The sequence below is a fragment of the Pseudomonas sp. USHLN015 genome, assembly GCF_037153275.1.
GTDB lineage: Bacteria > Pseudomonadota > Gammaproteobacteria > Pseudomonadales > Pseudomonadaceae > Metapseudomonas > Metapseudomonas tohonis.
On the sequence record NZ_JBBCKP010000004.1, the window covers coordinates 336,047 to 448,950 of the forward strand.

Consider the following 112,904-nt stretch of genomic DNA (forward strand, 5'->3'; position numbering starts at 1 on the left):
ATGGCAGGCGCAACGCGTGGAACATGGGGGCTCTCCCTGGGTGATCAGGGAGACGATGCTAAGGGCGGTGGGGCGGGGCAGTCCGCCTGGCTTTGTCTGCAGTCTGTGAAAGATTGTGAAGCGGCTCCTCAGCCCTGGCGGGCCCAGCTGAGGCGGAAGGAGGCGCCGCCCTGCGGTGCGTCCAGCACTTCGGCGTGACCACCGTGCCATTGCGCGACACGGTGGACGATGGCCAGTCCCAGGCCGAAGCCGCCGGTGCGACGGTCGCGGCTCTCGTCGAGGCGGGAGAAGGGTTCGAAGACCCGCTGGCGTGACTCCTCGGGGATGCCGGGGCCGTCGTCGTTGACCTGGATCTGGTAGCTGTCACCGTCCTGGAGGAGGGCGACGTCCACCCGGCGGTCGGCATGGCGGATGGCATTGCGCAGCAGGTTGATCACTGCGCGGGCCATGAAGCGTGGCTCGATGCGCAGGCTTTCCACCGCGCAGGTGCTGATCTCGCAGCGAACGCCGGCCGCTTCGGCTTCCAGGGCCACATCGGCGACCACGCTTTCCAGCCAGCTGGCGGCGTCGATGTTCTCGCGGTGCGAGCCTACGGCGCTGTGCTCCAGGCGCGCGTAGGTGAGCAGTTCGGAGACCATCCCTTCCAGCTCGCCCAGGTCGGCGCGCATGTCGTCCACCAGGGCCTGGTGGTCGGGGTGGTCGGAGCGGCGGGCCATCTGTTCCAGTTCGAAGCTGAGGCGGGCAATGGGGGTGCGCAGTTCGTGGGAGACGGCGTTGGTCAGTTCGCGCTGGTTGCTGATCAGGCTTTCGATGCGATCGGCCATCTGGTTGAAGTGCTCCGCCAGCTTACGGCAGTCAGAGCCACGGAATACCGGCGTGCGGGTGCCGAGGTCGCCGTCGCCGAAGCGCTGGGCAGCCAGGCGCAGGGTCTCCAGGTTGCGCCAGTGCGGGCGGACCCAGAGGAACAGCACCAGGCCGACCAGGAAGCCCAGCAGCAGGTAGGCGCCGATGGTGTAGAGCAGGGTGCCGGCCGGCTCTGCGGGCAGGTCGATCACCAGCAACTGCGGGCCGTCGTCGATGCGGCTTATATAGCGGGTGTAGTTCTCGCGGGTGACCAGCAGGTCGTTGAGGATCAGCTTGCGCTCGCGCTCGTCCAGGGCGAGGTCACTGGCGTCCTTCAGCTCCAGGCGCAGGCCGTAGTGGGGGCGCCAGTCATCCATCTGGCGCGCGCGGCCGGCGGCGTCCAGTTGGCGCAGGCGCTCGGTGAGGGCATAGGCCTGGCCGCGCACCGCTTCGCGGTTGTATTCCTCGAGGCTCGGGGCGAAGAGGGTGGAGATGACGTGGTCGACCACGAAGATGGCGCCGCCGAAGCCCACCGCGAGCAATAGATAGAGGCGCAGGAACAGGCGCAGCATGGTTCAGCTCTCCCAGCCCAGGGGGTTGAACAGGTAGCCCTTGCCCCACACGGTCTTGATCCGTACCGGTTCGCGAGGGTTGTCCTGCAGCTTGGCGCGCAGCTTGCTGATGCAGACGTCGACGCTGCGGTTGAGACCGTCGAAGCCGATGCCGCGGGTGCGGTTGAGGATCTCGTCGCGGGAAAGGATCTCGCCAGCTTGGCCGGCCAATAGCCAGAGAAGTTCGAACTCCATGGTGGTGAGTTCGATGTCCTGGCCGCCCAGTTCGGCGCCTCGGCGGCGTCGATCGATATTCAGGCGGCCGAACTCGAGGCTGTCGCGCTCGCCGCCGGCGGGGGCATGGCGCCGTAGCAGCGCGCGCAGGCGAGCGAGGAGGACGGGCGGCTCGATGGGCTTGATCACGTAGTCGTCGGCGCCCGATTCGAGGCCGAGGATGTGGTCGAGGTCACTCTCCTTGGCGGTGAGCATCAGGATCGGCGTGTCGGCGATGCGGCGGATCTCGCGGCAGACGTGCAGGCCACTCTGGCCGGGGAGCATCAGGTCGAGCATCACCGCCTGGGGACGGAAGTCGACGAAGTTGTCGAGCGCGGTGTCGCCACGGTGCACCTGGCGAACCTCGAAGCCGTGTTCGGAGAGGTACTGGGACATCAGGCGGGCGAGCTTCTGATCGTCCTCGACCAGCATTACCTTGCTGAGGGCGTGACTTTCCATGGTTGTTTCGTCGGTCGGCGGGAGGCGTCGCGCATTATAAGCACCCTCCGCGGTCCTCATTCCAGTGGTGCGCCAGGCGGCGTAATCCCTGGCCGCGAGGCCTTCGCAGGAAGGCTTGCCGGAGCCGGGGGAAGGGCGGAAAAAGCGCTGTTGCATCTGCCGTCGCCGCTGGGGTGACTTCTGCATTTCGCTCCTCTAGAATGCATGCCCTTGATTATGGGGCCGGTCCGGCCGGCTAACGTCTGCAACGAGGAATATCCATGCAAGTTTCTGTTGAAAGCACCTCCGCTCTCGAGCGCCGTATGACTGTTGGCGTTCCGGCTGAGCGGATCGAGACTGAGGTCACCAAGCGTCTTCAGCAGACTGCTCGTCGCGCGAAAGTCGCTGGCTTCCGTCCGGGCAAGGTGCCCATGAGCGTGATCCGTCAGCGTTACGAAGATTCCGCTCGTCAGGAAGTTCTGGGCGATCTGATCCAGTCCTCCTTCTATGAAGCCGTCGTCGAGCAGAAGCTCAACCCGGCTGGCCAGCCTTCCGTCGAGCCGAAAGTGTTCGAGAAGGGCAAGGACCTCGAGTTCATCGCCACCTTCGAAGTGTTCCCCGAGTTCCAGGTTGCCGGTTTCGATTCCATCGCCATCGAGCGCCTGCAGGCCGACGTGGCTGACGCCGATGTCGACAACATGCTGGAAATCCTGCGCAAGCAGAACACCCGCTTCGAAGTCGTCGAGCGTGCCGCCGAGAATGGCGACCAACTGAACATCGACTTCGTGGGCAAGATCGACGGCGAAGCCTTCGCCGGCGGTTCGGCCAAGGGCACTGCCCTGGTTCTGGGCTCCGGCCGCATGATCCCGGGCTTCGAAGAGGCACTGGTCGGCGTCAAGGCCGGCGAAGAGCGCGTCATCAACCCGACCTTCCCCGAGGACTATCAGAACCTCGATCTGGCCGGCAAGACCGCTGAGTTCACCGTCACCGTGAACAGCGTCTCCGCTCCCCAACTGCCGGAGCTGAACGACGAGTTCTTCGCCCTGTTCGGTATCAAAGAAGGCGGCCTGGAAGGTTTCCGCGCCGAAGTCCGCAAGAACATGGAGCGCGAGCTGCGCCAGGCCATCAAGTCCAAGGTCAAGAACCAGGTGATGGACGGCCTGCTGGCTGCCAACCCGATCGAAGTGCCGAAGGCCCTGATCGGCAACGAAGTGAATCGTCTGCGCGTGCAGGCCGTCCAGCAGTTCGGTGGCAACATCAAGCCCGACCAACTGCCGGCCGAACTGTTCGAAGAGCAAGCCAAGCGCCGCGTCGTGCTGGGCCTGATCGTCGCCGAAGTGGTCAAGCAGTTCGAGCTCAAGCCCGATGACGCCCGCGTTCGCGAGCTGATCGAGGAAATGGCTTCCGCTTACCAGGAGCCCGAGCAAGTCGTGGCCTGGTACTACAAGAACGACCAGCAACTGAACGAAGTGCGTTCTGTTGTGCTGGAAGAACAAGTTGTAGATACTGTCCTGCAGAAGGCCAACGTGACCGATAAAGCGGTCTCCTACGAAGATGCAGTCAAGCCGGTAGAAGCTCCGCAAGCCGCCTGATCGTTTCGCCTCGTTCGAGCACACCATAAGCCAGCCTCCGCGCTGGCTTATGCGTCTTTGAGACATGACATTAGTTAGGGAGTGATCGCTGGACATGTCCCGCAATTCTTATATGCAGCAACAGGTCCCTGATATCCAGGCCGCTGGTGGCCTCGTGCCCATGGTGATCGAGCAGTCCGCCCGTGGCGAACGTGCCTATGACATCTACTCGCGCCTCCTCAAGGAACGGGTGATCTTCCTGGTCGGTCCGGTCGAGGACTACATGGCCAACCTGGTCGTGGCGCAGCTCCTCTTCCTCGAGGCGGAGAACCCCGACAAGGATATCCACCTCTACATCAACTCCCCGGGCGGTTCGGTGACGGCTGGCATGTCGATCTACGACACCATGCAGTTCATCAAGCCCAACGTTTCCACCACCTGCATCGGCCAGGCCTGCAGCATGGGCGCGCTCCTGCTCGCCGGTGGCGCTGCCGGCAAACGCTACTGCCTGCCGCATTCGCGGATGATGATCCACCAGCCGCTGGGGGGGTTCCAGGGCCAGGCTTCGGACATCGAGATCCATGCCCGCGAGATCCTGACCATCCGTGAGCGCCTGAACAAGATCCTCGCCGACCACACCGGTCAGCCGATCGACGTCATCGCCCGCGATACCGATCGCGACAACTTCATGAGCGGTGAAGAGGCAGTCAAGTACGGCCTCATCGATCAGGTCCACAGCAAGCGCCAACTGGCGAGCTAAGCGGTTCCGCAATACCGCGGCCGGAACATCTCCGGCCGCTTCGCGGGCTTGAAAATGCCCGCATTTGCCTTCATCTTGTGTTTCATGCCTATCCCGATTGGATTGATCGAATGACTGACACCCGCAATGGCGAGGACAACGGCAAGCTGCTCTATTGCTCCTTCTGCGGCAAAAGCCAGCACGAAGTGCGCAAATTGATTGCCGGCCCCTCGGTCTTTATCTGCGACGAGTGCGTGGACCTGTGCAACGACATCATCCGCGAGGAGGTGCAGGAAGCCCAGGCCGAGAACAGCGCGCACAAGCTGCCCGCGCCCAAGGAAATCCGCACCATCCTCGATCAGTACGTCATTGGTCAGGAACGTGCCAAGAAGGTGCTGGCCGTAGCGGTCTACAACCACTACAAGCGCCTCAACCAGCGTGACAAGAAAGACGATATCGAACTCGGTAAGAGCAACATCTTGCTGATCGGCCCGACCGGCTCGGGCAAGACGCTGCTGGCCGAGACGCTGGCCCGTCTGCTCAATGTTCCCTTCACCATCGCCGATGCCACCACCCTCACCGAGGCGGGCTACGTGGGTGAGGACGTCGAGAACATCATCCAGAAGCTGCTGCAGAAGTGCGATTACGACGTCGAGAAGGCCCAGATGGGCATCGTCTATATCGACGAAATCGACAAGATTTCACGCAAGTCCGACAACCCGTCCATCACCCGTGACGTGTCGGGCGAGGGCGTGCAGCAGGCGCTGTTGAAGCTCATCGAAGGTACTGTCGCTTCGGTTCCGCCCCAGGGTGGTCGCAAGCATCCGCAGCAGGAGTTCCTGCAGGTCGATACGCGCAATATCCTGTTCATCTGCGGTGGTGCGTTCGCGGGTCTGGAAAAAGTCATCCAGAACCGTTCCGCTCGCGGCGGCATCGGCTTCAATGCCGAGGTCCGCAGTGTCGAGCTGGGCAAGAAGGTCGGCGAAGCCCTCCGTGACGCAGAGCCGGAAGATTTGGTGAAGTTCGGGCTTATTCCGGAGTTCGTCGGTCGTCTGCCGGTCATCGCCACGCTGGACGAGCTCGACGAGGCCGCGCTGATGCAGATCCTCACCGAGCCTAAGAATGCGCTGACCAAGCAGTACGCCAAGCTCTTCGAGATGGAAGGGGTCGATCTCGAATTCCGTCCCGATGCGCTGAAGGCAGTCGCCCACCGCGCTCTGGAGCGTAAGACCGGTGCCCGTGGCCTCCGCTCCATCCTCGAAGGCATTCTGCTCGATACCATGTACGAAATCCCCTCGCAGACCGAGGTGAGCAAAGTGGTGATCGACGAGAGTGTCATCGAAGGCACTTCCAAGCCCTTGCTGATCTATGAGAACAGCGAGCAGCCGGCCAAGGCCGCGCCTGACGCTTGATGAAACAAAGGGGCCTCCGGGCCCCTTTGCATTTCCTACTACAGCGCTTGTTTTTTCCCGGACCTGCCCCCATCTTAGGTCCCAGGGTTATCCCATCTGTTACCGGCCATTGGCCGCTGTAGAGCTGAAATCATGAAGACAACCGTTGAATTGCCTCTCCTGCCATTGCGTGATGTCGTGGTCTATCCGCACATGGTCATCCCACTCTTCGTGGGCCGTGAAAAATCCATCGAGGCCCTCGAAGCCGCGATGACCGGGGACAAGCAAATTCTTCTGTTGGCGCAGAGGAATCCGGCCGATGACGATCCGGGCGAAGACGCCCTCTACCGGGTCGGCACCGTTGCGACCGTCCTGCAATTGCTGAAATTGCCCGACGGCACCGTGAAGGTGCTGGTCGAGGGCGAGCAACGTGGTTCGATCGAGCGTTTCACCGAGGTCGATGGCCATTGTCGCGCCGAGGTCTCCCTCATCGATGAGGTGGACGCTGGCGAGCGCGAGTCCGAGGTCTTCACCCGTAGCCTGTTGAGCCAGTTCGAGCAGTACGTGCAACTGGGCAAGAAGGTGCCCGCCGAGGTGCTTTCCTCGTTGAACAGCATCGACGAGCCCGGTCGCCTGGTGGACACCATGGCTGCTCACATGGCGCTGAAGATCGAGCAGAAGCAGGAAATCCTCGAAATCACCGAGCTTCCCGAGCGCGTCGAGCACGTGCTGGCGTTGCTGGATGCCGAGATCGACCTGCTGCAGGTCGAGAAGCGTATCCGTGGCCGCGTGAAGAAGCAGATGGAACGCAGCCAGCGCGAGTACTACCTGAATGAGCAGATGAAGGCCATTCAGAAAGAACTGGGTGACATCGATGAAGGCCACAACGAGATCGAGGAGCTCAAGAAGCGCATCGACAACGCGGGCCTGACCAAGGAAGCGCTGGCCAAGGCCAATGCCGAGCTGAACAAGCTGAAGCAGATGTCGCCGATGTCCGCGGAAGCCACCGTGGTGCGTTCCTATATCGATTGGCTGGTCAATGTGCCCTGGAAGGCCGAGAGCAAGGTGCGTCTCGACCTCGCCAAGGCCGAGGATATCCTCGATGCCGATCACTATGGCCTCGAGGAGGTCAAGGATCGTATCCTCGAGTACCTCGCCGTGCAGAAGCGCGTGAAGAAGGTCAAGGGCCCGGTGCTTTGCCTGGTCGGTCCGCCCGGCGTCGGCAAGACCTCGCTGGCCGAGTCCATCGCTCGCGCCACCAACCGCAAGTTCGTACGCATGGCCCTCGGTGGCGTGCGCGACGAGGCTGAAATTCGCGGTCACCGTCGGACCTACATCGGTTCCATGCCGGGTCGCCTGATCCAGAAGATGACCAAGGTCGGCGTACGTAACCCGCTGTTCCTGCTGGACGAGATCGACAAGATGGGCAGCGACATGCGTGGCGACCCCGCCTCTGCGCTGCTGGAAGTGCTCGATCCCGAGCAGAACCACAACTTCAACGACCATTACCTGGAAGTCGACTACGACCTTTCCGACGTGATGTTCCTTTGCACAGCCAACTCCATGAACATTCCGGCGCCGCTGCTGGATCGCATGGAAGTGATCCGTCTTCCGGGCTACACCGAGGACGAGAAGGTCAATATCGCCACCAAGTACCTCGCGCCCAAGCAGACCCAGGCCAACGGCCTCAAGAAGGGCGAGCTGGAGTTCGATGAGGCCGCGATTCGCGACATCATCCGTTATTACACCCGTGAGGCGGGCGTGCGCAGCCTTGAGCGGCAACTGGCCAAGGTGTGCCGCAAGGCGGTCAAGGAGCACGCCCGCGAGAAACGCTTCAAGGTGCTGGTAACGGCCGAGTCCCTCGAGCACTTCCTTGGTGTGCGCAAGTTCCGCTATGGCCTTGCCGAGCTGCAGGACCAGATCGGGCAGGTCACCGGCCTGGCCTGGACCCAGGTCGGCGGCGAACTGCTGACCATCGAAGCCGCTGTGGTTCCTGGCAAAGGCCAGCTGACCAAGACCGGTTCGCTGGGCGATGTGATGGTGGAATCCATCACGGCTGCCTTGACCGTCGTGCGCAGTCGCGCGAAGAGCCTCGGTATTCCCGCGGACTTCCACGAGAAGCGTGACATCCACATCCACATGCCGGAAGGGGCGACCCCGAAGGATGGTCCGAGCGCGGGTATCGGGATGTGCACCGCGTTGGTTTCGGCCATGACGCAGATTCCCGTGCGGGCCGATGTGGCCATGACCGGGGAGATCACCCTGCGTGGTCAGGTGCTCGCCATCGGGGGTCTGAAAGAGAAATTGCTGGCTGCTCACAGGGGCGGGATCAAGACTGTGATCATCCCCGAAGAGAATGTGCGTGATCTGAAAGAGATTCCCGAAAATATCAAGCAGGACCTGGCCATTAAACCTGTTAAATGGATTGACGAGGTCCTGCAAATTGCGCTGCAATACGCCCCGGAGCCCTTGCCCGATGCGGCTCCCGAGATGGTTGCAAAGGATGACAAGCGCGAGTCTGATTCCAAGGAGCGAATCAGCACGCATTAGCCGGGGGGCTTTCTTGACACATTTTTCTAGCCCTTGTTATAAAGCGGCTCTTATGTGTCGGCAGGCCATCCAGCACCCGCTTTGCTTACACCAAACAACTAAGAAACAAACTCAACAGAAATAAGGGGACTTAAGAGTGAACAAGTCGGAACTGATCGATGCCATCGCCGCATCTGCTGATATCCCGAAAGCTGTCGCTGGCCGTGCGCTGGACGCAGTTATCGAATCCGTCACTGGCGCTCTGAAGGCTGGTGATTCCGTGGTGCTGGTAGGTTTCGGTACTTTCGCTGTGAAAGAGCGCGCTGCTCGCACTGGCCGTAACCCGCAGACTGGCAAGCCGATCAAGATCGCTGCTGCCAAGATCCCTGGCTTCAAAGCTGGTAAAGCTCTGAAAGACGCCGTCAACTAAGCGTCTTTCGGGCTTTGCCCTTCCAGCCGGGGCCTCGCCCTGGCTGGCAGCGGAGCGGTAGACCACGGGGAATACCCCGCGTCCAGGAAGCCCAGCTTCCGACCGCTCCGCCAGTTACGAGAGAAGGCGCATCCTCGGATGCGCCTTTCTTATATCCAGACTCTACCCGCGCTGCGCGGCTGTTTTATTCGGTACAGCCGTTTCTGGGGGACGCATGCTGCAGAACATCAGGGACAATTCACAGGGATGGATTGCCAAGACCATTATCGGCGTCATCATCGCGCTGCTCGCGCTGACGGGTTTCGACGCCATCTTCAATGCCACCAGCAATCGCCAGGATGCCGCCAAGGTCAACGGTGAGGAGATCACCCTCGACCAGTTGAGCCAGGCCGCAGACATGCAGCGCCGCCAGCTGATGCAGCAATTGGGCAAGGACTTCGATGCTTCCCAGCTGGACGACAAGCTGCTGCGCGAAGCCGCCCTCAAGGGGCTGATCGAGCGCAAGCTGCTGCTGCAAGGCGCAAAGTCGTCCGGTTTCGCCTTCTCGCAGCCTGCCCTGGATCAACTGATCCTGCAGACCCCCGAATTCCAGGTCGATGGCAAGTTCAACCCTGATCGCTTCGATCAGGTGATCCGCCAGATGAGCTACACCCGCCTGCAGTTCCGCCAGATGCTCGAGCAGGAGATGCTCGTCGGCCAGCTGCGCGCAGGCCTTGCCGGCAGTGGCTTCGTCACTGACGAGGAAATCCGTGCCTTCGCCCGTCTGGAGAAGCAGACCCGCGACTTCGCGACCCTGACCTTCAAGGCCGACCCCAAGGCGGTCACGGTCAGCGATGACGAGATCCAGGCCTACTACGACGAGCACAAGGGCCAGTTCATGAGCCCGGAGCAGGTCGTGCTCGAATACGTCGAACTGAAGAAAGAAGCTTTCTTCAGCCAGGTCGAAGTCAGCGAGGACGACCTCAAGGCCCAGTACGACAAGGAGATCGGCAACCTCTCCGAGCAGCGCGACGCGGCCCACATCCTGGTCGAGATCAACGACCAGCAGACCGAAGAGCAGGCCAAGGCCAAGATCGACGAGATCAAGCAGCGCCTGGACAAGGGCGAGGCGTTCGCCGCCCTGGCCAAGGAGTTCTCCCAGGACCCCGGCTCCGCTGCCAACGGTGGTGACCTCGGTTTCGCCGGTCGCGGTGTCTACGAGCCGGCGTTCGAGGACGCGCTCTACGCCCTGAAGAAGGACGAAGTCTCCGCTCCGGTGCGCACGCCCTACGGCCTGCACCTGATCAAGCTGCTGGCGATCCAGGCCCCCGAAGTGCCGAGCTTCGACAGCCTGAAGGAGAAGATGGTCCGCGAGCTGAAGACCCAACAGGTCGAGCAGCGCTTCGTCGAAGCCACCAAGGAACTGGAGGACTCCGCATTCGAGGCGTCCGACCTGGCCCAGCCGGCCCAGGAGCTGAACCTCAAGGTCCAGACCAGCGCGCCCTTCGGTCGTGAGGGTGGCGAAGGCCTGACTGCCAATCGCCAGGTCCTGCAGGCTGCATTCAGCCCCGAGGTCCTTGAAGACGGCGGCAACAGTGGCGCCATCGAGCTTGATCCGGACACCGTGGTCGTCCTGCGTGCCAAGGAGCACCGCAAGCCCACCCAGCTCGAACTGGCTTCCGTCATCGACAGCATCCGTCAGCACCTGACCCAGGAGAAGGCCAGCGAATCGGCCAAGGCCAAGGCCGATGAGCTGCTGGCCAGCCTGCGTGAAGGCAAGACCCCCGCTACCCAGGCGCCGCAAGGCCAGACCTGGAGCGTGGTCGAGGCCGCCACCCGCAGCCAGGAAGGTGTAGACCCCGCCCTGTTGCAGACCCTGTTCCGCATGGGCAAGCCCGAGTCTGCCGACAAGCCGACCTTCTCCAGCCTGAAGCTGAGCAATGGCGACTACGTGGTGATCCGCCTGAATGGCGTGAGCCAGCCCGAGGACGCGCTATCCGAGCAGGACAAGGCCATGTATGGCCGTTTCCTGGCTTCGCGCAGCGGTCAGCAGGATTTCGCTGCCTACCGTCGCCAACTGGAAGCGGAAGCCAAGGTCGAGCGTTTCTGATCGACCTGGCGTGATTGAGGAAGGCCGCGGAAGCGGCCTTTTTCATGCCCGGGAGAAAGGGGAGGGAGCGGAGCTCTTTCCGGCTGCAGCCCGGGCTACGTCCGAGCCAAAGGCTGCGCAAATGCCGGCTTTCGAGCCCCCATGAAAAAGCCCGCCTGATGGCGGGCTTTTTCACGTCCGGGGCGATCAGTCTTCGATCGCGCCCATGGCAGTGGTGTTGAAGCCACCGTCGACGTAGAGGATCTCACCGCTGATGCCCGAGGCCAGGTCGGAACAGATGAAGGCGCCGGCGTTGCCGACTTCCTCGATGGTCACGTTGCGGCGCAGGGGGGTCTGCTTCTCGTTGGCGGCGAGCATCTTGCGGAAGCTCTTGATGCCGGAAGCGGCCAGGGTGCGGATCGGACCGGCGGAGATGGCGTTGACGCGGGTGCCTTCCGGGCCGAGGCTGCCGGCCAGGTAGCGGACGCCGGCTTCCAGGCTGGCCTTGGCCATGCCCATCACGTTGTAGTTGGGCATGGTGCGTTCCGCGCCCAGGTAGGACAGGGTCAGCAGGCTGCCATTGCGGCCTTTCATCAGCTCGCGGCCGGCCTTGGCCAGGGCCACGAAGCTGTAGGCGCTGATGTCGTGGGCGATGCGGAAGCCCTCGCGGGTGGTGACCTCGGTGAAGTCACCGTCCAATTGGTCGCCCGGTGCGAAGCCGACGGAGTGGACGATGCAGTCCAGGCCGTCCCACTTCTTGCCCAGGGCCTCGAATACGGCTGCGATCTCGTCGTCGTTGGCGACGTCGCAGGGGAAGCACAGGTCGGCGTTGGAGCCCCAGCCTGCGGCGAACTCTTCCACACGGCCCTTCAGCTTTTCGTTCTGGTAGGTGAAGGCGAGCTCGGCGCCCTCACGGTGCATGGCAGCAGCGATGCCCGATGCGATGGACAGTTTGCTGGCGACGCCAACGATCAGTACGCGCTTACCGGCGAGAAAACCCATGTGCGTTCTTCCTCTTCTGGTTAATTGGCAGTTTCCGGAGCCAGGAATGCGGCTTCCAGCAACTGCTTCGTATAAGTGTGCTGCGGTGCGGCGAAGACCGTCTCGGCAGGGCCTTGCTCAACCACCTTGCCGTGCTTGACCACCATCAGGTGGTGGCTCAGGGCCCTGACCACCGCCAGGTCGTGGCTGATGAACAGGTAGGTCAGGTTGTACTTGGCCTGCAGCGAGCGCAGTAACTCCACCACTTGGCGCTGCACCGTCCGGTCGAGCGCCGAAGTGGGCTCGTCCAGCAGGATCAGCGCCGGTTTCAGCACCAATGCCCGGGCAATGGCGATCCGTTGCCGTTGCCCGCCGGAAAACTCATGGGGGTAGCGGTTCCGGGTTTCCGGATCCAGCCCCACCTCCAGGAGCGCGTCGATGATGGCCTGTTCCTGCTCCGCCTCGGTGCCCATGCCATGGATCTTCAGGCCTTCCCCGACGATCTGGCCCACGCACATGCGTGGGCTCAAACTGCCGAAGGGGTCCTGGAACACCACCTGCATCTGGCGCCGGAACGGACGCACCTCCTTCTGCGAGAGCCCCTCCAGGGCCTGGCCCTGGAAGCGGATGGCGCCCTGGCTGCCGAGCAACCGGAGGATCGCCAGGCCCAGCGTGGACTTGCCGGAACCGCTTTCACCCACGATGCCCAGGGTCTGGCCCTGATGCAGGGTGAAGTCGATACCGTCCACGGCCTTCACATGATCGACCGTGCGGCGCAGCAATCCCTTCTTCACCGGGAACCACACACGCAGGTCGTCCACCTCCAGCAACGGCGGCCCCTGCGGGCTGTCCACCGGCTTGCCCGAGGGCTCGGCGGCGAGCAGTTCCCGGGTATAGGGATGCTGCGGTGCACGGAACAATTCTTCACACGACGCCTGTTCGACGATGCAACCGCGCTGCATGACACATACGCGATGCGCGATACGTCGCACCAGGTTCAGATCGTGGGTGATCAGCAGCAGCGCCATGCCCAGGCGGGCCTGCAATTCCTTGAGCAACTCGAGGATCTTCAGCTGCACGGTGACGTCCAGTGCGGTGGTCGGCTCGTCCGCGATCAGCAGCTCCGGCTCGTTGGCCAGGGCCATGGCGATCATCACCCGCTGGCGCTGGCCGCCGGAAAGCTCGTGCGGGTAGGCCTTCAGCCGCTTGGCCGGCTCGGGAATGCCCACCAGCTCCAGCAGCTCCAGGGTGCGCTGGGTGGCGGCCTTGCCGCTGATGCCCTTGTGCAGGGCCAGCACTTCCTTGATCTGCTTCTCGATGCTGTGCAACGGGTTGAGCGAGGTCATGGGCTCCTGGAAGACCATGGCGATGCGGTTGCCACGGATGCCGCGCAGCTTGGCCTCGGGCAGCTTGAGCAGGTCCTTGCCGGCGTACTGGATGCTCCCGGCCGGGTGGCGGGCGAGCGGGTAGGGCAGCAGGCGCAGGATGGAGTGCGCGGTCACCGACTTGCCCGAGCCGGACTCGCCGACCAGTGCCAGTGTCTCGCCCTTGCGGATGTCGAAGCTCACGCCCTCGATCACCCGCTGGGTGTGTTGCCCGGTGACGAATTCGACCGCGAGGTCGCGGATTTCAATCAGGTTCTCGCTCATCTCACTTCCTCGGGTCGAAGGCATCGCGGGCGGCTTCGCCGATGAACACCAGCAGGGTCAGCATGACGCCGAGTACGGCGAAGGCGCTGATGCCCAGCCAGGGTGCCTGCAGGTTGGCCTTGCCCTGGGACACCAGCTCGCCCAGCGAGGGGGCACCGGGCGGCAGGCCGAAGCCGAGGAAGTCCAGGGCGGTGAGGGTGCCGATGGCGCCCGTGAGGATGAAGGGCATGAAGGTCATGGTCGAGACCATGGCGTTGGGCAGGATGTGGCGGAACATGATCGCGCCGTTCTGCATGCCCAGCGCCCGGGCGGCGCGCACGTACTCCAGGTTGCGACCCCGGAGGAACTCCGCGCGCACCACGTCCACCAGGCTCATCCAGGAGAACAGCAGCATGATGCCCAGCAGCCACCAGAAGTTCGGCTGCACGAAGCTGGCGAGGATGATCAGCAGGTAGAGCACCGGCAGGCCCGACCAGATTTCCAGAAGGCGTTGCCCGGCCAGGTCCACCCACCCCCCGTAGAAGCCCTGCAGGGCACCGGCGATGACGCCGATGATGGAGCTGAGGATGGTCAGCGTCAGGGCGAACAGCACCGAGATGCGGAAACCGTAGATGACCCGGGCGAGCACGTCGCGCCCCTGGTCGTCGGTGCCCAGCAGGTTGTCGGCGGAGGGCGGCGCGGGGGCCGGCACCTTGAGGTCGTAGTTGATGGTCTCGTAGCTGAAGGGCACCGGCGGCCAGATCATCCGCCCGTCCTTGGCCGCGATCAGCTCGCGGATGTAGGGCGTCTTGTAGTTGGCCTCCAGGGGGAACTCGCCGCCGAAGGCGGTTTCCGGGTAGCGCTTGAACACCGGGAAGTACCACTGGCCGTCGTAGCGCACGGCCAGCGGCTTGTCGTTGGCGATCAGCTCGGCGCCCAGGCTGGCGATGAACAGCACGAGGAACAGCCAGAGCGACCACCAGCCCCGTTTGTTGGACTTGAAGCGCTCGAAGCGACGTCGATTGATTGGCGAGAGTTGCATGTCAGCCCTCCCGGCTTTCGAAGTCGATGCGCGGATCGACCAGGGTGTAGGTGATGTCGCCGATCAGTTTCACGATCAGTCCCAGCAGGGTGAAGATGAACAGGGTGCCGAACACCACCGGATAGTCGCGGTTCAGCGCCGATTCGAAGCTCAGAAGACCCAGGCCGTCGAGGGAGAAGATCACCTCGATCAGCAGCGAGCCGGTGAAGAACATGCCGATGAAGGCGGCGGGGAAGCCGGCGATGATCAGCAGCATCGCGTTGCGGAACACGTGGCCGTAGAGCACGCGTCTCTCCGACAGGCCCTTGGCGCGGGCGGTGATCACGTACTGCTTGTTGATCTCGTCGAGGAAGCTGTTCTTGGTCAGGAAGGTGAGGGTGGCGAAGTTGCCGATCACCAGCGCCAGTACCGGCAGCACCAGGTGCCAGAGGTAGTCCAGGATCTTGCCGCCCAGGCTCAGCTCGTCGAAGTTGTTGGAGGTCAGCCCGCGCAGGGGGAACCAGTCGTAGTAGCTGCCACCGGCGAACAGCACGATCAGCAGGATGGCGAAGAGGAAGGCGGGAATGGCATAGCCCACGATGATCGCGGTGCTGGTCCAGACGTCGAAGGCATTGCCGTGGCGCACCGCCTTGGCGATGCCCAGGGGCACCGACACCAGGTACATGATCAGCGTGCTCCACAGGCCCAGGGAGATCGAAACCGGCATCTTCTCGATGATCAGGTCGGTGACCTTGGCATCGCGGAAGAAGCTGTTGCCGAAGTCGAAGTGCAGGTAGTTCTTGATCATCAGCCAGAAGCGTTCATGGGCCGGCTTGTCGAAGCCGTACATCTTCTCGATTTCCTTGATCAGCTCCGGGTCCAGGCCCTGGGCGCCGCGGTAGTTCGAGCCGGCCACCGAAACCTCGGCGCCGCCGCCGGAGATGCGCCCGGTGGCGCCGCCGGCGGCGGCATCGAAGCCTTCGAGCTTGGCGATCATTTGCTCAACGGGGCCGCCGGGGGCGGCCTGGATGATGATGAAGTTGATCAGCAGGATGCCGAACAGGGTGGGGATGATCAGCAGCAGGCGCCGCAGGATGTAGGCGAGCATTACTGCGCTTCCTCGCTCTGTGCGGCGTTGGCCGGGGCGTCTTCGGCATCGGCCTCCTCAGCGGGGGGCTTGGCGCCGGGCTTCTGCCACCAGGTGAGCATGCCGAAGTCATACAGCGGCGTGGTGGCGGGGCGGTCGAACTGGTTCCAGTAGGCCACGCGCCAGGTGTCCACGTAGTAGTTGGGCACCACGTAGTTGCCCCACAGCAGCACCCGGTCCAGGGCGCGGGAATGGTCGATCAGGCTCTGCCGCGAGTCGGCGCGGATCAGCCCTTCGACCAGCTTGTCGATGGCCGGGTCGCGCAGGCCGATGAAGTTGCGGCTGCCCGGGCTGTCGGCGCTGCGCGAGTGCCAGAACTCCATCTGCTCGTTACCCGGCGAGTTGGATTGGCCCCAGGTCCCGGGGATCATGTCGTAGTCGCGCGAGCGCAGGCGGTTCATGTACTGCGAGACGTCGACACGGCGGATGGTCAGGTCGATGCCCAGCTCGGAGAGGTTGCGCTTGAACGGCAGGATCACGCGCTCCAGGTTGGCCTGGGCGATCATGATCTCGAAGGCCAGGGGCTTGCCGTCGGGGCCGACCATCTTGTCGTTCTCGATGCGGTAGCCGGCCTCGGTGAGCAGCTTGTAGGCGCGGCGCTTCTGCTCGCGGATGATGCCGCTGCCATCGCTGACCGGTGGCTTGAATTCCTGGGTGAAGACCTCGTCGGGGATCTGCCCGCGCAGCGGTTCCAGGATCTTCAGTTCGGCCTCGCTGGGGAGCCCGGTGGCGGCCATCTCGGAGTTCTCGAAGAAGCTCCGGGTGCGCTTGTAGGAACCGAAGAACAGCTGCTTGTTGGTCCATTCGAAATCGAACAGCGAGGCGATGGCCTCCCGCACCCGGCGATCCTGGAACACCGGCCGGCGGATGTTGAAGGCGAAGCCCTGCATGCCCACCGGGTTGTGGTTGGGGATGGCCTGCTTGATGATCTTGCCGGCGCGCAGGGCGGGGCTGTCGTAGCCGGTGGCCCAGTCCTTGGCGGAGTACTCGAGGTTGAAGTCGAACTGGCCGGCCTTGAAGGCCTCCAGCGCCACCGACATGTCGCGGTAGTAGTCGACGGTGATGACGTCGAAGTTGTAGTAGCCGCGGTTAACCGGCAGGTCCTTGCCCCACCAGTCCTTGACCCGCTCGAAGCGGATCGAGCGTCCGGCGTCCACCTTGGTGATGCGATAGGGGCCACTGCCCAGCGGCGGCTCCAGGGTGTTCCGGGAGAAATCGCGGGTCGCCCACCAGTGCTTGGGCAGCACCTGGATCTGCCCGAGGATCAGCGGCAACTCGCGGTTGCCCGGGTGCTTGAAGTCGAAGCGCACGCGCTGCTTGTCCTCGGCCACCACCTGGGCCACGTCGGAATAGTAGTGGCGGTACATCGGGTCGCCGTGCTCGACCAGGATGTTGAAGGTGAACACCACGTCGTCCGAGGTCACCGGGGTGCCGTCGTTGAAGCGCGCCTTGGGGTTCAGGTAGAAGCGCACGTAGCTGTTGTCCGGAGCCTTCTCGATCTTCTCGGCGAGCAGCCCGTACTCGGTGAAGGGCTCGTCGGGGGAGTGATAGGTCAGGGTGTCGTGGATCAGCCCCAACTGGCCCGCCGCCGTGCCCTTGGGAATGAACTCGTTGAGGCTGTCGAAGCCGCCGAAGCCGGAGAGGCGCAGGGTGCCGCCCTTGGGGGCGTCCGGGTTGACCCAGTCGAAGTGCTTGAAGTCCGCCGGGTACTTGGGCGGCTCGTCGTAGAGGGTGATCGCGTGGCGGGGCTCGGCATGGGCGATGCCGGCGAGGGTCAGCAGCAATGCGCCGCAGCCGCTCAGGCAGAGGGAGCGCAGGGTCTTGCTCATCGGGATTTCTCCGTGGGCTTCAGCCACCAGGCGCGCAGGCCCAGGGTATAGGGCGGCGTGGTGACGAAGGCGAACCTGTTGCGGTACGCCAGGCGGTGGTAGTTGATGTACCAGTTGGGAATGCTGTAGTGCTGCCAGAGCAGCGTGCGGTCCAGTGCGCGCCCGGCGGCGACCTGCTCGTCGCGGCTCTGGGCGCCGAGGAGCTTCTCGACCATGGCGTCCACCACCGGGTCGGCGATGCCCGCGTAGTTCTTGCTGCCTTTCACGGAGGCCTGGCTGGAGTGGAAGTAGAGCGACTGCTCCAGTCCGGGGCTGAGGGTCTGGGCCAGGGTCATGAGGATCATGTCGTAGTCGAAATGGTCCAGGCGCTGCTTGTACTGGGCGCGGTCGACGGTACGCAGGGTGACGTCGATGCCGATGCTGGCGAGGTTCTCGCTGTAGGGCTGGAGGATGCGTTCAAGGTTCGGATTGACCAGCAGGATTTCGAAACGCAGCGGTTCGCCACGGCTGTTCACCAGACGCTGGCCGGAGAGCTTCCAGCCGGCGTCGGCCAATAGACCCAGGGCGCGGCGCAGGGTTTCCCTGGGGATGCCGCGGCCATCGGTTTCCGGGACCTTGAAGGGCTCGGTGAACAGCTTGGCCGGCAACTGCTCGCGGTAGGGGGAGAGCAGCAGCCATTCCTGGCCCTCGGGTTTCCCGCCGGCCTCGAACTCGCTGTTGGGGTAGTAGCTGCGGGCCCGCGCATAGGCGTTGTTGAACAGTGCGCGGTTGGTCCATTCGAAGTCGAACATCAGGCCCATGGCCTCGCGCACGCGGCGATCCTGGAAGGTGGCGCGGCGGGTGTTCATGAACAGCGCCTGGGTCTGGGTGGGGATCTGGTGCGGTATCTCGGCGCGGATCACATCCCCGCGGGCGATGGCCGGGAAGCGGTAGCCATTGGCCCAGTTCTTCGCCTGGTGCTCGATGTAGAAATCGAATTCACCCGCCTTGAAGGCCTCGAAGGCCACGTTGCTGTCGCGGTAGAACTCCACCTCGACGCGGTCGAAGTTGTACTTGCCACGGTTCACCGGCAGCTTTTCGCCCCACCAGTCCTTGACCCGTTCGAACACCAGCCCGCGCCCGGGGCGGACCTGGGTGATGCGGTAAGGCCCGCTGCCCAGTGGTGCCTCGAAGCTGGTGGCCTTGAAGTCGCGGTTCTTCCAGTAGTGCTGCGGCAGCACCGGCATCTCGCCCAGGCGCAGGATCAGCAGCGGGTTGCCCGCGCGCTTGAGCACGAAGCGGATGCGGTGGCGGTTGAGGATGTCGACCCGCTGCACCTCCTGCAGGCTGGTGCGGTACTGCGGGTGGCCGCTGCTCACCAGGGTGCGGTAGGAGAAGGCGACGTCATAGGCCGTGATCGGCTGGCCGTCGTGGAAGCGCGCTTCCGGGCGCAGGTTGAACACCACCCAGCTGCGGTCCTCGCTGTACTCGACGCTTCTCGCGATCAGCCCGTAGCTGGAGGCGGGCTCGTCGCCAGAGGGGTCGTAGGCACCGGTGCCCGCCATCAGCGGCTCGTTGAGCTCGGTGACGCCGTACTGTAGGAAGTTCGGCGTCGATACCGGGCTGCTGCCCTTGAAGGTGTAGGGGTTGAGCGTGTCGAAGGTGCCAAAGGCCATCACCCTCAGCGTGCCGCCCTTGGGGGCATCGGGGTTCACCCAGTCGAAGTGGGAGAAGCTTTCCGGGTATTTGAGGGTGCCGAACTGGGCATAGCCATGGCTCTCGCTGATGGTCGCGGCCACCGGGCCGCTGGCCAGGCTGATCATCAGGAGCAAGAGGCGGCGCATCAGGCGTGTATCCGGTCCATGGCAGGGTGGTCGTGGGTGGGATCGTGAGCCTGGCTGGGCATGAACACCTCGGACGGGCGTGCCGCCGGCTGCATCTCGGGCCCTCGGCGGGAGCCGTCGGGCGGGCATTTTGTCCGGTACAGTAACAGCTTGTATCCACTGGAAAAAGAGCTGGTTCAGGGCCGGATGGCCAGCATTTTGACTACACTTCCGGAAAACGTGCAGGGGTTCCTATCTTGGGTTCACGTAGCCATGGTTTGCAGTCATGGATCGACAGGCTCAATCAGGCGGATTTGCCCGCTCTCGCCGCGGTGGTGCAGGACCTGCACAAGCTGGCGCAACACGACAAGGCGTCGGTCCAGCAACTGGCCGACGTGCTCCTGCGCGACGCCGCGCTCACCTCGAAGGTGCTGCGGGTCGGCAATAGCGTCTACTACAACCCTTCCCAGGAAACGATCCGCACCATCTCGCGGGCGATCGTGCTGATCGGCTTCGACAACGTGAGGCTGATCGGTCTGTCGCTGTCGCTGATCGACGGCCTGCTCACCCGCGCCCCGCGCGAGCAGCTGCAGGAGTTGCTCGCACGCTCCTTCCATGCCGCCGTGCAGGCCCGCAACATCGCCGGCTACGTGCTCACCCGCGATCAGGAGGAAGTGTTCATCGCCGCCTTGCTCTACCACCTGGGCGAGTTGGCCTTCTGGGGTTGCGGCGGCGAGCAGGCCGACGAACTGGCCAGCGCCCTGGCCCAGGCCGGCGTCGACGAGGACGAGGCGGTGCGCCAGGTGCTGGGCACCAGCTTCCGCCAGCTCACCGGTGGCCTGGTGAAGAGCTGGAACCTCGGCGAGATCGTCGCCCTGGCCCAGGGCGGCAGCGCGCAGAACGACCCTTCGGTAAAGGCCGTCAGCCTCGGCGTGCGCATCAGCGAGGCGGCTCTCGAAGGCTGGGATTCGGCGTCCATGGGCAAGCTGGTGGGGCAGTTGGCGAGTTTCATCGGCGTCACCCCCGAGGAGGCGATGCAGCAGGTACTGGCCAGCGCCGACGAGGCGGTGAAGGTGGCGGCGACCTTCGGTGCCAGCAAGCTCTGCGCGCTGATCCCCAATACCGATCCCGAGCAGTTGCTGCAACAGCAGGCCCAGCGCAAGGCGCGGCTGCTGCAGCCGGACCTGTTGCTGATGCAGCAGGCGTTGCAGGACCTGGGGATGATGGTTTCGCGTAATGCGGATGTCAGCCTGATCCTCGACACCCTGACCAAGGGCCTGCACCAGGGCGTCGGCCTCGAGCGGGTGATGATCGCCGTGCTTGCCGATCGGCAGACGCGCTTCCGCGCCAAGCGCGCGGTGGGCGAGGGCAGTGCCCATTGGCTCAGCGAGTTCGAGCTGCCGGCGGAACTGCCCGAGCAGCCGCACCTGTTCAGCTATGTGCTGCGCAGTCGCGAGGCATTGTGGATGGGAATCCCGGCGAGCTACAGCCTGAGCGACCTGGTGACCCAGCCCATGCGCCGCTGGTTCGGCCAGGGGATGTTCTTCGTCGCACCGCTGCGGGCGGGCAGCCGCGAGATCGGGGTGATCTACGCCGACTGCCGGCTATCGGGAAGGGCGCTCAAGCATGAGCAGTTCATCGCCTTCCAGCGCTTCGCCCAGTTGGCCGGGCGATGCCTGGAGGCGCTGACTCAGGGGAGGTAGAGCGTGAGGGTCTGGCCGGGCTTGAGCGCGTGGCCGCTGCGCGGGTTCCAGCGCTGCAGGTGCTTCATCTCGACGTTGAAGCGCTTGGCGATCACGTAGAGCGAATCGCCTTCCTTGACCTTGTAGTAGGTCACCGCATCGCGGCCGGGCTTGTCGATCGAGGCGACCATGCGTGCGGTGCTCTTGGCGGGCGCCTGGCCGGGGGCTTGCAGCGCCAGGCTCTGGCCAACCTTCAGGGCGTTGCCGGAAAGACGGTTCCAGCGCTTGAGATCAGCCACGTCGACCCCGGTCTGCTTGGCGATCTGCCAGAGGTTGTCGCCATTCTTCACCTTGTAGGTACGCGGCGCGCTGCTCGGGCGCTCCTCGGCACGGGCCAGGTTCTGGAACAGCGGCTGGCTCGGCTTGGCGCCCGGCTCCACCGGGATGCTCAGGGCCTGGCCCACGCGCAGGTGGTTGCCGGAAAGACCATTGATCTCCTTCAGGGTGTTCACCGTCACGTGGTAGCGGTTGGCGATGCCATGCAGGCTGTCTCCGTTGCGCACCTTGTACTCCTGCCACTCCACCAGGTCCTGCGGCTTCATCATCGACAGGTTGGCGGCCAGCAGCTCGGCCTTCTCGGTCGGCACCAGCAGCTGTTGCGGGCCGTCCACGGTGATGCGTTTCTTGAAGGCGGGGTTGAGCTGGTAGAGCTCGTCCTCGTCCACTTCGGCCATGGCGGCCACGCGGGACAGGTCCATGCGTTGCTTGAGCTCGACCACTTCGAAGTAGGGCTCGTTGGCGATGGGGCTGAGGTTCACGCCGTAGGCTTCGGGCGCCAGTACCACCTGGGACAGGGCCAGCAGCTTGGGCACGTAGTCACGGGTTTCCTGGGGCAGAGGCAGGTTCCAGTAGTCGGTTGGCAGCCCCAGCTTCTGGTTGCGTTCGATGGCCCGGCTCACGGTACCTTCGCCGGCGTTGTAGGCGGCCAGTGCCAGCAGCCAGTCGCCGTTGAACATCTCGTGCAGGCGGCCGAGGTAGTCCATGGCCGCATTGGTGGAGGCGGTGATGTCGCGGCGACCGTCGTACCAGCTGGTCTGGCGCAGGTTGAAGTGACGGCCGGTGGAGGGGATGAACTGCCACAGCCCCACCGCATCGGAGCGGGAATAGGCGAAGGGGTTGTAGGCGCTCTCGATCACCGGCAGCAGGGCCAGTTCCAACGGCATCTTGCGCTCTTCGAGGCGCTCGACGATGTAGTGGATGTACAGGCTGCCGCGCTGGCTGGCGTTCTCGACGAAGGAGGGATTGCTGACGAACCACAGGCGCTGTTGCTCGATGCGCGGGTTGACGCCGATCTCGTCCTGCAGGGCGAAGCCCTTGCGCATGCGCACCCAGATGTCCTGGGGTTCGCGCTCGACGGGCACCTCGTCCAGCCACTGGTTCTGCTGCTGCATGCCGACGGCGAGGTCGGTGTCCTGGCCCGCGTCCTCGGGCTTGTGGGCGGCGCTCTGGCATCCAGCCAGCGCGGCGGCGCACACCAGCACGAGCGCCCGGGAGGCTCGAACCAATGCGTCTAGATCAAGGGTTTGGTACGACTTGGACGGCATTGGTCAGGGTGCTTTTCCGGGCAAAAAGATCGGGCGATTCTAGAAACCGACCCGGGGGTGGTCAAGTTTTCACCAGCTCAACTGTGACCTGAGAGGGGTTTCAGAAGCCGTCTTTCCATGCCCGGATGACGGCGAAGACCTGTGCGGGTGCGGGATTGTGGGTCCCGGTCCGCTTGTCGGCTATTTCTTTTACGGATGTTTCATTCACCCGCAGGAAGGGATTGGTCAGGCGTTCCAGGCCGATGGTCGTGGGCAGGCTGACGCCGTCCTGCTCGCGCAGCCGGGTGACCTCCTCGAAACGTCGCGCTACATCGGCATTGCCGGGCTCCACCGCACGGGCGAAGCGCAGGTTGCTCAGGGTGTATTCGTGGGCGCAGTACACCAGGGTTTCCGCCGGCAGCGCGGCGAGGCGGGCGAGGGCATCCTGCATGCCTTCCGGGTTGCCCTCGAACATGCGCCCGCAGCCTGCGGCGAACAGGGTGTCGCCGCTGAACAGCAGCGGCCGCGTGGCATCCGCGTGGAAGAAGGCGATGTGGCCGAGGGTGTGGCCGGGCACGTGGATGACGCGGAACGAAAGACCCAGCACCTGCACCAGGTCACCTTCGCCCAGGGCCTCGTCGCGACCGGGGATGCGCTCGTTGGCCGGGCCGAGCACGCGGGCCCCGGTGGCCGCCTTGATGCGCTCGACGCCGCCGACGTGGTCGGCATGGTGGTGGGTGATGAGGATGTCCGTCAGGGTCCAGCCGGGGTGGGCCTCGAGCCAGGCCAGCACCGGTGTCGCGTCACCCGGGTCGACCACCGCGCAGCGGCGTTCCGTCGCATCCTGCAACAGCCAGATGTAGTTGTCGGAGAAGGCACGCAGGGGGTCGATCTGTATCATGATCCGGTCGCCAATCAGTGAGCAAAGGAGCATCTTAGGGCTCCCATGCAGGAGATTTCCATGACCGAGAAAGCCTTCGCCCAGGCCGACCCCGCCTGGATCGAGCTGATCGACGATGCCCGCACCTGGTTCGAAGGTCCGCTCGGCGGCCTGATGCTGTTCGAGGAGCAGCGCCTGCTGGAGGACGAACTGGCACGCTATTTCGGTGGCTACCTGGTGCACTACGGCCCGCGCGCCGAGCTGCCGCCGGGGGCGAAGCAGATCCAGCGCAGTGTGCACCTCGGGGCGCCGCTCTCGGGGGTCGAGATCGTCTGCGAGGAAAATGCCTGGCCGCTCAGTGAGCACGCCGCCGACGTGGTGGTGCTGCAGCACGGGCTGGATTTCTGCCTGTCGCCTCATGGCCTGCTGCGTGAAGCCGCGCGCAGCGTGCGGCCCGGCGGGCACCTGCTGATCGTCGGGGTCAACCCATGGAGCCCCTGGGGGCTGCGCCACTACTTCGCCGGGGACGCCCTGGGCAAGGCCCGCTGCATCTCGCCGACGCGGGTCGCGGACTGGCTCAACCTGCTGGGCTTCGCGCTGGAGAAACGCCGCTTCGGGTGCTATCGTCCGCCGCTCGCTTCGGCAGCCTGGCAAGCACGCCTGGCCCGGCTGGAGCGCTGGGGAGGCGCCGGGCAGTGGTTCGGCGCCGGCTTCTATCTATTGGTGGCGCGCAAGCTGGTGGTCGGCCTGCGCCCATTGCGTCCGGCACGCCGCGAGCCTATGGGCAAGCTGGTGCCGATGCCGGTGGCCAAGGTCAGCCGGCGCGATTCGAAACACGAGGCATAAGTGACCGATCAAGTCGAGATGTACACCGACGGCGCCTGCAAGGGTAACCCCGGTCCCGGTGGCTGGGGCGTATTGCTCGTCTACAAGGGCGTCGAGCGCGAGCTCTGGGGTGGCGAGCGCGACACCACCAACAACCGCATGGAGCTGATGGCCGCCATCAGTGGCCTGGCCGAGCTCAAGCGGCCTTGCAAGGTGCGCCTGGTGACCGACTCCGAATACGTGATGCGCGGCATTCGCGAGTGGATGCCGAACTGGAAGAAGCGGGGCTGGAAGACCGCGGCCAAGCAGCCGGTGAAGAACGCCGACCTGTGGCAACTGCTCGACGAGCAGGTGAACCGCCACGAGGTGGAGTGGCAATGGGTGCGCGGCCATACCGGCCACCCGGGCAACGAGCGCGCCGACCAGTTGGCCAACCGGGGTGTCAGCGAGCTGAACGCCCGCTAGAATGCCGCCTGCGGCTTTCCTTCCTTATATACAGAGCCATTCATTCACGGGCCCGAACATGCGTTATGTAGTACTGGATACCGAAACCACCGGCATGCCGGTGACCGATGGTCACCGCATCATCGAGATCGGCTGCGTCGAGCTGGAGGGTCGCCGCCTGACGGGACGCCACTTCCACTATTACCTGCAGCCCGATCGCGAAGTGGACGAGGGCGCCATCGCGGTCCACGGCATCACCAACGAGTTCCTGGTGGGCAAGCCGCGCTTCAAGGACATCGCCGACGAGTTCTTCGAGTTCATCAAGGGCGCCGAGCTGATCATCCACAACGCGGCGTTCGACATCGGCTTCATCAACAACGAATTCGCCCTGCTGGGCCAGAGCGACCGCTCCGACATCGCCGAACACTGCGGCGTGCTCGACACCCTGCTGATGGCTCGCAGTCGCCACCCCGGCCAGCGCAACAGCCTGGACGCCCTGTGCAAGCGCTACGACGTCGACAACTCCGGCCGCGACCTGCACGGCGCACTGCTCGACGCCGAGATCCTCGCCGACGTCTACCTGGCGATGACCGGTGGCCAGACCAACCTGTCCCTGGCGGGCGAGAGCGGCGAGGACAGCGGCAACGGTCCGCAGGCCAGCCCCATCCGCCGCATCACCGGTCGCGCGCCGGGCCGCGTGATCCTCGCCAGCGAGGCCGAAGTCCAGGCCCACATGGCCCGCATGGCGGTGATCGAGAAGTCCTCCGGCGCCCCCGCACTCTGGGTGCAGATGGAGCAACCGGCGGCTCCGGAAGCCTGAGTCGGCCGAGTTCCAGAGGCGCGACCTTTTCTTACAGGCTGAGGCAGCCGGGGTTCCGTCGACTCCGGCAAGCTTCTACCCTGAGGGCACAGGCGGGACGACCCCCGCCGCCCTCGGGAAGCCTGCATGTACAAAGACCTGAAGTTCCCCATCCTCATCGTCCACCGCGACATCAAGGCCGACACGGTCGCCGGTGATCGCGTGCGCGGCATCGCCCGCGAGCTGGAGCAGGACGGCTTCGCGATCCTCTCCACCGCCAGTTCCGCCGAAGGGCGCATCGTCGCCTCCACCCACCATGGCCTGGCCTGCATCCTCGTCGCCGCCGAAGGCGCGGGCGAGAACCAGCGGCTGCTGCAGGACGTGGTCGAGCTGATCCGCGTGGCCCGGGTGCGCGCACCGCAACTGCCGATCTTCGCCCTGGGCGAGCAGGTCACCATCGAGAATGCCCCGGCCGAAGCCATGGCCGACCTCAACCAGTTGCGGGGCCTGCTCTACCTCTTCGAAGACACCGTGCCCTTCCTCGCCCGGCAGGTCGCCCGCGCCGCGCGCAACTACCTCGAAGGCCTGCTGCCGCCGTTCTTCCGCGCCCTGGTGGAGCACACCGCGCAATCCAACTATTCCTGGCACACGCCCGGCCACGGTGGTGGCGTCGCCTACCGCAAGAGCCCGGTGGGGCAGGCGTTCCACCAGTTCTTCGGCGAGAACACCCTGCGTTCGGACCTCTCCGTCTCGGTGCCCGAACTGGGGTCGCTGCTGGACCACACCGGCCCGCTCGCCGAGGCCGAGGCCCGTGCCGCGCGCAACTTCGGCGCCGACCACACCTTCTTCGTGATCAACGGCACCTCGACGGCGAACAAGATCGTCTGGCACTCCATGGTCGCCCGCGACGACCTGGTGCTGGTGGATCGCAACTGCCACAAGTCCATCCTCCACTCGATCATCATGACCGGCGCCATCCCGCTGTACCTCTGCCCGGAGCGCAACGAGCTGGGCATCATCGGGCCCATCCCGCTCAGCGAGTTCAGCCGCGAATCCATCCAGGCCAAGATCGACGCCAGCCCCCTGGCCCGGGGCCGGGCGCCGAAGGTGAAGCTGGCGGTGGTGACCAACTCCACCTACGACGGCCTTTGCTACAACGCCGAACTGATCAAGCAGGCGCTGGGCGATGTAGTCGAGGTGCTGCATTTCGACGAGGCCTGGTACGCCTACGCGGCCTTCCACGAGTTCTACGACGGGCGCTACGGCATGGGCACCCGGCGCACCGACGACGGCCCGCTGGTGTTCACCACCCATTCCACCCACAAGCTGCTGGCGGCCTTCAGCCAGGCCTCGATGATCCACGTGCAGGACGGCGGCAGTCGCCAGCTGGACCGTGACCGCTTCAACGAGGCGTTCATGATGCACATCTCCACCTCGCCCCAGTACGGCATCATCGCCTCGCTCGACGTGGCCTCGGCGATGATGGAAGGCCCCGCCGGGCGCTCGCTGATCCAGGAGACCTTCGACGAAGCGGTGAGCTTCCGCCGCGCCCTGGCCAACGTCTGGCAGACCCTCGATGCCCAGGACTGGTGGTTCGATATCTGGGAACCGCCGCAGGTGGAGGGCGCCGAGTCGGTGGCGACCCGCGACTGGTTGCTGCAGCCGGGCGCCGACTGGCACGGCTTCGGCGACGTGGCCGACGACTACGTGCTGCTCGACCCGATCAAGGTCACCCTGGTCACCCCCGGCCTCAGCGCCGACGGCAAGCTGGGCGAGCAGGGGATTCCCGCCGCCGTGGTGGGCAAGTTCCTCTGGGAGCGCGGGCTGGTGGTGGAGAAGACCGGGCTCTACTCCTTCCTCGTGCTGTTCTCCATGGGCATCACCAAGGGCAAATGGAGCACGCTGCTCACCGAGCTGCTGGAGTTCAAGCGCTCCTACGACGCCAACGCCCCGCTGACCAGCGCGCTGCCCTCGGTGGCCCGTGCCGGCGGTGCCCGCTACCAGGGGCTGGGGCTGCGCGACCTGTGCGACGAACTGCACGCCTGCTACCGCGACAACGCTACCGCCCGCGCCATGCGACGCATGTACACCGCGCTGCCGGAGCTGGCGATCAAGCCCTCGGAGGCCTACGACAAGCTGGTGCGCGGCGAGGTCGAGGCGGTGCCCATCGAGCAGCTCCAGGGGCGCATCGCCGCGGTCATGCTGGTGCCCTACCCGCCGGGCATCCCGCTGATCATGCCGGGCGAGCGTTTCACCGCGCAGACTCGCTCGATCATCGACTACCTGGCCTTCGCCCGGACCTTCGACAACTGCTTCCCCGGCTTCGATTCCGATGTCCACGGCCTGCAGCACGACGACAGCCCCACGGGGCGCTGCTATACCGTTGACTGCATAAGGGAATGACGGGCCTGGGGGCGCGATGAGCGAGGAAAGACCGGCGGGCCGGGCAGGCACCATGGGGTTCTGGACCTGCACCGCGCTGGTGGTGGGCAACATGATCGGCTCCGGGGTCTTCCTGCTGCCCTCCAGCCTCGCGGCCTATGGCGGCCTTAGCCTGTTCGGCTGGCTCATCTCCAGCACCGGGGCGGTGATCCTGGCGCTGACCTTCGCCCGCCTGGCCCGGCTCAACCCCGGTGCCGGCGGGCCCTACGCCTATACCCGCGACGGCTTCGGCGCCTTCGCCGGCTACCTTTGCGCCTGGACCTACTGGAAGGCCGCCTGGATCGGCAATGCGGCCATCTCGGTGACCCTGGTGGGCTACCTGCAAGTGTTCTTCCGGGCCCTGCGCGACCCGCTGCTGACGGTCGCTACCGCCATCGGTGCCATCTGGCTCTGCACCCTGGTCAACCTGCGCGGCATCGGTGCCTTCGGCCTGGCGCAGAACATCCTCACCGCCCTCAAGCTGATCCCCTTGCTGCTGGTGGGCGTGCTCGGCTGGTTCTCCTTCCACCCCGAGTACCTGCGCATCCCCGATGTCAGCGAGCTGCCGCCCGGTTCCGGCGGCTACGCCAAGGCCATCGCCACCACGGCGGCGCTGACGCTCTGGTCCTTCATCGGCCTGGAGTCCGCCACCGTGCCGGCCGATCACGTGCGCGACCCCAAGCGCACCATCCCCCGCGCCACCGTGTTCGGCACGCTGGTGGCGGCGGCGGTCTACATCCTCTCCATCACCGCCGTGCAGGGCGTGCTGCCCCCCGAGGTCCTGGTGCGTTCCACGGCGCCCTTCGCCGATGCGGCGAGGGTGCTGATCGGCGACTGGGGCTACCACCTGGTGGCGGCCGGCGCGGTCATCGCCTGCCTCGGCGCGCTCAACGGCTGGGTGCTGCTGCAGGGGCAGATCCCCATGGCCACCGCGCGTGACGGCCTCTTGCCCGAGTCCCTGGCCAGGACCAACAAGCACGATGTGCCGGCCAACGGCCTGCTGATCTCCGGCGTGCTGGTCACCGCCCTGGTGCTGGTGGACGGGCAGGGCGAGCTGGTGGACGTGTTCAACGTGATCATCCTGCTCGGCACCATGACCGGCGTCGTGCCCTACGCCTTCTGCACCGCCGCGCTGCTGCAGCAACTGGCGGTGCAGCCGGGGGATTTCTCCGCCAACGAGCGTGGCCGCCTGGTGGCCATCGGTGTGCTCGGTTTCGCCTACTCGATCTGGGCGCTCTACGGCACGGGCGAGCAGGCTATCTTCTGGGGGTTCCTCGTGCTCATGGCCGGCATCCCGCTCTATACCTGGCGCCAGTGGCGCAACCGGGTACACGAGGAGGCCCTTGGCTCGCGCCCTTGAGCCCCGTTGCAAGCGGCTTCTAACTGCCATGGCGTGTCCTGCATCACAGAGGTCGCCTTCGACTTTCATCGAACGCTTGATATAGTTGCCGGATTCAAAAAACCTGAAATTTCTGACAGGCCAGCACCAGAACTGGCGAGGATGACTGCCGTGTCCGACTACAAAGCCTTTCGCGTAGAACTGGCAGACAAGATTGCCCACGTCGAAATAAACCGCCCCGAGAAAATCAACGCCATGAACGCGGATTTCTGGGTCGAGATCATCGACATCTTCCGTTGGGCGAGCGAGAACGACGAGGTCCGCGTGGTGGTCCTCTCCGGCGCCGGCAAGCACTTCTCTTCGGGCATCGACCTGATGCTGCTGGCGTCGGTCGGCGCCCAGCTGGGCAAGGACGTGGGCCGCAACGCCCTGGCGCTGCGCCGCAAGATCCTCGAGCTGCAGGCCTCCTTCAATGCGGTGGACACCTGCAGCAAACCGGTGCTCGCCGCCATCCAGGGCTACTGCCTGGGCGGCGCAATCGACCTGATTTCCGCTTGCGACATGCGCTACTCCACCACCGATGCCCAGTTCTCCATCAAGGAGATCGACATCGGCATGGCCGCCGACGTCGGCACCCTGCAGCGCCTGCCGCGCCTCATCGGCGACGGCATGATGCGCGAGCTGGCCTACACCGGGCGCACCATCGACGGCGAGGAGGCCCGCTCCATCGGCCTGGTCAACCGCACCTACGCCGACCGCGACGCGCTGCTGGAAGGGGTCTTCGCCCTGGCCCGCGAGATCGCCGCCAAGTCCCCGGTCGCCGTGCGTGGCACCAAGGAAATGATTCGCTACATGCGTGACCACCGCGTCGACGACGGCCTCGAATACATCGCCACCTGGAATGCGGCGATGCTGCAGTCCGCCGACCTGCGCGTGGCCATGGCCGCCCACATGAACAAACAGAAGCCGGAATTCGCCGACTGATGCTGTACGAGAACTCCGCGCTGGAGGCGCGCTAGACGCATGGTCACTGGAGCCACTTCCCTGAGCCTGGTGCGCGACGAGCTGTTCGCCACCATAGAACAGGCCGAACAGAGCCTCGAGCAGTTCATCGTCGAACGGCAGAACGGCAGCCTGCTGCAACAGGCCGTGGAAAGCCTGCAGCAGGTGCGCGGCACCCTGAATCTCATCGAGCTGACCGGCGCCGAACTGCTGGCCCAGGAAGTCCTGGACCAGGCGACCGACATTCCCGCCGGTGTCGGCGAGGAGCGCGACACCCAGCTGGCAGCCCTGAGCAACGCGCTCTACGTCCTGCGTCGCTACCTGGAGAACGTCGACGCCCATCGCCAGGAAATGCCCGAGCTGCTCCTGCCGGCGATCAACGAGTTGCGCCAGGCCGCCGGCCAGCCGGCGCTGCCTGAAAGCTTCTTCTTCAGCGTGCGCCTGGACCAGGCGCGCGTTCCCGCAGCCGCCAACCTGCCCGAGACCGGTGCCCAGGACCTCCTGGCCCGCCGCCTGCGGCAGATGTACCAGGTGGGCCTGCTGGGCTTCATCCGCGAGCAGAACCCCCAGGCCAGCCTGAAGCTGATGGGTCGCGCCCTCGGCCGTCTCGACAGCCTCTACGCCATCGACCCGCGCGCACGCCTGTGCTGGATCGGCGCCGCTGCCGTCGAGGCCGTTCTGGACGGCCAGCTGCTGCCGCGCAAGGCTCGCAAGCAGCTGTTCTCGCGCATCGACCGCGAGCTGAAGCAACTGCTGGCGAACGAGCTCTACGAGGCGCCCCGCAGCCTGCAGAAAGAGCTGCTCTACCTCGTCGCCCTGGCCGATACCCAGGGACCTCGTGCGAGCGAGCTGCGCACCGTCTTCGGCATGACCGCGCTGCCCTTCACCGACCACCTGCTGGAAGAGGAATACCAGCGCCTGGCCGGCCCGGGGCAGGCGGTGATGCGTTCCCTGTCCTCGGCCATCCGCGAGGAGCTGGCCAGCGTCAAGGATGTGCTCGACCTGATCGAGCGCGGCACCGCACAGACAGATAGCTTCGGCAGCCTGCACGCGCTGCTGGGCAAGCTGGCCAAGACCCTCGGCATGGTCGGCCAGACCTCCGCCGCCAATGCGCTGCACGCCCAGTTGCCGGTGGTGGCGGGCTGGAGTGAGGCGACGCCGGCCGCGCCCGAGTCCCTGCACAAGCTGGCGGACGCGGTGCTCTACGTGGAAAGCATGGTCGCCGACCTGGAGCGTGGCGAGCGCCGCGAAAGCCGCCAGGCCGCCGCCCAGGCGATGACCGAGTCCGAATCCTTCGCCCAGCACCAACTGACCGAGGCGCGCATCGTGGTCATCGACGAGGCCCAGGCAGGCCTGGCCATGGCCAAGCGTGCGATCACCGCGTACCTCGAATCCAACGGCGACAAGCTGCACCTGGCCAACGTGCCCCTGACCCTGCAGGCGGTGCGTGGCGGCCTCTGGTTCCTCGGCCAGGAGCGTGCGGCGCTGCTGGTGGGCGCCTGTGGCGATTTCATCCAGAAGGACATGATCGAAGCGCCGCAGATGCCGTCCGAGCAACTGCTGGAAACCCTGGCCGATGCGCTGACCAGCCTCGAGTACTACCTCGAGGGCGGCGGCGTGCTGCGCCCCGACGCCCAGCCGAGCGTGCTCGACCTGGCCGCCGAGAGCGTGCGCGCCCTGGGCCTGTCGGTGGCCGCCTGATGGCTGGCGAACGCTGGCAGCCCGGCCTGCTCGATGCCGGCCGCACCGGTGGCTGGGCCCTGGCCCACTGCCGCCAGCAGTTCCTCGCCGATGGCAATGGCGTGCTGTTCCCCCGGGAATGGCTGAAGCGCCAGGACCTGCCGATCCTCTCCGAACACGGCATCGGCCATTTCGATGGCGACGAGATCTACCTGCTTGAGCTCTCGAGCACCGCCGATGTACCCGGCAGCGCCTGGGTCGGCCTGCGCCAGTTGATGATGCAGGGCGATCCGGACACCTTCCGCATGCTCGGCTTCGCCACCCAGATCGGCACCTGGGCCGACCACCACCGCTTCTGCGGCAGCTGCGGCGCGCGCATGAGCCAGGTGAGCGGGGAGCGCGCCATGCATTGCCAGAGCTGCGGCGTGCACCATTACCCGCGCCTGTCGCCGAGCATGATCGTGCTGGTGACCCGTGGCGACGAGCTGCTGCTGGCGCGTTCGCCACGCTTCGTCAGTGGCGTCTACAGCACCCTGGCCGGTTTCGTCGAGCCGGGCGAGTCGGTGGAGCAGTGCGTGGCGCGTGAGGTGCGCGAGGAAGTCGGCGTGGAGATCGCCACGCCGCAGTACATCGGCAGCCAGAACTGGCCCTTCCCGCATTCGCTGATGCTCGGCTTCCACGCCGAGTACGTCAGTGGCGATATCGTCCCGCAGCCCGGCGAGATCGAGGATGCCCAGTGGTTCTCCATCCATGACCTGCCGCCGTTGCCGGCCAGCAAGTCCATCGCGCGCTACCTGATCGACCTCTACCTGGCGCGCCGCCTGGGCCACTCAGAACCAGTGCTGCCAGGCTAGCCGCGCAGTCAGCGCCAACACCACGCAGATGAACACCGGGCGGATGAACTTCGCCCCGCCGCTGATGGCCGTGCGTGCACCGAGGAAGGCGCCCGCCATCAGGGCGACGCCCATGCAGATGCCCAGCAGCCAGGCCACCTGGCCACCGACCACGAACACCGCGAGTGCCACGCCATTGCTGACGAAGTTCATGGTGCGTGCCACGCCGCTGGCGCGCACCAGGTCGAGGGGGTAGAGCAGCAGGCTGCTGACGGTCCAGAAGGCGCCCGTGCCGGGGCCGGCGACGCCATCGTAGAAGCCGAGGCCCAGGCCCTGGGGCCACTGGCGACGGCGGGGGATCGGAGCGTCCGTGGCGTGCTGGGCGTCCGGCAACTTGCCGAACAGCAGGTACAGGCCGCAACCGAACACCACGGCGGGGAGCATCTGGTTCAGCCAGTGGGCCGGCAGCCAATGGGCGATGACGGCGCCGATGGCAGCGCCCAGGGCCGTGGCGATCAGGGCGCCGCGCCATTTTGCCGGCTCGAATAGTTTGCGCCGGTAGAAGGTGTAGCTGGCGGTGGCCGAGCCGAAGGTGGCGCACAGCTTGTTGGTGCCCAGTACCAGGTGCGGCGGCAGGCCGGCGGTGAGCAGGGCGGGGATGGTCAGCAGGCCTCCACCACCGGCGATGGCATCGATGAAACCGGCGAGAAAGGCGACCGCCGCCAGCACCAGAAGGGTGACGGGGTCGACGGCGAAGTCGAGAGGGAAGGGCATAAATGCTCGATCTGTGTCCGATTGCGCAGCGCGGCAACTGGTCGCTGCGCCGGGAGGTCCGCATAATGCCGGCTATTTTGCACAGAAGGAAAGGGTTCCATGCAGTACGACGGCCTGGCCTGGGGCATTGCCCTGCTGGCTCTACTCGCGGCGGTGGTCGCCGCGCGCATCCTCTTCGATCGCAGCTGGTTCCTCGGCTGGCTGCGCGGCACCGTCGGGCTGGCATTCCTCGCCCTGGCGCTGCTGGTGGGCACCGTGGCCTGGGACCTGACGCGCTACGAGCCGTTGCATGCCGACAAGCCCATCGTCACCCTCAACTTCAAGGCCCTCGGCCCGCAACGCTACGAGGTGACCCTGCTGGAGGGGGGCAACGAGCGCAGCGTGCTGCTGGACGGTGACCTGTGGCAGCTGGACGCGCGCCTGCTGCGCCTGAAGGGCCTGGCCGAGCTGATCGGGCTGCAGCCGGGCTACCGCCTGGAGAAACTCTCCGGCCGCTTCCTCGCCATCGAGGAACAGCAACTGGCTCAGCACCCCGAGGCGGAGCTGGCCGTCAGCCCCTATGGCATCGACCTGTGGCGCTGGCTGCGGCTGAACCAGCGCGACCTGTTCCTCTTCGATCCGCAGGCGCAGCGGGTGACCTACCTGCCGATGGCCGATGGCGCGGTCTACTCCGTCGCCCTTTCGCCCACCGGCCTGCTGGCCCAGCCGCTCAACCCGGTCGCCACCCAGGCACTCAAGGACTGGCGCTGATCGCCCCGCACCACCCGCGTCGATGCACAAACGAAAAGGGAGCCCGAAGGCTCCCTTTTTCATGGGCGGGGTTTCCTCAGGAGAGGAAGCCGCCGTCCACGTTCAGTGCCACGCCGGTGGTGTAGCTGGAGGCGTCGCTGGCGAGGTACAGCACGGTGCCGGCCATCTCGCTCGGGTCGGCCACGCGTTTGAGCGGGATGCGCTGCAGGGCGACGTTGAGGATGGCGTCGTTCTTGGTCAGGGCCGAGGCGAACTTGGTGTCGGTCAGGCCCGGCAGCAGGGCGTTGCAGCGGATGCCGAACTGCGCGCATTCCTTGGCGAAGACCTTGGTCATGCTGATGACGGCGGCCTTGGTCACCGAGTAGATGCCCTGGAACTCGCCCGGGGAGACGCCGTTGATGGACGCGACGTTGATGATGCTGCCACCCCCGTTCTGCTTCATCAGCTTGCCGCCTTCGATGGACATGAAGTAGTAGCCGCGGATGTTGACGTCGACGGTCTTCTGGAAGGCCGACAGGTCGGTGTCCAGCACGTTGCAGAACTGCGGGTTGGTGGCGGCGTTGTTGACCAGGATGTCGAGGCGGCCGAACTGTTCGCGGATCTGCGCGAAGACGCTCTGGATCTGTTCCATCTCGCCGATGTGGCAGGCGATGGCGGTAGCCTTGCCACCCTCCGCGATGATGGCGTCGGCGACGGCCTGGCAGCCGTCGATCTTGCGGCTGGAGACGATCACGTGGGCGCCCTGCTGGGCCAGCAGCTTGGCGATGGCCTCGCCGATGCCGCGGCTGGCGCCGGATACGAAGGCGATCTTGCCGTCGAGGTCGAACAGGTGGGTCTTGGACATGGGGTTCCCCTTGTTGTGAGCCGTGTTACAGCCGTGATTTGCCGATGACCTGCAGGCTCATCTGCTCCAGCAGCTTGTTCATGTGGATGAACTGTGCGAAGCGCTTGTCCTGGGTCTGGCCGTGGAAGAAGCGGTAGTAGATCTGCTGCACGATGCCGGCCAGGCGGAACAGGCCGTAGGTGTAGTAGAAGTCGAGGTTGCTGATCGGCGGCAGGCCGGCGCGCTCGGCGTAGTAGTCGGCGAACGCCTGGCGGGTCAGCATGCCGGGCAGGTGGCTCGGCTGGCGGCGCATCAGCTGTACCGGCGCCGGGTCGGCGGCCTCGATCCAGTAGGCGAGGGTGTTGCCCAGGTCCATCAGCGGGTCGCCGATGGTGGTCAGCTCCCAGTCGAGCACACCGATGATGTTCATCGGGTTGGCCGGGTCGAGGATCACGTTGTCGAAGCGGTAGTCGTTGTGCACGATCGCCGGCTTGTGGTGGTCGGCCGGCATCTTGTCGCGCAGCCAGGCCTTGACCGGCTCCCAGGTGGGCGCGTCGGGCGTCAGGGCCTTCTCGTAGCGGTCGCTCCAGCCACCGATCTGGCGCTGCACGTAGCCTTCCGGCTTGCCCAGGTCGCCCAGGCCGCAGGCGTTGTAGTCGACGTTGTGCAGCTCGACGAACTTGTCGATGAAGTTCTTGCACAGCTCGCGGGTCTTGGCTTCGTCGAGGTTCAGCTCGGCCGGCACGTCGGCCCGCAGGATCACGCCCTTGACCCGGTCCATCACATAGAACTCGGCGCCGATCACCGACTCGTCGGTGCAGTGCACGTAGGCTTTCGGGCAGTAGGGGAAGCCGTCGTTGAGCTGGTTGAGGATGCGGAATTCGCGGCCCATGTCGTGCGCGGACTTGGCCTTGTGGCCGAAAGGCGGCCGGCGCAGGACGAACTCGCGCTCCGGGTACTCCAGCAGGTAGGTCAGGTTCGAGGCACCACCGGGGAACTGGCTGATGCGCGGCGTGCCGGTCAGGCCGGGGATATTGGCCTTGAGGTAAGGATCGATGGCTGCGGCGTCGAGCTCTTCGCCTTCGCGGATGCGGGTGGACTGATCAGTAAGCGTCATGCTTATCCCTTCTACTTATGATGAGGGCCCGAGATTATTCGCTAATCTAATGCCGCCCCGAGGGCGTCACAAGGGCGAAGGGCCGTTATAGGCAGGCGTGTTGCAGCACAATCAAACTGCCTGATTAGCCCGGATTCACCTGCGCCGGGCGAAAAAAAACCGGAGCCCTGGGACTCCGGTTTCCTTTGTTCCTGGCCAGCTCGAAAGCTTAGACCGGGAAGAGCTCGCCGAGCTTCATGGCGAGCATCATGTCGCCTTCGGCGCGCAGCTTGCCGCCCATGAAGGCCTGCATGCCGTCGGTTTCACCGGTCATGATGCCGACCAGGGTCTCGGTGCTCATGATCAGGGTGACGTTCGGGTTCGGGGCGTCGCCTTGCTGTACGTCGCAGGTGCCGTCCTTGACGACCAGGTAGTGGTTGTCGCCATCTTCGATGTTGAACTGGAATACCAGGTCCAGGCCAGCGGCGGCACCGGCGTTGAACTTGGACTGCATGTTTTTGACGATGTCAGCAACTGTGGTCATGGTTCTATCCTTTATTTTTCAGGTTTTTCTAGCGGCCCGAGAGCCGCAGTGGGCCGGGCTCATCGGTAGGTGATGAGTTCCGGCGCCCTCAACAGTTCCAGATGCACATGACTGTTGAAGGAAGCTAGCGCCACTTCGCTGCCACGGAACTTGAGGCGCGAGAGCGAAGTATTGACGATCTGCCAGTTGAGCTCGAATGCGCGGTCCGCCGGCACGCCGGCCACATGGTGGAGCAGGGCGGTGATGGTACCGCCGGAGGTGAAGACCGCGATGTTCTGTTTGCTTTCGGCGTGTTGCAGCACACGTTCCAGCCCGCCCGCGACCTGGTCGTGGAAGGCCTGCCAGCTCTGCAGCTCGGCGTTGTCGTAGTCGCCCGCCACCCAGCGCAGCACCAGCTTGGAGAACAGGCGCTGGAACTCGGCGCGGTTCTGCGGGGCGTTGCGCATGATGTGCAGGGCTTCGGGCTCCTGCTCCAGCAGGCTGGGCAGCAGCGCACGGATCACGGCGTCCGCGTCGAATTCGTTGAAGGCCGGGTCGGTGTCCACGGCGGGGGCGGCGAGGCCGGCGGCACGCAAGCGCGAGAGCGCGGCTTCGGCGGTGTGCTGCTGGCGCTGCAGGCTGCCGGCGACGCAACGGTCGAGGTTCAGTCCGAGGCCGGCGAGATGGTCGCCGAGGACTTCGGCCTGGCGAACTCCGACGGCGGAGAGCACGTCGTAGTTATCGGCGCCGAATGAAGCCTGGCCATGTCGGATCAGGTAGATGCTGCCCACGTACGCTGCCGTCCCGGGACGTTGAAAGTTTCGCGAGGTTATGGGGAAGCTCTGGGGCTGTCAACGAAAAAACATACGCTTGTTTGAATGCATTCCCGCTATTTATTAAGCGGTTTTTCCATCTCTGGTGGATGACCGATGGGGGCGGGTATGCTTGGCCGGTTTCGCGCCTGCCACAGCGGGCGACAGTCGATCCCAAAGGGGGTGTTGTGGAGTTCTTAGCCGATTACGCGAGCTTTCTCGCCAAGACGATAACGCTGGTGGTGGCCATCCTGGTCGTCCTGGTGGCGATAGCCGCCGTGCGCGGGCGAGGGCGTCGCGGGGGCAGTGGCCAGCTGGCGGTGACCAAGCTCAACGATTTCTATAAAGGCCTGCGCGAGCGCCTGGAGCACTCGCTGCTGGACAAGGACCGCATCAAGGCCCAGCGCAAGGAAGAGGCCAAGGCCGCCAAGGCGGCGAAGAAGGCCGGCGAGCAGAAGCCGCGGGTCTTCGTCCTCGACTTCGATGGCGATATCAAGGCCTCGGCCGCCGAGCAGATGCGTCACGAGATCACCGCGCTGCTGACCCTGGCCACTCCCGCTGACGAAGTGGTGCTGCGCCTGGAAAGCGGCGGCGGCATGGTGCACAGCTACGGCCTGGCCTCCTCGCAGCTGGCGCGCATCCGCCAGGCGGGCATCCCGCTGACCGTGTGCGTCGACAAGGTCGCTGCCAGCGGCGGCTACATGATGGCCTGCATCGGCGACAAGGTGCTCTCCGCGCCCTTCGCCATCCTCGGCTCCATCGGCGTGGTGGCGCAGCTGCCCAACGTGCACCGTCTGCTGAAGAAGCACGACGTCGACTTCGAGGTGCTCACCGCCGGCGAGTACAAGCGCACCCTCACCGTGTTCGGCGAGAACACCGAGAAGGGCCGGGAGAAATTCCAGGAAGACCTGGAAACCACCCACGAGCTGTTCAAGAACTTCGTCGCCCGCTACCGCCCGCAACTGGCCATCGACGAAGTGGCCACCGGCGAGGTCTGGCTGGGCATGGCCGCACTGGAAAAGCGCCTGGTGGATGAGCTCAAGACCAGCGACGAGTACCTGGCCGAGCGCGCCCGCGAGGCCGACCTGTTCCTGCTCAACTTCATCGAGAAGAAGAGCCTGCAGGAGCGCTTCGGCCTGGCCGCCAGCGCAGCCGTCGACCGGGTGTTGCTGAACGGGTGGGGTCGCCTCAGCCAGCAGCGCTTCTGGCAGTGAATGAAAGAGGCCCGGAGCGATCCGGGCCTCTGCGCTTTCACGCCTTGCTCAGGTACATGGTGATCTCGGCGCGCAGCACGGCGGTGTCGCCGACATAGGCCATCACCGGCACCTTGACGTCGCCCAGCACCGACCAGTCCACCGCGCTGCCATCGGCCACGGCGCGCACGTCGCCATTGGCCTTGGCCAGGTATTCCACCGTCATGCCGCGGGGAATCCAGCGGGTGCCGGCGGGGATGGAGGCGTCGGTCATGGTGCCGGCCACCAGCTCGGCGGCGTTGCACAGCGCGATGGCGTGCACGGTGCCGATGTGATTGAGCACCTCGCGGCGCTTGGGAAAGTTGATTTCGGCGTAGCCCGCGCGCAGTTCGACGAACTGCGGGGCGATGCTGGCGAAGTAGGGGGCGACCTGGCCGATCATCGCGCTGAACTGCGCTGCACCGGCCTGCTGGAACATCTGCAACATCTGGCTCATGGGTTCCGATTCTCTCGTGAGTGGATTGAAGATGAGCGCGCGCCGCAGCAGTATACGAATATTAGAAAAGAATTCTAGAATTATATTCTAGTCATTTCACCGGGAGTTCCATGGCTCGTTCCTCGCGCAAAGACGACATCCTCCAGGCCGCCCTCCGGTGCTTCACCGAGGAAGGCGTGGACGCCACCACCATCGAGATGATCCGCGACCGCTCCGGCGCCAGCATCGGCAGCCTCTACCACCACTTCGGCAACAAGGAGCGCATCATCGGCGCGCTCTACCTCGCCGGGGTCGGCCAGTACGCCGCGCTGCTGCAGGAGGGGCTCGCCAGGGCAGCCGATGCCGAGGCCTGCGTGAAGCTGCTGGTCACCGCCTATATCGACTGGGTGGTGGCCAACCCCGATTGGGCGCGCTTCGTCCTGCACAGCCGCTCGCGGGTGGAGGCGGGGGAGGTGGGCGACCAGTTGCGCGAAGCCAACCGCGAACACCACGCGCGCATCCTCGCGGCGCTGCAGGCGTACCGTGAAGCCGGCGCCCTGCGAACCCTGCCCGAGGACTGCTTCGCCTCGGTGGTGATCGGCCCGACCCACGACTTCGCCCGCAACTGGCTGGCCGGCCGCACCCGCACGAGCCTCGCCGACTGCCGCGACCTATTGGCCCAGGTGGCCTGGGAAAGCGTGCGCGCCTGAAAGAGCGTTCCGTGTGATCCGTAGGTTGGGCTGAGGTACGAAGCCCAACATCGCGAGGCCGGGCATCGCACCGTTGGGCCTCGTTGCGCTCGGCGCCAACCTACGAATCTGCACCCAACTCGAACCACGATGCCGACCGGGGTGTAGGGTGGATGGCGCTCCTTTCATCCACCAGGCGGTGCTGCAGGGAGGCGTGGAGTCAAGGCAGCCTTGCGGCCTGCTTGGCGACTGAAGTCGCCCCTACAGGCTGTGTTTGGCCTGTAGCTCGGGTGCGAGCCGGCGTTTGCGGTGATGGGTTTCGCTACGCTCTACCCATCCTACGGCGCCGAGCCAACCCAGATGCGTGGGGTGGATGACGCTCTTTTCATCCACCAACGATGTTTGGACGGGCACATGATCCGCCCCATGAAACGGCGTGCGTCCCGGGCTGAAGCCCGGGCTACGTTGGCAGGCTCGCGCCCAAGAAAAAGCCCCGCAGGTGCGGGGCTTTTTCTTGGCTACGCGGCTCAGGCCGAGCGGCGGCGGAACAGCGGCAGGGGCTGGTCGCTGGACGCCTGGTAGACCTCGGAGTAGTCCTCGAAGGCCTTGAGTGCGTCGTAGGGGTCCTTGTCCGCACGCAGGGCGAAGGCATCGAAGCCGCAACGCTTGAGGGCGAACAGCTGGTCGCGCAGCACGTCGCCGATGGCGCGCACTTCACCCTTGTAGCCATAGCGCTCGCGTAGCAGGTAGGCGGTGGAGGAGTGGCGGCCGTCGGTGAAGGCCGGGAAGTTCAGGGCGATGACCTTGAAGTTGTCCAGCTGGTCGGCGATCTCCTCGATCTCCTCGTCCGCGTCCAGCCAGACGCCGAGGCCGCCATCGCGGGCCTTCAGCGCATGGGCGTGATCACGCCACAGGGACAGCGGCACGATCAGGTCGTCGCAGTTGGACAGGCCGTCGAGGGTCGCGTCCTTGTCCAGCAGGTGCCAGGTCTCGTCGATGACCTGGTTGTTCTTAATGATTCGCTGCATAAACGCGCTCCTTGAAGGGGTCGATGCCGATGCGGCGATAGGTGTCGAGGAACTGTTCTTCCTCGGTGCGCTTCTCCACGTAGACGTCGATGATCTTCTCGATCACGTCGGGCATGGCTTCCTGGGCGAAGGACGGGCCGAGGATCTGTGCCAGGCTGGCGTCGCGGCCGGCGCTGCCGCCGAGGGACACCTGGTAGAACTCCTGGCCCTTCTTGTCCACGCCGAGGATGCCGATGTGGCCCACGTGGTGGTGGCCGCAGGCGTTCATGCAGCCGGAGATGTTCAGGTCCAGGTTGCCGATGTCGAACAGGTAGTCCAGGTCATCGAAGCGACGCTGGATGGCTTCGGCCACCGGGATCGACTTGGCGTTGGCCAGGGAGCAGAAGTCGCCGCCCGGGCAGCAGATGATGTCGGTCAGCAGGCCGACGTTCGGCGTGGCGAAGCCCTGCTCGCGCAGCTCGTTCCAGAGGGTGAACAGCTGGGCCTGCTCGACGTCGGCGAGGATGATGTTCTGGTTGTGGCTGTTGCGCACTTCACCGAAGGCGTAGCGGTCGGCCAGGTCGGCGACGGCATCCAGCTGCTTGTCGGTGATGTCGCCGGGGGCGACGCCGGTGGGCTTGAGCGACAGGGTCACGGCGGCGTAGCCGGGGCGCTTGTGGGCGATCACGTTGCGCTGGCGCCAGCGGGCGAAGCCCGGGTGCTCGGCGTCGAGCTGGGCGAGGGCGGCGCTCTGGTCGTCCAGGGCCTTGTAGGCCGGGTCGACGAAGTGCCTGGACACGCGCTCGACTTCCGCCTCGGTCAGGGTGGTCGGGCCGTCCTTCAGGTGCGCCCACTCGGCGTTGACGCGCTCGGCGAACACCTCGGGGGTCAGCGCCTTGACCAGGATCTTGATGCGCGCCTTGTACTTGTTGTCCCGGCGGCCGTAGCGGTTGTACACGCGCAGGATGGCGTCCAGGTAGCTCAGCAGGTGCTGCCAGGGCAGGAATTCGTTGATGAAGCTGCCGACGATCGGGGTACGGCCCAGGCCGCCGCCGACGGAGACGCGGAAGCCCAGCTCGCCGGCTTCGTTCTTCACCGCCTCCAGGCCGATGTCATGCACTTCGATGGCGGCGCGGTCGCTCACGGCGCCGTTGACGGCGATCTTGAACTTGCGCGGCAGGTGCGAGAACTCGGGGTGGAAGGTGGACCACTGGCGGATGATCTCGCACCAGGGGCGCGGGTCCACCAGCTCGTCATGGGCGACGCCGGCGAACTGGTCGGTGGTGGTGTTGCGGATGCAGTTGCCGCTGGTCTGGATCGCATGCATCTGCACGGTGGCCAGCTCGGCGAGGATTTCCGGCACGTCTTCCAGCTCCGGCCAGTTGAACTGGACGTTCTGGCGGGTGCTGATGTGGGCGTAGCCCTTGTCGTAGTCGCGAGCGATCTGCGCCAGCTTGCGTACCTGGGTGGAGGAGAGCAGGCCATAAGGCACCGCCACGCGCAGCATCGGCGCGTAGCGCTGGATATACAGGCCGTTCTGCAGGCGCAGGGGGCGGAACTCCTCGCCTGAGAGTTCCCCGGCCAGGTAGCGGCGGGTCTGATCGCGGAACTGCTTGACGCGGTCCTCGACGATCCGTTGATCGTACTCGTCGTATACGTACATGAAATGTCCTGTTGTCAGGCTGCTTACAGCTTTTCTGCGCGCACGGCCGCGCACTCCTGTCGGAGCCGGGGGAAGATACCAGTTCAGGTTTATGCGCAAAAGTGATGTTTGAGTATATGTAAAGAACTGGAATGCATAAGCGAGGAGCCGAGCATAACCACGCTGCGCGCCCGCTGGGACCCGGGCGGGAATGGTTCTCGACTGGTGGTTCCAGCCGACGCCGGCCCTAGCCCAGCGCCAGCAGCCGGACCATCAGATGGCTGCTGGCCAGCAGCGCTTGCGGGTGCACTTCGGCGGGCTCGCGCAATCGCCGCAGGTGCTGGGCGAGCAGGTCGACACCTGCGGCGCGGGCCAGTGTTTCCTGCTGCTGGAGCACCTCGCGCTGGTGCCGGGACAGCTGCTGGCGCCCGCAACTGGCAAGGGACTCCAGCACGTCCAGCGCCGGCTCCACCAGGCGCGCGGCCAGGCTGGGCGCTTGCGGAGCGATGGCGGTGGGGCGCTGGCGGTCGAGCAGGCGCTGGATGCGCTCGAACAGCCGCCTGTTGAGGCTGAGGCCACCCCGGATCACCGATTCGAAATCCAGTGACAGGCAGCGCAATTCACCGTTGTCGGCGATCAGCAGGGCCAGCGGCTCCAGGGTGCGGCGCCGGCCATCCATCCAGGGACGCACCAGCACCGCGCGGATGTCGTCGCGGGCCTTCTGGGCGCGCTCCAGGTTGTCCAGACGATCGCGACGCTCCGCCGTGCAGGGCAGCTCCAGGGTGATGGCCTCGCCCTGGTCGTCCTCCAGCGTCCAGCACAGCGCCTGGCGCACCTCGTCGAGCACCGCCTCGTGGCAGCGGGCCGGGCGTAGCAGCAGGCTGGTCGGGGCCTCGGCGCTGAGCGCGGCGCTGTCCTCCAGATGTTCGCGCAGCGCGCTCCAGCGCCCGATGCCCAGGGTGCCGAGGCGCGGGTCGTGAGCCGCCCAGTGCAGCTGGGCTTCGCTGCGGGTATCGCCATGGCTGGCCAGGCGGCCGTCATCGGCCTGGCGGGGCGAGAGGAGGCGCAGCGGCGACCGGCACAGCAGCTGCGGCGTGGATTTCCACAACGCCTGCTGGCTCCAGGCCGATTCGCGGCGAAAGCCCGGGTCGCTGTTGTCCGGGCGTGCCAGGCTGGCTTCGCGCACTTCACCTTCCTCCAGGTCCCAGAACGCCAGGGTCAGGCCGCGCGCGCCGCCGGGCGTGGTCCACCAGTGCCCGCCCAGGGGCAGCAGGTCGAGCGTGGCGCCCGCCTGGTAATCGCGACGCAGACGGCCACGCAGCGCGGGCAGGCGTTGGGCATCGGCCTGTTGCAGGGCGGTTGCCAGGGCGTGCACCTGGGCCATCTGCACCAGGACCTCCCGTTCGCCGATGTGGTCATCGCGGTCGGCAAGGCGGCCGATCTGCCCGCCCAGGGTGCGCAACTGGGCGGCGAGACGCGGCAGCCCCTCGGTACGGGCGGACAGGTTGAGCATGCGCAACTGCACGGCGCTGGCCTGGCTGGCGTGGGACAGCCCCTGGCGCAGCAGTTCCTGCAGCAGCGCATGGAGGCTGGCGAGCAGGTCGCGCTCCGCCGGGTTCAGTTGCACGGGGTCGAGCGCTGGCGCGTCGCTGTCGGCCGGCCAGTCCCAGGGCTGGCCCTGTCCCTGGAACAGCAGCACCAGCGTGGCCAGGTGCAGGGCCTTGCGTTCGTTTTCCCGGCCCTCCGAAAGCATGCCGTCGAAGCCGCCTCCGGCCAGGTAGATGACCTCGCAGGCCAGCGCCGGCAGGTGGATGACCAGGCGCCGGCCGTGGCTCTGGTGGCGGGCCTCGCCCAGCTCCCCCAGCCATTGCCGGGCCTTGCGCGTGGCCGCCTTGCCGGCCTGCTTCTGCAGCTGCTGCGGATCCAGCGCCAGGGCCTCGCGCAGCGCGATGTCGGCATCTTCTGCCGGCGCTTCTTCGCCGGCGGGCGCCGTGGGGTGTTCACGCAGCCAGATCACGGCCGCGAGGATGTGCTTGCAGCAGCCGTTGGCGGGGCAGGTGCAGCGCGCCGCGTCGATGCCGGTCGCATCCAGGCGCACCTGTTGGCCATCGGCTTCCACCAGGCCGCCCCGCTCGTCGTTCTCCAGCCAGCGCAGCTTGCCGGCCTCCACGTCCTTGGTGGCGCGGCGCAACAGGCCGGCGTTGGCCAGCACCTCCAGCGCGGCATCGTCGTAGCTGCGGTAGCGGTCCTGCCAGGCGCTCACTGCATCACCTCGGCCAGCCACTGGGCGAAGTGCTCCGGGGTCAGCGCGGCGATCTGCATGCCGCGGTCGGCGAGGCGTTGCCCCATGGCCGGGTCGTAGACCGGCTGGGCGCCGTCATCCAGGGCGGCGAGGCCCAGCAGCCTGACCCGCGCTTCGTTGAGGCGTGCCACGCAGGCCAGCAGCGGGCCCACGGCGGCGCCTTCCTCGAAGTCGCTGATCAGGGTGAGCACGGTGCGCTGCGGGTTCTCCACCAACTGTTCGCAGTAGCGCATGGCCTTGCCGATATCGGTGCCGCCGCCCAGTTGCACGGTCAGCAGCACTTCCACCGGGTCGTGGGCCAGGTGGCTGAGGTCCACGACCTGGGTGTCGAACAGCACCAGGCGCACGCGCACGCTGGGCAGGCTGGCGAGAATGCTGGCGCAGATGGCGCTGTACATCACCGAGTCGAGCATCGAGGCGCTCTGGTCGACGCAGAGGATGATGTCCCAGGGCAGTTGCCGGCGTACGCGGGCGTTGAAGCGCGGCGATTCGATCAGCAGGCGCTTGCGCTGCGGGTCGTAGTGCTTGAGGTTGGCGGCGATGGTGGCGCGCCAGTCGAAGTTCTGCGCGTTCTTCACCAGCGAGCGGCGGAAGCGGTTGCGTCGCCCGTGCAGGGCGTTGGTGAAGCGGTTGCGCAGGCGCTGGAGGATCTCCTCCACCACGCGGGTGATCAGCTGGCGTACGGCATCACGGGTTTCCGCGCCCAGGCGCCCGCGCACGCCGAGCAGGGCCTTGGCCAGCGCCGGGCTGGGTTCGAGGGTGGCCAGGCTGGCGGGATCGGTGAGCAGCGCACTGATCTCGTAGCGCTCGATGGCCTGCACCTGCAGGCGCTCGAACGTCGAACGGGGGAACAGCGTGCGCGCCTGCTCCAGCCAGTTCAGGGCGGTCAGCTGGCTGTCGTCCAGCGAGCCGCCGCGCCCGCCCTGGACGTGGCCGCGGCGCTGGTATTCGCGGTTGTAGAGGTAATCGAGGGTCTTCTCCAGGCGCGCATCGGCGGCGTCGAACTTCGCTTCATGCAGCGCGCGGTCGGCGTAGCGGCCGAGGATCAGGCGCCAGCGCCGCGCCGCTTCGAGGTCACTCATGGTGAGGCTCCTGGGCCCAGGCCAGCAGCCCGTCGCGCTCCAGCGAGCGCTTGAGCGCCAGCTGCAGGGCGGCGCCGGCGAGCAGGTCGTGGCTGTCGAGTTCGTGGTGGGCGCTGTCGAGTGCGGCCCCGGTGATGCCGTTCAGCTGCGCCAGGTGGTCGGCCAGGCGCCCGGTTTCGCGGGGCTTGAGGCGGGTGAAGGCGAGGCGCAGGTCCGGCAGGTGACGGACGAAGGTGGCCTCGTCCCAGTCCGCCACCAGGGCGTTGAGCCGGTGGGCCAGGTCATCCACCCGCAGGATCAGCTCCGGTGCGGCCTGCAGCAGCCCGTTCAGGTAGCGCACGGCGCCTTCGCTGTCGGCACCGGTGCCGAAGCGCCGTTGCAAGGCGTCGGCCAGTTGCTCCTCGCTGCTGCGCCCGTCGATGAAACGCAGCGCGTCGAGCGCCCCGGCGATGCCGGCGGGGGCCACCGTCTGCAGGCGGTCGAGCGTCTCGTGGAGCGATGCCTCCTGCAGGGCCAGGCCGGCCTGGCTGCCGCCCAGGTGGAGGAACTCGCGCAGTCCGAGCAGGGCGTCGGTTGCGGCGCTTTCGCGTTCGGCTTCACAGGTGGCGAGGCCGGGTAGCAGGAACAGGGCGGCGGGGAGGATGCGTCGCAGCAGTGCCGGGAGTTGCGGGTACTCGTCCAGGCCGAGCAGGTCGCGGCCGCGCCAGAGCTGCAGCAGGCGCTGGCCGCAGGTCACCACGGAGGCCAGCTCCGGGTCTTCGTCCAGGTGCTCGGCCAGACGGTCGAACAGCCGTGGCAGTTGCTCGCCGAGGCCGATCGACCCGGCTCGGGCGAGCAGTTGCGCAGCGCGGCTGGCACTGCGGCCCTGGCCGCTGGCCTGCAGCGCCTGCTCTTCATCCAGCAGGCGGCGGATGGCGACTTCCCGCAGGCTGCTGCCCAGCTCGGAGCGTTCGATCAGGCGGGCCTCGACCACCGGTGACCAGGCGTAGTCCCACTCCTCGAAGAGCAGGTCCAGCCCGGTGCCGTTGACGAAGTCCGGGCCGCCCTGGTGGCGGGCGAAGCCGCTGTCCAGGTAGGCCATCAGGTGCAGGAAGCGGCTCCGCGCGCGGTGCCGGGGCTTGCGGTAGAGGTCCAGCCGGGCGCGGCGCTGGAGGCTGTCGCTGAGGTCGAGGCGGTGGCCCAGGGCCAGGCGCCGGGCTTCTTCCACCAATGGGGGTGCCAGGCTCGATGGGGGGATGTCGCCCAGGCGGTTGCCGCCCAGCTGGTTCTTCACGGCGTCGAGGAAGGCGGCCTGGCCGTCGTCCAGGCTGCCCTTGACGAAGCAGGAATGGATGGCGTCGAGCAGGTCGTAGCGCCCCGGCCCGGGGTGCTGGCGCAGGGCGGCTAGGCCGGCGGCCTGTTGCGCGGCCTGGCTGACGCTGGCGAAGGACAGGGCGTCGGCCAACTGCCGCTCGCGGGTTTCGGCGGCGATGGCGCTGAGGATGCGCGCGGCGATGCGTTGGCGCGCCAGGGCGTCGGCCGGGTCTTCCAGCAGTGCCTCCCAGACCCGCTGGTGGTAGGCCGGCGAGGGCATGCCCGAGGCGTAGCCGTTGAGGGCGTCGAGGCGGTCGAAGCTGTAGCGGATCAGCCAGGCCTGGCTCTCGCCGTCGGCGGCGGGCGTGGGCGCCGGCGGGCTGTCGCTGGCCAGGGCCTCGACCAGGGCCAGGGTGTGGAAACCGCCGGTGACCACCAGCAGGGGGCCGTCGCAACGCGACCGCCAGTCGCGGATGCAGGCGAGCATGTGCGCCTCGCGGGGCAGGGAGCCCTCGGCGGCGAGTACGTCGTCCTCGTAGTCGAGGCGCGCCATGGAGCACCAGGCGAAGGCGTCGCCGAACAGCGTGCGCCAGTCCTGCAGGGCACCGTGGCTGCGCAGCTCGAACAGGTGCTCCCAGAGCTCGTCGTGGTCACGGCAATGGGCTTCGCGGGCCAGCGCCGCGAGGTAGGCGCTGTGGGCCAGGTAGCGCTCGGCCATCAGGCTGCGGCTCTGCTGCGGGTCTTCCTCCACGGCCACCTGGCGGGCCCAGGGCAGGTCGATGAAGGCCAGCCGTGCGCCGAGGCGGTGGCCTTCACGCAGGGCCTGCCATTCCGGCGAGTAGTCGCAGAAGGGGAAGAACGCCGAGCGCGGCGGCGCGTCCGCCGTGGCGCCGCTGCGGTGCTGGGAGAGGATCGCCAGGGGCGGGCGGCTGCGCGGGTCGAGCAGGTCGGGGATCAGGGCGTCGAAGTCGGCCGGCCCTTCGATCAGCACCGCCGCCGGGCGCAGTTCGTCCAGCTGCGCGCGCAGGGCGAAGGCACAGGCCGGGCTGTGGTGGCGCAGCGGCGCGAAGTGCACGCCGGCCGCGGCCAGCGCCTGGCGGTTGCGCTCGGCGGCCTGCAGCCGCGCGGGCAGGCGCGGATCGGCGGCGGGGCTCGATTCGGGCGGCATGGGTCAGTCCAACAGGCCCTTGCTGGCGTCGAAGAAGTGCTTCCACTGGCCGTCACGGCGGGCGCGTTCGCGCACCACGCTGTCCAGGTAATGGCGCAGGCGCTTGGCGTCGTCGCGGTTGTCCTTGAACACCACGCCGAGCAGCTGCCGCGCCAGCTCGGCCGGGCCCAGGCGGCCGTCGCCGAGGTAGCGGGCCTCCAGCGCGGCGGCGTAGGCCACGCTGACCGCCTCGGCGGTGGACATGACCGCGTCCGGCGCCTTGATCGCGGTGCCCTCGCGGGTGGTGCCGCCGCGCAGCTCCTGGAACACGGTGACCAGCAGGCCGATGACGTCGCGCTCGACCACCACCTTGCCGGCCTCCTCGCCCAGCTCCCGCAGCAGCTGGCGCATCACCAGTTCCACCTCGAACTCGCCGTCGGCGATGGGGCGCACCGTCTCGAAGTTGAAGCGGCGCTTGAGGGCGGCGGACATCTCGTGCACGCCCCGGTCGCGCAGGTTGGCGGTGGCGATCAGGTTGAAGCCGGGGCGGGCGTGCAACCGCCCGGTCTCGCCCAGCTCGGGGATCATCATCTGCTTTTCCGAGAGCAGGGAGATCAGCACGTCCTGGATTTCCGGCGGGCAGCGGGTGATCTCCTCGAAGCGCACCAGCTTGCCCTGGCTCATCCCCTGATGCAGCGGCGAGCCCACCAGGGCGCGCGGGGTCGGGCCCTCGGCCAGCAGCAGGGCGTAGTTCCAGGAGTACTTGATGTGGTCTTCGGTGGTGCCGGCGGTGCCCTGGATGGTGAGCATCGAGTCACCGCTGATGGCGGCGGCGAGCAGCTCGGAGAGCATCGACTTGGCCGTGCCCGGTTCGCCCACCAGCATCAGGCCCTGGCGGCCGAGCAGGGTGACGATGGCGCGGTCCACCAGGGCATCGTCGCCGTAGAACTTGCGGCTGACGCCGAGCGCCTCGTCCCCGAGGATGAAGCGTCGCACCGAGCGCGGCGAGCGCAGCCAGCCGGGCGGCAGGTCGGCGCCGGCCTGCTGGTCGGCCTGGGCCAGGCGTTGCAGTTCCTCGGCGAAATGCTGTTCCGCAGCCTGGCGGAGAACGGTGCTTACCATGGGGTCTTCTTCTCCCACTGGGGATCGAAGCCGACGCAGGCATCGGCGGCGGCGCGGTAGTCGGCATAGGTTTCGGCGAGCAGGACCGGCGGGATATCGGCCAGCGGCAGGTTGTCGCCACCGGACCAGCGACGGCCCATCTTCTCGAAGGAGAGCCGGGTCAGCGCGGCGGGGACGTTCTCCTCCGGCAGGCAGTTGCCGGTGAAGCCGATGTTCACGCGTAGGCCCAGGCTGTTGAATTCCTTGAAGTAGTGGTCGAAGAAGCCGCCGTCCTCGGCGGCCGCGCGCTGGTAGCCGAGCTTGGTCAGCGTGCCGCGCAGGGTGAAGGTGTCGCTCAGCCAGCCCAGGCGGTCGCCGATGGCGTTGCCGCTCTCCTGGTCGGCGACGGCTTCGGCGCTGATCTCCGGCAGCTGGCGCGACATCTGCGCGAACAGCGGCTTGACCTTGTAGTCCTTGAAGTGGCGGACCCAGGCCTTGGCCGTCTCGGCGTCCACCAGGGCGGCGTGGGCGAGGCGCACGAGGCTGCCGTCAGCCAGCTCCACCTCGTCATCGTCGAGGTCGATCAGGCTGCCGTCCTCGGTGGGGCGGAACAGGCGCGTCGCACCCTCGGCGCCCACTTCGGCCCAGACCAGGCGCTGCAGCAGGTGGCGCATGATCGGGTGCTGCTGCAGGTACTCGCGCCATTCCGCCACGGGCCACAGGCGCGCCGCGCACATGGCTTCGTAGAGGCGCTGGCTTTGCAGGTCGATCACCTGCTTGAGCTCCTTCTTGCTGGTGGAGAACTGCGTCTTGGCTTCCTTGATCAGCGCCGGGTCGTCGCTCTTGCGCGGCTCCGGCAGGGCCTTGACCACCTTGCCGTCGGGGTTGCACAGCTCCAGCTTGAGTGCGGCATCGAGGCGCGCGGTGAACAGGCGCTCGCCGTACTGCAGGGCGAGCACGCCGTTTTCGTCGAAGCCGGCGCTGGGGATGGTGCGGTCGGCCAGTTCGTCGGCGCTCCAGCCGTTGCGCTGGGCGATCTGCTCCACCAGCTCGCGGGCGCGTGTCTGTACCGAGGCGGTGCGGTGGCGGCGGGCGATGGACAGCAGCAACTGGATCACCAGCGGCTCGTTGCTGTTGGCGGCGGCGCTGAGCATGGCTTCGATCTGCGAGCGGCGCGGGTAGTGGTCGCGCATGTAGGCCTGGATCAGGCTCACCTGCTCGTGGCCGGTGGTGTGCCAGGTGAGGGCGAGGATGCCCTTGTCGGCGATGGCGCTGCCCAGGTAGGTGCCCAGATGCTCGCGCTTGAGCGATTCGAAGGCCTGTTCCTGGGTGATGTCGGCGTATTCGGGCGAGTACTTCGCCCAGGCCTGGTAGTTCTGCATCTGCCGCGCGACATTGGCCTGGGCGTAGGCGATGGCCTCTTCCAGGGTCGGGTTGCGGGTGTCCTGGGCGATGAAGGCCAGCAGCAGGCTCTTGCCCAGGGTGTTGCGGCTGGCGGGGGCCAGGCGCTCCAGGTAGCGGTTGAGCAGGCCGTTGCCGGCGGGCTCCTTGAGCTTGCAGGCGAGGATCACCCACCAGCGCAGGATGGCCGGCTCCACCGGGGTGCCGTCGAGCCACTGGCAGGCGGGCAGGTGGTCGAGGTCGAGCCAGGCGAGGCTGGCCGGCGGCTTGGCCTGCAGGCCTTTGTGCGCCTCGGCCAGCAGCACGTCCGGGGCCAGGTGGCCGGAGATGTCTTCGCCGAGGCTTTCCAGGGTGGTGAGCAGGGCGGCGCGCACGGTTTCGCGCTTTTCCTTGGCCAGGGTCGCCTTCAGCGCGGGAATCGCCTCGCGGTAGCCCAGGCGCTGCAGCCATTCGGCGGCCAGGGTGCGGATCTCCTGCTTGCTCGAGGCCAGGGCTTCCACGGCGCGGTCGCCGATGTCCGGCAGGGTCTCCAGCAGTTGCTGGGCTTCGGCGCGGTTGGTCTTGCTGCTGCCCAGGGCCAGCTCCAGCAGCACGGGGATGAAGCGCGCCGGCAGGACGGGGAACTGCTCGAGCAGGGTCAGCGTGGTGGCCACGCTGTAGCTGTAGCGGCCCGGAGCGGGGCGCAGGCCGAAGGCCTCTTCGATGAACTCGGGGTGCTCGGCGAAGAAGGGCCAGACGCGCTCGGGGGCGATCTGCCCGAGGGGCGAGTTCCAGGCGAAGCAGATATCCGCCGTGGCCCGGGCGGGGTCGTCGTGGCCGCAGCGCTGCAAGGCGTCTTCCAGGGTGCGCAGGTCGAGGCGTTGCAGGGCGTCGCCCTTCAGCCAGTCGGCTACCTGGTACCAATTGAAGTGGCGGTTGCTCGGGGCGCGGAGGACATGCAGCAGGTTGACCTCGGCGTTGGCGGCCAGGCGCCCCTTGTATTGCAGCACCGCGTCGATGCCGGCCGGGGTCTTGCCGCGCGCGCCGCCGTTGAGGCGTTCCAGGGCGTCACGCAGGTCGGACTCGCCGAGTGCCTGGAGCGACTTGTAGGTCTTCTGCCGCCAGTCCCACTTGCGCTTGTGCTCGAGGTTCTGGCGTACCTCCTCCTCGGCGGCGAGGCGGCTTTCCTCCAGCAGCTCGGCGAGGTTCTGCCGCAGCAGCTGCAGGACGGCATCGCCCAGTCGGACTTCGGGGCAGCGTTCGAAGTCGCCGGCCTCGGGCAGCTCTTCCTGCTGGGCGCGGGTCTGGCTGTCCAGGCGTGCCAGGGCACTGGCCAGTGCCTGTTGCACGGGCTTGGAACTCTCCACCTCCAGGCGGGCCTGCAGCAGGGGGCGGGCTTCTTCGCCTGCGCGGGCGAGCATGTCGGCGGCCTGGGCGCGTTCGGCGTTGTTGCCTGCTTCCAGCAACTGCTGCAGGTGGGAGAGCTTGACCTGCAGCGGCAGTGTCTCCACCTGAGGCGCGGCTTCGGCGCGGACGCTCTTGGCGGCGCTCACCGCCAGGCGCACCAGTACGTCGGCGTAGGCGTCGGCGAGGGTGCGCTGGCTGCCGAGCAGCTTCACCAGGGTCAGGCAACCGCTCGCCGACAGCCGCGAGGGCAGGGCGCGGGTGCTGGAGGGGTGCTGCAGCAGGTATTCGCCGGTGCCGGGCAGGTTGGGCAGCGCGGCGAGGTCGCGCCAGTGGTATTCGTTGAGGTCGCGGCGGTCGAGGATCAGCAGCAGGGCGTCGTCGGCCGGCAGGTCGTCCACCGCCAGCAGGCGTACCAGCAGGTCGAGGTTCCAGTGCTTGCGCAATTCCTCGCCGTGCTTGTTGCCGAGGTTCTTCAGGGTCGTGTGCAGGGCGTCGACCGCCAGGTAGATGAGCCAGTCGGGCACCTTGGCGATGCGCACCAGGTTGGCGCCCTGGCAGGCGGCTTCGAGCACCTTGCCGAAGCGGGCGAGGGCGAGCACGTCGGTCCCGGGGGTTACGACATAGAGCCGGGCGCGGGCGTTGGCGGCGGCGTTGATGCGCTTCTTGTGCTTCTGCGCGTCGTTGCGCAGGTTGCCGGAGGGGTGCCACCAGCCCAGCGTGGCGGGCATGTCGAGGAGCACGACGGCCTCCTCGGCCGGCACCTTGCGCAGGTCGAGCAGGACGCCTTCGTCCTGGCCGCTGAGCACGTGGGTGGCGGCGCGCTCGGCCAGGCCGGGCACCAGGATGTCGAGCACCTCGAGGCTTTCGACGACGTGCTTGGCAAAGGGCGTGGCCGGGGTGGAGGTGGTGGAAAGGCCGATTTTTTCCAGCAGCTTCTGAAACATGGTGAACCTGTCCTTGGCGATGCGGTGCCCGATGGTAATTCATCGGGGCGGTTCAAGGCCTCTGTCACGGGCGGTCCAATGTGCATTTCTGTTGCTCAGCTCATGTTTTTCCGGCGCGGGGCCATCCTGGGGATGTGCGAGGTCGATGGGGTGGCTTGAGAGGTTGTCGGTCCTGGTCTTAACTCGTGGACGTAGCGCCCATAACCACAACAAGGGGATGCCATGAGCGATCACACCGAGGAATCCAGTTCTGACAGCGGCATCGACGCTGTCGCCATCTTCTGCCTGATCCTGATCGCGGTGGCCACCGCGGTGTTCTGGGTCAGCCACCAGTAACCGACCCGCCGCCCCCTCTGGCAGCCAGCCACGGAACCCCGCAGGGCGTTGCCGCCCTGCGCGGGTTGCAGGCGGTATCCATGGGCTCCGTCTGTTTTGGTTGTTGCGGATTCAACAAGCTCGGGCACGGTGCCTTTCGGCTATGCATGGCACCCTGCCACGACCACCGCGTGGGTTTCGCTTCGCTCTACGCCACGCTACGGATGCGCTGCGCGCGCATCGATGACGACTCTGGTCAGGCGTGAGGGCTCCCGATGCCCTCAGTCGGGGCGTCAGAGCCCGGCGAGGTGCAGCACCAGCTTGACCACGCCGAACAGCGTCAGCGCGAAGACCAGGGTGAAGAGCACCCCGAGGATGATGAAGTGGCTGGGCTTGCCGCGGCTGAAGTCGCGCGAGCGATTCTTGCCGCTCTGTACCCCGAAGGCGGCGGCCGCGACGCTGTGCAGCATCTCGCGGAACGTCAGGGGGCGTTGGTTTTCGTCGTTGCTGTCGTCCATGGTGCACCTCCGTGGGGCACAAGCTTAGCTCGCCCCCGGCAGGCTGCCCGGATCAACGTGCGCGATGCAGCAACTGGCGGGTATCGAGCGTCCCGGCGCGAGCGCGCAGTTGGCCGCAGCCTCCGTCGATGTCCTGGCCGGCGGAGTTGCGCACCTTGGTCAGCACGCCACGGCTGTGCAGGTAGCGCACCAGTTCGACGATGCGTTCGCCGCCCGGGCGCTGGTAGTCGTCGGCTTCCAGGCTGTTGTAGGGAATGAGGTTCATCACCGCGAACTTGCCCTTGAGCAGGCGCAGGATGCCGTCCGCTTCCTCCAGGCTGTCGTTGATGCCGGCGAGCAGCGTCCACTGGTACTGGATGGGGTAGTCGGTGGTACGGGCGTAGGCCTCGCCCAGCTCGACCAGTTCCTCGGGGCTGATGCGCGGCGCCTTGGGCAGCAGGCGCTCGCGCAGCTCGGCGCGGCTGCTGTGCAGCGACAGCGCCAGGGCCGGCTTCACCCGTTGCTGCGGCAGGCGCTCGAACACCCGGGGGTCGCCCACGGTGGAAAACACCAGGTTCTTGTGGCCGATGCCGCCGTCGGTGCCCAGCAAGTCGATGGCCTCCAGCACGTTGTCGAGGTTATGGGCCGGCTCGCCCATACCCATGAACACCACCTTCTTCACCTTGCGATAGCGCCGCGCCAGGGCTACCTGGGCGACGATCTCCAGGCTGCCGACCTGGCGCAGCAGGCCGCTCCTGCCGGTCATGCAGAACACGCAGCCCACGGCGCAGCCGACCTGGCTGGAAACGCACAGGCCGTCGCGCGGCAACAGCACGCTTTCGACCATCTGGCCGTCGGCCAGGCCTACCAGGAGGCGCGCCGAGCCGTCGGCGGCGGGGTGTTCCGAGCGCAGCCGCGCCAGGTTGTCCAGCTCCTCGGCCAGGGCCGGCAGGCCTTCGCGCACGCTGATGGGCAGGAAGTCCTGGGCCTGCTGGCGCAGGGTGCAGGCGTCGAGGGGCTTGCCCTGCAGCCAGGCGCGTATCACCCGGCCCTGGTGGATGGGCTTGGCGCCGAGGGCGGCGAGGCGGTCGTGCAGGTCTTGGATGCGCATGGGGCGCGAATCCTACCACCGGCGTTGGCGCTTAAGTAGGGGCGCCCTGCCGGCGCAGGCGCCCCTCTGCGTACCGCGTCCTTCAGCGGCCCCGGCTCAGCTCCGCCAGGCGCGTCGCCGACTGGCGCATCGCCTGGCCGAGGGCGTCGAGGTCGACGGCATCGCGGGCGTTCTCCTCGCTGGCCGAGTGGATGCGCACCGCCAGTTCGTTGATTTCCTGGGTCACGTGGCTCTGTTCCTGGGCGGCGACGGCGATCTGCTGGGCGCGCTGGGAAATGTCGTCGAAACTCTGAACCGTGGTGGACAGCGCCGCGGCGGCGCCTTCGGCTTCCTCCACCGCGTGGCGGGTGCGTGCCTCGCCGGCCTGCATCGCCTGTACCGCCTGGCGCGAAGCCTGCTGCAGGTTGGCGATCATGCCGCTGATCTCGTTGGCCGAACTCTGGGTCTTGGCCGCCAGGGAGCGCACCTCGTCGGCCACCACGGCGAAGCCGCGCCCCTGCTCGCCGGCCCGCGCGGCCTCGATGGCGGCGTTGAGGGCCAACAGGTTGGTCTGCTCGGAGATGGCCTTGATCACGTCCAGTACGGCGCCGACCTGCTGGCTGTCCTGCTCCAGGCGGGCGATCACGGTAGCGGCCGCCGCCATTTCGCTGGACAGCGACTGGATGGAGCGGCTGTTGGAGGCGACCTTCTGCTGGCCGTCGTTGACCACGGCCTGGGAGCGTTGCGCGGTGTCGGCGCAGTCGTTGGTGTTCTGCGCCACTTCGTTGGCACTGGAGGACATCTCGGTGATGGCCGCCGCCAGTTGGGTGTTCTCCTGGCGCTGCTGTTCGGCGCGCTGGAGCAGGGCGCCGCTGAGGCGGCCCAGGCTGGTGGCTTCGTCCTGCAGGCGCCGGGATTCGTCGGCGATCACCTGGAGCATGCCCTGCAGCCGGCCGGCGTACTGGTTGACCGAACGGCGCAGGCCGCCGATCTCGTCGTCGCGGAGGATGGTCAGCGCGCCGCCATGGCCCTGGCCGCTGCCGAGTGCGTCGATCTGTGCGGTGGTCTCGCCCAGTTGCTCGAGGATCTTGCGCCCGGCCAGCCAGACGAAGAACAGCAGCAGGCCGAGCAGCGGCAGGAGGAAGGCCAGCAGTTCATAGGTGAGCGCCTGGGCGAGCCCGGTGACCCGTGCCCTGGGCGTGACCAGGCCGACGGTCCAGTGGGTTTGCGGCATGACGAAGAGATTGGCCTGGCTGGCTTCGCCGAGCACCGCGTCGTCATCCAGGGTCACGCTGGCGGTGCCACCGGAGCCGAGCTTGCGGCGGGCTTCCGCCAATGGCGCCAGCCAGGCTTCGCGACCGGCGAGTTCGTCGAACTTCTGCATGCTGGCTTCGGCGGCGCTGCCCGGCAGGGGGAAGAACAGGATGTTGCCGGCCGGGTCGAGGGCGAAGGCGTAGCCCCCGGTGACCTTGCCCTGGTCGCGGAGGAAGGCGGCCAGGTCGTCGAGGCGCAGGTCGATGGTGCTGACCCCGGCGAAGCGGCCCTGCAGCTTGTACGGCACGCTGCAGGTGACCATGGGCACCTTGCTCACCGGGTCCTGGTAGGCCTCGGACCAGACGCAGGCATTGCCCGCTGCGCTGCGCGCGCCGGTGTACCAGGCGTCGTTGTGGTAGCCGGGGCCGTCGGGCTTGTTGTAGTCGTCGGAGTATTCCAGCGCGCCACCGGCGCCACGGGCCCAGAAGAAGCTGCGGCGGGCGGTGCCGTCGGCGAAGGCGTTCGGCTCCGGCCAGATGCCGCCGCCGGCGATGGCCGCATCGCCGCCGTTGTCGATCAGGTTGGGGAAGTTGTCGCGGTACAGCGCCTCTTCACGGGGCAGGACCTCGGCCAAGTGCGCCATGCCGACGGCCAGGCCTTCGATGCCGGCCAGCTTGAGGCCGAGCTGGCGGACGATGGCGCTGCCCGTCTGCTCGATCAGGGCGTTGCTTTCCGCCACCACCCGCGGCTGGCCGCGGAACACCATGATGGCGAAGACGGCGAGTGCGGTGAGCAGCAGGAGAAAGATCGCGCCCAGGGTCAGGCGGCTGGAGATGCGGTCAGGCAGCAGAGACATTCGGTACTCCTCGATTCCCGAGCTGGAAGGCGGCACACGGCGGAGGCGCGGCAGGCTCTTCTTATGCAATAGCAGTGCCCGCGCGGTTGCGCCTCTAGAAGGCGTGTCGGCAGATGTCGGGGTTCCTGCAGCGATTTCGGAGGAGCGGTCGTTTCTGGGGGCGTTCAGGGAGTGGTCGAGCGTGCCTTTGGCATCGCGGTGATGGGTTTCGATTCGCTCGCGGAACGCCGCCCGACCCATCCTACGAAGAGCACCAAGCCGCGCGGACTGGGCACCCGTGGGATGGGTAGAGCCCCGCGAAACCCATCGTTGCGCCGCTGGGAGCCAGAAAGAACAGGGCCCGCATTGCGCGGGCCCGTTCGTGATCAGTAGTCGTAGCCGAGGTTCGGCGCCAGCCAGCGTTCGCTCACGGCCTGGTCCTGGCCCTTGCGCTTGCTGTAGCTCTCCACCTGGTCGCGTTCGATCTTGCCGACGGCGAAGTACTGCGCCTCGGGGTGGGCGAAGTACCAGCCGCTGACGGCCGCCGCCGGGAACATGGCGTAGTGCTCGGTGAGGAACACGCCGCTCAGGCCGGCCTTGTCGAAGCTGGCGCTCGGGTCCAGCAGGTCGAACAGGGTGCCCTTCTCGGTGTGGTCCGGGCAGGCCGGGTAGCCGGGGGCGGGGCGGATGCCGTTGTACTGCTCCTTGATCAACGCCTCGTTGTCCAGGTGCTCGTCGGCGGCGTAGCCCCAGTATTCCTTGCGCACGCGCTCGTGCAGCCACTCGGCGCAGGCTTCGGCCAGGCGGTCGGCGAGGGCCTTGACCATGATCGAGTTGTAGTCGTCGCCCTTGGCCTCATAGGCCTTGGCCACTTCCTCGGCACCGATGCCGGCGGTGGTGATGAAGCCACCGACGTAGTCGACCACGCCGCTCTCCTTGGGCGCGACGAAGTCGGCCAGGCACAGGTTCGGCTTGCCGTCGGGCTTGATGGTCTGCTGGCGCAGGTGGTGGAGGGTGGCCAGCGGCTTGCCCTGGTCGTCGCGCACTTCGATGTCGTCGTGGTTGACCTGGTTGGCCGGCCAGAAGCCGAACACGGCGCGGGCCTTGATCAGTTTCTCGTCGATCAGTTTCTTCAGCATCGCCTGGGCGTCGGCGAACAGCGCGGTGGCGGCTTCGCCCACCACCTCGTCGGTGAGGATGCGCGGGTATTTGCCGGCCAGGTCCCAGGAGATGAAGAAGGGCGTCCAGTCGATGTATTCGGCCAGCACGGCCAAGTCGATGTCTTCCAGCACGCGCACGCCGGTGAAGCTGGGCTTGGGCGCGCGGTAGCCGGCCCAGTCGAAGTCCGGCTTGTTGGCGATGGCGTCGGCGTAGGCCAGGCGCTCGGTGCGGGCGGCGCGGTTGGCGGTGCGCTCGCGGGTTTCGACGTAGTCGGCGCGGGTGCGCTCGACGAAGCCGGCCTTGAGCTCCTTGGACAGCAGCTGGGTGGCCACGCCCACGGCGCGCGAGGCGTCGGTGACGTAGACCACGGCGTCATTGCTGTACTGCGGGTCGATCTTCACCGCGGTGTGGGCCTTGGAGGTGGTGGCGCCGCCGATCATCAGCGGCAGCTGGAAGCCCTGGCGCTGCATCTCGCGGGCGACGTGGACCATTTCGTCCAGCGACGGGGTGATCAGGCCGGAGAGGCCGATGATGTCGCACTTCTCGTCGCGGGCGGTCTGCAGGATCTTCTCCGCCGGGACCATCACGCCGAGGTCGACGATGTCGTAGCCGTTGCAGCCGAGCACCACGCCGACGATGTTCTTGCCGATGTCGTGGACGTCGCCCTTGACGGTGGCCATGAGGATCTTGCCCTTGGCCTCGGGCTTGTCGCCCTTCTCCGCTTCGATGAAGGGGATCAGGTGGGCCACCGCCTGCTTCATCACGCGGGCGGACTTGACCACCTGCGGGAGGAACATCTTGCCCGAGCCGAACAGGTCGCCGACCACGTTCATGCCGGACATCAGCGGGCCTTCGATCACCTCGATGGGGCGCGCGCACTGCTGGCGGCACTCCTCGGTGTCTTCGACGATGAAGGCGGTGATGCCCTTGACCAGCGCGTGCTCCAGGCGCTTGTCGACCGGCAGCGAACGCCACTCCTCGTTCTCCACTTCCTTGGCCGCGCCGTCGCCCCGGTACTTGTCGGCGATGGCCAGCAGGGCCTCGGTGGCGTTGGGGCTGCGGTTGAGCACCACGTCCTCGACGGCGTCGCGCAGCTCTTTGGGGATCTCGTCGTAGATCTCCAGCTGGCCGGCGTTGACGATGCCCATGGTGAGGCCGTTCTGGATGGCGTAGTAGAGGAAGACCGAGTGGATCGCCTCGCGCACCGGGTTGTTGCCGCGGAAGGAGAACGACACGTTGGACACGCCGCCCGAGCTCAGGGCATGGGGCAGGTTGTCGCGGATGTAGGCGCAGGCGTTGATGAAGTCGACCGCGTAGTTGTTGTGTTCCTCGATGCCGGTGGCCACGGCGAAGATGTTCGGGTCGAAGATGATGTCTTCCGGCGGGAAGCCCACTTCATTGACCAGGATGTCGTAGCTGCGCTGGCAGATTTCCGCCTTGCGCGCCTCGGTGTCGGCCTGGCCGGCCTCGTCGAAGGCCATCACCACCACGGCGGCGCCGTAGCGCTTGCACAGCTTGGCGTGGTGCTTGAACTGCTCGACGCCTTCCTTCATGGAGATGGAGTTGACGATGCCCTTGCCCTGGATGCACTTGAGGCCCGCCTCGATCACCTCCCACTTGGAGGAGTCGATCATGATCGGCACGCGGGAGATGTCCGGCTCGCCGGCGATGAGGTTGAGGAAGCGCACCATCGCCGCCTTGGAGTCGAGCATGCCCTCGTCCATGTTGATGTCGATGACCTGGGCGCCGGCTTCCACCTGCTGCAGGGCGACTTCCAGCGCCTCGGTGTAGTTCTCCTCGCGGATCAGCCTGGCGAACTTGGCGGAACCGGTGATATTGGTGCGCTCGCCGACGTTCACGAACAGCGAACTGCGATCGATGGTGAAGGGCTCCAGGCCCGACAGGCGGCAGGCCTTGGGGATCTCCGGGATCACGCGTGGCGGATGCTTGGCCACGGCCTTGGCGATGGCCTCGATGTGCCCCGGGGTGGTGCCGCAGCAGCCGCCGATGATGTTGAGGAAGCCGCTGGCGGCGAACTCCTCGACCACCACGGCCATCTCGGCCGGGGTCTCGTCGTACTCGCCGAAGGCGTTGGGCAGGCCGGCGTTGGGGTGGGCGGAGACGTGGGTGCCGGCCTTGCTCGCCAGCTCGGCGAGGTAGGGGCGCAGTTCCTTGGCGCCGAGGGCGCAGTTCAGGCCCACGGAGATCGGCTTGGCGTGGCTCACCGAGTTCCAGAACGCTTCGGTGGTCTGGCCCGAGAGGGTGCGGCCGGAGGCGTCGGTGATGGTGCCGGAGATCATGATCGGCAGCTCGACGCCCAGTTCCTCGAACACGCCCTGCACGGCGAAGATCGCCGCCTTGGCGTTGAGGGTGTCGAAGATGGTTTCGATGAGGATGAGGTCGGCGCCGCCTTCCATCAGGCCACGGGTGGCCTCGGTGTAGTTCTCCACCAGCTCGTCGAAGGTGACGTTGCGGTAGCCCGGGTCGTTGACGTCGGGGGAGATGGAGCAGGTGCGGCTGGTCGGGCCGAGGACGCCGGCGACGAAGCGCGGCTTGTCCGGGGTTTCCAGGGTCTTGGCGTCGGCCACTTCACGGGCCAGGCGCGCGCCCTCGACGTTCAGCTCGTACACCAGGGACTCCATGCCGTAGTCGGCCTGGGACACCTGGGTGGCGTTGAAGGTGTTGGTCTCGAGGATGTCCGCGCCGGCGTCCAGATAGGCCTTCTCGATGGCCTGGATCACGTCCGGGCGCGACAGCAGCAGCAGGTCGTTGTTGCCCTTGACGTCGCTCGGCCAGTCGGCGAAGCGCGTGCCCCGGTAGTCCTCCTCCTGGAGCTTGTAGCTCTGGATCATGGTGCCCATGCCGCCGTCGAGGATCAGGATGCGTTCCTTGAGGGCTTTGTGAAGGGCGTGCAGGCGGGCGCTGCGATCGGTGAGCGGGCTGGGCATGGAGGACCTGACTAGCTGGGCGGAAAAGGTCGCAAAGCATAGCAAAGATGAAGGGGATCGACCGCCCGCCGGCTGTTGCATGAATATGGCTCATGTTGCTGTGGGCCGAAGCCGGGCGGCGCCCTGGTGGGCATGGAGTGCGGGGATGCGGGCGGGGCGGGGGTGTGCGGGGAGCGCGGCCGTGGATGAGGCGGGGTCATCCACGGCGCGGGGTGGATCAGCCGCGGCAGCTGGCCGTGGCGTAGACGAAGTACTTCACCAGGTCGCGGTCGGTGCGGTTCCAGACCTCGCCCACCGAGCGCAGGCCCTGGCTCTGGCCGACCGCGCCGGCGATGCTGCCGCACCAGACGCGTGGGTACTTGCCGCGGTACAGGGTGCCGCCGATGACCACGGCGACGTGGCCGTTGTTGCGCGCCGGGTTGTGGTCGCTGCCCTTGATGCCGGCGATCACGAAGTAGCCCTGGGAGGCCTTCTGCGCGGCTTCGTCACCGCTGGCCAGTTCCTTCCAGCCGGTGGCCTGGGGCAGGCCGCCCATGATGGCGTCGGCGTTGCCGCCGGGAATCGGTACGCCGAGGGTGGCGGCCACCGACTGCAGGAAGCCGGAGCAGTTGTTCTTGTTCTGGGTACCGGCGATGAAGCTCTGGTCCCAGGCCGCGGTGCAGGCATTGACGATGCAGGTGTCGAGGCTCATTGACTATCCCTATCAGGGTTTGCAGAAAGGCTGTACGGGTTGCTTTGCTTGGGTCTTGCAGCTGCCGCTGTCGTCGCAGTCGGCGCCGAGCACCAGCTCCTCGCCCTCGACGCTGGCGCGCTTGCCGGTGATGTCCTGGCGGTGCAGCACCTTGCAGGTGGCGGTGTCGTAGGCCACCAGCTCACCGTTGGAGCCGCTGAACTCGTAGGTCACCAGGCGCTTCTCGTCGCGGCTGAGGAACAGCGGGTCGCGGGCCCAGATGCCCCCGTCCTCGATGTTGCAGCTCTTGCCGCTGGCCTTTTCCAGCAGCACCACCGGCGGCTCGGGGAAGGCGTCGGGTTCGGCGATGTCCGGGTTCTCGTTGACGAAGCGCACCTGCAGGCGCTGGCCGTCGCCAACGAATGTGCTGGGCGCTTCGGGGCTGGCCACCAGCTTGAGCGGGGCGAAGCCGCAATCGGAGGCCTGGGCGCAGGCGCTGAGGGTCAGGGCGGCGAGGGCGCCGGCGAGGGGTTTCATGGTCAGGATCTCCTGTGGCATGGCTGGAGCCGGCCGGGGGCGGTCGGTTGCAGTCAGGAGGGGCGGGCGCGCCGGACGGCGGCCCTGGAGCACGTTCCCTGTAGCTGCGCCGACATCATCCCTGGTGGCCTGGCGTGTCGGCAGGATACGCCGGTGGCCGGCGGCGGGGGATGACGGCGTTCACGTCTGCGCGGCTTTGCGCGCCCCGGCGGACGGACGGCGGCGCTGCGGGGTGAGGCCGGCGGCGCGGATTGTCGATGTGGGTCACGAAAGCCCGTTCCTGCGCTTCACAACGGGGGTGTGGCTGTTGCAGATTGATGCTGGCACCTGGCTAGTGCAGCAGGCGAGGCCCTCGACGTCGCGATTGACGTCCTCCCGCACGACAGACTGAACGCATACAAGGAAGCAGTTCGATGGAACACGCGAAGAAAGTGATGGAAATGGCCGGCTACTTTGCTGGACATGCGGTACAAGGCGTCGCCAGCGGCGAGATGCTGATCCCCATCGTCGGCTACCTGGGCACCGACCAGCAGACCAGCATGGTGCGGCTGCTATCGGACAGCTCGGTGGAGGCCATGCAGCAGGGCGAGGCGCGCATCACCAGCCTGGACGAGGACAAGCTGGGCGCGGTGTTCATCCGCGACGGCCTGGTCACCCTGCCCACCGGCAAGACCGACTGCCTGATCGTCGACATCCGCTTCGCCTCGGACAAGCAGCGCCATTTCCAGTGGCTGCTGCCCTACCGCAACGCCGGCCATGAAGCCGGCTTCGCCGTGCACAAACCCAAGGCCTCGGCTGGCGCGGGTTTCTCCAACGACCAGCTGCAGGAGCTGGCCGCAGCCTTCTTCGATGGCCTGGAGAACAACGAGGAAGCCCTGGAGGTGTGGAATAGCAACTTCGTCGAGCAGGCGGGCGAAAGCTCCGGGTTCCAGGGCCAGGAGAACACCCAGTTCACCGCCGAGGAGTTCCAGGCCCTGCGCCGGGCGCCCTTCATGGTGTTCCTGCTGGTGGCCGCCGCCGACGGCAAGCTCGACAACAAGGAGGCGCAGGCCTTCGTCAAGCAGCTGGGGGAGTCGGCCAAAAACGGCGGCCAGCTGTATTCGCGCATCATCACCAACGTCATCACCGACGTGCCGCAGCTGCTGACCGAACTGCTGACCACACCCCTCAACCATGCCCAGGAGCTGCTGCGCATCCGCCTGATCGTCGAGACCAAGGTGGCGCCGGAGGAAGCACAGGCGTTCAAGCAGGCGTTGCTGGGCCTGGGCAAGGCGGTGGCTTCGGCCTCCGGTGGCTTCCTCGGCTTCGGCAGCAAGATCAGCAAGGAAGAGAAGGCCACCCTGGAGCGCATCGCCGCCGGCCTGGGCCTGACCTACAGCTGACCCGCCCCGGCGGCGGGACGATGGGCTGCGCCGCGAGGGGCCGCCCCATCCTTGGCTGCCGCTTCGCTGCAGCGCAGCGCGGATGCCGGTAGAATCGGTCGTCCGTTCGCCAAGGAAAAGGTCCATGCCGTACCGCGCGTTGTTCGCCGCCGCCCTTCTGTTCATGAGCGCTGCGGCGTGTGCCGAGGAAGTTTCCTACACCCGCGACATCCAACCGATCTTCACCGAGAAGTGCGTGGCCTGCCATGCGTGCTATGACTCGCCCTGCCAGCTCAACCTGGGCAGCGGCGAGGGTGCGGCGCGCGGGGCGACCAAGCTGCCGGTGTACGACGGTACGCGCACCCGCGCACAGGCCACCACGCGGCTGTTTTTCGACGCCCAGGGCGAGGCGGCGTGGCGCGACAAGGGGTTCTACTCCGTGCTGCAGGGCCAGGCCCCGCAGGCAGCGCTGATGGCGCGCATGCTCGAGCTCGGGCACAGCACGCCGCTCACGCCCAACGCCAAGCTGCCGGAAGACCTGGACATCGGCATCAATCGCCAGAACCAGTGCCCGACCCCGGACGAGTTCGACGACTATGCGAAGAAATTCGCCCACGCCGGCATGCCTTTCGCAGTGACCGGCCTGGACGACCAGCAATACCAGACGCTGCAACGCTGGCTCGCCGCCGGTGCGCCGGTGGAGGCGAGCACGGTGACGCCGACTCCGGACGAGGCACGGCAGATCGCCGAGTGGGAGGGGCTGCTCAATGCCCGGGGTGCCCGCGAGGTGCTGGTGGGGCGCTGGCTGTTCGAGCACCTGTTCCTCGCCCACCTGTACTTCGATGAGGGCAAGAGCGGGCATTTCTTCCAACTGGTGCGTTCGCGCACGCCCAGCGGCAAGCCCATCGATCCGATCGCCACGCGCCGTCCCAACGATGACCCGGGCACCGATTTCTACTACCGCCTGTGGCCCATCCAGGGCGTGATCGTGCATAAGACGCACATCACCTACCCGCTGAGCGATTCCAGGCTGGCGCGGGTCAACGAGCTGTTCTTCGGCAGCGACTGGACCACCGACAAGGTGCCGGGTTACGGCGCGCAACGCCGGGCCAACCCGTTCGAGACCTTCGAGGCCATCCCGGCCCAGGCGCGCTACCAGTTCATGCTGGATAACGCCGAGTACTTCGTGCGCACCTTCATCCGTGGCCCGGTGTGCCGCGGGCAGATCGCCACCGACGTGATCCGCGACAACTTCTGGGCGCTGTTCCAGGACCCGCAGCACGACCTCTACGTCACCGATGCCGCCTACCGGGGCGAGGCGACGCCCTTGCTGGCGATGCCCGGGCAGTTCGATGAGATCGGCGGGTTGCTGAGCCTGTGGCACAGCTACCGCGACAAGCGCAACGCCTACGAGGAGCTGCGGCGCGACGCCTACGCCGATGCCCCGGTGCCCACCTGGGCGGATATCTGGAGCGGCAACGACAACGCCCTGCTGTCCATCTACCGCCAGTTCGACAGCGCCTTCGTGCGCAAGGGGCTGATCGGCGAGGTGCCACAGACGATGTGGCTGCTGGACTACCCGTTGTTCGAGCGCACCTACTACCAGTTGGTGGTGAACTTCGACGTGTACGGCAACGTTTCGCACCAGGCGCAGACGCGGTTGTATTTCGACCTGATCCGCAATGGCGCCGAGGTCAACTTCCTGCGCCTGATGCCGGCCGAGTCGCGCACCGCGATCCTCGACGACTGGTACCAGAACAGCGGCAAATTGAAGATGTGGCTGGACTACGAGGACATCGACGACGACACGCCCACCGGGCTGTTCCTGCCGGTCGAGCGCGCCAAGGGCTCCTTCGCGGCGCAACTGCTCAAGCGCTACGCCGACCTCAATGCAAGGCCCGACCCGATCAACCGCTGCACCACCGGCAACTGCTACCGCCTGGGCATCGACCCGGCGCTGCAACAGGCCGAGCAGGCGCTGAGCCAGCTGGTCAGCCGGCCTGCGGCGGGGCTCAAGGTGATCGACCAGATGCCGGAGGCGACGCTGTTGCGCGTCGAGCTGGCGGACGGGCACCGCGAGGTCTACAGCGTGCTGCGCAACCGCGCGCACAGCAACGTGGCCTTCATGATGGGCGAGGAACTGCGCTACCAGCCCGGGCTGGACACCCTGACCATCTACCCCGGCGTGCTGACCAGCTACCCCAATTTCATGTTCAACCTGCGCGCCGAGGAGGTGCCGGCGTTCGTCGCCGCGCTCGGGCAGGTGAAGGACACGCCGGCCTTCGACAAGGTGGTGGAGCGCTGGGGTATCCGTCGCAGCCACCCGCAGTTCTGGCGTTATTTCCACGACCTCTCGGCCTACATCCACGAGACCGACCCGGTGGAGGCGGCCGTGCTGGACATGAACCGCTATCAGAACTTCTGAGGATTTGTCGCGAATTATTCCTACTAAAACACTAGGACTTTATCCGTAGGACCTGATTGGCGTACACTGCGCCCCATGTTTGCGAGGAGTTGCCATGAGCGCCATCACCATTACCCAGGCAGCCGAAGACTATCTGGCTGACCTGCTGTCGAAGCAGAACACCAGCGGTATCGGTATCCGTGTCTTCATCACCCAGCCGGGCACCCAGTACGCCGAAACCTGCATCGCCTACTGCAAGCCGGGCGAGCAGAAGCCCGAGGACACCCCGCTGGCCCTCGCGTCCTTCACCGCGTGGATCGACGGCCTGAGCGAACCCTTCCTCGAGGACGCCGTGGTCGACTACGCCACCGACCGCATGGGCGGCCAGCTGACCATCAAGGCCCCGAACGCCAAGGTGCCGATGGTCAACGAGGACAGCCCGCTGAACGAACGCATCAACTACTACCTGCAGACCGAGATCAACCCCGGCCTCGCCAGCCACGGCGGCCAGGTGAGCCTGGTGGACGTGGTCGACGAAGGCATCGCCGTGCTGCAGTTCGGCGGCGGCTGCCAGGGTTGCGGCCAGGTCGACCTGACCCTCAAGGACGGCGTCGAGCGCACCCTGCTCGAGCGCATCCCCGAGCTGAAGGGCGTGCGTGACGTGACCGACCACAGCAACCGCGAGAACGCCTACTACTGAGGCGTTGAAGCGGTAAGGAAAAAGGCAGCCCCCGGGCTGCCTTTTTCATGTCCGCAATTCCCCCGCGGGGTGGCGTAGAGCGCAGCGAAACCCATGCTGCCCGATGCCCGGGGACACGCCGGATCGATGGGATTCGCGGAGCTCTTCCCATCCTACGGCCAACGGTAAGGCTCATGACGCGGTTTGGGCCTGGGCGGCCCTGCCGCGACGCACCATGAACAGCGCCAGCAGGACCACCGCCACCAGCGGCAACATGCCGAGGTTCACCGCGCTCCAGCCGAGCCCGGTGATCAGGGCGCCGGAGGCGAAGGAGGCGCAGGCGGCCACCAGGCTGTTGCACAGCTCCATCAGGGCCTGGGCCTGGCCGCGCTCCTCGGTGGCGTGCCCTTCCGCCAGCAGCGTGGTGCCGGCCACCAGCATCAGGTTCCAGCCCAGCCCGAGCAGGAACGAGCTCACCAGGAAATACGCCATGCCCAGCCCGGCCAGGGCGATGCCGGCGCTGAAGAGCAGCAGCACGGCGCCCGACAGGGCCACGCGGCGGCTGCCGAAGCGGTCCACCAGCGGGCCGGCGGCGAAGGCGGGGAGGAACATGCCGAGCATGTGCCAGCGGATCACCTCCGACCCGGCTTCCAGCGGCAGGCCGCAGAAGCTCATGGCCAGGGGCGTCGCGTTCATCACCAGGATCATCAGCCCGTGGCCGATGGCGGTCGTGGCGATGGCGGCGCGGACCAGCGGGCGCTTGAGCAGGGCCTGGGTGGCCGCCCAGCCGGCCTTGGGCGGCCTGGGTGCCTGGCCTTCACGCAGCAGGCGCAGCAGTGCGAGGGCGACCAGCGCCAGGGCGGCGATGGCGAGGTAAGCGCCGAGGAAGGGCGTTTCCAGGGCGTTGCGCGACCAGAGCGCCAGGCTCGGCGCCAGCAGTGCGGCGCAGATGCCGCCGCCGACCACATAGGCGGTGGCGCGGCCCTTGTGCCTGTCGTCCACGGCTTCCTGGGCGGCGAAGCGGTAGTACATGGCCGAGGCCTGGTAGGCGCCGATCGGCAGCGCGCCCAGGCACAGCAGGGTGAAGTCGCCAAGCCAGACGCCCAGGGCGCTGACCAGGCCGCCGAGCACGCCGGCGGCGGCGCCGAGCATCAGCCCCGGGCGGCGACCGTGGCGCTGCATGAACAATGACAGCGGCTGCACCGCCAGCAGGTTGCCCAGTACCAGCAGCGCCAGCGGCAGGGTGGCCAGGGCGTTGAGCGGCGCCAGTTGCAGCCCCACCAGCGAGGTGAGGGTGATGCCGATCATCGAGCAGCTCCAGTACAGGGCCTGGCCGGCGAACAGCAGACGGATGCTCGGGTTGCGCAGCAGCATGGGGACCTCAGCGGCTTACCAGTATTTGGGGTAGCGGGCCTCGCGGCTCGCGTTGTTGTAGACCAGCGCCACCAGAACCAGCAGCAGGGCGCCGCTGAGGGTGGGGTAGAGCAGGAAATCCCAGCCCGGCTGCAGGAGGAAGACGATCACCGGATTGGAGCCGGCCGGCGGGTGCACGGTCCGGGTCGCCATCATCAGGGCGATCGCGCTGCCCACCGCCAGTGCCACGGCCCACCAGTGCGGGCCGCAGACATACAGGAAGGCCAGGCCCGTGAAGGTGCTCAGCAGGTGGCCGAAGACGACGTTGCGCGGCTGCGAGAAGGGCACGTCGGGGAAGCCGAAGACCAGCACGCAGGAGGCGCCGAAGGAGCCGAGCAGCAGGCTCAGGGTCAGCGCGTCGCCCAGGCCGGCGATGCTGGCGATGGCGAGGAAGCCGCCGAGCCAGGCGATGAACACCTGGCGCGCGGCGGGGCGGGGGGGCAGGGCGACGGCGTCGCCACGGAATTTCTTCATCAATTCGAGCATGGTCGTCTTCCGGGTTCAGGCGCGCTTGGCGCAGCCAGCGGGGTTGTGGATGCGCTGGCTCGATGGCGGATTGGCGGCGAGCTTGGCGGCGGGTCGGATGGGGCGCCCGACCAGCTTGCCGGCGCAGTTGGGGCAATGGCCGGCGAGGTGGGTTTCGACGCAATCGCTGCAGAAGGTGCACTCGAAGGAGCAGATCATCGCCTCGGCGGAGTCGGGCGGCAGGTCCTTGTCGCAGCATTCGCAGTTGGGGCGCAGTTCCAGCATGGCGGTTTCCTCAGGGCGTGGTGGGGCGTCCGAAGCGCTCCGCATATTCCTGCGGGCTGATGGACAGGTGCTTGTGAAAGGTGCGCCGCAGGTTCTCGGGGTGGCCGAAGCCGGTGAGGCGGGCCACGGTGGCGATGGAGGCCTGGGCGTCCTGCAGCAATGCGCGGGCCGCCTCCAGGCGCACCCGTTCGACGTACTTGCCGGGCCCCATGCCCAGCTCCTGGACGAAGGCCCGGGACAGGCTGCGTGGAGCCATGCGCGCCTGGGTGGCCAGTGCCTCCAGCGACAGGTCGCCACCGAGGTTGCCGGGGATCCACTCCAGCAATGCGGCCAGGCGCGGCGTGCGGCTGGGTTCGCAGTTGAGCAGCGCGCTGAACTGCGCCTGGCCGCCGGGGCGACGCAGGAACAACACCAGCCGGCGCGCGACCGCCAGCGCCATGGTGCGGCCGAGGTCGGCTTCCACCAGGGCCAGCGCGAGATCGATGCCGGCGGTGACCCCGGCGGACGTGAATACGTGCGGGTCGCCGTCGCGGCCGTCGGGGGCGTAGGTGTGCAGGCGATCGCCCTGCACGTCGATGTCGCAATAGCCGCCGAGGGCGGGCACGTCGGACCAGTGGGTAGTGGCGCTGCGCCCGGCCAGGAGGCCGGCGGCGGCGAGGATCAGCGCGCCGGAGCAGATGGAGCCGAGCCGTCGCACCCGGGGCTCGGCCTCACGCAGCCAGGCCAGCAGGGGCGGGTTGCGGCACATGCGCTCGACGCCCATGCCACCGGCCACCAGCAAGGTATCGAGGCTGGCCGGGTCGACTTCGTGATAGGCGGCCTCGGCGACCAGGGCGAAGCCGGCGGAGGTTTTAACCGCGCCGGCCTCGGTGCCGATCAGGCGGATCCGGTAGGCATCGGGGAGCCCCTGGCGCTGGCGTTCGACGTTGGCCGAGGCGAAGACCTGCAGCGGGCCGGTCACGTCCAGGCTCATCACATCGTCGAAGGCCAGGCAGGCAATGGTGCGCAGGGTGTCCATGGCGGATTCCATCAGGTTGATGGCGCCAGTCTGCGTCCTGCCGGGTTTGGCGACAATGACAATAACCCCACAGATATTGCCAAGGTGCTGGCCGGGGCGTTCAGCCCGCCGGGTCGGTGTGCAGCGCCTGGAGGAAGTTCATCAGTGACGCTTCCTCGGCGCTGAGGCCCTTGCGCTTGCGGGCTTTCTTCAGGCCCTGCAGCTCGCCGGCGAGGAAGGCGTCGATGATGGCCGGGTGGACGTAGCACTTGCGGCAGACGGCGGGGGTGTTGCCCAACTCGCGGGAGACCTGGCGGATCACCTCCACCAGGTGCTTCTTGGCGCTCGCCTCGTTCTGCCAGCGGTGCTTGCGCAAGTGCTCCAGGGCCAGGGCGCTGCCGGCCCAGGTACGGTAGTCCTTGGCGGTGAAGTCCTCGCCGGCGTGGCCGCGCAGGTAGTCGTTGATGTCGTGGGAGCTGACGGTGCGGCGTTCGGCACCGTCGTCGAGGTACTGGAACAGGTGCTGGCCGGGCAGTTCCAGGCAGCGCCGGAGGATGCGCGCCAGTCGCGGATTGCTGAGCTTCACGCTGTGCTCGACGCCGCTCTTGCCCTTGAACTCGAAGCGGATGCTGCTGCCCTTCACGTCGACGTGGCGGGTGCGCAGGGTGGTGAGGCCGAAGGATTTGTTGTCCCGCGCGTAGCGGCTGTTGCCGATGCGGATCAGGGTGCGGTCGAGCAGGGCGACGACGGCGGCCATGACCTTGTCGCGGCCCAGGCCGGGCTCATCCAGGTGCAGGTCGATCCGCCGGCGCAGGGTCGGCAGGGCCTGGCCGAAACGCAGCAGGCGCTCGTACTTGGCGGCGTCGCGTATCTCGATCCACAGCGGGTGGTAGCGGTATTGCTTGCGCCGACGGGCATCCCGCGCGGTGGCCTGGATATGGCCTTGTGGGTCGGCGCAGATCCACACCTCCTGGTAGGCGGGCGGGATGGCCAGTTTGTTGATGCGCTGGATCTCCAGCTCGTCGCGGATGGGGCGGCCGGCGAGGTCGATGTAGACGAACTTGCCGCGCTGCAGGCGCCGGGCGAAGCCGGGCATGCTGTCTTCGACGTAGCGCAGTTGCGGCGGCAGGGCGGGTGGTGTTGCGGCTGTCATGCGTGCGCCTCCACGGGTGAGGCCTGGTGCTTGCGGCCCAGGGCGTGCGACCAGGCGTGGCCGTCGCAGCGGGGGCAATGGGCGTCCTGCCCGCGGGCGAGGCGCTGGGTGAACCCGCATCGGTTGCAGGCGTAGAGGCCGTCCTCGCTGGGGCGCTCCACGGTCTGGCGCAATTGGCGGGGTAGCACGGAGAGGCCTTCGCGCACCTCGCTGTCATCGAAGAAGTAGAGGCTGACATCGCCATTCACTTCGAGTATGGCCAGCCTTACCTGGCCCAGGTGCTCGACGCTCTGGCGGCGCAGCTCCATGAAGAACTCGTCGCTGGAGATGTTGTGACGGGCCAGGGCGTCGATGTTGTAGAGGCCGTCGCGGATGATCACCACCGGTTCGCCCTCCAGCCAGGCGCCGAAGCGGCGGCTGTGCTCCATGGCGTAGGTGGTAACGCGGTACAGCACCAGCAGGGTGACGAAGACCACGAGGACCGGCAGCAGGGGCACGTCTTCGTAGAAGGAAACGTCGCCGGCGGCGGAGCCGAGCGTGAGGATCACCAGGACCTCGAACAGGGATATCTGGCGGACACCGCGCCGTCCGGAGACCTTCAGGAACGCGAACACCACCATGAAGGCGAACAGAGCGCGCAATGCGACTTCGGCGAGGAAGCCGAGGGGGAACTGATCGATGAGGATTCGCTGCCAATCGAATGGGCTCATGGCCTGTGTGCTCCTTGCGCGGGTCGAAACGAGGCTTCGCGGGCGGTTGCCGCATGTGCTCGGGGCTGCAAGGTTATGGACAGCGAAGGCGGGGAAATTTCGTCAGTGACAGACGAGGCGGCGTCGCGATGACGCCAGGGCGGGCAGCCGGGAAGCTGCCCGCCGCGCAGTGGGCACAGCGCTGGAAGGTGTTACTCGGGCATTTTCCAGGGGTCGAGGCTGTAGCCCTTGCGGCTCAGCTCCTCGCGGGACTGCTTGAGGATGCTGGCCAGTTGTTGGGGGTCGCAGTAGGTGCTGCTGGCGATTTTCGAGCGGCCCAGCAGGCGCGTGCTGGTGCGGTCGATGACGCTGAGGCTGAGCTCGCCGTTGCCATCCTGAGGGGCCCAGGCCACGCACTGGAAGGGTTGGAAGGCGCGGCCGGCAATGATCAGGGCTTCGTTGACGCGAAGTGTTGCGTTCATGGGGTGGGTCTCTCCGTATTGTGCCCAACGAGGTCGACGGGGCCGGTCGTATCGACCGTTGCCTGCCGTCGTGGATATGGATGGCGAAACCTGACCAGGAAGTCACAGCGGGTCGTGAATAAATAACTATTTGTCGCGGCAATGAATGGAATGGCGATAACGCTCTCGAAAAAGCGTCATTTCCGTGCGCTCGACGGCCCGGCTCGGGTATACAGATGCGCCGTGTACCGGGCCATCCGCGCCGGTATGATCCCTTCCATGTCCGCCATGCACCTGTGAACCATCGGGGTAGATGCAGTGCCTATTCGCCGTAACCGATCCCTTGCCGGCTGTGCCGTGCTCGCGTTTTCCATCCTGCTGGCGGCCTGTTCCGCCCAGCCCACTACGCCGGGGCTGCGTGGCCTGCCCGAGGCGGTTGAGCTGAGCAACGTACCGTTCTTCGCCCAGCACGCCTACCAGAGCGCGCCGGCGGCGCTGGCAGCGCTCTTCACCCAGCAGGGGGAGACGGTGACGCCGGGCATGGTGGAGAAGGAATTGCGGCTGCCGGAACGCGAGGAGGGTCTGCAAGGGAACCTGGCCGATGTGGTGCACCGCCACGGGCTGCTGGTCTACCCGCTGGGCGACCAGGTGGAGGACCTGCTGGTGCAGGTGGCGGCGGGCAATCCCGTGCTGGTGCACCTGCGTCAGGGTTATGGCTGGTTGCCGTCCTGGCGATATGCGCTGGTGGTGGGCTATGACCGCCACAAGCAGGTGTTGCTGCTGCGGGCCGGCGGTGAGCGGCGCCTGCCGATGGGCTTCTCGGAGTTCGAGTCGGACTGGGAGGGGGCGGGCCACTGGGCGGTGCTGCTGCAGGCACCGAACCAGCTCCCGGTGCAGGTCGATGCCGAGCGCTGGAAGCAGGCGGCCGACGCCCTGGCGGGTGCCGGCCAGGCCGATGCGGCGAATATCGCCAGGAAGCAGCTGCGTTGAATGCCCGCACAGGGCTTCTGCCCCAGTAAAAATCCACGCTCGTGGAACGTGGACTTGCGTTGGCTCCCTAAGTGAGAAGGGGCCAGCCAGGCTTCGGAGTTTGGACGTAGGGTGCCACGCGCCTGGAGAGCCTGCCGGAAGCACCGTGCGGCGGTGCGCACGGCACGCCCCACAGCATGTGTTCATCCAGCGGGGCCCTCAATTCAAATCGTCACAGGCAGAGCCGATGACTCGTGACCGCGCCCCGGGAACGTGGTTTCCCGCGTTCCAATGAAAAACGGCGCCCGAGGGCGCCGTTTTCATGTCGCGAGGATCAGATCCCCAGCTTGTCACGCAGGCTGTAGTACCAGGCACCGATGGCGCTGAACGGGACCTGGAACAGACGGCCGCCCGGGAAGGGGTAGTGCGGCAGGCTGGCGAAGGCGTCGAAGCGTTCCGCCTGGCCGCGCAGGGCTTCGGCCAGGACCTTGCCTGCCAGGTGGGTGTAGGTGACGCCGTGGCCGCTGCAGCCCTGGGAGTAATAGATGTTGTCGCCGATGCGGCCGACCTGGGGCAGGCGCGAGAGGGTCAGCAGGAAGTTGCCGGTCCAGGCGTAGTCGATCTTCACGTCCTTGAGCTGCGGGAAGGTCTTGAGCATCTTCGGGCGGATGATCGCCTCGATGTTCGCCGGGTCACGCGCGCCGTAGACCACGCCACCGCCATAGATCAGGCGGCGGTCGCCGGAGAGGCGGTAGTAGTCCAGCAGGTAGTTGCAGTCCTCGACGCAGTAGTCCTGCGGCAGCAGACTCTTGGCCATTTCTTCCGACAGCGGTTCGGTGGTGATGACCTGGGTGCCGCAGGGCATGGACTTGGATGCCAGTTCGGGCAGCAGGTTGCCCAGGTAGGCGTTGCCGGCCACCACCACGAACTTGGCCTTCACCCGGCCTTTCGGGGTGTGCACGACCGGGTTGGCGCCACGCTCGACGCGGATGGCGGGGGATTGCTCATGGATGATGCCGCCGAGGGATTCCACCGCTGCCGCCTCGCCGAGGGCCAGGTTCAGCGGGTGGATGTGGCCGCCGCTCATGTCGAGCATGCCGCCGATGTAGTTCTCGGTCGATGCGACTTCACGGATGCGCTTGGCGTCCAGCAGTTCCAGCTGGGTATGGCCGTAGCGTTCCCACAGCTTCTTCTGGGCTTCCAGGTGGCCCATCTGCTTGGGCGTGATGGCAGCGAACACACCACCGTCCTTGAGGTCGCACTGGATGTCGTACTTGGCGATGCGCTCGCGGATGATGCGGCCACCCTCGAACGCCATCTGGCCGAGCAGTTGGGCGTCCTTCGGATTGGTGGTGCGCTCGATCACGTCGATGTCGCGGCTATAACTGTTGACGATCTGGCCGCCGTTGCGACCGGACGCGCCGAAGCCGACCTTGGCCGCCTCGACGATGGTGACCTTGAAGCCGTTCTCCAGCAGGAAGAGTGCGGTGGACAGGCCGGTGTAGCCGGCGCCGATGATGCAGATGTCGGTCTCGGTCTCGCCGACCAGCTCCGGGCGCTGCGGTACCGGATTGGCCGATGCTGCGTAATAGGATTGGGGGTAGGGAGTGTGCGTCATCTTGAATCTCTGTTTTTTATTTTTTACGGATGGCGTGATGCTACCCGAGTTGAAAATGGCCGGCTAGGGGCTGTGCAAGATATTTAACGCAGCGTCGAACAACAAAAACTTCACTTTTTCAGTCAGTTAGCGAAAAAAGTTGTTGACGCCGAAATGCATCGCTGTAGAATGCGCACCCATCGAAGGCACATAGCTCAGTTGGTTAGAGCACCACCTTGACATGGTGGGGGTCGTTGGTTCGAGTCCAATTGTGCCTACCAAATCGAAGCCGCTCAGGCGGTGCAAAGAAGGCGATCCGAAAGGGTCGCCTTTTTTGTTGTCCGCAAAAAATCCAAGCATGCGGCAGGGGGCAAGCACTGCCTCCCACTCCCTTCCGCTGCTCCTCCTCGCGCCGCCAGATGTCCATATATCGGAAATATGCTGCCGCTTCGCTTGGTTATGTCCGTGCGCTATCTAATCTTCATGGGCATTCACCAGCGAGGAGGCGGGTGCCATGGGGAATCGAGTCGGGTTCGTGCGCCGGGCGGCAATGGCGGCTGCCGGGGCGTTGCTGTTCTCGTCGGGTGGAGTCGCCCAGGCGGGTGATATTGGTTTCGGAATCGGTGTCAGCTATGTCTTTGGCGGCGGCGTTGCGGCAGGGATAAAGGCATTCGGCGATGACGAGGACGCTATCGCGGTTGGCTCGGTCGGGCTCGATTATCTATTCGCCTCGTCTGCCTTTCGGCCAAACATAGGAATGACCTACCAGGGCGAGGGGTATTTCAGTGGCGGTGATGTCGGCTACAACCTCATCACGGAAAGGGTGGATTTTGCTGCGGGGGCAGGTTGGGCGGATGAGGATGATGCCCATGCCCTGTTCGCGTCGGAGAAGCCTGTCTTCCTTCCGTGATGCGTGCTCGGTCCGGCGCGGTTCCGATGGATAAAAGAATGGGAGCAGTGCGGTATGCCCGCGCTGTCGAGGGTGTGGTGCGATGCGGTCGCTGGGTTCAGATATCGGCGATGAGCATGCCGTGCATTACACGGTAGAGGCCGTCGTTGATCCTGATTGTCAGTGGCTCCCGGCCGATGATTCGTGCCCCTTCCTTGAGCAGTTCATCGATGTGCGCACGCAATGCATGAAAGTTCCGTTGTTCCTTCACGGATTGGTCTCCCCTGGAGAAGATGCGAGCAGAATAGCAGTAGCTGTGACAGGGCTCGTATTCTGAAATTCCGTTGCGCTTCGAAGGTTTCAACTCTCGCGTGGAAGCATGGTGCGGAGATGGGCGCCAGTCATGGCGGAGGGAGTGCCGGGCGTAACGCCCGGACTCGATCAGGCGGCTGCGGAGTGGCTGATCAGCATCCCGCAGTTGACGCGATACAGATGGCCGCTGACCTTCAGGGTCAAAGGGTCGCGGCTGATAATGCGGGCTCCGTCCCTGAGCAGCTCATCGATGTGGGCGCGAAGAGCAAGGAAAGTACGTTGTTCCTTCATCGTATGACTCCTTGGTCGATTTATTCGGCGGAGCATATCAGTGCAACTGTGAACTGATATGGATTCTTGTGTGATTGTTGTCACATTTCGATGATGGCAATTGAATGTCAGTTCCGGGCCGGGGCTCGTCCTGGCAGTGGGTCATGGGGCGGCGTTTGATGAGTGTCGTGTCGAAGTCATGTCGCCTGCTTCTAAGCCACTGATTCTTTTGTGCTAAAGTGCCGCCCTTCGCGGTTCTTCCTGCTCCTTCCGTGTTCTTCGCGTCGCCAGCGCCAGTCGTCCTGCCTATATAAAGGCGTGCCGCTCGCGTCCGCGCTTGTCACTGTCACGTGTTTCTGGAAGCATCCGCGGTTCTCGACACCTCCAGTGACCCTGGTTCGGCTCGGTTGGCCTTCGGGCTCTGCCATCGTGTGGCAGGCATACCACCGGATCAATTACTGGCTCATCCCAACCCATGTGGCCTTTGGTAGAGGTCACCACTAGGAGAGGAGGCGCCATGCCCATCATTACTCTTCCCGACGGCAGTCAGCGTTCGTTCGATCACCCCGTGTCCGTGCTCGAGGTGGCGCAATCCATTGGCGCCGGCCTGGCCAAGGCCACCGTCGCTGGCAAGGTCGACGGCAAGCTCGTCGATGCCTGTGACCTGATCGAAAACGACGCGACCCTGCAGATCATCACCCCCAAGGACGAGGCTGGAGTCGAGATCATTCGTCACTCCTGCGCTCACCTGGTCGGCCATGCCGTCAAGCAGCTCTATCCGACCGCCCGCATGGTGATCGGCCCGGTCATCGATGAAGGCTTCTATTACGACATCGCCTTCGAGCGTCCCTTCACGCCCGAGGACATGGCCGCCATCGAAAAGCGCATGGCCGAGCTGATCGACAAGGATTACGACGTCATCAAGAAGGTCACCCCGCGCGCCGAGGTGATCGAAGTGTTCAAGGCCCGTGGCGAGGACTACAAGCTGCGCCTGGTCGAGGACATGCCGGATGAGAAGGCCATGGGCCTGTACTTCCATGAGGAGTACGTGGACATGTGCCGGGGCCCGCATGTGCCCAACACCCGCTTCCTGAAAGCGTTCAAGCTCACCAAGATTTCCGGCGCCTACTGGCGCGGCGACTCGAAGAACGAGCAGCTGCAGCGTGTCTATGGCACTGCCTGGGCCGATAAAAAGCAGCTGGCCGCCTATGTCCAGCGCATCGAAGAGGCCGAGAAGCGCGATCATCGCCGCATCGGCAAGCAGCTCGACCTGTTCCACCTCCAGGAAGAAGCCCCGGGCATGGTGTTCTGGCATCCCAACGGCTGGACCCTGTACCAGGTGCTGGAGCAGTACATGCGCCAGGTGCAGCGCGAGCATGGCTACGTTGAGGTGCGCACGCCCCAGGTCGTGGATCGTATCCTCTGGGAGCGCTCGGGCCACTGGTCCAACTACGCCGAGAACATGTTCACCACGGCTTCCGAAAGCCGCGACTACGCCGTCAAGCCGATGAACTGCCCGTGCCACGTGCAGATCTTCAATCAGGGCCTGAAGTCCTATCGCGACCTGCCGCTGCGCCTGGCCGAGTTCGGTGCCTGCCACCGCAACGAGCCGTCCGGTGCCCTGCACGGCATCATGCGCGTGCGTGGCTTTACCCAGGACGATGCCCACATCTTCTGCACCGAAGAACAGGTGAAGAAAGAGGCGGCCGATTTCATCAAGCTGACCCTGCAGGTGTATGCGGACTTCGGCTTCAGCGATATTTCGATGAAATTGTCGACTCGCCCGGCCAAGCGCGTGGGATCCGACGAGCTGTGGGATCGCGCCGAAGGTGCCCTCGCGGACGCCCTGAACGAGTCCGGCCTGGCCTGGGAATACCAGCCGGGGGAGGGCGCTTTCTACGGTCCGAAGATCGAGTTCACCCTCAAGGACTGCCTCGGCCGTAACTGGCAGTGCGGCACCCTGCAGTACGATCCGAACCTTCCGGAGCGTCTGGATGCCAGCTATATCGCCGAAGATAACAGCCGTACTCGCCCGGTGATGTTGCACCGTGCCATCCTCGGCTCCTTCGAGCGCTTCATCGGCATGCTCATCGAGCACTATGCGGGCCTGTTCCCGGCGTGGCTCGCTCCGACCCAGGCGGTGATCATGAATATCACCGACAAGCAGGCTGATTTTGCCCTCGAAGTGGAAAAAACCCTCAACCAAAGCGGGTTCCGTGCCAAGTCCGACTTGAGAAACGAAAAAATCGGCTTTAAAATCCGCGAGCATACTTTGCTCAAGGTTCCCTATCTCCTGGTTATTGGAGATCGGGAGGTTGAGACACGATCCGTTGCTGTGCGAACCCGTGAAGGCGTCGATCTGGGCTCCATGCCCCTCGACCAATTCGTCACTACGCTTGCGCAGGCGGTTTCCCGGCGTGGTCGCCAAGAATTGGAGTAATCATTATTAAGCGTGAAATGAGACAAGATAAACGAGCTGCACCCAAGGCCCCGATTAACGAGAATATCTCGGCTCGAGAGGTGCGACTGATTGGTGCAGACGGCCAGCAAATTGGCGTCGTCTCGATTGATGAAGCGCTTCGCGCTGCTGAAGAAGCAAAGCTGGATCTGGTGGAGATTTCCGCTGATGCAGTGCCGCCCGTCTGCCGAATCATGGACTACGGCAAGCACCTGTTCGAGAAGAAGAAGCAGGCTGCTGCGGCGAAGAAGAATCAGCACCAGCAACAGATCAAAGAAATCAAGTTTCGTCCAGGGACGGAAGAAGGGGATTACCAGGTAAAACTACGCAACCTGGTACGTTTCCTTAATGAGGGAGACAAGGCCAAGGTATCGCTTCGATTCCGTGGTCGTGAGATGGCTCACCAGGAGCTGGGCATGGAGCTGTTGAAGCGGGTCGAAGCCGACCTCGCCGAACTCGGCACCGTTGAACAGCATCCTAAGCTGGAAGGACGCCAGCTGATGATGGTCATCGCTCCCAAAAAGAAAAAGTAACCACCAGGGCACTGGCAGGCCTTGCGGTTATGCGTAATCACTCAATGCGGAGTATCCGAACATGCCAAAGATGAAAACCAAGAGCGGTGCAGCCAAGCGTTTCCTCAAGACCGCTGCTGGCTACAAGCACAAACACGCTTTCAAGAGCCACATCCTGACCAAGATGTCCACCAAGCGTAAGCGTCAACTTCGCGGTAGCGAACTGATGCATCCGTCGGACAAGGCAAAAGTCGAGCGCATGCTGCGCGTTCGTTAATCGGTCAAGATTCTAGAGGAAATTACTCATGGCTCGTGTAAAGCGCGGCGTCATCGCTCGCAAGCGTCACAAAAAGATTCTGAAACTCGCCAAAGGCTACTACGGCGCACGCAGCCGCGTGTTCCGCGTTGCCAAGCAGGCGGTGATCAAGGCTGGCCAATACGCCTACCGTGACCGTCGTCAGCGCAAACGTCAGTTCCGCGCTCTGTGGATCGCTCGTATCAACGCTGGTGCTCGTCTGAACGGTCTGTCCTACAGCCGTCTGATCGCTGGCCTGAAAAAAGCGGCCATCGAGATCGATCGTAAGGTTCTGGCCGATCTGGCAGTGAACGAAAAAGCGGCGTTTGCTGCGATTGTCGAGAAAGCGAAAGCCGTACTGGCTTAAGTCCCCGACAATCACCGGGCCATCCCGGTGCTGAACGTCACCAATAGGGGAAGAGCCTTGCGCTCTTCCCCTATTTCGTATCTGGAGTCTGTACATGGAAAATCTGGATGCGCTGGTCTCTCAAGCGCTTGAGGCAGTGCAACAAACCGAAGACGTGAACGCCCTCGAGCAGATTCGCGTCCATTACCTTGGCAAGAAAGGCGAACTGACTCAGGTGATGAAGACCCTGGGCGACTTGCCGGCCGAGGAACGCCCCAAAGTCGGCGCGCTGATCAATACCGCCAAAGAGCGCGTTCAGGACGCCCTGAATTCCCGCAAGGACTCGCTTGAGCAGGCCGCCCTCGGCGCTAGGCTCGCGGCCGAGCGTATCGACGTAACCCTGCCTGGCCGTGGCCAGGTCTCCGGCGGCCTGCATCCGGTCACTCGCACCCTGGAGCGCGTCGAGCAGTTCTTCACCCATATCGGCTACGGCATCGCCGAAGGCCCCGAGGTCGAAGACGACTACCACAACTTCGAGGCGCTCAACATCCCAGGCCATCACCCGGCCCGCGCGATGCATGACACCTTCTACTTCAACGCCAACATGCTACTGCGTACCCACACCTCGCCGGTCCAGGTGCGCACCATGGAATCCCAGCAACCGCCGATCCGCATCGTCTGCCCGGGTCGTGTCTACCGTTGCGACTCGGATATCACCCACTCGCCGATGTTCCACCAGGTCGAAGGCCTGCTGGTCGACGAGGGCATCAGCTTCGCCGACCTCAAGGGCACCATCGAGGAATTCCTCCGCGTGTTCTTCGAGAAGGACCTGGGCGTGCGCTTCCGTCCCTCATTCTTCCCCTTCACCGAGCCTTCGGCCGAAGTCGACATGCAATGCGTCATGTGCTCCGGCAAAGGCTGCCGCGTGTGCAAGCAGACCGGCTGGCTGGAAGTGATGGGCTGCGGCATGGTGCACCCCAACGTGCTGCGCATGTCCGGCATCGACCCGGAGAAATACCAGGGCTTCGCCTTCGGAATGGGGGTCGAGCGTCTGGCCATGCTCCGTTATGGCGTCAATGACTTGCGTCTGTTCTTCGATAACGACCTGCGGTTCCTCGCGCAATTCCGCTAGGCCCGCCGTCAGAAACGCGACCCTTGCCCGCATCGGCGTCGCGCAGTTCAGTTGAGTGACCCCCGCCCATGCGGGGTGACGTTGGCCAGGCCCGCTATCGGGCTTTCCGTCACCCCAGCGATGCGGGCCTGCTGAGCCGCCGACCACCGATGCACGCAAGGCCGAAACGAATCCTTAGGAGAGCTGGATGAAATTCAGTGAACAGTGGCTGCGGAGCTGGGTAAGCCCGCAGGTATCCCGCGACGAACTGGTGGCCCGTCTGTCGATGGCCGGCCTGGAAGTGGACAGCGTCACCCCCGTTGCCGGTGCCTTCAGCGGCGTGGTCGTGGGCGAGGTGCTGAGCACCGAGCAGCACCCCGATGCCGACAAGCTGCGCGTATGCCAGGTGAGCAACGGCAGCGAGACCTTCCAGGTCGTGTGCGGCGCCCCCAACGTACGCCCCGGCCTGAATATCCCCTTCGCCATGATCGGCGCCGAGCTGCCGGGCGACTTCAAGATCAAGAAAGCCAAGCTGCGCGGCGTCGAATCCTTCGGCATGCTCTGCTCGGCCAACGAACTGCAGATCAGCGAAGACCACGGCGGTCTCATGGAGCTCGCCGCCGATGCGCCGGTGGGTGAAGACTTCCGCCGCTACCTGGAGCTGGACGACGTCGTCATCGAACTGGGCCTCACCCCCAACCGTGGCGACTGCCTCAACCTCTCCGGCCTCGCCCGCGAAGTTGGCGCGCTGTACGACGCCCCGGTCACCCGCCTGGCCATCGCCCCGGTCGCTCCGGCCCACGACGAAGTGCGCCCGGTCGAAGTTCTCGCGCCCAAGGCCTGCCCGCGCTACCTCGGCCGCGTCGTGCGTAACGTCGACCTCTCCAAGCCCACTCCGCTGTGGATGGTCGAGCGCCTGCGTCGTGCCGACGTACGCAGCATCGACGCCGCCGTCGACATCACCAACTACGTGATGCTCGAACTCGGCCAGCCCATGCACGCCTTCGACCTCGCCGAAATCAACGGCGGCATCCGCGTGCGCATGGCGGAGGAGGGCGAGAAGCTCGTCCTGCTCGACGGCCAGGAAGTCAGCCTGCGTGCCGACACCCTCGTCATCGCCGACCACACCCGTGCCCTGGCCATCGCTGGCGTGATGGGTGGCGAGCACAGCGGTGTGAGCGACAAGACCCGCGACCTGTTCCTCGAAGCTGCCTTCTTCGACACCATCGCCGTGGCCGGCAAGGCCCGTTCCTATGGCCTGCACACCGACTCCTCGCACCGCTTCGAGCGTGGCGTGGACTGGCAACTCGCCCGCGAAGCCATGGAGCGCGCCACTGCGCTGCTGCTGGAAATCGTCGGTGGCGAAGCCGGCCCCATCATCGAGAGCGTGAGCGAAGCCGACCTGCCGAGCATCGCCCCCATCACCCTGCGCGCCGATCGCATCGCCCAGATGCTGGGCATGGAGATGGACGCCGCTGAAGTCGAGCGCCTGCTCACCGCGCTGGGCCTGGGCGTCACCTCCGTCGGCCAGGGCCAGTGGAAGGTGGAAGTCCCCAGCCACCGCTTCGACATCAGCCTGGAAGTGGACCTGATCGAAGAGCTCGGCCGCCTCTACGGCTACAACCGCCTGCCGGTTCGCTACCCGCAAGCGCGCCTGGCGCCCAAGGCCCGTGCCGAATCCGCCGTCGAACTGCCGGCCCTGCGTCGCCTGCTGGTTGCCCGTGGCTACCAGGAAGCGATCACCTACAGCTTCATCGATCCCAAGCTGTTCGAGCTGTTCAACCCCGGCGTGCAGCCGCTCATGCTGGCCAACCCCATCTCCGCCGACATGGCTGCCATGCGCTCCTCCCTGTGGCCGGGCCTGGTCAAGGCGCTGCAGCACAACCTCAACCGCCAGCAGAGCCGCGTCCGCCTGTTCGAAAGCGGCCTGCGTTTCGTCGGCCAACTGGAAGGGCTCAAGCAGGAAGCCATGCTCGCCGGCGTCGTCTGCGGCAAACGCCTGCCCGAAGCCTGGGCCCACGGCCGTGACGGCGTGGACTTCTATGACGTGAAGGCCGATGTCGAAGCGCTGCTCGGCGCCGCCGGCGCGCTGGATGACTTCGACTTCGTACCCGGCGAACACAATGCCCTGCACCCGGGCCAGACCGCCCGCATTGAGCGCGACGGCCAGCTGGTCGGCTACCTCGGCGCCATCCACCCGGAGCTGGCCAAGGCCCTGGACCTGGATCAGCCGGTCTACCTGTTCGAACTGGTACTGGCCGAAGTCATGCGTGGTCGCCTGCCCAAGTTCCGCGAGCTTTCGCGCTTCCCCGAAGTGCGTCGCGACCTGGCCCTGCTGGTGGATCGTGAAGTGGCCGCCGAGGCCGTACTCGACACCATCCGCGAGGCGGCAGGCGAGTGGCTGACGGACCTCAGGCTATTTGACGTCTATCACGGTAAAGGCATTGATCCGCTTAGAAAAAGCCTGGCCGTCGGCTTGACCTGGCAGCATCCATCGCGCACTCTTAACGACGATGAGGTGAACACCACAACGCAAAACATCGTCACCTCGCTGGAAGAAAGGTTCAACGCCACGTTAAGGAAGTAGCGTATGGGGGCTCTGACGAAAGCTGAGATGGCTGAACGTCTGTACGAAGAGCTTGGCCTGAATAAACGGGAAGCCAAGGAACTGGTGGAGCTGTTTTTCGAGGAAATCCGTCAGGCGCTGGAGCATAACGAGCAGGTGAAGTTGTCGGGTTTCGGCAACTTCGATCTGCGGGATAAGCGTCAGCGTCCGGGGCGGAACCCGAAGACAGGAGAGGAAATCCCGATCACGGCTCGCCGTGTCGTGACGTTCCGTCCGGGGCAGAAACTGAAAGCCAGAGTCGAAGCTTATGCTGGAACCAAGTCATAACGACGAATTGCCGACAATACCCGGCAAACGTTACTTCACCATTGGCGAGGTCAGCGAGCTCTGCGCAGTCAAGCCCCACGTGCTGCGTTACTGGGAGCAGGAATTTCCCCAGCTCAACCCGGTAAAGCGGCGCGGCAACCGGCGCTACTACCAGCGCCAGGATGTGTTGATGATTCGGCAGATCCGGGCGCTGCTTTACGATCAGGGCTTTACCATCGGCGGGGCGCGCCAGCGCCTCTCCGGCGACGAAGCGAAGGACGACACCACTCAATACAAGCAGCTCATCCGGCAGATGATCGCCGAGCTTGAAGACGTCCTCCTGGTTCTGCGTAAGTAAAAAAATCTGAAAAAAACCTTCCACAATTCAAAAGCTTAAAGTATAGTTCGCTCCGTTCCGCAAAGCGGGGCAAGCAACAAAGTCGGGGCGTAGCGCAGCCTGGTAGCGCACTTGCATGGGGTGCAAGGGGTCGAGTGTTCGAATCACTCCGTCCCGACCATATTCAAAATAATCCAGTCACTTAGCGGTGACTGGATTTTTTTTGGGCGCGGATTTTTCGATGCTCCCTAGAAAATTGCTTTCTGATTGCCAGTTGATATTGGCTTAGAGGTAGACTGGGTCCAGCTACATCGCTCGGGTTGTCATGCTGCATGCCATTCTTAACTTCATCAGCAGGTCTTGCGTGACGTGCCGCTGCTACGCTCGCGGTTTAGGGGGGCTAGCAGCGAAGCCCGTGTTCGATGAATCCTCCCATTGGGGATAAGTTTCGAGCGAGACACCAAGGCTCAGCATGCCGCCTCAGTGAACTGGGTGGCATGAAGGCATAAAGGATTTAAATTTAGAATGAAACAGGCTACCGCCCAAGTTTTGCCTTTTAGGCAGCCACTCATTACCTCGATTGAGTGCCAAGACAACATCGAGTACATGCATGCCTTGCCAAAGGAAAGCATGCAGCTCATTGTCACTTCGCCGCCGTACAATATTGGTAAGGAGTACGAAAAGCGTACTTCTCGCCAAGTCTATATTGAAGAACAAGCTGCGACGATTGCAGAGGCCGTACGGCTTCTTAGTCCTCAGGGCTCGATTTGTTGGCAGGTTGGTAATCACGTGGATGACGGCGAGGTTTTTCCCCTCGACATCCTTTTGTACGACCTTTTCAAAAACCATGGTCTGAAGCTGCGTAATCGTATTATTTGGAGTTTCGGGCATGGGCTTCATTGCCAGAAGAGATTCTCTGGGCGTCATGAGGCAATTCTTTGGTTCACGAAGGGGGATGACTACACGTTCAATCTCGATCCTGTACGTGTTCCGTCTAAGTACCCAAATAAGAAGTATTTTAAAGGGCCGAACCGCGGCAAAATTTCCAGCAACCCTCTCGGAAAGAATCCGGCCGATCTTTGGGAGATTCCCAACGTCAAGGCCAACCATGTCGAAAAAACGGTTCACCCTTGTCAGTTCCCAGTTGCCCTGATTGAGCGTTTGGTGTTGGCGCTGACTAACCCCGGGGATAATGTGCTTGATCCTTATCTTGGGGTGGGCTCTTCAGCGATTGCTGCATTAAAGAACGGACGACATGCTTACGGCTGTGACGTGATGCCAGAGTATGTAGATGTCGCACGTGACCGCATAGAGCAATTATTTGCGGGGACATTACGGACGCGACCGATGGACAAGCCAATTTATGATCCTACAGGGAAGTCAGGCGAATGAAGCTAGCGTTCACTTATGTGCATCACAATGGTGATACTGAATGGCAGAAGCGTGAGCTCTATGATTGGGTTACTGATATCTTTGAGGCCCCATCTATTAAGCTTGGGCAGCGGTGTACTGGCGATATTAGGCAGCATATTTCTAATGAGTTTCAAGCTGAAGGTTGGGCGCAAGATGTCAAAATCGATCAGGAATTGAATCTGACGATTTTCTCATTAAAAGATGACCTGGCCTTCCAGCTGCAGACTGGCAATATTAGTCGTGCACCGTACGATCTCTTAAAGTTACAGCACCTTCATCAAAGTAAAAAAATCGAAGCCGCAGTGCTCGCGGTACCAACTAAAAATGCTGCAGCTAAGATTGGGAGCAATATCGCGAATGCTGAGCGCGTGGCCAAGGAGTTGGCGGTATTTGATCGTGTAATAACCGTGCCGATTTTGCTCATTGCTTTTGAGTGATAAAAACCAAGGAGGGGGTTATGTCGTACACTGTAAAGCTTATTGCTCCTGCGGAAAGAGAAATTCTCATTGAGAATGCTCGTAAGAGTTCAATTCGAACAGAAGCATTTTACGACTTTAGAAGCACGAAATATGATCTGCCTGTAGTCCGGGTTGGAGTAGATTTACCTGTTTATAGGATGGAAAATTTTCGGACCTATACAGATCAGCATGAGTACCTTGCTAAAGAAGGGGAGTCGGGGGGATTCTTCTTAAATGGTCAAGAGGTCGAGAGCGTTCAGCAAGTTCAGCATGCGCTTTTGCTAAGATTAGCGAAGAAAGGGGTCTCAGACTCTGTCGTTCCTGTAATCGATGTTCTTGCGAAAGAGGGACAGCGCGAGTCAATCTTGATTACCGCTTCCGGTGTGGTCGTAAACGGTAATAGACGCCTAGCTGCTATGCGAGAGCTGGGCATAGCGCATGTCGAGGCAATGGTCTTGCCTGCAGATGCCACTGCTGACGAGATAGTCGATATTGAGGCCAGTCTTCAAGGTAAGCCGGAAACTAAGCTTGATTACGATTGGATCGGAGATGGCCAGCTAATCAATCGCTTGATTGGTATGTCGCGTACCCCAAAGCAGGTTGCGGATCGGCTTCATCGCAGTGAGAAAGATATAAAGAACTCCCTTCAAGCCCTTACTGAGGTAGACCTCTATCTCAAAGAGTGGGCTCATGCTGAGGGTGAGTATAGTCGTGTCCGTGAGGATGCTGAGCAGCTGTTCAAAGATTTACCGAAGCAGCTCGAAGGCAAGGACGCAAATCTTGCTCAGGCGAGTCGCATAATTGCATGGACTCTTTTCGATAATCGAGAAAAATTCTCTGGCAGACTTTATCTTTTTAACCCGGCCTTTGGGAAGCTTGCGGAAGATGTCTTGGATCGTGTTGCCTCTGATCTAGGAATTTCTACAAGCTCTCAGGACAATAAAGAAGAAGGTGAGTTTGACAGTGGTGATTTCAGTATTGATCTCGATGATGAAGACGGTGGAGTGTCTTATGACTCTGTCATTGATGCGTTAAAAGACGAGAGTACCCGCGATGAAGCAGTCGAGGCTCTAATCGAGGCCGCCCAGAGTGCCATAGAGATGGATAAGGGGCAGCGGTCTGGAGAGGCAGCTCTTAAGTCTCTATCACAGGCTAACGGTAAGATCGCATCGGTTGATCTTTCACGAGCATCTCCCGAGACTTATCCTAAAATAAAAAAACAACTCGATACAATTGAGGGGTTGTGTGAGCAGCTCCGAATGAAACTTGCTGATTTGGAATAGGCGATCTTTTATGGTCTCCTCTCCGTCTGAGCTGTTAATTGAATACGATCCTGTTCGTATTGTTGGGCGTATAAGGCGTTTGAATCAGGATAGCGATTCTCCGATCTGGGAGCGGTTACGCGCTCATTTTGCAGGGCGCCCTGATGTGTCTGTCTCTCCGCTCAGTATCGAAATGGCCTGGCCAGATATTTTGGGAGTTATCCGCGAGTTTGGCAGCCGCTCGACACAGCAAACATTGAATTTCCGCTTCAGGCCTTTAGATTCTTCCGCCGGAAAAATTGCTTCATTTGTTCGTGAGTTGCATGCCACGCGCGAAAAACGGAGCAAGCTTCAAGTTGAGCTAAGTTCCGAGGAAATTGATAGCCGTTTGAGAAGAATAGGCTTCACTAAGCGATCACTTAAATCTTTCCAGTATCGTGACATTGCACGTCTTCTTGCGTTACCACATGGTGCGAATTTTTCCGTTCCAGGTGCAGGAAAGACAACCGTAACCTTTGCGCTTCATCTCCTGGTGGCAACACAGGGAGAGCACCTGCTTGTAATTTGTCCGAAGGCAGCCTTCCCGGCCTGGAGGTCAATTGTTAGTGAGTGTATGGACAAAGACGCTCCGAACGGTGGGGCAGAATCATTTCTTATCCTCGATGGGCGGGAAGATGAAACTGATCGCGCTCTGAGGAGCGGCGCTCGGCGCTTTGTGATGTCCTACGATTTGCTTGTTCGACAGCAATCAACGATCTCAGCCTACCTCGCCCGTCAGCCTGTGCACGTCGTTCTTGACGAGTCTCATCGCATGAAAGCTGGTATGGCTTCTCAAAGAGGCGCATTTCTCCTTAGTGTTTCTTCTCTTCCTGTGCGTCGAGACATTCTTTCTGGTACCCCAATGCCTCAGGATGCCAACGATTTGGCCTCGCAGTTAGGCTTTCTGTGGCCAGGTCAAGGCCTTGATCTTCGTTTGCAAAGAGGAGCTAAGCCTAAAGATGTTCTTGGCCAACTCTATGTTCGGACTACTAAGCAGGAGCTTGGACTTCCTGAGGCGACTCGCCATTTTTATCCCATCAAAATGGCAGATGGGCAGCTGGCTCTTTACTCAGTAGTACGCAGTGAGGCTTTACGACAACTTACAAAGGCAGTTCGAACCAGTGGTGGTCCTGACTACCTAAAGGCGCGAAAATCTGTTATGCGCTTACTTCAACTATCTGTTAATCCAACCTTGGCTCTCCAGGCAATGGTTGCCGATGACGCTGCAGTCGATTCAGGGATTGTGGATAAAGTAGTTGAAGAGGGTCCTTCTGAAAAAATGAAGGCAGTAGCTGATCATGCTCGGCAACTTGCCCAAAAAGGAAAAAAGTCAGTAATTTGGACCATCTTTACAGGAAACATACTTGACCTTGAGGTCATGCTCGCAGACCTTAATCCAGTTTCTCTATATGGCGGCGTTCCTTCAGGAAGTGCATCCGATCCGAGTACTCGTGAGGGACGTTTACTGCGATTCCATTTAGATGATGAGTGCAAAGTTTTACTCGCTAACCCCGCAGCTGCTGGCGAGGGCATAAGTCTTCACACTGTCTGTCATGATGCTATTTATCTAGATCGCAGTTACGTATCGACGCATTATCTTCAATCTATTGATCGCATTCACCGTCTTGGGTTACTGCCTGATACAGAGACCAATATTCACATATATCAAAGCAAAGCTCCGCGAGAGCTTGGCAGTATTGATTTGTCAGTTTCACGAAGGCTGGCAACAAAAATACGCAACTTACAACAGCTTCTTGAGGATCCGGATTTACATAGAATTGCTCTGGACGAAGAGGAAGCCGATGATCCAATAGACCTCGATCTCGATCTACAGGATCTCGTTGATCTAGTAGCTGAACTGGAGGGGCGTTCGTCTGCAGGGGAGGAAGAGGATTGATTAATCTCCCATTCGTTCGCTTGTTCTCTATGCCTGCGTTTGAAGGTCTCCGGGTATTACGTATTTTTATCCTGCGGAGACCTGATGAGGATATCAATCGTCTTGTTGAAATCATCAAGCTCACAGAGCTTAATGCTGCCAGCTATGATTTTGATGCTTCGATTGTTCTTCACGATATAGTTCCAAAAGATGCAGCCCATACGGGTGTTATGTTTTACCGTATTTGCGTTGAAGCAGTCTTGCTCGTTGAGTTGCCTGAATGGGCCAAGCTTATGACTCTTGGTCGGGGGCGTTTTATTAAGCGCCTCAGTTCTGAGGATTACCGCGATATACGTAGCCTTTTTCGTCAGGCCAAGCTCCTTGAAGATCCTCCATCATCAGAAGATGTTGCGTGGTGGGATAATATTCAGGCACACGTGCGACTTCAAAATGACGCTGAGAAATTGCGTCGAGCTCGAGTAGCAGAGCAGCTTTCAATTCAGTATGAAAGCACGCGCCTAGCTAAGTTAGGGCTCCCTCTAGAGCCACGTTGGATGGCGATCGAGGATAATACAGTTGGATATGATGTGCTTTCCTATAATCCAGGACAGTTTGGGCCGTTAAATAAGCTAATTGAGGTTAAGTCGAGCATTGCTTCGCCGCTTCGTTTCTTTCTTACCCGCAATGAGTGGGAGCAGGCGAATAAATTTGGCAAGGCTTATGTTTTTCACGTATGGGATCTTCAGAGGGAGCCTGCCGTGCTATATGAGAAGACAGTTGAGCAGATTGCCCCGCATGTGCCTCAAGATAACAAAAAGGGGCAGTGGAAGACCGCTGTGATACCAGTAGGTGTATAGACTAAATTTGCTTTGAGCAGATTTTACTGTTTGTGGCTCAAGAAGTAAGTTATAACCAGTGATTAGGCAAGTCCATTCCGTAGTTCTTCGCTACAACCGACAGCATGGTGATGATCTCAGCATGTCGGATCTGCTCAGCAGCCTGCCAATTTCCGCGGCGATCTAGTAGGGTCTTTAACTCGCTCAGGTTGTACATTCCGATGCGATGAAAATTGCCCCAGCTGGGGATACCGAAAAGATTATAAATGGTCACCGTCGCATCGCGTTCGCTAGCCAATCGCTTATCGCCACTCAGTTTCCCAGCGGCTTCTTCAGCTTCGTCTCTATCGTCGTAGGTATTGAGTAGTTTCATGTTCGTTTTGATGTCGTTTTGAGTGCATGGAGGTTACCAAAGCAGCGCCAGTCACACTATATGGGGCGGCTATGCATAGGAGACGGCGCTTACTTTTAATATCTCTAGTCAATCCTAAGCGCGTCAGACGCTGTACTCAGCGATCTGTTGGCGATTGAGAGGGCATCAGAACTTCTGCATCCCCAACCCCACCAACACCCGCCCATGCACCACCAAATCCCCAGCCCCCACAACCCGCGCCTTGTGCTTGCTGTTATCCGCGATCAACTCGATTCGGCCCTTGCCCGCCAGTTGCAGGCGGCGGATGAAGGTGTGTTCAGCCCAGCTGACGAGGTAGATGCCGTCATCGATGAAGCTATTAACGCCGCAGTCGACTATTACTGCGTCGCCCTCACGTAGTGTTCCTTCCATTCCCTTGTCCCAGCAGGTCACCACGGCCAGTTGCTCGGCGCTGCTGTAACGCACGCCCTGTGCCAGCAGGTAGGCCTCGCTGACGGTGATGCTGCGCACGGCTTCGCTGTAGTCGGTAGGTAGATGTGCGCCTTCGATGGAGTGGAAGTCGAAGTGGGGGATGCGGAGTTCGCCTTCGTCTGCCTTGCGCAGGCGAGGGGAGGAGGCACTTTCGGTTGCCTGGTCGAAGCGGTTTTCCAGGCTCTCGGCGATGGCCTTGGCTATGCGCTGCCTGGCTGCGCTGTTGAGGCTTTTGTCGGCGTGTGTCTTGAGCATCTCCAGCACGAGTTCGACGGTGTCCTCTTTCGCCTCGGCGGCGGCTGAGTTGGCAGCGTGAGTGCTCTTGCTGGGCGAGCCAGACGGATGACCTTCTCCCATGGCGAGCCATGCAACATCACAGTCGAGGGCTTTTGCAAGCGCGACCAGATGCTTCCCGCCGGTCTGGTTGGCGCCGGAGGTCCAGTGGCTGACTGCGCTTTTGCTGACGCCGACGAGTTTGGAAAGGTCGAGTGCACTCAACCCCAGGGCGTTCATGCGTGCTCTGATGCGATCGGAAAAATCCATGGTTGAGGATGCTAAACAGCGTCTGGTTTAGTTTCCTTGTCATGGTTGGTTTATTTTTCTAAACTTCCTTGGTTTAGAGAGCTAAAACTCTTCCGTGGCACTTCGTGCTGACGCCGAGGACTCAAAGGAATGCACAGCTATCTCAAGACATGGACCCACGACATCACCACCATCCTCACCCAACCCCCGGGCCAACCCCAGCTGCTGGCGCTGACCGACTGGCTGCAGCGCACCGCCCCGGTCGATCACGTCTCGCTGTTCCTCTTCGAAGGCAGCGATGCGCCCTTGCCGCTGTTCCACACCTTGCCCGCCGAGCTGCAGGCCACCTTCATCGACGACTACCGTGGCGGCGCGTACCTGTTCGATCCGTTCTTCCTCGCCTGCACCTTCGAGCGGCCGGATGGCCTCTACAACATGCGCACGCTGGCGCCGGGGAGCTTTCGGGACAACCACTACTTCCAGCTCTACTACCACCGCCTGGCATTGAGCGAGGAGCTGGGCTTCTTCACCACGCCGGCACCGGGTTGCCGCGCGGTGTTGTCGTTGATGCGTGGGCAGGGCGGGGCGGCGTTCAGCGAGGAGGAGCTGGAGCTCCTGGGCACCGCGGCGCCGGTGGTGCGGGAGGTGGTGCGCCTGGCCTGCGAGGCGAGGGGCCAGCCGCCGGTGGATGCGCTGCAGCCCAGCGACCATGTGCGCGAGGTGTTCAGCCTGTTTGCGCGGGAGCTGCTGACGCCGCGCGAGTGCAAGGTGGTGCAGCTGCTGTTGCAGGGCTATTCCAGCAGCGAGATCGCCCAGCAGCTGCGCATCACCCGGGGCACGGTGAAGGTCCACCGGCGCAACCTCTACGACAAGCTGGAGATCGGCACCCAGGCGGAGCTGTTCGGGTTGTTCGTGCGTGAGCTGATGGGGGCGCGGATGTTCAGCCGGCCGCAGCGACGCAGCCGCGCTCAGTCGCGCTCTGCTGTCAGCCGTAGCCAATGAGCACCATCCTTGCGCGCCATCGAGCGCTGCATCCATGTATCTGTCCGCCTGCCTTGGCGGGCCCGATCCAGGCGTATTGATAAACTCCATGCATCAATGGATGCAAACAAAGCACTTATCGTTTCAAAGTGCGTCACTCAGAATCCGGCGGCAGAAAGCGCTAATAAGCCCAAACAAGACCGCTGGAGAAACACCTCATGCATGCCTCCCCCAAGCCAGGCTCGTCTGCCGCCCGTTCCAAGGCGGGCGCTGTATTCCGAGTCACGTCCGGCAACTTTCTCGAACAGTTCGACTTCTTCCTCTTCGGCTTCTACGCCACGCAGATAGCGGCCGTCTTCTTCCCTGCCTCGAGTGAGTTCGCCTCGCTGATGATGACCTTCGCCGTGTTCGGCGCCGGCTTCCTGATGCGCCCGCTGGGGGCCGTGATCCTGGGCGCCTACATCGATGATGTCGGGCGCCGGAAGGGGTTGATCGTCACGCTTTCCATCATGGCCAGCGGTACGCTGCTGATCGTTCTCGTCCCGGGCTATTCGAGCATCGGCCTGTGGGCTCCGCTGCTCGTGCTCGTGGGGCGGCTGCTGCAGGGCTTCTCGGCGGGCGCCGAGCTGGGCGGTGTGTCGGTCTACCTGGCGGAGATGGCCACGCCGGGGCGCAAGGGCTTCTACACCAGCTGGCAGTCCGCCAGCCAGCAGGCGGCCATCGTCGTAGCCGCCGCCCTGGGGTACGGCCTCAACCAGCTGATGGCGCCGTCGATGGTCGCCGACTGGGGCTGGAGGATTCCGTTCGCCATCGGCTGCATCATCATCCCCTTCATCTTCTTCCTCCGTCGCAGCCTCCAGGAAACCGAGGAGTTCACCCGCCGCACCCAGCGCCCGACGATGAAGCAGGTCTTCGCCACCCTGGCCGCGAACTGGAGCATCGTCCTGGGCGGCATGCTGATGGTGGCGATGACCACGACCGCGTTCTACCTCATCACCGTGTATGCGCCCACATTCGGCAAGACGGTGCTGAATCTCAGCACCACCGACGCCTTGCTCGTCACCCTGCTGGTCGGCCTCTCGAACTTCTTCTGGCTCCCCATCGGCGGGCACCTGAGCGATCGCTTCGGGCGCAAGCCCATCCTCATCGCCATGACCACGCTGGCCATCTTCACGGCCTACCCGGCGCTGTCGTTCCTCGCCCAGGCGCCGAGTTTCGAGCACATGCTGGAGGTCCTGCTGTGGCTGTCGTTCATCTATGGCCTGTACAACGGCGCGATGATCCCGGCCCTCACCGAAATCATGCCGGTGGAGGTCCGTGTCGCCGGCTTCTCGCTGGCCTACAGCCTGGCCACCGCCGTGTTCGGCGGCTTCACCCCCGCGATTTCCACCTGGCTCATCCACCTGAGCGGCGACAAGGGCGCGCCGGGCTACTGGGTGACCTTCGCCGCGCTCTGCGCCCTCTGTTCCACCCTCGTGCTCTACCGCCGGAGCGCCTCGCGCGCGCCCGTCCCCGCTTGCTGAGGATTGATTTCGATGAAGGTATTTTCAAAACGTCTCGTCGCGCTCGCCTTCGGCCTGTGCGCGATCCATGCAACCGCACGCGCGCAAGAGCTGAACGTCATGACCTCGGGCGGCTTCACCGCGGCCTTCAAGTTGCTGAGCCCGCAGTACGCGCAGAGCAGCGGCGATACGGTGAACACCATTCTCGGCCCCTCCATGGGCAATGCTCATGAGGCCATCCCCAATCGCCTGGCGCGAGGGGAGCACGCCGACGTCGTGATCATGGTCGGGTATGCACTGGATGAGCTCATCAAGCAGGGCAAGGTGGACCCGGCCTCCAGGGTCGAGCTGGCGGATTCGCGCATCGGCATGGTCGTGAAGCAGGGCGCCCCCAAGCCGGCGATCGATACCGAGGAAGCGCTGAAGCGGACGCTGCTGAACGCCCGGTCACTTGCCTATTCCGATAGCGCCAGCGGGGTCTACATCAAGAACGAGTTGTTCAGGAAGCTCGGCGTCCAGCAGCAGGTCGGCCCGAAGGCAAACATGATCGAACGGATTCCGGTTGCCTCCACCGTCGCCTCGGGTGAATACGAGATGGGCTTCCAGCAAGTCGCCGAACTCTTGCCCGTGCCGGGCGTCACCTTCGTCGGCAAGATCCCGGAGTCGCTGCAGTCCGTAACCCGCTACTCCGCCGGTATTCCCCGCAATGCCGAGCACCCGGAGAGGGCGAAGGCGTTGCTGGCCTACCTGTCCTCGTCGGCGGCACAACCCGTTGTTCGTTCCACCGGCCTGGATTCAATCCCCCGCTAGCCTGGCCGGCATGCTCCGGACCAGCCGTTCCAGCTCGAGCGCAGCGGGCGTCAGCGTACGCCCGCGCCGCTTGATCAGGCCCACGTTGCGCAGCACCTGCGGCTCTTCCAGCGGTACGGCCTTGAGAATCGGGTGAGGGGTACGCGGCATGGCGATCGATGGGACGGCCGCCACGCCCAACCCGGCCTCCACCAGGCCTATCGCCGTGGTGACGTGCCGGGTCTCGCAGATGCTGTCCTTAGCGGGGTGCAGGCGCTTCAGCGCCTGGCTCATGATGAGGCGGTTCCCGGATGTCTTGTCCAGGGCGATGTAGTCGTGCTCATACATCTCCGACCAGGTCACCGAGGCCCGGTCCGCCAGGGGATGGTCACGCCGGCAGGCCATCACATAGCGCTCTTCGAGCAGCAGGTCGAACGTCACTTCCGGGCTCAAGTGCCCACTGAAGCTGACGCCGAAATCCGCCTCGCCACTGGCCACGGCGCCGTTCACTTCATGGGCGCTCGCATCCACGACCGTGATCCTGATGCGTGGATACAACCGATGAAACTCGCTGATCGCCTGCGGCATGAAGTAATAGGCCGCCGAAGGCACGCAGGCGACCGTGACGCGCTCCGTCCTGCTGGAGGCGATATCGCTGATGCTCATCAACGCGTTGTCCAGCTCGTCGAGCACCCGCTCCACTTCGGGAACGAAGGCGCGCCCGATCGCCGTCAGGCTCACCCGGCGAGTCGTCCGCTCGAACAGCTTCACGTTGAGGGCGGATTCGAGTTTCTCGATGCGCCGGCTCAGTGCCGGCTGGGTGATCTTCACCGCCTCGGCCGCCTTGCGAAAACTGCCGTTCTCCACCACGGCCCGAAACGCCTGGAGGTCGTTCAAATCGAAGTTGATGCTCATCCGAGTCACCGTATTGATAACGGGGGTGCATCAATACCATGTTTGGAAATGTCCGGGGCGATGGGATTCGGTTCGGTTCTCCACCTGGGCTGTGCCAGGTCGGGGAGGGCGCTTCGGCCAGGTGGCCCGCAGATTCCGGCGCAGTGATCGGCGGGCTCCCTGGCTGTATCGCTCGTCGGCCTCGGCCAGGTCCACTTTCCCTACTTGCCTGCTATTGACCTCAACTTAGCTTGAGGTTTTATCGTCCTGCCCGTTCTTGCCCGCCACCCAGAGCGCGGCAAGCGTCTTTTGCAACCAACAAGGACCCGGAATGGACACCCAGACTTCATTGATGATCTTCCAGGCCACGTGCTTCCTCGGATTCGCGCTGTGGCTCGGCATTGCCCTGGTCAACAACCTGCATGGTTTCGCCAGCTCCGTGGGGGCGGTCGGGGCGACGCTGTCGATGGCGCCCTTGCGCCAGCCGCCCGTGGTCGACATCCCCTTGCTCAGCCGGGCACTGGTTTCGCCGACGCTGCATCGCCTGGCGCTGGGGGTGATCGTGGTGCTGCAGGCGGTGGCCGTTCTCGCCGTGTGGGCGGGTTGCTACCTCCTGCTGTTCGGCGGTGGGCTGGAGGCCGCTCGACCCTGGTTGAACCTGGCGCTGAGCGTGGCCCTGGCCTCGCTCTTCGCCATGCTGCTGGGCGGGCTCTGGTTCGCCTACTGGATACGCCAGGAGGGCCTGCAACTGACGCACCTGGTGCTGGTGATCTGGGTGTTGCTGAACTTCCTCGTGCTCAATCTGCGCTGGAGCTGACCTTGTGAATATGATGGTGATAGGCGCCAGCCGGGGCCTGGGTCGTGCGTTGGTGGAGGGGCTGGGCAAGCCGGGGGACCGGATCGTGGGCGTGTCGCGCAGTCGGCCGGATCGGCTGGCGGTCGCCGCAGGCGTCGACATCCAGTGGATCGAAGCCGACCTGGCCGAGCCGAAGGTGGCCGTGGCGCATATCGAGGCCCAGGCACCGGCGGAGCTCGATGTGCTCATCTGCAACATCGGCATCTGGGAGCCGCAGGCCTTCAGCGAGGGGTATGACTTCCTGAACGACAGCGATGAGACGCTCGCCAGGTTGGTGGAGGTGAACATCACCGCCACGCTGTTGTTGCTCAAGCGCCTGGTGCCGCGGCTGCTCGGCTCTGCCAGGCCGCAGCTGATCCTCACCGGCTCCACCTCCGCCCTGCATCGCAGCGGGCGGCCCGAGGTGGCGTTCGGTGCCTCCAAGTTCGCGCTGAACGGGATGGCCGATGCATTACGCGAGGGCTTCCGCGAGCAGCGGCTGGCGGTGACGGTGCTGCAACTGGGCTACCTGAATACCGATGACGGCCTCGCCACTCCGCTGGATGAGGCGGCGGCACGAGGGGAGGGGCAACTGATCCCGCTGCACGACGTGGTCACCCTGGTCGACGCATCGTTGCGCCTGTCGACGGCGTCCTTCGTGCGCGAGCTGGTGCTGCCGGCGATGGCGGACGAGCGCTTCTGAGGCGGATCAGGGGAAGAGGGTAGAGGGCTTGTCATGAGAGCGGACGCCGCCAACGGGCGCGGAGAAGCGTGGGGCGATCCGCTATGATCGTGCGGTTGCTGACAGGAGGTTCACCGATGCCAACGCCGTCCCTGCAAGCCAAGAGGGCTTATTACGCCAAGGCGCGCCGGTCCAACTACGCGGCCAGCCTGCGCCTGGAAGGGTTCGAGACCACGCCAGCCGATGGCGAGCGAAAGCTGCCCTCACGTGAGTCCGTACTGAGTGCCTACCGCCCCAGGCAAGACTGATGGTCGACAAGTACGGTACGGGCCAGGACCCGTACTGCTACCCCGCCACCCGGGTCCTGCGCAATCGCCTGGGTCTGACCAGCGACGTGGCTCTGAACCGAGCCGAACGCTCCCTCTCCGAGATCGCTGCCAGCGAAATCGAATTCGCACTCCCCCCCTATGACCTGGCAGCACTTTAGCGAATCCATCGGCAACTGTTTGCGGATGTTTATGACTGGGCTGGCGAGCTCAGAACGTTGGATATCTCCAAAGGCGATACTCACTTCTGCGTCCAGCAGCGCATAGAACCTGAAGCCGGCAAGATCTTCGCGGCCCTGGAGAAGGCCTCCTGGCTGGAGGGGTTGCCCCGTGACGACCTGGTGATTGCGGCGGCTGAGTACTTTGGCGACCTGAACGTGATCCACCCCTTTCGTGATGGCGACGGTCGTGCCCAGCGCATTCTCTTCGAACACCTCATCGTCAATGCGGGCTATGAAATCAGCTGGTGGTCGGCAGAGGCGGACGAGTGGCTGCGGGCCAACATCGAGGCTGTGTTCTGTGACTACCGGGGCCTTGAGCGAATCTTCGAGCGCTGCATTGGCGGGCCCATCGCTTAGCGTGCGGCGGGTCTGTCGTGTGCGGACTTCCGCCTCCGCTCTGGCAGGTGCCCCTTCCGTATGTGTCCGTGTTTCCAACGCCACCCGCATCGCGCCTTACATCCCCGCCATCGCCTCTCTACCGCCAACGCCATAGGGCCCGTTCTCCCTGCATTGCTAGCGTCGCTTTCGCCCATTCGGGGCTCGCTTCAGGGAGAAGCCTTCATGCCGAGAATCGTGCGTATAGCGGACATCATCGACGACAGCCCGCTCTCCTGGTTGCAGGTGCGGGTGCTGGTCCTGTGTTTTCTCATCGTGTTGCTGGATGGCTTCGACACGGCCGTGATCGGCTACGTCGCGCCGGAGCTGATCCTCGAGTGGGGGCTTGAGCGCAGCGAGCTGGCGCCGGCCTTCGGCGCAGGGCTGTTCGGCATGTTGCTGGGGGCGGTGTGCTGCGGGCCGCTGGCCGATCGCTTCGGGCGCAAGCGTGTGCTGCTGGCCGGCATCCTGGTGTTCGCCCTGGGCACGCTGGCGGCGGCGTTCTCCACCTGGCTGGGGCAACTGGTGGTGTTGCGCTTCGTCACCGGCATCGGCCTGGGCGGCGTGCTGCCCAACTGCATCACCCTGTCATCGGAATATTCACCACGGCGCCGGCGGGTGCTGCTGGCCACCCTGAGCTATTCGGGGTTCATCCTCGGCCTGGCTCTGGGTGGCAGCGTGGCGGCCTGGTTGATGCCGGCGCTGGGCTGGGAGGGGATGCTCGCCCTCGGCGGCCTGGCGCCGCTGGTCCTGGTGCCGGTGCTGATGCGCTGGCTGCCGGAGTCGCTGTACTTCCTGGTGGGCCACAAGCGCCAGCGCAAGGCGCTGTTGCGCCTGGTCACCGCCATTGGCGGCAGGGACAGCTGGCGCGGCGCGATCCTGGTGGGCGACCTGCCCGAGCAGCCGCGCTCGCCGGTGTCCGTCCTGTTCCAGCGGGAACGGGTGCTGCGCACGCTGATGCTGTGGCTGACCTTCTTCTGCGGGCTCTTCGTGTTCTACCTGCTGACCAACTGGCTGCCCACCATCCTCCGTTCCAGCGGCTACGAAGCGAGCGAGTCGGCGCATATCGCCTCGATGATTCCCATGGGCGGGGTGCTCGGCAGCATCGCCATGGCGCTGGTGCTGGACCGCGTCGGGCCCCGCTGGGTGCTGCCGTTGCAGGCAGCGTTCTCGGCGCTGGCCCTGGGGATGATCGGCGCGCAGCTGGGCAGCGCCAGGGAGCTGATGCTGATGGTGTTCATCGCGGGCTTCGGCCTCAGTGGGCTGCTGGCCAACCTGAGCATCGTCGCCGCCACGCTGTACCCGGTGGATGCCCGGGCCACGGGCGTGAGCTGGGCACTCTCGGCGGGGCGCGCCGGGTCCATCGTCGGCTCCATGCTGGGCGCCTGGCTGTTCGCCCAGGCAGGCAGCCTGCCGGGTTTCTTCCTCTGGCTCGCGGTGCCGGTGCTGGTGGCCAGCCTGGCGCTGGCGGTGCTGGGCTATCGCCGCCGCGCCTTGCTGAACGTGGCTCCGGAATGACGCTTCCCGATCGGCCGGCGCGCGCTCTTTTGCGTCGGCCGCCTTTCTACCCGGCTCGCCAGCGGTCCACCTCGGCCGAGCACTCCTCTGGCGAGGCCGGAGGGGAGTGGGCGGTGCTGAATGTCGCCGCCACCGCGCGTCGCCGGGGGCCTGCCCCGGGCGACGCTCACAGCCAGGGCCCACGCAGGCCCATGAGTGAAGGAACCACCATGAACGAGGCAACGCTCTACATCGACGGCTGCTGGGTCCGCCCGAGCCGTCCCAACCGCTTGAGCAGCATCAACCCCGCCACTGAAATGACCCTGCAGGAGGTGTCGGCGGCCGGCATCGAGGAGGTGGACCTGGCGGTGCAGGCCGCGCGCCGTGCCTTCGAGGGGGAATGGGGCCACACCCGGGGTGCCGTGCGTGCACGCTTCCTGGAGGCCATGGCCGATGACCTCGAACGCCGTGCCGAGGAGCTGGCCCTGCTGGAGGTACTCGACAACGGCAAGCCGCTGCCCGAGGCCCGGCAGGATGTCGCCGAGGCCATCGCCTGCTTCCGCTACTACGCCGGGCTGGCCTGCGAACTGGACGAGCGCCAGGAGCAGCCCCTGGCGCTGGACGACCCACGCTTCAGCTGCCGCATCCGCCACGAGCCGGTGGGCGTGGCCGCGCTGATCGTGCCCTGGAACTTCCCCCTGCTCATGGCCGCCCGCAAGGTGGCACCGGCCCTGGCGGCGGGCGCCACCTGCGTGCTCAAGCCCTCGGAGCTGACGCCGCTGACCGCCTTGCAGCTGGGCCACACCGCCCATGCGGTGGGCCTGCCGCCGGGCGTGCTGAATATCGTGCCCGGCCGTGGCGATGAGACGGGGCAGGCCCTGGCGCAGCACCCGGAGGTGGACAAGCTGGCCTTCTCCGGGAGGCTGATCACCGGCGCCAGGCTGGTGGCCGATACCGCTGCCGACTTCAACAACCCGACCCTGGAACTGGGCGGCAAATCCTCCCTCATCGTCTTCGACGACGCCGATCTCGATGCCGCCGTGGAGTGGGCCCTGTACGGCATCTTCCGCAACCAGGGCCAGGCCGGCAGCGCCACCTCGCGGCTGCTGGTGCAGCAGGGCATCGCCGAACGCTTGCTGGAGCGGCTGGTTGAGGCCGTGCGCGATATCTGCATCGGCCCCGGCACCGAGCCGGGCGTGCAGATGGGGCCGCTGGTCAGCGCGGCCCGCTACAGCCAGGTGATGGAGGTCATCGCCCAGGGCCGGCAGGACGCGCGCCTGCTCACCGGCGGCCGCCGCCCGCCGGGCTTGCACATCGGCTACTTCATCGAGCCCACGGTCTTCGACGAGCCCCACACCGGCAGCCCCCTCTGGCGCCACGAAATCCTCGGGCCGGTGCTGAGCGTGAAGCGCTTCGGCACCGAGGAGCAGGCCGTGGCGATGGCCAACGACAGCCTCTACGGCTTCGCCGCCGCCGTGATGAGCACCGACCTGGACCGCGCCCGCCGCGTCGCCGGGCAACTGCGGGTCGGCGTGGCCTGGATCAACTGCTCGCAACCGGCCCTCGTCCAGGCCCCCTGGGGCGGCACCCGCCTCAGCGGCCTCGGCCGCGAGCTGGGCCCCTGGGGGCTCGACAACTACCTGGAGGTGAAGCAGGTGACCGAATACATCAGCGAGGAGCCCTGGGGGTGGTACGGGCGCTAGGGCGGGGCCGGCAACGGGGGGCATGCAGCCCTGCGCTACACGAACAACAAGAAAGGGGTAACGCAATGCAGAACTCGACAATGCGCCGTGGGCTCAATGCCCGGCATATCCGCTTCATGGCCCTCGGCTCCGCCATCGGCACGGGGCTGTTCTATGGCTCGGCGGCGGCCATCCAGCGCGCCGGGCCTTCGGTGCTGCTGGCGTACCTGATCGCCGGCGCGGCGGTGTACCTGATGATGCGCGCCCTGGGCGAGATGGCCGTGCGCACGCCGGTGGCCGGTTCGTTCGGCCACTATGCCAACCGCTACCTGGGGCGCTTCGCCGGCTTTCTCACCGGCTGGACCTACGTCTTCTCGATGCTGATGGTGTGCCTCGCCGACGTCACCGCCTTCGGCATCTACATGGGCCTGTGGTTTCCCGATACGCCACGCTGGGTCTGGGTGCTGGGCATCGTTTTCGTCATCGCCGCGATCAACCTGTGCAACGTGCGGGTGTTCGGCGAGCTGGAGTTCTGGCTCTCGCTGCTCAAGGTCGTGGCCATCGTCGCGATGATCCTCGCCGGGTTCACGGTGCTGGTGTTCGGCATCCGCCTGGGCGATGCGGGCGGGGTGGCCTCCTTCGCCAACCTCTGGGCCCATGGCGGCTTCTTCCCCAATGGGCTGGAGGGCATGGTGGCGTCCTTCACCATCGTCATCTTCGCCTTCGGCGGCATCGAGGTGATCGGCCTCACCGCCGGTGAAGCGCAGGACCCGCAACGCATGATCCCCAAGGCCATCAACTCGGTGCCGCTGCGCATCCTGCTGTTCTACGTGCTGACCCTGCTGGTGCTGATGGCCATCTACCCCTGGCCGAAGATCGGCAGCCAGGGCAGCCCCTTCGTGCAGATATTCAGCGGGCTGGGCATCGACGCCGCCGCCACCCTCCTCAACCTGGTGGTGATCTCGGCGGCCATCTCCGCCATCAACAGCGACATCTTCTGCACCGGCCGCATGCTCTACGGCATGGCCGGCAATGGCCAGGCGCCGGCGTCCTTCGTCCGGCTCTCGCCTGCCGGCGTGCCCTGGATGACGGTCCTGGTGATGACCCTCGCGCTGCTCGTCGGCGTGCTGCTCAACTACCTGCTGCCCAACGAGCTGTTCCTGCTGTTCGCCTCCCTGGTGACCTTCGCCGTGGTCTGGGTGTGGCTGATGATCCTGCTTTCCCAGGTCGCCATGCGCCGTCGGCTCGACGCGGAGGAGGTCGCCGCGCTGCGCTTCCCGGTGCCGTTCTGGCCCTGGGGGCAGTACCTGGCGATCGCCTTCATGCTGTTCGTCTTCGCCGTGATGGCGAGCTTCCCCGACACCCGCACCGCGCTCTATATCGGCGGCCTCTGGCTCATGCTCCTCGGCATCGCCTACCTGATGAAGGGGCCTGGCGACGAGCCGGCCGATGCGGCATCGACCCTTCGTCCCTGATCACGCACGCAAAGGAAATCGCCATGACCCGGCACCGCTACGAATTCGAGCTACCCCATTCGCTGATCGAAGACTTCCACCGCGACGGCGCCATCTGCGTGCGCCAACTGTTCAAGGCCCAGGAGGTGGCGCTGCTCAGGCAGGGCATCGAGCGCAACCTCGCCAACCCCAGCGAGCGCGCCAAGGTCGCCAGCCGTCCTGACGACCCGGGCTGGTTCTTCGAGGACTTCTGCAACTGGCGGGAATTCGACGAATACCGCCGCTTCATCTTCGAGAGCCGCGTCGGCTCGGTCGCCTCGCAGCTCATGGGCGGCGGCACCGCGCGGCTCTACCACGACCACCTGCTGGTCAAGGAACCCAACACCCGCCAGCGCACGCCCTGGCACCAGGACCAGCCCTACTACAACGTCGAGGGCCGGCAGAACTGCAGCATGTGGATGCCCGTCGACCCGGTGGCGCGCGCCTCCACGCTGGAGTTCGTCGCCGGCTCGCACCTTGGCCCCTGGCTCATGCCGCGCACCTTCCTCGATAACCAGGCCCGCTGGTTTCCCGAAGGCTCCCTGGCCGACCTGCCGGATATCGAAGCCGACCGCTCCCGCTGGAACATCCTCGGCTGGGAGCTGGAGCCGGGCGACGCGGTGTTCTTCCACATGCTCACCCTCCACGGCTCCGGCGGCGTGGGCGGCAACCGCCGACGTCGCGCTTTCTCCCTGCGCTTTCTCGGTGAAGACATGCTCCACGCCCCCAGGCCCTGGAACACCTCCCCGGAGTTCCCCGGTCTGGCGGACGAACTGGCAGCCGGCGCCCCAATGGAACACCGCCTGTTCCCGGTGCTCTGGCCGAGGGTTTGAGGGAGAGAGGTGTGGGTTGGGCCGAGGCACGAGGCCCAACGTGCGGGGTTGAGCCTTGTACCGGAGCTTCGGTGGGCACATGGCCCGTGCTTCAGCGCGTGGATTGCCCCGGACTGAAGTCCGGGCTACGGAAACGGACTGTGATCAGGCCGACAACAGCCGCGCCCTGGCCTCGGCATATTCGCGCTTGAGCTGGGCGATGTACTCCGCCGCCTTCTGCACCTTGTCGATCGGGGCGATGCCCTGGCCGCAGCCCCAGATGTCCTTCCAGGCCTTGGCCTCGCTGCTGCCGAAATTCATCTTGCTCGGGTCGCTTTCGGCGAGGTTGTCCGGGTCCAGCCCGGCCGCGAGGATCGAGGGCTTGAGGTAGTTGCCGTGTACGCCGGTGAAGAGGTTGCTGTAGACGATGTCATCGGACGAGCACTCGACGATGGCGCGCTTGTAGCCCTCGGTGGCGTTGGCTTCCTCGCAGGCGATGAAGGCCGAGCCGATGTAGGCGAAGTCGGCGCCCATCGCCTGGGCCGCGAGGATGGCACCGCCGGTGGCGATGGCGCCGGAGAGGGCCAGCGGGCCGTCGAACCATTGGCGGATCTCCTGGATCAGCGCGAACGGGCTCTTCACCCCGGCATGGCCGCCGGCACCGGTGGCGACCGCGATCAGGCCATCGGCGCCTTTCTCCACCGCCTTGCGGGCGAAGGCGTTGTTGATCACGTCATGCAGCACCACGCCGCCATAGGAATGCGCGGCGGCGTAGATGTCCTCGCGGGCCCCCAGCGAGGTGATGACGATCGGCACCTTGTACTTAACGCAAAGCTCCATGTCGTGCTCCAGGCGGTCGTTGCTCTTGTGCACGATCTGGTTGATCGAGAAGGGCGCCGCCGGGTTGTCGGGGTTCGCGCGGTTGTAGGCGTCCAGCGTCTCGGTGATCTCCGCCAGCCAGTCCTCCAGCAGCGAGGCGGGGCGCGCGTTGAGTGCCGGCATCGAGCCGACCACGCCGGCCTTGCACTGTTCGATCACGAGTTTCGGGTTGCTGATGATGAACAGCGGCGAGCCGATGACGGGGAAGGGCAAGCGATCCAGCGGGGCGGGGAGCCGGGACATGTGTATTCCTACCAGTCTTTGAATGAGAAGAGTTTGCAGACTGTCGTTCCGCTTCCCTTCCGGTCAAGCACCGGTTCGCGGGTTCGGCATGAAGGCCCCCGGGGTTGGCGGGAGTGCAATGCCCGCCCGCGCCATCACCCGCGAACACGGCGGCGAACTGCACCTGCACAACCGCCCCGAAGGCGGCCTGCGCGCGCGGGTGGAGTTGCCGTGGGGCTGATGGGCGCAGAAGGCCGCTCTTGTAGGTTGGGCTGAGGCACGAAGCCCAACGAGCCAGGCCGAGCCTTGCCCCGTTGGGCCTCGCTACGCTCGGCGCCAACCTTCATCGTGCGCCGCATGCGTGAGGCGAAGCCGCCACGGGCAACCTATTTCTGCTCCTTTAGGCTTGGCATGATCTTGTCTGCACATATTCCAACCAACTCGGCTCTCAACGGCTTACTTTCGGTTGGATCCAGGCCCTCAAGCATCCTAGGGATATTTCGCAGGCAGACATCGAGTGCGGCGGCACCAGCTACAAGCTTCTGGGCCTCAGAAATATTCTGGGCTGCGACTCCAGTGGAGAATACTTTCCCGATTCGTACATCGACGCCGGAGTCTTTCTGTTTGTTGGCGTCAGCTGGATCGCCTTTGGAGCCCGCCGTTGAGTCCGAGTTAAAGGAGCCATAGACGGAGATAGCATCTCGTTTTTGGATGCTGGCCAGTTTCTCAAGGGCGCCTTTCACTTTGGCTTCCTGATCTCTGGCTACGGTTTCAGCGATTGCCAGTTCTCTGTTGGCGGCGGAGTATTTCTCACTGATCTCTTTTTCTGAGGCCTTGATGGACGTTGTGTCTTTATCAAGGACTTCCTTTAGGTCGGCCGCATATTGAGTGCTGGGGTCGACGCCGCCTTCGGTCTTGCATGCACTCAGAGACTTAAGTAAGTCCGAGATTTTGTCTGCATCTGTTGTGCCTTTACATGGCGGTGACTTCAATTCAGTCCTCAGGCTTTCGACTCTGGATGTTGCAGTCGATATCGCATCCAGTTTTGCCTTGAGTTCCTGAGCCTTTGTTTTCTTTGAGTCCAGGTCAGCCTGATACTTGAGGAACCGCTGCATGTCCTTGGATTCCTGAGTAGTCAGCAGTTTTGCTGCTGCATCCGCACTGGCTTGCTGGCCGTAAATCCCATAGATCTCCTTGATGGCATACAAGCTTTCATCAAAGGGCTTTCCTGAGCTGACCGCATCCTTGAGTCCCGGATTCGAAACCGCCACCGGCGCATAGGCGGCATCCAGAATCTTCACCCCGACAACCGCTTCCAGCGACTCCGGCTGCGTGGGCGCAACGCCGAGCTTCACCCCCACGACCTGCGCCGATGTATAGGCCAGTGGCGCCTGCTGCAGCGGTGCGCAGCCGCTGGCGCTAATCAGGCTGACCAGCAATGTGCTCCCCAATGCTGTTGCGGATTTCAGTGATTGGCGCTTTGCATACATGGTCCGGCTCCTGGGTCTGGAAGGAAAAGTCGTTCTTGTTGGCGCTGCTGTTTATCGAGATGAGCAGGCACGCCGAGGCATCCTCCCGCTCGACCGTGACTTGCTCGAAGTCGCCGAAACCGAGAGACAGGGCCTTGTTCGAAGCGGCGATGCCGTACGAGCGTTGGTGGACGTAGAGAGGTTTCTTGCCCGGGTCGATGCGGATGTAGGCGATGCCCGGAAGGTAGTGCGTTTCCACGGTGCCGGACTCGCCGACCACATGGACAACGGTGCATCCGGTGCCAAGGGCGAAAGCACTCAGGCCGGCGAATAGGCGCGCACGGCCGATGATGCGGAGCACGGCTCCCATTGCTTTCATGGTCCAGATTCCCTTCTGCCCAGTGCTTCGCGTTCGATAGGTAGTGAAATGGCCGCCAGAGTATGGGGCGAACCAGAGCGTAGCTATTAATTGGCCACTATCAAGCTGGCCTTAGGATCGGAGAGGTCCGCTCTTTGGGTTTTGGGGCGCTGTGTAGGAGTGTCCTTGACCAAATGGCCGATCAAGTAACCGACCATGTAACCGATCAGGTAAACCCTGGAGCGTGCCGTTGGGCCTCGCTGCACTCGGCGCCAACCTACGCTGAGTCGGGCATGCCGCTAGATCTTGCCAAGAATCGCCTGCAACCCCTTCTGGTCCGCCTCGCTCACCGTGCCTTCCAGCCCGCAGCTGCTGAACTCCACCTTCCCGCCGGTGGCGAGGGTCTTGAACAGGCCGAGGTCCACTGTCATCACCACCTTCTCGCTGGAGGTTTCGTCGTCGACCTGCAGCTCGCCGTAGCCTTCGTTGGCGACGGTGCCATCGACCTTCCAGGTGATTTCCCCGCACGGCTCCATGACGGGCGTGCGGGTGCGGTGGACGATCGCCAGCGTGGCGAAGCTGGCCTTGCCGTCCTTCGGCACGAGTACGGTGGCGTTGAGCCCGGCGGGGCCTTCGAGTTGGGTGTCGCTGGTCCAGTTCAGCACCGTGCCGCCGAGCATTTCTTCGGCCTGCTCGGTGAGCGTGCCGGCGAAGACGGGGGTGGCGGCGAGGGTGAGCAGCAGGGCAGAGGCGGTGCGCAGCATGGGGGTGATCGTCCTTGGTCGAGGGAGCGGGTTGGGACGCGCAGTGTGCGGTGCTGAACGCCGCTGGGGCTACCTCTTTTGTCAGCGGGTGAGAAGCAGGAGGCCCAACCTGCGGGTTGGATTTCGCAGCGTTGGGCCTCGCTGCGCTCGGCGCCAACCTACAGGTCGCTCCGTGCGCTATTTGCGGTGGGATTTACCAGCGGTAGGCGACCCCGGCCGTGACCTGGCGTTCAGCACCGTAGAAGGCGGCGTAGGTGTAGGTGAGGTAGTCCTCGTCGGTGAGGTTGGTGACGTTGAGGGTGAGGTCCCAGGGGCCCATGGCGTAGCCGAGCATGGCGTCCACCAGGGTGTAGGAGGGCGCGACGATGCTGGTGTCGAACAGGCCGGGGACCTCGTCCACGTAGCGCACGCCGGCACCGGCACGCAGTTCGCCCGGCCCGACCTGGCCGAAGCGGTAGTCGCCCCACACGGAGAACATGTTGCGCGGCATGCCGCCGCTCTTCTGGCCGGCTGCGCTGCTGGTGGTCTGCTGGGTCACTTCGGCCTTGGTATAGGCGTAGGAGGCGGTGATGCTGGCGTTGGCGCCGATGTCGGCCTTGGCCTCCAGTTCCAGGCCACGTGAGCGCACCTCGCCGGTTTGCACCTGGAAGCCGTTGTTCACGGGGTCCGTGGCCAGCACGTTGCTGCGGGTCAACTGGTAGATCGCGGCGGAGTAGAGGGCGTTGCTGCGGGGCGGCTGGTAGCGGATACCGGCTTCGTATTGCTCGCCTTCGGTGGGGTCGAACTTGGTGCCGGCGTGGGAGGTGCCGATCTGGGGTTCGAAGGATTCGCTGTAGCTGACGAAGGGCGCCAGGCCGTTGTCGGCGAGGTAGACCAGGCCCACGCGCTTGGTGAAGGCGTCGCTGTCCTGGCGTGAGCGGTCGTTGCCGTACAGCGCGTCTTCCTTCTGTTTGGCCCAGTCCTGGCGGCCGCCGAGCAACAGCACCCACTTCTCGTCGAACTTGATCTGGTCCTGCAGGTACACGCCGCTCTGGCGGGTACGGTTCCTGGAGCTGTACGGCGCTGGGCCGAGGGGGGTGAAGATGCCGCCGTAGACCGGGTTGAAGACATTCAGCGGGGTCAGGTCATAGTCGTAGCGGTCGGTCGTCAGGTGGCGATCGCCGTAGTCGACGCCCGCCAATACGGTCTGCTCGAGGCGTTCGTGATGGAAGCGCGCTTCCAGTTGGGTGTCGACGACGAAGTTGCGTGAGTCGTCGACGCGGTCCTGGGCGCCACGCGCGACGGTGGTCATCTGCGGGTCGATGAAGCGGTCGAGCCACACCGACGGCATGTCGTTCTCGGATTCGAAGTAGCGCAGGTTCTGGCGCACCTTGAGGTCGTCGTTGAAGGCGTGCTCGAAGCGGTAGCCGATATCCCAGGCGGTGATCACCGATTTGTCGTATCCCGGCTCGCCGGTGAAGGTGTGGCGGGAGATATGGCCGTTGGGGTTGGGCCGCACGGTGCCTTCTGCGGGCAGGCCGTAGACGTAGGCGGTGCGGCTCTTCTGGTAGGTGGCGAGCAGGGTCAGGCTGGTGGCGTCGTCCGGTTGCCAGGTGAGGGACGGGGCGATGTAGGTGCGGTCGTCCGGCACGTGGTGGGTGGTGGTGTCGCTTTTGCGCTCCAGGGCGGTGAAGCGGTAGCTGAGGGTGTCGGTCAGGGCGCCGGCGTGGTCGGTGGCCAACTGGTGGCGGTCGTTGCTGCCGGTTTCGGCCTTGATCTCGTGCAGCTCCTCGCGGGTCGGCAGCTTGCTCACCACGTTGATGATGCCGCCCGGCGCGGCCTGGCCGAACAGTACCGAGGAGGCGCCGCGCAGCACTTCCACGCGCTCCATGCCGTAGGGCTCCTGGGTGCCGTCGTAGATGTTGCTCATGTAGCGCATGCCGTCGCGGAAGGTGCTGCCGCTGATCTGGAAGCCGCGCAGGACGAAGGTGTCGGTGAGGCGGTCATCGGCCTCGGTGGCGATCACCCCGGCGGTGTAGCCAAGGGCGTCGCGCAGGCTCTGGGCGTGGATGTCGCTGATCTGGTCGCGGGTGACCACGGAGATGGATTGCGGCGTTTCGAGGATCGGTGTGTCGGTCTTGGTAGCGGTGCCGGCGGCCGTGGCCACGTAGCCGCTCACCGGGCCCAGGGCGGACTGCTGGCCGCTGGCGTTGATGTCGATCTGCGACAGGTCGAGGGTGCCGTCGCCGCTCGGGCGTTCCAGGGTGATGCTGCCCGCGCCGTGGCGGAAGTTCAGCCCGCTGCCCAGGAGGAGCATGCCCATGGCCTGGTCGGCGGTGTAGCGGCCGCGCAGCGCCGGCGCTTGCCCGGTGAGTGGCTCTTCGGTGGTGCGCAGCACGGCGATGCCGGTGGTGGCGGTGAACTCACCGAGGGCGTCGAGCAGCGGCTGGCTGGCGATATCGAACTGGAATTGCGGCTGGCGTTGCTCGCTGGCGGCTTGGGCGCTGTGGGCCTGAAAGGGCGCGGCAATGGTGGCGAGCAGGGCGCTGGCGAGCAGCGTTCGGGCCAGGCGGTGTCGGTTGGTCATGCAGTGGTTCTCCCCCGTAAAACGGCAAATGCGAATTATTCACTGCCGATACAACGGGCGAGACCGGGACACCCCTCAAGGATTTTTCAATTTTTTTGCATCAGCGATGCAACACCACCGCCAACCCCGGGATCTGCGTGGTCTTCAGGCCCAGTTCGGTGCTCAGGGCGCTGAGTACAGCGTGGGGGTCGCTGGCGCGGAAGGTGCCGGAAATACGCTGGTTGCGCAGGCCTTCATCGAGCAGCACGACGGGCGGATGGCCGAGGTGCTGGAGGCTGTCGAGCACCTCGCCGAGGCTGGCGCGATCAAAGATCAGCAGCCCGCGTTGCCAGGCCAGGGCGCGGTCGCTGTTGACCGTTTCCGGGCCATGCAGGCCGGTGCCGTCGAGGCTGGCCTGCTGGTTGGGGACCAGGGTGACGAGCGAGTCGGCGGCGGTGCCGCGTACTTCGACCCGGCCACGGCTGACCGTGACCCGCTCGGTCTGGCCGGCGGCGTCGACGGCGAAGGCGGTGCCGAGCACCCGGGTGCGCAGCCCCGGGCTTTCCACCACGAAGGGGCGGTTGGCGTCGTGGCTGACGTCGAACCAGGCGCGGCCGCGCAGCAGGGTGACGCGGCGCTCGCCCGGGCTGAAGTGCAGGTCCAGGGCGCTGTCGGCATCCAGCAGCACGTGGCTGCCGTCGGCCAGGGTCAGTTGCTGCTGGGTGCCGGGGGCGCTGGCGTAATCGGCCGCGTAGCGTTGCAGCAGGCCGGGGTCGCGCCAGAACAGCGTGCCCACCGCCAGGCCGAGCACGCAGGCGGCGGCGAGTGCCGGCCAACGCTGGCGCCTCACCGGGCGACGGCGGTGCCAGCCATCGCCGGCGAGTTGCCGGGCGGGCTCGCCGAGTTTTTGCCAGAGCCGCTCCACCGCCTGGAAGGCTTCGGCGTTGGCCGGTTCGCTGTCCAGCCAGTGGCGGAAGTCCATGCGTTCGCTCGCCGACAACTGCGGGTTCTGCAGGCGCACGTACCAGCGGGTCGCCGTGTCCTGACGATCCTGCCGTGCTTGCTGTTCGGGCGAGGTCTTCACTCTGCTTGCGTTCCACGAATCGAGGGGGCTGTCATTACAAGGTGCGACACCGGGTCAGCCCTCCGTGCGCTGGCAATGCTGGAGGACGCGGATGATGTCCTTCTCCACCGTGCTCAGGGAGACCCCGAGCCGCTCGGCGATGCTCGCATAGGAAAGGCCATCGACGCGACTGAGCAGGAACACTTGCTGGCAGCGACGGGGCAGCCCTTGCAGGCGGCGCAGCAGGTGTTCGAATTCCTGGTGCGCTTCGGCTTGCTGCTGCAGGTCGATGGTGTCGTCTTCGTCGCCCTGTTCCCGGGCATGGCGGCTGCGCACCTGGCGTGCCCGCAAGTGGTCCAGGGCGAGGTTCTGCGCGGTGCGGAACAGCAGGCTGCGGTCGCCATCGCCGAGCTCCCGGTCCCAGAGCCGCAGGAAGGTGTCCTGGGCGAGGTCCTCCGCCGTGCTGCGGTCACCGACGATGCGTCGGATCAGCTGCAGCAGCCGGTTCTGCTCGCGCAGGTAGAGGGCCAGGAAGGGCGACGACTTGCTCATGGGCGGGCAGGCGACGGTTCGGTGGATGAAGGGAGTGCGAGATTAATGCGTATGCAATCACTTCTCAATTACATCTTTGCGCACCCCTACCGCCTCGCCGGCCCAGCGGATTCATCCGGCTTGCTGCCCCGGTGGCTCCAGCGGCAGGCTAAGGCGGAAGCAGATGGGCGCGTCCCCGCCGGTGCTTTCCAGGGCGATCTCGCCACCGTGAAGCGCCGCGATGCGCTTGACCAGGTAGAGGCCGAGGCCGGCGCCGGGGGATTGCTGGGCCTGGCTGCCGCGGAAGTATTTCTGGAACAGCAGCGGCGCCTGTTCGCGGGGGATTTCCGGGCCTTCGTTGACCACGCGGATGTCGAGCATCCCCGCGTCCGTGCGCTCGCGCACGTCGAGGCGGATGACACTGTCGGCCGGGGCGTGGCGGTCGGCATTGGCGATCAGGTTGCGCAGGGCGATGCGGGTCAGGCCGGTGTCGCAATGCAGCGTCTGGCGCTGGCTGTGGTACTCGATGCGGGTGCGTCCGGGGGGCACGTCGCTGGTGCTGCGCGCCAGCAGCTCGGGCAGGTTCTCTTCGGTGCGGCGCAGCTCGGTGCTGGTCTCGGCCATGCGGTCGTGGTTGAGGTAGTTGTCCACCAGGGTCAGCAGGCGGGTGGTGGATTCGCGGATGTTCTGGCAGCGCTGCTCGTTGCGCTCGGGGGCGCTGCCGAGGTTGCGGGCGATCTGCTGGGCCGAGGTGGCGATGATCGCCAGCGGCGTGCGGAATTCGTGGGAGACCATCGCCACGAAGTCGCGCTGCTCCTCGCGGATGCGCTGCTCCTGGCGCAGCAGCTCGCGCAGCTCGCCCTCCAGCTCGGTGCGCCGGCGGATCTCGTCGCGCAGTTCCAGGGTGCGGGCGTCGATCTGGCGTTCGAGGTGGGCGTTCTGGTCCTGCAGCACGTGCTTGAGCCTGCTCTCGGCGCGGCTCTTTTCGTCCTTCAGCTTCCGGTAGTGATTGATGATGCGCATGCTCATCAGCAGCATGTGCAGGAGGGTGCCGAGCGCGGCGGCGTTGTCGGTGGCGAAGGAGGTGGGGACGATGCCGAGGTTGCGCAGGAAGCTGACGATCACCCCGGCGTAGTAGATGCCGAAGATGAGCAGGAATACCCGCGCCGAGGCATGGCCCTGGAACAGCATGCGCACGGCCATGCCGATCAGCAGCGGGATGGTCAGCAAGGAGGCGATCTGCACCAGCGGTGCGCCGGTCTGGTAGTGCCCGGCGAGCACCGCCGTGGCGGAGGCGAGGCCGATGACCACGCTGAGCACCGTGAGCACGCGCCGCAAGCTCACCATGTCCCTGGGCCTCAGCTGGCGCTGGGCGAAGATGAA

At 64.9% G+C, this 112,904-nt stretch carries 97 protein-coding genes, 2 tRNA genes and 2 pseudogenes (2 of these 101 running past the window's edge); 49 read left to right on the forward strand and 52 right to left on the reverse strand.

Going from position 1 to position 112,904, the window contains the following annotated elements; genetic code table 11:
- The 3 genes from WFQ67_RS10515 to WFQ67_RS10525 all read right to left on the reverse strand — a co-directional run.
- Nucleotides 1-25: the start of a serine hydrolase domain-containing protein gene (locus WFQ67_RS10515; RefSeq protein WP_337056808.1), read on the reverse strand. It extends 1,787 nt beyond the left edge of the window; the window shows 25 of its 1,812 coding nt (coding positions 1-25); the start codon lies at nt 23-25; its stop codon lies off the left edge, out of view.
- A gap of 103 nt (nt 26-128) precedes the next feature.
- Nucleotides 129-1,415, reverse strand: a complete 1,287-nt coding sequence (locus WFQ67_RS10520; protein WP_337056809.1) for an ATP-binding protein — start codon at nt 1,413-1,415, stop codon at nt 129-131.
- Between the two features lie 3 nt (nt 1,416-1,418).
- Nucleotides 1,419-2,126 (reverse strand): winged helix-turn-helix domain-containing protein, encoded by a 708-nt coding sequence (locus WFQ67_RS10525; protein ID WP_213629042.1) that lies wholly within the window; start codon nt 2,124-2,126, stop codon nt 1,419-1,421.
- A 260-nt stretch (nt 2,127-2,386) separates the two neighbouring features.
- On the opposite strand from WFQ67_RS10525, the gene tig reads away from it, so the two are divergent.
- From tig to WFQ67_RS10555, 6 genes are all read left to right on the forward strand, one after another.
- The gene (tig, locus tag WFQ67_RS10530) at nt 2,387-3,697 is read left to right on the forward strand and encodes a trigger factor (protein ID WP_213629043.1); all 1,311 of its coding nucleotides are present in this window, start codon (nt 2,387-2,389) and stop codon (nt 3,695-3,697) included.
- Nucleotides 3,698-3,791: 94 nt separating this feature from the next.
- Nucleotides 3,792-4,436 carry an ATP-dependent Clp endopeptidase proteolytic subunit ClpP gene (gene clpP / locus WFQ67_RS10535; protein ID WP_111261324.1) on the forward strand — a complete coding sequence of 215 codons (645 nt, stop codon included), beginning with the start codon at nt 3,792-3,794 and terminating at the stop codon, nt 4,434-4,436.
- 110 nt (nt 4,437-4,546) lie between these two features.
- Entirely contained in the window at nt 4,547-5,827 is a 1,281-nt protein-coding gene (gene clpX, locus WFQ67_RS10540) for an ATP-dependent Clp protease ATP-binding subunit ClpX (protein WP_111261325.1), read from the forward strand.
- Nucleotides 5,828-5,959: 132 nt separating this feature from the next.
- Nucleotides 5,960-8,356: an endopeptidase La gene (gene lon / locus WFQ67_RS10545; RefSeq protein WP_173178813.1), complete on the forward strand. Its 2,397-nt coding sequence runs from the start codon at nt 5,960-5,962 to the stop codon at nt 8,354-8,356.
- Nucleotides 8,357-8,492: 136 nt separating this feature from the next.
- Nucleotides 8,493-8,765 (forward strand): nucleoid-associated protein HU-beta, encoded by a 273-nt coding sequence (gene hupB, locus WFQ67_RS10550; protein WP_003087931.1) that lies wholly within the window; start codon nt 8,493-8,495, stop codon nt 8,763-8,765.
- Between the two features lie 214 nt (nt 8,766-8,979).
- On the forward strand, nt 8,980-10,854 hold the full coding sequence (locus WFQ67_RS10555; RefSeq protein ID WP_337056810.1) for a SurA N-terminal domain-containing protein: 1,875 nt from the start codon (nt 8,980-8,982) through the stop codon (nt 10,852-10,854).
- Between the two features lie 186 nt (nt 10,855-11,040).
- Here WFQ67_RS10555 and fabI read toward each other — a convergent pair whose 3' ends face one another.
- From fabI to WFQ67_RS10585, 6 genes are read right to left on the reverse strand one after another with little or no spacing between them, the layout of a single operon-like run.
- Entirely contained in the window at nt 11,041-11,835 is a 795-nt protein-coding gene (fabI, locus tag WFQ67_RS10560; protein ID WP_173178811.1) for an enoyl-ACP reductase FabI, read from the reverse strand.
- Between the two features lie 20 nt (nt 11,836-11,855).
- Nucleotides 11,856-13,463, reverse strand: coding sequence for an ABC transporter ATP-binding protein (locus WFQ67_RS10565; RefSeq protein WP_173178810.1), 1,608 nt, complete (start codon nt 13,461-13,463; stop codon nt 11,856-11,858).
- A gap of 1 nt (nt 13,464) precedes the next feature.
- Complete coding sequence (locus WFQ67_RS10570; protein WP_337056811.1) at nt 13,465-14,484, reverse strand: ABC transporter permease; 1,020 nt, start codon at nt 14,482-14,484, stop codon at nt 13,465-13,467.
- 1 nt (nt 14,485) lies between these two features.
- Complete coding sequence (locus WFQ67_RS10575; protein WP_337056812.1) at nt 14,486-15,571, reverse strand: microcin C ABC transporter permease YejB; 1,086 nt, start codon at nt 15,569-15,571, stop codon at nt 14,486-14,488.
- Nucleotides 15,571-17,439, reverse strand: coding sequence for an extracellular solute-binding protein (locus tag WFQ67_RS10580; protein ID WP_337056813.1), 1,869 nt, complete (start codon nt 17,437-17,439; stop codon nt 15,571-15,573). The genes WFQ67_RS10575 and WFQ67_RS10580 overlap by 1 nt, the downstream gene beginning before the upstream one ends.
- Nucleotides 17,436-19,262: an extracellular solute-binding protein gene (locus WFQ67_RS10585; protein ID WP_271105540.1), complete on the reverse strand. Its 1,827-nt coding sequence runs from the start codon at nt 19,260-19,262 to the stop codon at nt 17,436-17,438. The genes WFQ67_RS10580 and WFQ67_RS10585 overlap by 4 nt, the downstream gene beginning before the upstream one ends.
- Before the next feature lie 257 nt (nt 19,263-19,519).
- On the opposite strand from WFQ67_RS10585, the gene WFQ67_RS10590 reads away from it, so the two are divergent.
- Nucleotides 19,520-20,944 carry an HDOD domain-containing protein gene (locus tag WFQ67_RS10590; protein ID WP_213629049.1) on the forward strand — a complete coding sequence of 475 codons (1,425 nt, stop codon included), beginning with the start codon at nt 19,520-19,522 and terminating at the stop codon, nt 20,942-20,944.
- Here the strand turns inward: WFQ67_RS10590 and WFQ67_RS10595 are convergent.
- On the reverse strand, nt 20,932-22,527 hold the full coding sequence (locus WFQ67_RS10595) for a LysM peptidoglycan-binding domain-containing protein (RefSeq protein WP_337056816.1): 1,596 nt from the start codon (nt 22,525-22,527) through the stop codon (nt 20,932-20,934). The genes WFQ67_RS10590 and WFQ67_RS10595 overlap by 13 nt on opposite strands.
- A 100-nt stretch (nt 22,528-22,627) precedes the next feature.
- A complete protein-coding gene (gloB, locus tag WFQ67_RS10600) occupies nt 22,628-23,407 on the reverse strand; it encodes a hydroxyacylglutathione hydrolase (RefSeq protein ID WP_213629051.1) in 780 nt (259 codons plus the stop codon).
- A gap of 60 nt (nt 23,408-23,467) precedes the next feature.
- Here gloB and WFQ67_RS10605 point away from each other — a divergent pair, with 60 nt between their 5' ends.
- The 8 genes from WFQ67_RS10605 to nudC all read left to right on the forward strand — a co-directional run bounded on the left by WFQ67_RS10605 (nt 23,468) and on the right by nudC (nt 32,750).
- The gene (locus WFQ67_RS10605; RefSeq protein ID WP_111261361.1) at nt 23,468-24,232 is read left to right on the forward strand and encodes a methyltransferase domain-containing protein; all 765 of its coding nucleotides are present in this window, start codon (nt 23,468-23,470) and stop codon (nt 24,230-24,232) included.
- Nucleotides 24,233-24,250: 18 nt separating this feature from the next.
- Nucleotides 24,251-24,676 (forward strand): ribonuclease HI, encoded by a 426-nt coding sequence (rnhA, locus tag WFQ67_RS10610; protein WP_111261362.1) that lies wholly within the window; start codon nt 24,251-24,253, stop codon nt 24,674-24,676.
- Between the two features lie 58 nt (nt 24,677-24,734).
- Nucleotides 24,735-25,475 carry a DNA polymerase III subunit epsilon gene (gene dnaQ, locus WFQ67_RS10615; protein ID WP_337056817.1) on the forward strand — a complete coding sequence of 247 codons (741 nt, stop codon included), beginning with the start codon at nt 24,735-24,737 and terminating at the stop codon, nt 25,473-25,475.
- Nucleotides 25,476-25,601: 126 nt separating this feature from the next.
- Nucleotides 25,602-27,857 carry an Orn/Lys/Arg decarboxylase N-terminal domain-containing protein gene (locus tag WFQ67_RS10620; protein ID WP_173178802.1) on the forward strand — a complete coding sequence of 752 codons (2,256 nt, stop codon included), beginning with the start codon at nt 25,602-25,604 and terminating at the stop codon, nt 27,855-27,857.
- Between the two features lie 16 nt (nt 27,858-27,873).
- Nucleotides 27,874-29,235, forward strand: a complete 1,362-nt coding sequence (locus WFQ67_RS10625; RefSeq protein WP_337056818.1) for an amino acid permease — start codon at nt 27,874-27,876, stop codon at nt 29,233-29,235.
- Between the two features lie 150 nt (nt 29,236-29,385).
- Complete coding sequence (locus WFQ67_RS10630) at nt 29,386-30,198, forward strand: crotonase/enoyl-CoA hydratase family protein (RefSeq protein WP_111261339.1); 813 nt, start codon at nt 29,386-29,388, stop codon at nt 30,196-30,198.
- Nucleotides 30,199-30,237: 39 nt separating this feature from the next.
- On the forward strand, nt 30,238-31,917 hold the full coding sequence (locus WFQ67_RS10635) for a ferrous iron transporter B (RefSeq protein WP_285962132.1): 1,680 nt from the start codon (nt 30,238-30,240) through the stop codon (nt 31,915-31,917).
- Nucleotides 31,917-32,750, forward strand: a complete 834-nt coding sequence (nudC, locus tag WFQ67_RS10640) for an NAD(+) diphosphatase (protein ID WP_213629055.1) — start codon at nt 31,917-31,919, stop codon at nt 32,748-32,750. The genes WFQ67_RS10635 and nudC overlap by 1 nt, the downstream gene beginning before the upstream one ends.
- Here the strand turns inward: nudC and WFQ67_RS10645 are convergent.
- On the reverse strand, nt 32,727-33,503 hold the full coding sequence (locus WFQ67_RS10645; RefSeq protein ID WP_337056821.1) for a TSUP family transporter: 777 nt from the start codon (nt 33,501-33,503) through the stop codon (nt 32,727-32,729). The genes nudC and WFQ67_RS10645 overlap by 24 nt on opposite strands.
- A gap of 99 nt (nt 33,504-33,602) precedes the next feature.
- Here WFQ67_RS10645 and WFQ67_RS10650 point away from each other — a divergent pair, with 99 nt between their 5' ends.
- The gene (locus tag WFQ67_RS10650; protein ID WP_213629057.1) at nt 33,603-34,253 is read left to right on the forward strand and encodes a hypothetical protein; all 651 of its coding nucleotides are present in this window, start codon (nt 33,603-33,605) and stop codon (nt 34,251-34,253) included.
- A gap of 76 nt (nt 34,254-34,329) precedes the next feature.
- Here the strand turns inward: WFQ67_RS10650 and WFQ67_RS10655 are convergent, their stop codons facing one another.
- The 4 genes from WFQ67_RS10655 to WFQ67_RS10670 form a co-directional block, all read right to left on the reverse strand.
- Nucleotides 34,330-35,097 (reverse strand): SDR family oxidoreductase, encoded by a 768-nt coding sequence (locus WFQ67_RS10655; RefSeq protein WP_173178796.1) that lies wholly within the window; start codon nt 35,095-35,097, stop codon nt 34,330-34,332.
- A 25-nt stretch (nt 35,098-35,122) separates the two neighbouring features.
- Nucleotides 35,123-36,193 carry a phosphotransferase family protein gene (locus WFQ67_RS10660; protein WP_213629058.1) on the reverse strand — a complete coding sequence of 357 codons (1,071 nt, stop codon included), beginning with the start codon at nt 36,191-36,193 and terminating at the stop codon, nt 35,123-35,125.
- Between the two features lie 208 nt (nt 36,194-36,401).
- A complete protein-coding gene (locus WFQ67_RS10665; RefSeq protein WP_021221784.1) occupies nt 36,402-36,716 on the reverse strand; it encodes an SCP2 sterol-binding domain-containing protein in 315 nt (104 codons plus the stop codon).
- Between the two features lie 59 nt (nt 36,717-36,775).
- Nucleotides 36,776-37,486, reverse strand: a complete 711-nt coding sequence (locus WFQ67_RS10670; protein WP_271105549.1) for a histidine phosphatase family protein — start codon at nt 37,484-37,486, stop codon at nt 36,776-36,778.
- 209 nt (nt 37,487-37,695) lie between these two features.
- Between WFQ67_RS10670 and sohB the strand changes: the two genes are divergently transcribed.
- Complete coding sequence (sohB, locus tag WFQ67_RS10675) at nt 37,696-38,721, forward strand: protease SohB (protein WP_337056823.1); 1,026 nt, start codon at nt 37,696-37,698, stop codon at nt 38,719-38,721.
- Nucleotides 38,722-38,758: 37 nt separating this feature from the next.
- On the opposite strand, the gene WFQ67_RS10680 is transcribed toward sohB, so the two are convergent.
- The gene (locus WFQ67_RS10680) at nt 38,759-39,196 is read right to left on the reverse strand and encodes a hotdog fold domain-containing protein (RefSeq protein ID WP_337056824.1); all 438 of its coding nucleotides are present in this window, start codon (nt 39,194-39,196) and stop codon (nt 38,759-38,761) included.
- Nucleotides 39,197-39,306: 110 nt separating this feature from the next.
- On the opposite strand from WFQ67_RS10680, the gene WFQ67_RS10685 reads away from it, so the two are divergent.
- Nucleotides 39,307-39,885: a TetR/AcrR family transcriptional regulator gene (locus WFQ67_RS10685; RefSeq protein WP_213629061.1), complete on the forward strand. Its 579-nt coding sequence runs from the start codon at nt 39,307-39,309 to the stop codon at nt 39,883-39,885.
- A gap of 506 nt (nt 39,886-40,391) precedes the next feature.
- On the opposite strand, the gene WFQ67_RS10690 is transcribed toward WFQ67_RS10685, so the two are convergent.
- The 14 genes and pseudogenes from WFQ67_RS10690 to WFQ67_RS10750 form a co-directional block, all read right to left on the reverse strand.
- The gene (locus WFQ67_RS10690) at nt 40,392-40,892 is read right to left on the reverse strand and encodes a DUF934 domain-containing protein (protein ID WP_111261350.1); all 501 of its coding nucleotides are present in this window, start codon (nt 40,890-40,892) and stop codon (nt 40,392-40,394) included.
- On the reverse strand, nt 40,876-42,534 hold the full coding sequence (locus WFQ67_RS10695) for a nitrite/sulfite reductase (protein ID WP_337056825.1): 1,659 nt from the start codon (nt 42,532-42,534) through the stop codon (nt 40,876-40,878). The genes WFQ67_RS10690 and WFQ67_RS10695 overlap by 17 nt, the downstream gene beginning before the upstream one ends.
- 226 nt (nt 42,535-42,760) lie before the next feature.
- A complete protein-coding gene (locus WFQ67_RS10700; protein WP_337056826.1) occupies nt 42,761-44,776 on the reverse strand; it encodes an SWIM zinc finger family protein in 2,016 nt (671 codons plus the stop codon).
- Nucleotides 44,773-45,897: a VWA domain-containing protein gene (locus tag WFQ67_RS10705; protein ID WP_173178788.1), complete on the reverse strand. Its 1,125-nt coding sequence runs from the start codon at nt 45,895-45,897 to the stop codon at nt 44,773-44,775. The genes WFQ67_RS10700 and WFQ67_RS10705 overlap by 4 nt, the downstream gene beginning before the upstream one ends.
- Nucleotides 45,890-48,358 carry a DUF5682 family protein gene (locus tag WFQ67_RS10710; RefSeq protein WP_337056827.1) on the reverse strand — a complete coding sequence of 823 codons (2,469 nt, stop codon included), beginning with the start codon at nt 48,356-48,358 and terminating at the stop codon, nt 45,890-45,892. The genes WFQ67_RS10705 and WFQ67_RS10710 overlap by 8 nt, the downstream gene beginning before the upstream one ends.
- A gap of 3 nt (nt 48,359-48,361) precedes the next feature.
- Nucleotides 48,362-49,459 (reverse strand): AAA family ATPase, encoded by a 1,098-nt coding sequence (locus WFQ67_RS10715; protein ID WP_111261354.1) that lies wholly within the window; start codon nt 49,457-49,459, stop codon nt 48,362-48,364.
- On the reverse strand, nt 49,453-53,169 hold the full coding sequence (locus WFQ67_RS10720; protein WP_337056828.1) for a DUF4132 domain-containing protein: 3,717 nt from the start codon (nt 53,167-53,169) through the stop codon (nt 49,453-49,455). The genes WFQ67_RS10715 and WFQ67_RS10720 overlap by 7 nt, the downstream gene beginning before the upstream one ends.
- A gap of 608 nt (nt 53,170-53,777) precedes the next feature.
- A complete protein-coding gene (locus tag WFQ67_RS10725) occupies nt 53,778-54,002 on the reverse strand; it encodes a DUF2970 domain-containing protein (RefSeq protein ID WP_111261356.1) in 225 nt (74 codons plus the stop codon).
- A 52-nt stretch (nt 54,003-54,054) separates the two neighbouring features.
- Complete coding sequence (locus WFQ67_RS10730; RefSeq protein WP_213629068.1) at nt 54,055-55,092, reverse strand: RNA methyltransferase; 1,038 nt, start codon at nt 55,090-55,092, stop codon at nt 54,055-54,057.
- 82 nt (nt 55,093-55,174) lie between these two features.
- Entirely contained in the window at nt 55,175-56,455 is a 1,281-nt protein-coding gene (locus WFQ67_RS30370; RefSeq protein WP_442969583.1) for a methyl-accepting chemotaxis protein, read from the reverse strand.
- A 120-nt stretch (nt 56,456-56,575) separates the two neighbouring features.
- Nucleotides 56,576-57,421 (reverse strand): annotated as a pseudogene (locus WFQ67_RS30375) (cache domain-containing protein); the annotation flags it as partial.
- A gap of 125 nt (nt 57,422-57,546) precedes the next feature.
- Entirely contained in the window at nt 57,547-61,269 is a 3,723-nt protein-coding gene (gene metH / locus WFQ67_RS10740) for a methionine synthase (RefSeq protein ID WP_337056829.1), read from the reverse strand.
- 217 nt (nt 61,270-61,486) lie between these two features.
- On the reverse strand, nt 61,487-61,960 hold the full coding sequence (locus tag WFQ67_RS10745; protein WP_111263772.1) for a hypothetical protein: 474 nt from the start codon (nt 61,958-61,960) through the stop codon (nt 61,487-61,489).
- Between the two features lie 12 nt (nt 61,961-61,972).
- Nucleotides 61,973-62,476: a hypothetical protein gene (locus WFQ67_RS10750; protein WP_337056830.1), complete on the reverse strand. Its 504-nt coding sequence runs from the start codon at nt 62,474-62,476 to the stop codon at nt 61,973-61,975.
- 413 nt (nt 62,477-62,889) lie between these two features.
- On the opposite strand from WFQ67_RS10750, the gene WFQ67_RS10755 reads away from it, so the two are divergent.
- The 3 genes from WFQ67_RS10755 to nfuA all read left to right on the forward strand — a co-directional run bounded on the left by WFQ67_RS10755 (nt 62,890) and on the right by nfuA (nt 66,941).
- Nucleotides 62,890-63,858, forward strand: a complete 969-nt coding sequence (locus WFQ67_RS10755; RefSeq protein WP_173178420.1) for a hypothetical protein — start codon at nt 62,890-62,892, stop codon at nt 63,856-63,858.
- 124 nt (nt 63,859-63,982) lie between these two features.
- Nucleotides 63,983-66,262 carry a fatty acid cis/trans isomerase gene (locus WFQ67_RS10760; protein ID WP_213629071.1) on the forward strand — a complete coding sequence of 760 codons (2,280 nt, stop codon included), beginning with the start codon at nt 63,983-63,985 and terminating at the stop codon, nt 66,260-66,262.
- Between the two features lie 94 nt (nt 66,263-66,356).
- Nucleotides 66,357-66,941, forward strand: a complete 585-nt coding sequence (gene nfuA / locus WFQ67_RS10765) for a Fe-S biogenesis protein NfuA (protein WP_111263776.1) — start codon at nt 66,357-66,359, stop codon at nt 66,939-66,941.
- A gap of 171 nt (nt 66,942-67,112) precedes the next feature.
- Here nfuA and WFQ67_RS10770 read toward each other — a convergent pair whose 3' ends face one another.
- From WFQ67_RS10770 to WFQ67_RS10800, 7 genes are all read right to left on the reverse strand, one after another.
- A complete protein-coding gene (locus WFQ67_RS10770) occupies nt 67,113-68,294 on the reverse strand; it encodes an MFS transporter (RefSeq protein ID WP_337056832.1) in 1,182 nt (393 codons plus the stop codon).
- 15 nt (nt 68,295-68,309) lie between these two features.
- Nucleotides 68,310-68,819, reverse strand: a complete 510-nt coding sequence (locus tag WFQ67_RS10775; RefSeq protein ID WP_213629073.1) for an HPP family protein — start codon at nt 68,817-68,819, stop codon at nt 68,310-68,312.
- Between the two features lie 15 nt (nt 68,820-68,834).
- Nucleotides 68,835-69,083 carry a DUF1272 domain-containing protein gene (locus WFQ67_RS10780; RefSeq protein ID WP_337056834.1) on the reverse strand — a complete coding sequence of 83 codons (249 nt, stop codon included), beginning with the start codon at nt 69,081-69,083 and terminating at the stop codon, nt 68,835-68,837.
- A 10-nt stretch (nt 69,084-69,093) separates the two neighbouring features.
- Nucleotides 69,094-70,101 carry a GlxA family transcriptional regulator gene (locus WFQ67_RS10785; RefSeq protein ID WP_173178425.1) on the reverse strand — a complete coding sequence of 336 codons (1,008 nt, stop codon included), beginning with the start codon at nt 70,099-70,101 and terminating at the stop codon, nt 69,094-69,096.
- 100 nt (nt 70,102-70,201) lie between these two features.
- Entirely contained in the window at nt 70,202-71,233 is a 1,032-nt protein-coding gene (locus WFQ67_RS10790) for a DNA topoisomerase IB (RefSeq protein ID WP_213629074.1), read from the reverse strand.
- Nucleotides 71,230-71,943 (reverse strand): DUF421 domain-containing protein, encoded by a 714-nt coding sequence (locus WFQ67_RS10795; RefSeq protein WP_213629075.1) that lies wholly within the window; start codon nt 71,941-71,943, stop codon nt 71,230-71,232. Before WFQ67_RS10795 ends, WFQ67_RS10790 begins: the two co-directional genes overlap by 4 nt.
- Nucleotides 71,944-72,134: 191 nt before the next feature.
- On the reverse strand, nt 72,135-72,404 hold the full coding sequence (locus WFQ67_RS10800; RefSeq protein ID WP_111263782.1) for a hypothetical protein: 270 nt from the start codon (nt 72,402-72,404) through the stop codon (nt 72,135-72,137).
- Nucleotides 72,405-72,740: 336 nt separating this feature from the next.
- Between WFQ67_RS10800 and WFQ67_RS10805 the strand changes: the two genes are divergently transcribed.
- Nucleotides 72,741-73,373 carry a PA2778 family cysteine peptidase gene (locus WFQ67_RS10805; protein WP_337056836.1) on the forward strand — a complete coding sequence of 211 codons (633 nt, stop codon included), beginning with the start codon at nt 72,741-72,743 and terminating at the stop codon, nt 73,371-73,373.
- Nucleotides 73,374-73,686: 313 nt separating this feature from the next.
- On the opposite strand, the gene WFQ67_RS10810 is transcribed toward WFQ67_RS10805, so the two are convergent.
- Nucleotides 73,687-74,970 (reverse strand): NAD(P)/FAD-dependent oxidoreductase, encoded by a 1,284-nt coding sequence (locus WFQ67_RS10810; protein WP_173178428.1) that lies wholly within the window; start codon nt 74,968-74,970, stop codon nt 73,687-73,689.
- Nucleotides 74,971-75,153: 183 nt separating this feature from the next.
- On the opposite strand from WFQ67_RS10810, the gene WFQ67_RS10815 reads away from it, so the two are divergent.
- Both WFQ67_RS10815 and WFQ67_RS10820 read left to right on the forward strand, forming a co-directional pair.
- Nucleotides 75,154-75,230, forward strand: a tRNA-Val gene (locus WFQ67_RS10815).
- 233 nt (nt 75,231-75,463) lie between these two features.
- A complete protein-coding gene (locus WFQ67_RS10820) occupies nt 75,464-75,859 on the forward strand; it encodes a hypothetical protein (RefSeq protein WP_337056837.1) in 396 nt (131 codons plus the stop codon).
- A gap of 97 nt (nt 75,860-75,956) precedes the next feature.
- Here WFQ67_RS10820 and WFQ67_RS10825 read toward each other — a convergent pair whose 3' ends face one another.
- Both WFQ67_RS10825 and WFQ67_RS10830 read right to left on the reverse strand, forming a co-directional pair.
- A complete protein-coding gene (locus WFQ67_RS10825; RefSeq protein WP_178083011.1) occupies nt 75,957-76,109 on the reverse strand; it encodes a hypothetical protein in 153 nt (50 codons plus the stop codon).
- 170 nt (nt 76,110-76,279) lie between these two features.
- On the reverse strand, nt 76,280-76,441 hold the full coding sequence (locus WFQ67_RS10830; protein ID WP_173178431.1) for a hypothetical protein: 162 nt from the start codon (nt 76,439-76,441) through the stop codon (nt 76,280-76,282).
- A 496-nt stretch (nt 76,442-76,937) separates the two neighbouring features.
- Between WFQ67_RS10830 and thrS the strand changes: the two genes are divergently transcribed.
- From thrS to WFQ67_RS10900, 14 genes are all read left to right on the forward strand, one after another.
- Entirely contained in the window at nt 76,938-78,860 is a 1,923-nt protein-coding gene (thrS, locus tag WFQ67_RS10835) for a threonine--tRNA ligase (RefSeq protein ID WP_111263786.1), read from the forward strand.
- Nucleotides 78,860-79,411, forward strand: coding sequence for a translation initiation factor IF-3 (infC, locus tag WFQ67_RS10840; protein ID WP_173178453.1), 552 nt, complete (start codon nt 78,860-78,862; stop codon nt 79,409-79,411). Before thrS ends, infC begins: the two co-directional genes overlap by 1 nt.
- 61 nt (nt 79,412-79,472) lie before the next feature.
- On the forward strand, nt 79,473-79,667 hold the full coding sequence (rpmI, locus tag WFQ67_RS10845) for a 50S ribosomal protein L35 (RefSeq protein ID WP_021701550.1): 195 nt from the start codon (nt 79,473-79,475) through the stop codon (nt 79,665-79,667).
- Nucleotides 79,668-79,695: 28 nt separating this feature from the next.
- Nucleotides 79,696-80,052: a 50S ribosomal protein L20 gene (gene rplT, locus WFQ67_RS10850; protein WP_004422590.1), complete on the forward strand. Its 357-nt coding sequence runs from the start codon at nt 79,696-79,698 to the stop codon at nt 80,050-80,052.
- A gap of 94 nt (nt 80,053-80,146) precedes the next feature.
- On the forward strand, nt 80,147-81,163 hold the full coding sequence (gene pheS, locus WFQ67_RS10855; RefSeq protein WP_337056839.1) for a phenylalanine--tRNA ligase subunit alpha: 1,017 nt from the start codon (nt 80,147-80,149) through the stop codon (nt 81,161-81,163).
- A gap of 187 nt (nt 81,164-81,350) precedes the next feature.
- On the forward strand, nt 81,351-83,729 hold the full coding sequence (pheT, locus tag WFQ67_RS10860; protein ID WP_337056840.1) for a phenylalanine--tRNA ligase subunit beta: 2,379 nt from the start codon (nt 81,351-81,353) through the stop codon (nt 83,727-83,729).
- A 3-nt stretch (nt 83,730-83,732) separates the two neighbouring features.
- Nucleotides 83,733-84,035, forward strand: a complete 303-nt coding sequence (ihfA, locus tag WFQ67_RS10865; RefSeq protein WP_003282572.1) for an integration host factor subunit alpha — start codon at nt 83,733-83,735, stop codon at nt 84,033-84,035.
- Nucleotides 84,016-84,372: a MerR family transcriptional regulator gene (locus tag WFQ67_RS10870; RefSeq protein ID WP_111263790.1), complete on the forward strand. Its 357-nt coding sequence runs from the start codon at nt 84,016-84,018 to the stop codon at nt 84,370-84,372. Before ihfA ends, WFQ67_RS10870 begins: the two co-directional genes overlap by 20 nt.
- 83 nt (nt 84,373-84,455) lie before the next feature.
- Nucleotides 84,456-84,532: transfer RNA gene (locus WFQ67_RS10875), tRNA-Pro, on the forward strand.
- A 344-nt stretch (nt 84,533-84,876) separates the two neighbouring features.
- Nucleotides 84,877-85,743 carry a DNA-methyltransferase gene (locus WFQ67_RS10880; RefSeq protein ID WP_337056841.1) on the forward strand — a complete coding sequence of 289 codons (867 nt, stop codon included), beginning with the start codon at nt 84,877-84,879 and terminating at the stop codon, nt 85,741-85,743.
- On the forward strand, nt 85,740-86,201 hold the full coding sequence (locus WFQ67_RS10885) for a BglII/BstYI family type II restriction endonuclease (protein WP_337056842.1): 462 nt from the start codon (nt 85,740-85,742) through the stop codon (nt 86,199-86,201). The genes WFQ67_RS10880 and WFQ67_RS10885 overlap by 4 nt, the downstream gene beginning before the upstream one ends.
- Before the next feature lie 20 nt (nt 86,202-86,221).
- Nucleotides 86,222-87,505, forward strand: a complete 1,284-nt coding sequence (locus WFQ67_RS10890; RefSeq protein ID WP_337056843.1) for a ParB/RepB/Spo0J family partition protein — start codon at nt 86,222-86,224, stop codon at nt 87,503-87,505.
- Nucleotides 87,489-89,420, forward strand: a complete 1,932-nt coding sequence (locus tag WFQ67_RS10895) for a DEAD/DEAH box helicase (RefSeq protein WP_337056844.1) — start codon at nt 87,489-87,491, stop codon at nt 89,418-89,420. Before WFQ67_RS10890 ends, WFQ67_RS10895 begins: the two co-directional genes overlap by 17 nt.
- The gene (locus WFQ67_RS10900; RefSeq protein ID WP_337056845.1) at nt 89,417-90,256 is read left to right on the forward strand and encodes a DUF3883 domain-containing protein; all 840 of its coding nucleotides are present in this window, start codon (nt 89,417-89,419) and stop codon (nt 90,254-90,256) included. The genes WFQ67_RS10895 and WFQ67_RS10900 overlap by 4 nt, the downstream gene beginning before the upstream one ends.
- 49 nt (nt 90,257-90,305) lie before the next feature.
- Here WFQ67_RS10900 and WFQ67_RS10905 read toward each other — a convergent pair whose 3' ends face one another.
- Together WFQ67_RS10905 and WFQ67_RS10910 are read right to left on the reverse strand one after the other, a co-directional pair.
- The gene (locus tag WFQ67_RS10905) at nt 90,306-90,608 is read right to left on the reverse strand and encodes a hypothetical protein (RefSeq protein ID WP_337056846.1); all 303 of its coding nucleotides are present in this window, start codon (nt 90,606-90,608) and stop codon (nt 90,306-90,308) included.
- Nucleotides 90,609-90,773: 165 nt separating this feature from the next.
- The gene (locus tag WFQ67_RS10910) at nt 90,774-91,622 is read right to left on the reverse strand and encodes a S24 family peptidase (protein ID WP_337056848.1); all 849 of its coding nucleotides are present in this window, start codon (nt 91,620-91,622) and stop codon (nt 90,774-90,776) included.
- Between the two features lie 129 nt (nt 91,623-91,751).
- On the opposite strand from WFQ67_RS10910, the gene WFQ67_RS10915 reads away from it, so the two are divergent.
- The 3 genes from WFQ67_RS10915 to WFQ67_RS10925 all read left to right on the forward strand — a co-directional run bounded on the left by WFQ67_RS10915 (nt 91,752) and on the right by WFQ67_RS10925 (nt 94,894).
- Complete coding sequence (locus WFQ67_RS10915; protein WP_337056850.1) at nt 91,752-92,603, forward strand: response regulator transcription factor; 852 nt, start codon at nt 91,752-91,754, stop codon at nt 92,601-92,603.
- A gap of 197 nt (nt 92,604-92,800) precedes the next feature.
- On the forward strand, nt 92,801-94,105 hold the full coding sequence (locus tag WFQ67_RS10920) for an MFS transporter (RefSeq protein ID WP_173179392.1): 1,305 nt from the start codon (nt 92,801-92,803) through the stop codon (nt 94,103-94,105).
- 12 nt (nt 94,106-94,117) lie between these two features.
- A complete protein-coding gene (locus WFQ67_RS10925) occupies nt 94,118-94,894 on the forward strand; it encodes a substrate-binding domain-containing protein (RefSeq protein WP_337056852.1) in 777 nt (258 codons plus the stop codon).
- Here WFQ67_RS10925 and WFQ67_RS10930 read toward each other — a convergent pair.
- On the reverse strand, nt 94,880-95,788 hold the full coding sequence (locus tag WFQ67_RS10930; protein ID WP_173179396.1) for a LysR family transcriptional regulator: 909 nt from the start codon (nt 95,786-95,788) through the stop codon (nt 94,880-94,882). The genes WFQ67_RS10925 and WFQ67_RS10930 overlap by 15 nt on opposite strands.
- Nucleotides 95,789-96,098: 310 nt before the next feature.
- On the opposite strand from WFQ67_RS10930, the gene WFQ67_RS10935 reads away from it, so the two are divergent.
- The 8 genes and pseudogenes from WFQ67_RS10935 to WFQ67_RS10970 all read left to right on the forward strand — a co-directional run bounded on the left by WFQ67_RS10935 (nt 96,099) and on the right by WFQ67_RS10970 (nt 103,711).
- A complete protein-coding gene (locus WFQ67_RS10935) occupies nt 96,099-96,584 on the forward strand; it encodes a DUF2165 family protein (RefSeq protein ID WP_173179398.1) in 486 nt (161 codons plus the stop codon).
- Between the two features lie 4 nt (nt 96,585-96,588).
- Nucleotides 96,589-97,305, forward strand: coding sequence for an SDR family NAD(P)-dependent oxidoreductase (locus tag WFQ67_RS10940; protein WP_337056853.1), 717 nt, complete (start codon nt 96,589-96,591; stop codon nt 97,303-97,305).
- 116 nt (nt 97,306-97,421) lie between these two features.
- Nucleotides 97,422-97,592 carry a YhfG family protein gene (locus WFQ67_RS10945; protein ID WP_337056854.1) on the forward strand — a complete coding sequence of 57 codons (171 nt, stop codon included), beginning with the start codon at nt 97,422-97,424 and terminating at the stop codon, nt 97,590-97,592.
- Nucleotides 97,592-98,188: pseudogene (locus WFQ67_RS10950) on the forward strand (putative adenosine monophosphate-protein transferase Fic). Before WFQ67_RS10945 ends, WFQ67_RS10950 begins: the two are co-directional and overlap by 1 nt.
- A 204-nt stretch (nt 98,189-98,392) precedes the next feature.
- Nucleotides 98,393-99,724, forward strand: coding sequence for an MFS transporter (locus WFQ67_RS10955; protein WP_337056855.1), 1,332 nt, complete (start codon nt 98,393-98,395; stop codon nt 99,722-99,724).
- Between the two features lie 209 nt (nt 99,725-99,933).
- Nucleotides 99,934-101,406, forward strand: coding sequence for an aldehyde dehydrogenase family protein (locus WFQ67_RS10960; RefSeq protein ID WP_337056857.1), 1,473 nt, complete (start codon nt 99,934-99,936; stop codon nt 101,404-101,406).
- Between the two features lie 65 nt (nt 101,407-101,471).
- Nucleotides 101,472-102,860: an amino acid permease gene (locus WFQ67_RS10965; RefSeq protein WP_337056858.1), complete on the forward strand. Its 1,389-nt coding sequence runs from the start codon at nt 101,472-101,474 to the stop codon at nt 102,858-102,860.
- A 23-nt stretch (nt 102,861-102,883) separates the two neighbouring features.
- Entirely contained in the window at nt 102,884-103,711 is an 828-nt protein-coding gene (locus WFQ67_RS10970) for a phytanoyl-CoA dioxygenase family protein (protein WP_213629110.1), read from the forward strand.
- Between the two features lie 144 nt (nt 103,712-103,855).
- Here the strand turns inward: WFQ67_RS10970 and WFQ67_RS10975 are convergent, their stop codons facing one another.
- The 8 genes from WFQ67_RS10975 to WFQ67_RS11010 form a co-directional block, all read right to left on the reverse strand.
- The gene (locus WFQ67_RS10975; protein WP_337056860.1) at nt 103,856-104,812 is read right to left on the reverse strand and encodes an NAD(P)H-dependent flavin oxidoreductase; all 957 of its coding nucleotides are present in this window, start codon (nt 104,810-104,812) and stop codon (nt 103,856-103,858) included.
- Between the two features lie 365 nt (nt 104,813-105,177).
- Complete coding sequence (locus WFQ67_RS10980; protein ID WP_337056862.1) at nt 105,178-106,281, reverse strand: hypothetical protein; 1,104 nt, start codon at nt 106,279-106,281, stop codon at nt 105,178-105,180.
- Nucleotides 106,211-106,639 (reverse strand): hypothetical protein, encoded by a 429-nt coding sequence (locus WFQ67_RS10985; RefSeq protein ID WP_337056863.1) that lies wholly within the window; start codon nt 106,637-106,639, stop codon nt 106,211-106,213. Before WFQ67_RS10985 ends, WFQ67_RS10980 begins: the two co-directional genes overlap by 71 nt.
- Nucleotides 106,640-106,917: 278 nt before the next feature.
- Nucleotides 106,918-107,382, reverse strand: coding sequence for a hypothetical protein (locus WFQ67_RS10990; RefSeq protein ID WP_337056864.1), 465 nt, complete (start codon nt 107,380-107,382; stop codon nt 106,918-106,920).
- A gap of 193 nt (nt 107,383-107,575) precedes the next feature.
- Nucleotides 107,576-109,948: a TonB-dependent siderophore receptor gene (locus WFQ67_RS10995; protein WP_337056865.1), complete on the reverse strand. Its 2,373-nt coding sequence runs from the start codon at nt 109,946-109,948 to the stop codon at nt 107,576-107,578.
- A gap of 100 nt (nt 109,949-110,048) precedes the next feature.
- On the reverse strand, nt 110,049-111,011 hold the full coding sequence (locus WFQ67_RS11000) for a FecR family protein (protein ID WP_337056866.1): 963 nt from the start codon (nt 111,009-111,011) through the stop codon (nt 110,049-110,051).
- A gap of 54 nt (nt 111,012-111,065) precedes the next feature.
- Nucleotides 111,066-111,542, reverse strand: a complete 477-nt coding sequence (locus tag WFQ67_RS11005; protein ID WP_213629122.1) for an RNA polymerase sigma factor — start codon at nt 111,540-111,542, stop codon at nt 111,066-111,068.
- A 111-nt stretch (nt 111,543-111,653) separates the two neighbouring features.
- Nucleotides 111,654-112,904, reverse strand: partial view of a sensor histidine kinase gene (locus tag WFQ67_RS11010; RefSeq protein WP_337056867.1) — the 3' portion only. Its footprint extends 765 nt past the window's final position; the window shows 1,251 of its 2,016 coding nt (coding positions 766-2,016); its start codon lies off the right edge, out of view — the gene reads right to left on this strand; the stop codon is at nt 111,654-111,656.

What these genes read in the sequence shown, in the direction of transcription:
- WFQ67_RS10680 (WP_337056824.1), bottom strand. Translation starts at nt 39,196, where the DNA reads ATGAGCCAGATGTTGCAGATGTTCCAGCAGGCCGGTGCAGCGCAGTTC.
- tig (WP_213629043.1), top strand. Translation starts at nt 2,387, where the DNA reads ATGCAAGTTTCTGTTGAAAGCACCTCCGCTCTCGAGCGCCGTATGACT.
- WFQ67_RS10930 (WP_173179396.1), bottom strand. Translation starts at nt 95,788, where the DNA reads ATGAGCATCAACTTCGATTTGAACGACCTCCAGGCGTTTCGGGCCGTG.
- WFQ67_RS10870 (WP_111263790.1), top strand. Translation starts at nt 84,016, where the DNA reads ATGCTGGAACCAAGTCATAACGACGAATTGCCGACAATACCCGGCAAA.
- WFQ67_RS10690 (WP_111261350.1), bottom strand. Translation starts at nt 40,892, where the DNA reads ATGCAGCGAATCATTAAGAACAACCAGGTCATCGACGAGACCTGGCAC.
- WFQ67_RS10685 (WP_213629061.1), top strand. Translation starts at nt 39,307, where the DNA reads ATGGCTCGTTCCTCGCGCAAAGACGACATCCTCCAGGCCGCCCTCCGG.
- WFQ67_RS10710 (WP_337056827.1), bottom strand. Translation starts at nt 48,358, where the DNA reads ATGCCGCCCGAATCGAGCCCCGCCGCCGATCCGCGCCTGCCCGCGCGG.
- WFQ67_RS10715 (WP_111261354.1), bottom strand. Translation starts at nt 49,459, where the DNA reads ATGGTAAGCACCGTTCTCCGCCAGGCTGCGGAACAGCATTTCGCCGAG.
- WFQ67_RS10970 (WP_213629110.1), top strand. Translation starts at nt 102,884, where the DNA reads ATGACCCGGCACCGCTACGAATTCGAGCTACCCCATTCGCTGATCGAA.
- WFQ67_RS10910 (WP_337056848.1), bottom strand. Translation starts at nt 91,622, where the DNA reads ATGGATTTTTCCGATCGCATCAGAGCACGCATGAACGCCCTGGGGTTG.
- WFQ67_RS10730 (WP_213629068.1), bottom strand. Translation starts at nt 55,092, where the DNA reads ATGCGCATCCAAGACCTGCACGACCGCCTCGCCGCCCTCGGCGCCAAG.
- WFQ67_RS10795 (WP_213629075.1), bottom strand. Translation starts at nt 71,943, where the DNA reads ATGAGCCCATTCGATTGGCAGCGAATCCTCATCGATCAGTTCCCCCTC.
- WFQ67_RS10770 (WP_337056832.1), bottom strand. Translation starts at nt 68,294, where the DNA reads ATGCTGCTGCGCAACCCGAGCATCCGTCTGCTGTTCGCCGGCCAGGCC.
- WFQ67_RS10790 (WP_213629074.1), bottom strand. Translation starts at nt 71,233, where the DNA reads ATGACAGCCGCAACACCACCCGCCCTGCCGCCGCAACTGCGCTACGTC.
- pheS (WP_337056839.1), top strand. Translation starts at nt 80,147, where the DNA reads ATGGAAAATCTGGATGCGCTGGTCTCTCAAGCGCTTGAGGCAGTGCAA.
- WFQ67_RS10620 (WP_173178802.1), top strand. Translation starts at nt 25,602, where the DNA reads ATGTACAAAGACCTGAAGTTCCCCATCCTCATCGTCCACCGCGACATC.
- WFQ67_RS10660 (WP_213629058.1), bottom strand. Translation starts at nt 36,193, where the DNA reads ATGACGCTTACTGATCAGTCCACCCGCATCCGCGAAGGCGAAGAGCTC.
- WFQ67_RS10755 (WP_173178420.1), top strand. Translation starts at nt 62,890, where the DNA reads ATGGAACACGCGAAGAAAGTGATGGAAATGGCCGGCTACTTTGCTGGA.
- WFQ67_RS10800 (WP_111263782.1), bottom strand. Translation starts at nt 72,404, where the DNA reads ATGAACGCAACACTTCGCGTCAACGAAGCCCTGATCATTGCCGGCCGC.
- WFQ67_RS10570 (WP_337056811.1), bottom strand. Translation starts at nt 14,484, where the DNA reads ATGCAACTCTCGCCAATCAATCGACGTCGCTTCGAGCGCTTCAAGTCC.
- WFQ67_RS10655 (WP_173178796.1), bottom strand. Translation starts at nt 35,097, where the DNA reads ATGTCCAAGACCCACCTGTTCGACCTCGACGGCAAGATCGCCTTCGTA.
- WFQ67_RS10830 (WP_173178431.1), bottom strand. Translation starts at nt 76,441, where the DNA reads ATGAAGGAACAACGTACTTTCCTTGCTCTTCGCGCCCACATCGATGAG.
- WFQ67_RS10885 (WP_337056842.1), top strand. Translation starts at nt 85,740, where the DNA reads ATGAAGCTAGCGTTCACTTATGTGCATCACAATGGTGATACTGAATGG.
- WFQ67_RS10935 (WP_173179398.1), top strand. Translation starts at nt 96,099, where the DNA reads ATGGACACCCAGACTTCATTGATGATCTTCCAGGCCACGTGCTTCCTC.
- nudC (WP_213629055.1), top strand. Translation starts at nt 31,917, where the DNA reads ATGGCTGGCGAACGCTGGCAGCCCGGCCTGCTCGATGCCGGCCGCACC.
- WFQ67_RS10695 (WP_337056825.1), bottom strand. Translation starts at nt 42,534, where the DNA reads ATGTACGTATACGACGAGTACGATCAACGGATCGTCGAGGACCGCGTC.
- WFQ67_RS10580 (WP_337056813.1), bottom strand. Translation starts at nt 17,439, where the DNA reads ATGAGCAAGACCCTGCGCTCCCTCTGCCTGAGCGGCTGCGGCGCATTG.
- WFQ67_RS10525 (WP_213629042.1), bottom strand. Translation starts at nt 2,126, where the DNA reads ATGGAAAGTCACGCCCTCAGCAAGGTAATGCTGGTCGAGGACGATCAG.
- WFQ67_RS10980 (WP_337056862.1), bottom strand. Translation starts at nt 106,281, where the DNA reads ATGTATGCAAAGCGCCAATCACTGAAATCCGCAACAGCATTGGGGAGC.
- WFQ67_RS10820 (WP_337056837.1), top strand. Translation starts at nt 75,464, where the DNA reads ATGGGGAATCGAGTCGGGTTCGTGCGCCGGGCGGCAATGGCGGCTGCC.
- WFQ67_RS10780 (WP_337056834.1), bottom strand. Translation starts at nt 69,083, where the DNA reads ATGCTGGAACTGCGCCCCAACTGCGAATGCTGCGACAAGGACCTGCCG.
- WFQ67_RS10925 (WP_337056852.1), top strand. Translation starts at nt 94,118, where the DNA reads ATGAAGGTATTTTCAAAACGTCTCGTCGCGCTCGCCTTCGGCCTGTGC.
- thrS (WP_111263786.1), top strand. Translation starts at nt 76,938, where the DNA reads ATGCCCATCATTACTCTTCCCGACGGCAGTCAGCGTTCGTTCGATCAC.
- nfuA (WP_111263776.1), top strand. Translation starts at nt 66,357, where the DNA reads ATGAGCGCCATCACCATTACCCAGGCAGCCGAAGACTATCTGGCTGAC.
- ihfA (WP_003282572.1), top strand. Translation starts at nt 83,733, where the DNA reads ATGGGGGCTCTGACGAAAGCTGAGATGGCTGAACGTCTGTACGAAGAG.
- WFQ67_RS10775 (WP_213629073.1), bottom strand. Translation starts at nt 68,819, where the DNA reads ATGCTCGAATTGATGAAGAAATTCCGTGGCGACGCCGTCGCCCTGCCC.
- WFQ67_RS10645 (WP_337056821.1), bottom strand. Translation starts at nt 33,503, where the DNA reads ATGCCCTTCCCTCTCGACTTCGCCGTCGACCCCGTCACCCTTCTGGTG.
- WFQ67_RS10915 (WP_337056850.1), top strand. Translation starts at nt 91,752, where the DNA reads ATGCACAGCTATCTCAAGACATGGACCCACGACATCACCACCATCCTC.
- WFQ67_RS10975 (WP_337056860.1), bottom strand. Translation starts at nt 104,812, where the DNA reads ATGTCCCGGCTCCCCGCCCCGCTGGATCGCTTGCCCTTCCCCGTCATC.
- WFQ67_RS10920 (WP_173179392.1), top strand. Translation starts at nt 92,801, where the DNA reads ATGCATGCCTCCCCCAAGCCAGGCTCGTCTGCCGCCCGTTCCAAGGCG.
- WFQ67_RS10750 (WP_337056830.1), bottom strand. Translation starts at nt 62,476, where the DNA reads ATGAAACCCCTCGCCGGCGCCCTCGCCGCCCTGACCCTCAGCGCCTGC.
- WFQ67_RS10720 (WP_337056828.1), bottom strand. Translation starts at nt 53,169, where the DNA reads ATGTTTCAGAAGCTGCTGGAAAAAATCGGCCTTTCCACCACCTCCACC.
- WFQ67_RS10880 (WP_337056841.1), top strand. Translation starts at nt 84,877, where the DNA reads ATGAAACAGGCTACCGCCCAAGTTTTGCCTTTTAGGCAGCCACTCATT.
- gloB (WP_213629051.1), bottom strand. Translation starts at nt 23,407, where the DNA reads ATGATACAGATCGACCCCCTGCGTGCCTTCTCCGACAACTACATCTGG.
- WFQ67_RS10785 (WP_173178425.1), bottom strand. Translation starts at nt 70,101, where the DNA reads ATGGACACCCTGCGCACCATTGCCTGCCTGGCCTTCGACGATGTGATG.
- WFQ67_RS11005 (WP_213629122.1), bottom strand. Translation starts at nt 111,542, where the DNA reads ATGAGCAAGTCGTCGCCCTTCCTGGCCCTCTACCTGCGCGAGCAGAAC.
- WFQ67_RS10890 (WP_337056843.1), top strand. Translation starts at nt 86,222, where the DNA reads ATGTCGTACACTGTAAAGCTTATTGCTCCTGCGGAAAGAGAAATTCTC.
- WFQ67_RS10905 (WP_337056846.1), bottom strand. Translation starts at nt 90,608, where the DNA reads ATGAAACTACTCAATACCTACGACGATAGAGACGAAGCTGAAGAAGCC.
- rpmI (WP_021701550.1), top strand. Translation starts at nt 79,473, where the DNA reads ATGCCAAAGATGAAAACCAAGAGCGGTGCAGCCAAGCGTTTCCTCAAG.
- WFQ67_RS10745 (WP_111263772.1), bottom strand. Translation starts at nt 61,960, where the DNA reads ATGAGCCTCGACACCTGCATCGTCAATGCCTGCACCGCGGCCTGGGAC.
- clpP (WP_111261324.1), top strand. Translation starts at nt 3,792, where the DNA reads ATGTCCCGCAATTCTTATATGCAGCAACAGGTCCCTGATATCCAGGCC.
- WFQ67_RS10635 (WP_285962132.1), top strand. Translation starts at nt 30,238, where the DNA reads ATGGTCACTGGAGCCACTTCCCTGAGCCTGGTGCGCGACGAGCTGTTC.
- WFQ67_RS10995 (WP_337056865.1), bottom strand. Translation starts at nt 109,948, where the DNA reads ATGACCAACCGACACCGCCTGGCCCGAACGCTGCTCGCCAGCGCCCTG.
- WFQ67_RS30370 (WP_442969583.1), bottom strand. Translation starts at nt 56,455, where the DNA reads ATGCAGAAGTTCGACGAACTCGCCGGTCGCGAAGCCTGGCTGGCGCCA.
- WFQ67_RS10985 (WP_337056863.1), bottom strand. Translation starts at nt 106,639, where the DNA reads ATGAAAGCAATGGGAGCCGTGCTCCGCATCATCGGCCGTGCGCGCCTA.
- dnaQ (WP_337056817.1), top strand. Translation starts at nt 24,735, where the DNA reads ATGCGTTATGTAGTACTGGATACCGAAACCACCGGCATGCCGGTGACC.
- WFQ67_RS10650 (WP_213629057.1), top strand. Translation starts at nt 33,603, where the DNA reads ATGCAGTACGACGGCCTGGCCTGGGGCATTGCCCTGCTGGCTCTACTC.
- WFQ67_RS10565 (WP_173178810.1), bottom strand. Translation starts at nt 13,463, where the DNA reads ATGAGCGAGAACCTGATTGAAATCCGCGACCTCGCGGTCGAATTCGTC.
- fabI (WP_173178811.1), bottom strand. Translation starts at nt 11,835, where the DNA reads ATGGGTTTTCTCGCCGGTAAGCGCGTACTGATCGTTGGCGTCGCCAGC.
- WFQ67_RS10960 (WP_337056857.1), top strand. Translation starts at nt 99,934, where the DNA reads ATGAACGAGGCAACGCTCTACATCGACGGCTGCTGGGTCCGCCCGAGC.
- WFQ67_RS10760 (WP_213629071.1), top strand. Translation starts at nt 63,983, where the DNA reads ATGCCGTACCGCGCGTTGTTCGCCGCCGCCCTTCTGTTCATGAGCGCT.
- WFQ67_RS10810 (WP_173178428.1), bottom strand. Translation starts at nt 74,970, where the DNA reads ATGACGCACACTCCCTACCCCCAATCCTATTACGCAGCATCGGCCAAT.
- rplT (WP_004422590.1), top strand. Translation starts at nt 79,696, where the DNA reads ATGGCTCGTGTAAAGCGCGGCGTCATCGCTCGCAAGCGTCACAAAAAG.
- WFQ67_RS10520 (WP_337056809.1), bottom strand. Translation starts at nt 1,415, where the DNA reads ATGCTGCGCCTGTTCCTGCGCCTCTATCTATTGCTCGCGGTGGGCTTC.
- WFQ67_RS10705 (WP_173178788.1), bottom strand. Translation starts at nt 45,897, where the DNA reads ATGAGTGACCTCGAAGCGGCGCGGCGCTGGCGCCTGATCCTCGGCCGC.
- WFQ67_RS10575 (WP_337056812.1), bottom strand. Translation starts at nt 15,571, where the DNA reads ATGCTCGCCTACATCCTGCGGCGCCTGCTGCTGATCATCCCCACCCTG.
- lon (WP_173178813.1), top strand. Translation starts at nt 5,960, where the DNA reads ATGAAGACAACCGTTGAATTGCCTCTCCTGCCATTGCGTGATGTCGTG.
- metH (WP_337056829.1), bottom strand. Translation starts at nt 61,269, where the DNA reads ATGCCCAGCCCGCTCACCGATCGCAGCGCCCGCCTGCACGCCCTTCAC.
- WFQ67_RS10990 (WP_337056864.1), bottom strand. Translation starts at nt 107,382, where the DNA reads ATGCTGCGCACCGCCTCTGCCCTGCTGCTCACCCTCGCCGCCACCCCC.
- WFQ67_RS10605 (WP_111261361.1), top strand. Translation starts at nt 23,468, where the DNA reads ATGACCGAGAAAGCCTTCGCCCAGGCCGACCCCGCCTGGATCGAGCTG.
- WFQ67_RS10595 (WP_337056816.1), bottom strand. Translation starts at nt 22,527, where the DNA reads ATGCCGTCCAAGTCGTACCAAACCCTTGATCTAGACGCATTGGTTCGA.
- WFQ67_RS10625 (WP_337056818.1), top strand. Translation starts at nt 27,874, where the DNA reads ATGAGCGAGGAAAGACCGGCGGGCCGGGCAGGCACCATGGGGTTCTGG.
- WFQ67_RS10965 (WP_337056858.1), top strand. Translation starts at nt 101,472, where the DNA reads ATGCAGAACTCGACAATGCGCCGTGGGCTCAATGCCCGGCATATCCGC.
- WFQ67_RS10945 (WP_337056854.1), top strand. Translation starts at nt 97,422, where the DNA reads ATGCCAACGCCGTCCCTGCAAGCCAAGAGGGCTTATTACGCCAAGGCG.
- WFQ67_RS10555 (WP_337056810.1), top strand. Translation starts at nt 8,980, where the DNA reads ATGCTGCAGAACATCAGGGACAATTCACAGGGATGGATTGCCAAGACC.
- WFQ67_RS10725 (WP_111261356.1), bottom strand. Translation starts at nt 54,002, where the DNA reads ATGGACGACAGCAACGACGAAAACCAACGCCCCCTGACGTTCCGCGAG.
- WFQ67_RS10665 (WP_021221784.1), bottom strand. Translation starts at nt 36,716, where the DNA reads ATGACCACAGTTGCTGACATCGTCAAAAACATGCAGTCCAAGTTCAAC.
- WFQ67_RS10585 (WP_271105540.1), bottom strand. Translation starts at nt 19,262, where the DNA reads ATGCGCCGCCTCTTGCTCCTGATGATCAGCCTGGCCAGCGGCCCGGTG.
- pheT (WP_337056840.1), top strand. Translation starts at nt 81,351, where the DNA reads ATGAAATTCAGTGAACAGTGGCTGCGGAGCTGGGTAAGCCCGCAGGTA.
- clpX (WP_111261325.1), top strand. Translation starts at nt 4,547, where the DNA reads ATGACTGACACCCGCAATGGCGAGGACAACGGCAAGCTGCTCTATTGC.
- rnhA (WP_111261362.1), top strand. Translation starts at nt 24,251, where the DNA reads ATGTACACCGACGGCGCCTGCAAGGGTAACCCCGGTCCCGGTGGCTGG.
- WFQ67_RS10955 (WP_337056855.1), top strand. Translation starts at nt 98,393, where the DNA reads ATGCCGAGAATCGTGCGTATAGCGGACATCATCGACGACAGCCCGCTC.